The sequence below is a fragment of the Paenibacillus sp. FSL R5-0744 genome (assembly GCF_037972555.1).
Taxonomy (GTDB): Bacteria; Bacillota; Bacilli; order Paenibacillales; family Paenibacillaceae; genus Paenibacillus_AQ.
In genome coordinates this window covers 3402616-3517958 of the sequence record NZ_CP150228.1, presented here as the reverse complement: position 1 = coordinate 3517958, position 115343 = coordinate 3402616, and the positions used below count along the sequence as shown (strand labels likewise).

The following is a 115343-nucleotide window of genomic DNA, read 5'->3' as shown; positions in this document are numbered from 1 at the left end:
AATGACCGTTGCAGTAACCGCCTGCCGGGAGGTTCTGGCAAACCGGGCAAAATCGGGCGTCAACGTTCCGCCGCTAATGAATGACCCGATACAAATGGTCAATGCTGCTGCTGCGGTGAGCGACTCTGTTGGTGTGTAATCGAGCAACCCTTGCATACCACCCAGCGTGTTTACTCCTTCGAACACTGAGTAACCACCGAGAATAGCAATGGCCGGAACTGCTATATAACCCAGAATGACGAGCGACTTCATGCCGAAGATGGCTGATGCCGTCATTGCGAGACCAAACACGAAGATCAAAAGGTACACATTCCAGTCCATCGCTCTGGCGACCGGTACCGCGAACATGGCTACACCGACACCGAACCATCCGACCTGTGTGAAGCCAAGCAGGAAAGAAGGAAGGTACGAGCCTTTTTCACCGAACGCATATTTTGCAAGCAAATGCGTGGAAAGACCTGTTTTGGCAGCGATATGTGCCAGTGCTCCGGTATAGATGCCGAGTGCCAGATTACCGGCAAGCACGATTCCAATGAACTCCATGAATGTCAAACTGACCCCTAACGTTCCCCCTGCCAACATGCTTGCGGAAAAGAAAGTGAATGCTAACATGACGGAGAACGTCTTTCCAAAATGATTTCTCTGCGTTTTCGGCACCGCTTGCCACGAAAACTCTTGATCTTGTTTACTCATCAGAATACCCCCAGTATAAAGTGTCCTGATACCAAAAAAGCAGAAACAAAAGAGGCTACTCGTCAGATCAAACTGACAAGTAGCCTCTTTTGTTCATCATAATCCGCGCTAAGACACAGAGCATCCCTTGACGGAATATGCCCTGCTTCTCACGTGATTATAAAAATCCGCTGTCCTTGTCAGCCTCTCTGGACTGAATTAAAGGTACCAGTATTCAATTACATTCTATTATTTTAGAAAAACCTATAGATGTCAATGTCATTAATATCCATTGATATAAATCCTCTTTTGAATGCTGCGCTTGGAATTATTATGTGGATGAGGTCGACCAAGGCACTTGCTCATAGTACAAAGCCTTATGTGGTACCGGACAACCTCACTCTCGGAGTTCCTCCACTTCCTATCAGGAACGGCCTGATCCACAGTCCAAACGGAGCGGTTATTTAATTTATTCAGGAGGTGGATTCCGTTTCGCTCAGATGTGCCATATCTATTAAATTATTTAGTAGTGCCAAGTAATAAATTAACAATCGTATCCAGCTGAAGCTCTAATGAAAAAGGATCCTCCATTACGAATTCATCATGATAGTTATCACCATACAAATAAACTTTGCCATTTTTCACTGCAGGGATGCCTTTCCATATGTTACTTTCCATTGCTTTATTTGTTGCATCAGCATCGCCATTATAAACAAAAACATAATCCCCTAAGTATTCTGGGAGCACTTCAAGTGAAATCGATTCAAACCCCTCAGCCATATTTTTTGCACTTTCTGTTGGAGGCAGCTGCAGCATATTGTATATAGTGGAAGAACCATAGTTTCCTCCCTTTGCCGCTAAGACGTATACCGCTTTTTCTGAAAATGAAACAACCGAAACGGTTTCCCCTTCCTTGATAACACCGGCGAGTTTCGACTTTGCTTCAGCTACTTTCTGTTCGTATTGCGCAATCCATTCTTCTGCTTCTTTTTCTTTTCCGAATATCTTGCTTACACCCCTGAATTTATCAAGCGGCCCTGCGGTTGTTAACCCCTCCCAATAAGGCAGAAAAACAGTCGTTCCAATCTTCTCATATTGTTCTATGTTCTCATCGATTGAACCGATAATTAAGTCCGGATCTAGCATCGTTAATTTTTCCAGATTTAAAGGAAAATCCCCTAAATCTTCAATCTTCTCGATCGTTTCTTTCGGAATGTCCGCCTTTTCCATCCAGCCTTCATCCAGCATAAATGTTCTTGCACCGATTGGAACAATTCCTAATTTCAATAAATGTCCCATATATTGGTCAGCCGCTACTCTTTTCGGCTCTGCAGGTACTTCCACATCTCCCTTTGGCGTTGATACTATTCGAGTCTTCGAACTTTCTTCTAATACTGTTTGATTAACGGTTCCATTCCCAGTACTCTGCTCCTTCGCAGCTGTGCCCGTCCCGCTTGAGCAAGCACCTAATAATAGAGAACCGCAAAGCAGCAAAGCTGCCGTCGTTTGAGATTTTGTCATTTTAAACATATGTAATTCCCCTTTTTCCGTATTATGATAATGATTATCATTATTAATATACTGTTGAACGATGTGTTCAAAAATAGAGGATGTGGGGAAGTTTGATGGACTTTCAGCAACTTTATGTGCCTGTAACTCTCTTGTTCTAAAATGTGCAGGGGATACACCTTTTCTTTTCTTAAAAATTCGGCTGAAATAATAAACGTCTTTATAACCAATGCTTGCTGCAATTTCCCCGACAGAAGCCTCTGTTGTCATTAAAAGCTCTGTTGCCCGTTCAAGCCTAAAACGAATTAAGTAATCAATCGGACTCATACCTGTGTACTCTTTAAACAATGATGACAAATGATAAGCACTGAAATTAAATACTTCCGCAAGAGAATCTAATGTAATTGGGTCCGCATAGTATTCCTGAATATAGGTGATTACTTGGACTGCAACACTTGTTTGTTTCACCTCAGTCTCTTTTCTATATAATTCTTTTAAAACCTGATCAATGAATTGATAAAACAGTGATTTAACATGGAGTCTCTCTTCTTGCCTGTTCCATTTTTGATGCATCATTTGAATTTTGTTATAAAGTAAAATGGGTGCATCAGGGGAAAAACAATATTGTATTTGGAAGGGATCCTCTTCATGAATCCATGCACGGTAGTAAATAATATAGTAAACAAATTTTTTGCTTGTCGGAACAATATTGAGGCTCGCCCCTTTCCCGCTATGGAGGATTTGAAATCCTGTAAAAGAAAATTCGGCCTGATCTAACTGAACTTGAGCGCTCCCATGTACCGAAAGTAAAAAAATACTGGCAGGAATCTTATATTTTTGAAGAATTTCGCCTTGAACCATTTCAATTTGGCGTACATCCAATAACTTGACGGTCGCTTGATCCCATAGAAATATTTGATTGTTGATGTGCATAATGACTACCCCTTCGTTATCTGTCTAATGATCATCATAAATGATAACCATTATCAATAACAGTTGTCTAAAGATAATAAATGTCTAGACTGAAGAAAACTGCTAAAATGTAGTTAATGTATAGTGTAAATATCACTCATGAACAAAGGAGAACTGAAAATGAGAAAACTCGTTCTATTTCTTCACGCATCGCTTGACGGTTTTGTAGAAGGGCCGAATGGTGAAATGGACATTGGCTGGGTTTCCTATGATGCTGATTTGGAGAAACATGCGAAAGAAATTCTGAGTACTGCCGACACTGTCCTTTGGGGACGTGGGACTTATCAGATGATGTATAGCTACTGGCCATCTGTGCCTTCGAACCCATCAGCTTCGCAGCATGAACGGAATCATGCCGAGTGGATCGAAAAGACAGCTAAAATCGTTTTTTCCACGACGCTGGAGAAAGTCGAATGGAATAATTCCAGACTCGTGAAAGAAGATGTCGAGAAAGAGATCAATAACCTCAAACAGCAGCCAGGCAAGGATATGGTTATCCTCGGCAGTCCTAGGTTCGCACACCACCTCATGCAGCTTGATTTAATTGATGAGTATAAAATTACGGTTTCTCCCGTTCTGATCGGTAAGGGATTGCCGTTATTCCAAGGTCTCAAGGAGAAGATCAATCTTAAGCTAATCGAAAACAAAACCTTTGATTCTGGAGCCATAGGCCTCGTTTACCAGACGGTAAGATGACCTTGTCGCTTAAGGTGATTATGCTAACGGGGAACGTTATTGGAACGACAACAGCTGCAATCTAATATTTTATTTTCACCAAACAACAGGTCAAGATATTTATCTAAATAACAAAAATCCGATTGCGCCCAACAGCGTCAATCGGATTTTTGTAAATAAATTATTGTTCAGCCGCCAATTGCAGGAAATGATCTGCAGCTAAACGGACAGCCAGGATACTTGCGCTGTTTAGTGAATTATCAAAGATAAGAACATGATTGTTTTTTACTGCTTCCAGTGAGTTCCACGCTTTTGAAGTTTCCTTCTCCTTGATGGCCGCCTTTGCGATATCCATATCATGCTGGATAATAATATAATCGGGATTCATGCTGTATAGACCCTCCAGAGAAAGAGCCCCGCCCTCCTCGGGATATCCCTTTGGTGGCAACAACCCAAAGCCCACAGTTTGATTGTAGTACATCGTGTTTTTAGAGCCTTGAGCATTAAAATTGGCTTTTCCATCGACCCGTAGCAAGGCAAAGGTCTTATTTTCAAGACTATTTAACTGTTTTTTCGTATTGGCTATCATTTCTTGTGTTTCCTTAATGGCTTGTTCTGCTAACGTCTCTTTTCCAACAATCTGAGCACACAGCATCGTCGTTTTTTCCCAGGTATCGGTGTAGTCAATTAAGATGACAGGTGCAATCTTATTCAACTCATCATAATTGCTATCAACAGAACCCTTGAAGGTTACAATCACATCAGGCTTTGCATCCATGATCATTTCCAGATTCGCATTGCTATTGCCCAAATCAATAATCTCAGCAGTTCCGGCATAAGGCTGTAAAGTAGCGAAATCTTTCATTGCTTCAGCTGCGTTAGTTGATGCGATTGGAGGCGTATCTAGAGCAAAAAAGTAATCCAAATACAAAGGATGAAGAACCGCTATCCGCTCAGGTCGTGTCTTGAGCACCACTCCATTGTCGCTGGCATCTGCAATTGTTCTTGGCCATCCCGCTTCCTCGATCTTGCCGACTTCAGGTGCAGTTGTGACTGAAGTTTCGGAACATCCAGCCAGTAATCCTGCTATTATAATTAAGGATGCAATCCATCCAAATAGTCTATTCATTTGGCTCCTCCTTGAGTTGTTATCATTACTATCTGTATAAATGCTTCATTAAATCACGGTTTTTCTGTATGAACAGGTCATTGTGCGAAGACACCATCCCGGTCGAATTTGCCTCTGGCGTGATGTATTGTTTGGCCTGGTTTACTGCATTGGCAGAATCCTGGAACGCTCCCGCTATCAGGTGCAGCTTACCTTCATGATGCAGAACATCACCTGCCGCATAAATACCCGGCACGGATGTCCCGCTCATTGCTGATCCTGAAATCCGATGTTCCCACAGATCAATTTTAATTTCACTGTTCACCAGTAGTTCCTTGTCGCGTTCATAGCCGTGATTAATGATGACCTCATCAACGGACAGCTCAAATGCTTCTCCGTTGTCATTGCTTTTTAGCAGTACTGTCCCTATTCTTTCGTGATCCGGTGTGGCAATCAATTTTTTGATTGAAGTATTTAACAAGCACACTACGCCATTGTTCGCCAAGCGTGAAATATCGGCTTCATGCCCCTTTAAGTTCTCTTTCCGGTACGTTAAATACACCTTCTTGGCAATCGGGGCCAGTTCGTTCGCCCAGTCAACAGCAGAATGTCCGCCACCCGATATTAGAATAGTCTTCTCTTTGAAGCGGGCAAGTGACTTCACCGTATAATGCAAATTTGTGATTTCAAATCTTTCGGCACCCTCGATTTCAAGCTTGATCGGCTTCAGAATGCCTCCTCCAATGGCCAATATTACAGTTCTAGTGAAATGCTTCCGGTTTGCATCCGTGTGCAATATAAAGTAACCTGCTTCATCTTTCGAGATGGATGTGACCTTTTCATTAAAAGCAACCTCCGGCTGGAACGTCATCCCTTGCGCAACCATTTGTTCAATAAGCTGCGAGCCAAGAATAGGTTGTAAGCCTCCCACATCCCATATCATCTTTTCCGGATAGACATGCACCTTGCCGCCAAGTACAGGCTGAAATTCAATGATTTTGGTCTTCATTTCGCGGAGTCCACTATAAAATGCAGCAAATAATCCGGCCGGACCGCCGCCAATAATCGTAACATCAAACATTTCCTCTTCATGCATCATTCAATCGCCTCAACTCTCTTTTTTTATATCCCTAGATGCTCACGAAAAGTGCACCCCGTATATTCACTTCGAAACAAGCCTCTCTCAACCAGCTTCGGTACCAGCTTCTCAAAAAACAGTTCCATAGATTGTTCTGAACCGCCCGGCAAGGCGATGAAGCCATCCATAGCCCCCGCTTCAAACCGCTCAATAATATCGTTCAGTACATCCTCGACTGTCCCGACAGATACCCAATGAGCAGATCCGACAACCTCCGGCCTGTCCAGGATCTCTTTCACTGTAGGCTGGTTTTTGATAATATACCGCCGCAATAGTTCGGCATGTGTCCGACTGCGGACGGCCTGATTTGAATCGGGTAACATATCAGCAGTTACGCGCCTATCTATGGAATAACCGGTTAAATCAAGACCTAACACCGATTTAAGCGAAGCATGTCTGCGCTCAAGACTTAAATTCGCATGTGCGGTCTTATGTAATTCAAGCGCTTCTTCGCGCGTATCAGCCAGGAAAAAATATAAGCCCGGCAAAACTCTGATGGCATCCGGATCACGTCCCTGCTCTGCCGCTCTTTTTCTCAGATCATTCCTTAGCTCCACTCCTGATTCGATATCCGGCATTGCTGCAAAAATAGCATCTGCAACGGAAGAAGCGAAATTCCGTCCAATATCCGAAGCGCCGGCTTGAAATAGCGGAGGCGTTCCTGACCTGTGAGCAGGCAAAGTAAGCGGTCCTTTTACACTGAAAAATTCACCGGAATGATTTATAGCAGTTACTTTATCCTTATCCGAGAACATACCCGACTGACGGTCGATAACAATCGCCTCATTCGGAAAACTCTCCCACAGCTTGCATACAACATCTGTGAACTCTTTTGCCTTGGCATATCTCTCTTCCGGTGAAGGCATAGGTGAATCGCTGAAATTATCGGCGCCTTCAATAGAAGTGACAATATTCCAGCCAGCACGTCCATTGCTCAGCCAGTGTAAAGACTGAAGCTGTCTTGCTACAACGTAAGGCGGATTAAAAGTGGTAGAAATCGTGGTCACCAGTCCGATCCGCTCGGTTTCACGGGCTATCGCTGCAAAAAACAATGCAGGGTCCGGGCTGCCGAAATTAGAGGAATCCCCTAACATCTGCGGGCTAACATACAGATAATCAGCCCTGAATAGAAAATCGAGCTTAGAATTCTCCGCCATTTTTGCCAAATCAATATAATATTCGATAGACCCCATCTTTTCGACTCCGCTATCCGGGTGCCGCCAGCCGTCTCCTTTCATCCAGGTTGCATTTAAGGACAACCCAATACATAATTGTCTGTTTCCTGTCATATCTACCAGCCTTTCATTTATAAATCAATTTACTGATAATGATTCTCAGTTACAAGGGTGAGTTTATCAAAAATTTAAATAAATTCAAATGTACAAATCTCAAATTCTACATGCATCATTATTTAATCTAAATAAAAAAGTCTGCACTTCTGGTTCATCACCAGTAGCTGCAGACTTAATTCAAGTATAAGAAACTCGATATGTATATTATCTAATTATCTATAGGCAGAGGGAGAAACACCGAATTTCTTTTTAAATAATCGGCTGAAATACAGCGGATTGTCATAACCGACACGGTCCGCAATCTCGTGAATAGGAAAATTGCCTGCTTTGAGTAAGTCACAGGCTCGTTCCATACGATAATTAACGACATAGTCGATTGGACGCAGCCCCGTGTATTTGTGAAAGAAGTAAGAGAAGCGGTTCGTACTCATTGCATGCCGTTCCGCTAACTCACCGAGTGTAAGTGAATTCATATAATGGAGTTTAATGTATGCAAGGGCTTCATCAACCATCTTTTGATTCGGTGAACTGTCGTTCTCTCTGTAACTGCAAGCAATCAGAACCTGATGCATTAGGCTTAAGAACAACTCTTTGATACGCAGCTTTCCAATTTCTCCGGATGGATGAGTATTCTGATGAAGCATGATTAGTAATTCAATAATTTTTAGATTGGCTCCTGGCTCCAGCTTGAAATGAGAGTCAAATTCGGTAGTACAATTCATTTCTTCTGGCATATCCAATTTATAAAAAAGGGAGTAATACTCAAGCTCTGATTGTCCTATTACCTGTGAATCCATTTGCATACCTGGAGCCGCATGAAAAACTGACCCTGGCCGTAATTCATATACGGTTCCATTCACACGTATTCTGGCTCCCCCGCGAATGATAAACAGAAATCCATGCTTAACGGTGGTAAATTCACTTAATAAACTTTTGGGCTGGATGACTAATCTGCTTCTATCTTCTATATCATAGACACCTTTAGTAAATGCCTTTGCTAATTTGTCCAAATTTATCAATGTTCTGCACCTGCTTCTGTTAAAATCAGATCCCATTCTGATATTTATTTAAAATAGTATAGACAAAAGCGTGCGAAATTGCTAGAAGTGTAGTAGATATTCTACTGTACATTGCACTCAAAAAGATGCTCAGGAGATTTTGGTTGAAAATATGCCGTCTTCATTACAATCAATTTGAAGAAGTTCATCCTGTAAAATCCAAACATCAGTGTTTTCAACAAAGAAATGAAATCCACCAATGGATTGAACCCATGCTGGATCGATCGGTGTAGCACTTGCATTAATTCCAACAGTGAAGGCATCTGAGCCTCCACCGGAATATTTTGCATAAATTCTTACATATTGGCCCTCTTCCAAATCCCATTCATTCTTAAATGAATCCAATGCTTTTTCGGATACTGCAAATGATATCATTCCCCTTCTCTCCTTTCTGCTGTTTAATCACATTTTTTTATTTCGCCACGATAATTGGCCATTCTGAAACTGGCTCCGCATCCACATGAAGCTTTTGCATTAGGGTTATTCATAGTGAATCCGCCTACCATTCCACTCTCTTCATAGTCAATTTCAAGCCCGTCAATATATGCAATACTATTCGGGTGAACCAATATACTAAAATCCTTTTTATTTAATACAATGTCCTCTTCTGCCTGCTGTTCATCTACGACTAGGGTGTAGGATAATCCACTGCATCCCCCTTCATCAACACCCACTCTAAGGAATGGATTTCGGATATTCGCACTTAATAAGATTTCGGCGATTTTTTCTGATGCCTTATCACTGACCTCGATGATCATTGTAAACTCCTCCTTCGGTTATTTGTTTTTCAAACCTAAAGATTGGATACCCTTTCCTATCTTGATATACGTCCTATGGATACTACAAAATAACGTGGGCTGAAAATGCTTTGATGATTAGACGCATGAAATGTGACCTCCAAGAAAATTGGTATGTATACATCGTATCCGACACTTAGTAAACATTTTTATTTATAATGTCTAAGCTACAGTTCAGCTTTGACTTTGTCAACATTTTTGTTTAAAATGTAGTCTGTGATGTAGATTTAGTTGCTTCAAAAGGAGGTGCACCTTGAGCCGAAATCATACCAAAAAAGATGTCTCAACCAAGACCCGAAGAGCGATCATTGATCTGTTAAAGCAGCAAGGGGGAATGGATGTTATGGCACTCTCCTCCCAGTTTTCGCTATCTGGAATGGCTATTCGTCAACATTTGAATGCGCTGAAAGAAGAAGGGTTGGTAACTAACAAAGAAGAGTCCCGTCCCATGGGTCGACCCACCAAGCTATGGATCTTAACACCCGCGGCCGATCGGTTTTTTCCAAGCGGATATTCGGATTTATCCGTCAGTTTGATCAATTCTATGAAAGAAGCTTTCGGAAATGAGGGGCTGGACAAGCTGCTGGCTGTTCGAAATAAGAATATGCAAGAACAATATCTTCAGCATCTTGGTGATACAACAGACGTTAGAGAGAAACTGGAGAAGCTGGCCGAGATTCGAACAAATGAAGGTTATATGGCCGAGGTTAAGGAGCAGGAAGATGGCAGTCTTTTATTCATTGAGAAACATTGCCCGATCTGTGAAGCTGCTGCTGTGTGTACCGGGTTATGTAAGAATGAGTTGCATCTATTTAAAACTGTTCTAGGAAATAATGTTCATATTGAACGAGGGGAGTACATTTTAGCGGGAGGAAGAAACTGTGTATATACGGTTAGGCAAAATAAGCTGCCATTTTAGCGACTTTTAAAGGGACTATGTTCTTGTCCCTCGATCTTAAAACTGGCGGTGCGACGGAAGAAAGAACCAGCCGCCTATGAGATTTATGGGAAGTAGCTAATTTTTTCAGATTATCGAATACACTAGTCCATTCCCAATACCTTGAAAATCTACAAGCTCACAGCCTATCTCCCCCTATACACATAGTTAGTAATGCCACCATCGCACGATTACATACAAAGGTAACTTCTCACGCTTCTTAAAAAGTAAAAAGAAGATGCCTAATTCAGCTAACAAAATGGTAATGTTCACTATCGAGATCTTGAAGTATACCATACCCCAATCCCAGGAATAAGGTGTATAATCAGCAATCACGACCCATGCTCGACAACAGGATCATGATTTCTTCTGCCGATGTTATTTCCATCGTATAATTCACCCCCTGCGGTAATATGAAGAACAGAATTTAGAGTGTACTAAATTCTTTGTCCTTGCCTCCTACGGATTTACACCGATTGAGAACGGACGTGCACCTACAGGAATAACACTAATCACAGCCTGGGTAACCATATTCGTAACCCCGTCAATGACGGTAACAATATCCGAGTTGAATTCAGCTACATAAATAGAATTGTTTAAGGAATTCACACCTATCCCCGTTGGAAAAGGAGAACCGCCGGCGGGAATAATGGTCGTCACCACAGTGTTTGTTAATCCGTCAATGACAGTAACAGTATTATCATTAAAGTTGGCAACATAGATAGCATTGGTAGAGGTATTGACCGCGACTGCACCTGCTCCATCCCCGGCAGGAACGGTGGCCAGCACAGTATTGGTCGCTCCGTCCATAACGGATACGTTGTTGCTGTTCAAATTAGCAACATAAATACGATTGGTTAACGGGTTTATGGCTACTCCCGCAGGATTCACGCCTACAGGGATGACTACTATCACCGCACCTGTTACTCCGTTGATCACAGAAACATCATTGCTATTGAAATTGGAAACATAAATGCGGTTAACGGAGCCTGTGTGTCTATACAGAAAATGAAATTCTTGTTTTTAAAAATTGTTATTTCGATGAATCTTGGTATTCAGAATCTCTTGACGAAAGTACGCTAACATAATCGGATCCGATAGTAAATTATCAGCCTATGTGAATGCACTCACTAAAGTGGGATTTGTCATTGAGCAAATGATTGAGCAATCTGATGATAACTTATGTAGTCGCGGGACGATAAAAGCGATTTTTCAAAAAAAACAAAAATACTTCCTGTAACTTCTGAAATTAAAGCAAGAAAACTCTAGCATCCGATACCTATTGAAACAACACCTTACAACGTAATAATTATTAAATAAGCCGATCCAGAAAAGGATCGGCTTATTTAATAGCTTTTTTAACGTCAATCTTGTCTGTTCTCAACAGATTTCATGCGGTTTTGATCGTCAGGCACTCGATCATTACTGAATTCCTGGCCTGCTTCTACTTCACCATGACCGGAAACACTTCGGGCAAAATTTGTGAACTGCCTTTTTTGCTCATCTAGCTTGTGTTTACTCTTAAGAAGCTCCTGCGGATCCTGATTTGTCATAATGCTATCCTCCCAAAATGGAATCATGCAGTTTATTCGCACTACAGAAGTTTTCCATAATAGAGCGGTGCTTATGCAAGAATTTCAAATACTTTATTCAAAACAAGGTATTCTAAAACAATGATCCCAACGCAAAGAATAATAAAAAACTGAAGTCTTGCCGTATTCATTCTATCCTTCCAATACTCTCCTCGGAATAATGAAACGATGTTAGGTGTAAAAGTATGTCTAATCGTTTCGTTATAATCATCATTATCCACAAAGAACACGCGAAACAATACTTTATATACTGGAATATTTAAGAACAGTAGAAAAATGATCATCACAAGATCGAGACTCAATTTACTCGCCTCCCAAGATTCACTTATCCTAATTTTACCACATAAATAACTCTAGACATTGTAGGTCGATGACAATTTTATAATCGCTTCGTTCAATAAAAAAGACCACCATTCGATACTCTAATTGGTAATATCATTGTATCCACCGAGAGAAAGTTTCTTTTATAGAAACTTTCTCTCTTTATTTGAGCTTATTCAAGTTCTCTCTTAATATTGACCTACATAAAGGAGGTGAAAGTATGAATTCAAAAATCTTAATAGCACTAATGTCACTTGCACTAAGTGCTTTTGCCATTGGAACAACAGAATTTGTTATTGTTGGTATTCTGCAAGAGGTAGCTTCAGATCTTGGCATATCGGTTACACAAGCTGGGACTCTGGTGTCTGGGTATGCAATTGCCCTTGCTATTGGAACCCCGATTATCGTTGTTATTACAGGTAAATTTCCTATCCTAAAAAAGGATATCTACTGTTCCTCATGATCGTATTCACTGCAGGGAACGCTCTGGCAGCATTAGCTTCTACCTATTCCATTTTGCTCTTAGCAAGGATAATTACAGCTGTTGCACATGGTGTGTTTTTCGCTGTTGCAGCTACAGTGGCCGCAGATATGGTCCCTACTAACAAAAAAGGCACCGCCATCTCCATCATGTTCACCGGGTTAACCGTCGCTACCATTCTAGGTGTTCCCCTTGGGACATATATCGGTCAGGAATTTGGATGGCGGATGTCATTTGCGGTGGTTGCAGTATTAGGACTAATAGCTTTGTTTGTCACTATTATTGCCGTGGAAAAAATTCCGCGTTCAATTCACTCACCGAGCCTTAGAGATGTTGGTAGTCTGATTGCCAACCCGCGTATCATCGCTGCACTGCTAATGACAGTACTGGGTTTCGGCGGAACCTTCGCCTTATTTACGTATATCTCTCCTATCCTTAAAGAGATAAGTGGATATTCAGCCTCGTCTATTTCATGGCTGCTGTTGGTTTACGGAGTTGCTGTGGCAATTGGGAATATTATTGGGGGGAAATTAGCAAATGGACATCCTGTAAAGTCGCTCCGATTTGTATTCCTGTTTCAGGGCATTGCTCTGCTGTTGCAAATATGGCTGCTACCCATCAAGACGCTCACCATTTTATCCCTTATATTAATGGGGTTCTTCGCTTTTATGATGTCTTCCGGCGTACAGGCTTACATTCTAATGCTTGCAGAAAAGCTGGTACCTTCTGCTAAGGATGTCGCCTCTGCATTAAACATCTCTGCATTTAATATTGGGATAGCTGCTGGTTCTACATTAGGTGGGCTTGCAGTAGACCATTTGTATATTATGGATACGGCCTGGAACGGTTCAATTATGGCTGGATTGGCTTTTTTACTCGCAGCTATAAACTACAAAATGGATAAGAAACAGAATCTTTATGTTGAGGAGAGAGGATAAATGGATTTAAAAGCATTAGACCTATTAGAGAAGGAATTGGAATTCACAAGTTTTAGCCATCAAGATGCACTCGCTATTGGCAACCGGATTGTGCAGTGTGCCCAAGATAACAAAGTAGCGGTAGCCGTGCATATTGAACGTAACCGAGTTCCCGTGTTTACGCATCTAATGGATGGTACTTCGGAAGAAAACTACGAATGGTTATTTCGCAAAAAACGGATCGTTGATCATTATAACCGAAGTTCTGCCTACATTGAGCAACGCTTTATCCAAAGTGGTGCTTCTCACACAGAACACTCCCTGCTTTCCACGTCAGAGTATCAAGCAGTGGGTGGTTCTATTCCCATCCGTGTCAAAGGTGTTGGGGTTGTCGGGTCCGTAACAGTCGGAGGTTTGACCGGCGAGTTAGATCATGCTTATGCAGTTGAGGGCCTTCACCTGTTTTTAAAAGGCGAATAAGTGTCATAGTTATGGTCATGACCATAACTACTTTAATATAAATGAGAGGGTTAGGCGTAAAGCTCAATCCCTCTCATTTTCATTCATAATAGTTCATCAAGAGCCACTTTCGATGTAATCTTTATGTTTCCCAAATAACCCCTTTGTAGAACAGACTAATTCATTGAAATGCGTTGAGGTTCTCTGGCGAAAGAACTAACCAGTATAATGTTACTTTATATAAGCTAAAATGGAATTAAATGTTTTTATTTGTATGCCAATAATTCAATTATAGTTTTGAGGTGAATCAATGGATCAATATGAGGTTGCAACCCTAAAAAAAGGTCTACACATTCTAGACGCTCTGCAGCAAGGTGAACCCATGAGATTGACTGAGATTATGCACCGGTTTAACCTTAATAAGTCAACAACTTTTCGTCTGCTTTATACGCTGGAATTGACAGGTTTTATTCAAAAAGAAGGTCACACGTACAAAGCTTCTGAATTAAAGGGGCACCATTCATCATCTGCTAACACTCGACTTAATTGGTTAGTTGTTCCATCCCTGCATCAATTAGCGAATGAACTTGGCGAAACCGCATATATTGGGATTTTAGATGGTATGAAAGTCATGACAGTACAAGTGGTGGAGAGCAATCATGCCATCCGTAGCCATACACACGTAGGTGATTCTGCTTATGCCCATCTCAGTGCCTTTGGAAAAGTAATCCTGGCGCATCTAAGTGATGAACAACTAAAAGAAATGCTTACACATCTTACCCAGTACAAAGCAACAAAGCAAACTTTTGACGACAACCATTTATTAAAAGAGCATCTTAATGTAATCCGTCAACAAGGATACGCCATTGATGATGAAGAAACAGAAGTGGGTTTACGCTGCGTTGCTGCACCTATATTTTATAATAGTAAAGTGATCGCTGCATTGGCTATATCCGGCCCTGCTGCACGATTGAACCGAAAGAGAGACCGTGCGGTAAGTAAAATATTGAAGGAATGCAGTGCACAGATTTCCAGTCAACTTTGACACGCTCAACTATTCAAATTTCAATAATTCACACCAATAACACCATCTGACGCGAAAAAAAGGCGTATCCCAAACTGGGACACCCCTCTTTAAGCTTAGCTTAACGTTTCACTCTTCGAGCAAAATCAACGAACTGAAATTTATCCAGTCGATGCCTGGACTCGGTATATTGGAAAAGCACCGTGTTCTCCAAATAAACATAGTTTCGTACTACTACAATATGCGTGTAACTCTTCAAATCAAGCAGTCTATGATCCTCCTCAGTAGAAGGCTCAACGGATATCAGCTTCTTCGCATAACTAATTTTAAGACCCAACTCCTGCTCCAGATAATCATAGAGTGAGCCTTCCGCGATTTCCTCGCTTAGGAATGGAACAATATCCGCCCGGAAATAATCCTTATCCAAAATGATCCGATCGCCTTCAATCTCTCTGGCACGAATAACTTTCCAAACCAGGGTTTCAGGCGGAATCTGTAGGTGTCTGGCGAGCGCGGAGCCTGCCGGCTCACTTATCGTCCGCTCTACCAGTGTCCGCGAGGCAGTACCCAATGTATCGGCCATCTCTTTAAATGAAATCAGACCGGTAACGGGGAAATCCATTCTCGTCATATCAAGCACAAAGGAGCCTCTGCCCTTAATTTTGTGAATGTATCCTTCACGGAACAGCAGGTTCAGCGCTTTGCGAACAGTCTCTCGTGAGGTGCTGTAAGCTTCAGCAAGTTCACTTTCAGAGGGCAGCTTGGTTCCCGGTACCAGTTGTCCAGAAAGAATTTGGTTGCTGTACTCATTATAAATTTGCAAATATTTATTTTCTCTCAATTTTGATCACCGCCCTTTATTGTATCACGTCATGCCTTTGGAAGTTTCGATTCAATTGGAGGGAAATTTATAGCGTGGACATATGAATTCTTATATTTACAGAAAAACAGCCCCCAGGGGCTGTCTTTCTGTAATATAAAGTCTTTGCCAATATAGCCTGTATCAACCCTTGAGATGAATAGTCAAGATGCTAGATTGTCTAGCTGCAGCTGGTCCAGTCTTCTCCTCAATCTTATCCACCATATCCTGACCTGCAGGAATGATGATAGGAGTAATCAAAGGGTAACCTGCTGCGCGGATAGCTTCCATATCAAATTCTAGCAGAAGCTCGCCTGCCTGCACCTTGTCGCCAATATTCTTATGGGTGGTAAAACCACTGCCTTTAAGCGACACCGTATTAATCCCAACGTGGATGAGTACTTGTACACCACTGGCATGCTCCAATATAAGCGCATGTTTGCTCTTGATCACATGAGCTACTGTAGCATCAAAGGGTGCATATACTTTACCCTCAGAAGGTTCGATTGCAATGCCTTCGCCCATCTGCTTCTCGGCAAAGGCAGGATCAGGCACCTGTTCTAGAGATACTGCAGTTCCACTGAGCGGAGAGATAAGCTCCAGAATATTCACGGAGTCCTGTGACTCTTGAACTGTAGGGCGGCTGTTCAAATTGTCTGTCTCGCTCACAGTACTAGTAGCCTTTGTAGCTGAGTTCTTTTCGGAACGCCCCACCACAGAACGGCCGTAGAGTACAGTGGCGACAAATGGCACAATGAGAACAATAAGCATACCAATGAAGAACACGCCCCACTGGTTCGGGAATATCGAAAGGAAGCCGGGAATCCCGCCTACGCCAATGGAAGAAGCGCGAACCTGATTAACGGTAAGAAGCATACCGGCAATCCCTGAGCCGATCATCCCGAAGATGAAAGGATAACGATAGCGGATATTCACTCCGAAGATCGCCGGCTCCGTCACACCGAGGAATGCAGAGACGGAAGATGTAGCCGCCAAGCCTTTTGCCTTCTGTTCTCTGACTACGAACATCATTGCCAGTGCCGCGGCACCTTGTGCAATATTGGATAACGCTAACATCGGCCAGAGGAAAGTGCCGCCCTCGCTACCGATGAGCTGCACATCAACCGCCAAGAAGGTATGATGCATACCGGTGATGACCAGAAGCGCATAGAATCCGCCGTAAATCAAGCCACCAAGAAGCGCAAAATGATCAAATACAAAGATCAGGCCGGAGGTGATGGCATTGGCAATGCCAAACGTAACCGGACCGATAATGGTGAAGGCCAGAAAACCGGTAATCAGTAGAGTCACTGGCGCAACAACCAGCAGTTTAATGGAATCATACACCCGGCGGTTGAGGAACTTCTCCAGCCTTGCTAGAATGTAGGCCGAAACCAGCACTGGCAATACTTGTCCCTGATAACCGATCTTCTCCAAATGCCAGCCGAACAAATTCCAGGTTGGAACAGTACCCTCAGTGGAAGCACTTGCATAGTTATAGGCACTTAATAGATCTGGGTGCACGAGAATGAGACCCAAAACGATCCCGAGCAGAGGACTGCCGCCGAAACGTGTAACAGCTGCCCAACCGATAAGTGCTGGTAAAAAGGTAAACGCTGTGCTGGCAATCGTATTAATAATCGCAGCAATGTCTTTCCATGCGGGATAGACATCCACCAGCGACTGATTATCAAAGAAGATACCAGGCCCGGTCAAAATATTATTGATCCCAAGCAGCAAACCTGCGGTTACGATAGCTGGAAGAATAGGAATAAATATATCAGCCAGCGTCTTGATCGCACGCTGTAGCGGATTCTGTTTTCGGGCAGCAGCGGATTTCACTTCATCTTTGGAAGAACGAGAACCGCCAGTGATCTGAATCATTTCATCGTATACTTTATCTACAGTTCCCGGTCCGATAACGATCTGAAACTGCCCTTGGCTAGAAAATTGTCCCTTTACTAGTTCGTTGCGGTCCAAGGCTTCCGAATCCACCTTGCTCTCATCATACAGCGAGAATCTCAGCCGGGTTACACAATGTGTCGCAACCTCTATATTCTCCTTGCCCCCAACTGCCCGTACAATATCCTCAACATTTTTGCGGTCTATAGCCATATTTTCACTCCTTACATAATTGATTTGTGCTCCTTCTCAAGTACACCTCGTTAGCGGATTAACCACATGTAGGAAGCATAAGGACTAAGCTGAAGCTCTTGTGTTAATTCAGGTGTTTCTGTTGTATTTCCAATCAGAAGCTCGTCTTTACCACTTGATGATAACTCTGCCCAGTGACTATCTTCAAAGCGGAAGGTAATCTCTTTACTGCTGAAGTTCGAGACCACTACAAGCGCCTCTCCATCACCTGTTCTGGCGTAAGCGAACACTTCAGGATGACCATCATCGAGTCTCTTGAATACACCTTCAATGAATATCCCATACTCCTTGCGTAGTGCAATCAGCTTACGGTAATGATGGAAGATGGAATCGGGATTGGCTAGCTCCTTCTGCACATTGATGTCCGAATACCGCTCATCAACTTTCAGCCATGGAGTACCTACGGTGAATCCGGCATTTCGGCTGTCATCCCACTGCATCGGCGTACGGGAATTGTCCCGTGAACGTTCCTGAAGAATACTCAGGGCAGTCTCAGGGCTTTTCCCCTGTTCACACAAAATACGGTACATATTAAGTGACTCAATGTCACGGAACTCGTCGATGCTCTTCCATACCGGATTTGGCATCCCGATTTCTTCCCCCTGATACACATAAGGTGTTCCCTGAAGGCCATGCAGAGTTGTTGCAAGCAGCTTGGCACTCTCTACACGGTAGACCTTATCATCAGTGAATCTGGAGAGGGCACGCGGTTGATCGTGATTGTTAAAAAATAAGGCGTTCCAGCCCCGACCTTTCTGCATTCCGGTCTGCCACTCTGTGAACAAGCTTTTCATCGCTTCAAAATCATAGGGCATTAGCTCCCACTTCTGTCCATTCGGATAATCAACTTTTAAATGATGAAAATTGAAAGTCATAGAAAATTCCCGCTCTTTAGGACTCGAGTATCGGATGCAATGCTCCAATGTAGTTGAGGACATCTCTCCGACCGTCACCATCTCATACGGACCAAATACCTCTTCGTACATCGCTTTGATGTATTCATGAACCCGTGGACCGTCAGTATAGAACTTGCGTCCATCCCCCGGTGGAACACTCCCGTCATCGTTAGGGAAGCGTTGATCCTTGGAGATTAAATTAATTACATCCATGCGGAAGCCGTCGACACCCTTTTTAGCCCAGAATAGCATCATATCATTCACTGCTCTACGTACCTTCTCGTTCTCCCAATTCAGATCCGCCTGGGTTTTATCGAAGAGAGTAAGATAATATTGTCCCGAAGCTTCATCAAACTGCCAGGCAGGACCTCCGAACTTCGACTGCCAATTGTTGGGTAAGCCACCGTCCGGAGCGGGGTCCTTCCAGATGTAGTAATCACGATAGGGATTGTTTCTGCTTGAAATGGACTGTTTGAACCACTCATGTTCTGTTGAAGTATGGTTAACCACGATATCGATCATTAGCTTCATTTCACGTCTGTGCAGTTCCTGTACTAACTCGTCGAAATCCTCCATCGTACCAAAATCCGGGTTGATATTTTCATAATCCGCAACATCGTAACCGTTATCATGTTGTGGCGAGACATAGACCGGCTGTAACCAGACAATATCAATTCCAAGCTTCTGCAAATAGTCTAATTTTTCAATAAGTCCTTTAATATCTCCTGTTCCGTTGCCTGTAGTGTCCTTAAAGCTCTTCGGGTACACCTGATACACCGTGGACCGGCGCCACCACTCCGAATACTGGGACTTACTCAAGTTGAACACCTCCAAAAGAATTACTTTATGTCAAATATTAAACCTGTATATACAAGTTCAAACACTTCACACAGTTTAAACCTGTATATACAGGTTGTCAATACTTTTGCTATCTGACTCGGAAAAAGAGTAAAAACTGGCGGTTCTTCATTAATTAACCCATTTGATAATCAATTATTCTTTTTCCTATTTCGTATCTTAATAATTGTTCTATAATCACAACAAAAAAAGCCGCTAAGTAAGCGGCTCTTTATATACAAAGATGTCTTGTGCAGAATTCATAACGATGACGAGAATCCGCTAAGTTTAACTAAAAAATGATACCGATGATCAGAGCGGATAAAACGCTTACAAGTGTGGCGCCAAATAACAGTTTTAATCCAAATCGAGCCACAATATTCCCTTGTTTTTCATTTAAGCCTTTCACTGCACCCACAATGGTACCAATGGACCCAAAGTTAGCAAATGAGATTAGAAAAACCGAGACAATGGCTGTAGTACGCCCACTTAAACCATCTTGGATCTTAACAAAGTCAAGCATAGCAACGAATTCATTCGCAACAAGCTTTGTCGCCATGATACTGCCTGCATCAACAGCTTCATGCCATGGGACACCGATAAGAAAGGCAATGGGTGCAAAGACATACCCTAAAATTCCTTGAAACGAGATACCGAATACTCCGCTGAAGACCCCGTTAATTAATGCAATGATCCCAACGAAACCAACCAACATTACACCAACTACTATGGCTACTTTAAAGCCATCCATAATATATTCGCCCAGCATTTCAAAAAACGTTTGTTTTTCTTCTACCTGAACTTCAACAATATCTTCTTCAGGTGTAACTTCATACGGATTAATGATGGATGAAATGATAAATCCGCCAAATAGGTTTAATATCAATGCAGCTACTACATACCGAGGTTCTAGCATCGTCATATATGAACCAACAATTGACATGGATACCGTCGACATTGCAGACGCACATAATGTATACAAGCGATGTTTTGGTAATAATCCAAGCTGGTTTTTCACCGAAATAAACACTTCATTTTGTCCTACAATTGCGGCTGCAACTGCATTATAAGACTCCAATTTGCCCATGCCATTTATTTTACTTAGTACCAAACCAATATACTTGATAATGAACGGGAGAATTTTGTAATGCTGCAATATCCCAATTAATGCCGACATAAAAACAATTGGCATCAAAACATAAAGGAAAAATGTATGGGCCCCTTCATTTGCAATCCCACCAAAAACAAAGTCAGTCCCTTCATTGGCGTATCCAAGTAATTTTGCAAAACTATCGGCAAACCCTTTAATTAAGAATTCACCTATACTTGTTTTTAGTATAATTAATCCCAAACCGATCTGAATAGCAATCATTACAATGATTGGTCGATATTTAATCTTTTTCTTATTGTTACTTCCTAGCCATGCCAGTAATAGAACAATAACCAAACCAGCAATAGAAATTAGATAATGCATTTTTAGCCCTCCAAATTATCGGTTAATTTTCTTGGAATCCTCATATCGAAATGCATCTTTCCACATTAACCCTTGTTCCAAAATAATCGCCAACAGACTTCCGCATATTAATCCATTATTTAAAATGGCTATCACGATCGGAGATAAATGGGCCGTAGCTGATGAAGGGATAAACATTAATCCCACACCCACTAAAAGGGAAATTCCACTAACGATAAATGTTCGTTCTTCATGAATGACCTTCTTCAATTCCTTTAGCGCTAGTCCGACCATCTTCACAAAAATGACGAAGGTAACGGAATAGCCTATGGGAGCTGGAATCGCTGATATAACATTCATCATTGGCGGAAATAAGGATATTGAGATCACAAAGCAACATCCAATTAAAAATGATCTGCGCTCCTTCATCCCTGTTTGTTCAACATATCCCGCCGCTCCCGAGATAGGGACAGAACCGACCGCTCCTAAACCGCCACTAATAAGATGCGTAATTCCAGAAGTAAACCCGGCGCGCAAATAACGATGATGATCCACTTGCTTTTGTTTCATAACGGTCTCCATCAAACGGATTGACGCAACTGCATTGGTTATTAATAACAGCGTTAATAAAAATGCAGTAGTGATTGTTCCGGCATCGAATTGAGGTCTGCCAAATGGGAATATTTTCGGAAGCTTAAATAGAGTATCCGCATGAGAAAACACTGGTATATTACCGCAGATAATAAATAATAGGCAGCCTATCAATATACTGAAAATTATTGAAAACTGGCTGAGTACTACAAAGCGACTTTTTCCTAACCAAAAGGTAATGCAAACCACAATCACACTAAGGATGAATACTTTAACATCTAACGTGGTGTGGGCTATGGTAATCCCCATCATCCCTTTCATAAAAGATCCACTTAATTGAAAGATCAATAAAAGTAAATAAATAAAAGTGATGGTGGGAGTAAATAGACGAGCGATTTTATCCATTAGCTTAAATGCTGAAATTAGGATAAATAACACACCGCTAATGATCATTGCCCCACTTAAAGCTTGTAAAGCACCATTGTTAGAAGAATAAAGCCCCCCCACTAAACTTGCGTAAATCGTAAAAATGCTCCACCATAACCCTGCCGGACCTTCATGGATAGGGAATTTATGACCCGTCAGGCCTTGTAAAAATCCAGCTATCCCTAAAGTAATCATTGTGCTCTGGATAAGCCCGGAAGTCTCTATGGGTGTTAAGTTATATAAATCTGCGATAGCAATGGGTGCAGCAATTGCACCAGCGATCATAAAAATCATCCACTGCAATCCTGACAGTATTACCTTCATTTCTTTCTCACTCTCTTTTCTAACAACACTGCTCTTATCCATAAATCAGCCATCAATGACTGTGTTAAGGGCTATTTCGACCATTTCATAAAAGGATTGTTCACTTTCTTTATGAGTCAGGTGTTCCTGTCGTAGCAATTGACTGCCGACTGTTAAAATCGATAACGCTTTTACACCATATTTAGCGGCTAAAGTGTATAAGGCTGTACTTTCCATTTCTACTGCTAATACACCAAAATCCATAAACTTGTGAAGTCGATCTAAATTTTCACGATAGAATTCATCAGAATTATAAATGTTACCAACAAAAACATTTGCATTTTTAGCTTGTGCTTGTTGATACGCTTTCATTAACAATGAGAAATCTGCTGTAGGTGCAAAATTACAACCATGAAAGATCTTCTCCGTCATATTACTGTCTGAAGACACCGCTTGGGCTATTATAATATCGCGGATATTAATTTCACTTTGCATCGCACCACATGTACCAATGCGAACCAATTTCTTAACTTCATAATCGACGATCAATTCTGTAGCATAGATACTCATCGATGGATTTCCCATCCCTGTCCCCTGAACTGACACCGGTACACCCTTGTATATTCCAGTGTATCCATACATCCCTCTTACTTCGTTATAACAATTAGCCCCCTCTAAAAAGTGTTCTGCTACAAATTTTGCACGTAAAGGATCTCCTGGGAGCAAAACGCGCTCTGCTATTTCTCCCTTATTTGCACCTAAATGCCTACTCATAGTTCTTCCTCCAACTTTTAATAGTAAACTGAGGTTTACCGAAATCGCTTTCCACTTGCCCTCAAGTAAAATCAGTTTCGAAACTAGATTGAGCATAAGGTTTTTTAACATTACAAACTAGACCAAAAACTTACGTAGGTAACGGAAAATAATTGGTCAAATTATAAAAGCAATTCTTTACGGATATGGTCCAAATCTCTTTTAGAAGGGATCGTAGAAATAATAACAACAGGCACGGTCTTTAGTGCAACCGGGATATTACTAATGACAAGATCAATATTATTTTGTTGCATGATCTCGTCAGTTAGCCCTTTCATAATGGAGGTATTAAGGATCAATTGATCCCCAATTTCCTTCTTTATCAAATCTGCTATGTAATGACGAATTGAAAATTCCTCCCCGATCACTAAGAAAGCCCTCTTACTCTTATAACGTAAACTCGAGCGGACAATTAAGGTTAGTTTTGTTAAATGAAAATTATTGAAGAGAACGGAAGGGTAAGTTTTATTCCACGTTTGCATACAGGTTTGCATTTCTTGATAAATCTGCTGGCACTCCTGCTCTACATATGTTGTTAAATGACTTTTTGAAATCATCATCCATTCCGGAATGGCATTTTCGATTAATAACTTGTCAAAGAACCCGTAAATCTCCAAAATAAATCGTTCATGCATATCCAAGTTCGGGTATACCTTTGCCAACAACATTAGAAGCAGATTCCCCATTTGATATTCTTCTTTATCCTTGTGTAATTCGACTTCTTTAATCGGAGTGATCTCTGACCCTTCATAATAATGATATTGGCTGAGACTAACCATGGATTGCATAAAGAATATTTCACTCTTTGGAAATTCGATAGACAGCTTTTCTTCAAGACGCTCTGCTATGGCTCTCACTGGTATATAAAACATCCCCTTTTCCCAGGGGTATGCATTTTCGTCGATGGTTACACAATTTCCTTTCCCAGCTCTTTCTATTACAATTGCCAACAAAAAGGACAATTTCCTTTTGGAATTGATAAAATATACAATGTTATTCTCATTCTCTATATTTGTGATCAACTGATTTATATAAGCAAAATCGACATTCGCAAAGGGCCATCCTGTAAACTCATACGCATCACAATATAAATTCCAATAAAAATATCGAATATTCATTTCATTCCCTTTGATCACAGGTGTAGAGTAACTAATGCGTAACTTATACGCTTTTAGATCATTATTATTTAATTCCACAATCAGCTTCTTCAAAGACGAGGTACTCATAAACATGGCTTCAGAAAGCTCCTCCACAGACATTCGACCAGCATTCGTAAACAATAAATGCATCAGCCGATAAAAAATGGTTTGTCTGAACATAGAAGAAATCACTTCACTTATCGTACTTTGCCCATCACGTAGAAGAACGATTCCCTTACCTCTAGAAACTTCAATGGTTACAGTAGAGGGTAGTTGCTTGCTGATTTCCTCCACCATCTTCCGTATTGTCTTATCTGAGATCCCTAAACTTTTCTCCACTTCGGCTAAGGTAAACCATCTTTGTTCCGTATCAAGCAGCGTTAATAGTTGGCTAGCTAAATTAAATCCCTTATCCATTGTTATCCACCCTATTTCAATTTCATTTTAATTTTTATAGTATAAACAAATTCACATCTATAACCATATTATTTTTCAATAAAAAAACCCGGGTTTCATTTACCCGAGTTTCACATCACTTTATATTTGTGTTTTTTCTTCAATAGGGCTAATTGCTTTCAGCTGCATCGTTATGACGGCTGCTATAACGGCTTTGATGATGTCCCCCGGAAGAAAGGCTAGCGCTCCGACAAGTCCAGCCCAGATCGACGTATTGGTTATTAATGCCATGACTGGTGCACCAATCAGACTCACTAGTAATACACCAAAGATTATGTTGATCGCTATCAGCTTCCAAGTTCGGACCTTCGGCCAGATTTTTTCAGAATACCAGCCGATAAGGCCGGCCGCGATCGGGAAGCTAAATATGTATCCTGCAGAAGGACCAATGAGCACTGCGATTCCGCCGCGGCCACCAGTCAGTACAGGCAGTCCAATGGCTACCAGAATGATGAAAATGACTAGACTGAGGGCGCCCATCCGTTTCCCCAGAAAACATCCAGCTAACATGACGCCAAGCGTCTGGGCAGTGATCGGAACGGGGATGAAGCCGAGGGGGATGGGTGGAATCATGCCCAGCACCGCGATAAGTGCTGCGAATAATGCAGCATAAATAAGTTCTTTTGTCTTCAAAAAATTGACCTCCATTGGATATAAATAATTGTATTCTGGTTAGTAAATACGTCCAGTAAGCTGAATTATAATGGAGATATTATTGATTGTAAACCATAATATTTTTAAAGGTTTACAATAGAGTGAAATACCAAGCTTGAGTTTTTCCAATTGTTATATAGAATTAGAGTATTCAGTCGCAATCGTTGGATGTTATTATATTCAATGAGTTTTGGTCGGAGAGTTATACTTTTGGAGGTTTAAGTTCATGACAGTAAAAGAACATATTCTTGCCTTGCTCGACAGTAATAAGGGTGAATACTTTTCTGGCGAGGAAATAGCCGTTCAGTTATCCGTGACGCGCAGCGCTGTCTGGAAAGCCATAAAATCGTTACAGACAGACGGATATTCCATACAAGCTGTAACTAATAAAGGATATTCCATGTCACCTCAAACAGATATCCTATCTGCAAGTGCAATTTCAAAATATCTGGATACCCAGGGGAAAAAGTTACGTTTAGAAGTCTTTAAGACACTATCTTCAACGAATGAAGCCGTAAAAAGCCTTGCCTCAAATGGAGAAGCTGAGGGTAAGGTGATCCTTTCCGAAGAACAGACCGCTGGACGCGGGAGAATGGGCCGAAAATTCTTTTCTCCACCGGGAACGGGTATCTATATGAGTATCCTGCTGCGTCCCAAGCTGTCAGCAACAGATTCCGCTCTGCTGACCACTTGCGCCGCTGTTGCAGTCGCCCTTTCCATCGAGAGCGTATCCGGTAAAGAAACACAGATTAAATGGGTGAATGATGTCTTCATGGAAGGTAAAAAGGTGTGTGGGATTCTTACCGAAGCATCTGTGTCACTGGAAAACGGCTGGCTTGATTATGCCGCTCTTGGTATTGGTATCAATGTAGCGCTACCGTCCGACGGCTTTCCTAACGACCTTACCGAGATTGCAACAACTGTAATTTCTGAAAACAGTTCTTATGGTGATCTCCGCAACCGACTGGTAGCAGAAGTACTGAACAATTTCATGGGATATTATGAGCAATTAACGGACAGATTGTTTCTTTCCGAATATAGAAAACGGTTAATTTCACTTGGCAAACCCGTAACAGTGATAAAGAATAATGAACAGCTTAAGGCAACAGCCATTGATATCGATAACGATTGCCATCTGAAAGTCAGATATGAAAATGGTGACGAGGAATATCTTTCAAATGGAGAAGTCAGCGTTAAAATTTAGCTATTGTTCTTTTTAAGATAGGCTAGCTTATGACGTTTTTCGCAAAAGAAGCCACCTTGTAGGCGGCTTCTTTTGCGTATATGTTATTCGTGGTAATCGTCAAATTTAAACATGGAGGAATCATTTTTCAGTGGTTTATTATTGCAAATTATTTTTTATCCAGCTAAGCAGCGACTCTTCCTTCGGAGCCCAAGCAAGTAGATTTCTTGCATGAGTTGCACGCACACGGCTGTTCGAGGCGATAGCAAAACGCGCCCAGTCTCCAAGTTCTGCTATCGCTTCGTCTGCGGGCCAGCTTATGGTCTTGCCCCCAAAGCCTAACGCCTCGCTGACAGATTTGGCGATGTCCCCATAAGATTCCTCCCCATTTTCGGCAAAGAAATACGATGCAGACGGTGCTTTTTCGAGTGCCAATTCATACAGTTGTACCAAATCTTTAATGTGGACATTAGACCAGCGATTTACGCCTTTACCTACGTGAACGCCTGCCTGTAGCTCTCTCGACTTGCGAATAATTTGCGGCAATTGATCGCTTTCCACAGGTAACGCTAGTGCATCACCATAAATCATAGATGGGACTATCACGATACTTCTCACCCAATCCTCAATTCCAGCCTTGCGTACGAGGTTGTTGATCGCTACGCGGTTTTCTCTAATATCCATAGGCACAAATGGTGTTTCCTCGTCAAAAATTTGTTCGCTCGCCGTTTCGCCACGGGCATCATCCCCTACCACACTTGAACCCGATGTATGCAAAAATGGTTTTCCACTTCCACGTAGAGCAGCTATAAAAGTTTCAACTGCCAGCAAATGATCTGAATCGGCTGTGTGAATTACTGCATCGCTGAGCTTAGCATATTTCGTTAGCGTATCCGTATCCTCCAACGTGCCGAGTATAGGCTCTATACCAATATCCCTTAATGCTTCCACCTTATCGGGATTGCGAACCAGACCGAAGACAGTATGCCCGGCATCAAGTAAACCTTTAGCCACCGACCCGCCGATATAGCCTGAAGCTCCTGTGATAAACACTTTCATAATAATATTTCCTCCTCATCTATGCTGTTGATGCTTGTCCATTCGACAAAGTGTGGTGCCAGTCTCAATTATTTATTAATTTTGCTGCTTCTTTATTGTAAGCTCCAAAACATAAATAAAACAAATTATGAAATAACCATTTATTCATAAATTATTTTATAAATAATACTAGCTAATCCATCTTCTTTTCTCTTAGGATAGATATGATCTCATGAATCAGAGGCAAATGCTTATTCTTTAACTGATAAGCGATATATAACTCATTTTTTACTTTTAAATGCTTAAAAACAACTTTTGATTTTCCTTCTTTTAACGAGTTTCGCAAGAGGTATGTAGGTATGACACTCAAGCCCACCCCGAGCTCAACTGCCTTCAGGATCATGTGTAAATTAGGAATGATATGAATAGGTCTAATTTCAGGACGTTTCTTAAAATGTTCTCTCCAAATTCTTCTAATTATCGGCAATTCCAAGCCATAGCTGATCCATTTCTGTTCAGAGAGCCATTGTTCTTCAAGCTTCAGAGTATCAAATTCAAGGATTTCATAATTGCTTGGAGCTACTATAACAAACTCTTCATCCATTAATTTCAAATACTCGATACCGGGAGTTTGGAACCTTTTTGACATAATGAGAATGTCTAGCTTGTCTTCCTTCAGGAGCTCTAGCAATTGCTCGGCGGTTCCAAAGTGCGAAATGGTACATGTATTAAATTCAGGAAGCCGTGGCAGTATTTTTTCACTAAAAAACTCATGCGCCGCTCCCAGCTTGATCACACTCAGCGTAGGCAAAGAAGCCGATTTAAAGCTCATTGTCGTATTCTCTAATGATTCTATAAGTGGAGCGAGCTGGGAATATAACTCCTTTCCCCGCTCTGTTGGGGTGATTTTTCTAGTCGACCGAATAAATAAAGTTTCTCCCACCTCCGCCTCCAAGGCGGCTAAGTGCTGACTCATGGCTGGCTGCGTCATCATGCGGGTTTTTGCGGCTTCAGAAATCGATTGATACTTATATATTGTGCAAAAGCTTCTATACCATTCAAAATCAACCATACTCTAGGCTCCACCTTTATACTGTAAAATTTATATTAGAAGATGAACTTAATATATCAACTTAAGACTCTGTATTCTACTGTGCTAAAGCATTTAAATCCGGCTGCATCTTGTTCCGCAGAACATACAGCATGATGGCACCAACAAGGAATGCAACGGCATCCGAAATGACGAGCGACCAGACCACACCATGGAAACCATTCATTCGATTGGCTATATACAACACAGGAATCAGAGTAACTCCTTGAATAATTGACATTATAAATGCAGCAGTTCCTTGCGCTGTAGCTTGGAAGATCCCGGTAAACAACGAAGTCATTCCTGTAATAAACAAGGATAAGAATGTCACATGCAGAATGTAGCTGCCCATCTCAATTAATTGCGGGTCATTCGTAAATAAGCCAATTAAGTGGTCGGAAATCAGATAGACGATAACGCCGAACACGACAGCTAAAGCTATTATCGCTTTGATCGTGAATCCGATGGTATGCTTCATGCGTAATTTATTCGCTGTAAAAGAGAAGGCAATGAGCGGCACGACTCCCTCGCATAAACCCATCAGAATACACTCAGGTAATTGCAATAAACGGGATGAAATTCCGAACCCCGCTATGGCTTGATCTCCATATTCGACTAGAAAATGGTTCAATATGAGTGACATTGCACCCATGAAGATGCTCATAATAAAGACGGGAACTCCGATTTTGAATACATTGCTCAGTATATCCTTGGTAGCTTTGAACCATTTAAAAGAGACAGTTAAGAATTGGCTTTTATAACCCAAATGGTAGGCGTAGAATACGCACGCAACCAAGTTAGAGATGACCGTAGCAGTCGCAACGCCAATCACGTCCCAATGGAAGACGAAGATAACTAGCGCATCGAGAATAATATTCACGACAACACTTAGAATCATCCCAATCATTGATGTGATTGCTGAACCTTCCGAGCGCACGATATTCTCCAATGTGAAGCATAATACAACGAATGGTGAGCCAATAAGCATAATCGTTACATAGTCCTTTGTAAATCCGAAGGAGTCGGGCGTCGCTCCCAGACCATGAACAATTGGATCAATCAACGGGAGGCCAACAGCCATCACGATAAGACCGATAACTAAACTGCTGTAAAAAGCGAATGAAGATACATGCTTAACATCATCATATTTTTTCTCCCCTAGCAAGCGGGAGATGAATGTACCACTGCCCATGCCAATCAAGTTTCCTAGCGCCATAATGATCGCGAATAACGGCAAGGTTAGTGCAAGTGCGGTTAACATAGCCGTATTGCCCAGTGTGCCAAGGAAATAGGCATTCAAGATGGAATATATGACACTCATTGACATGCCTAACATCATCGGTAAACCGAAGTGAGCTACGGCTTTTGAGATGGGTGCTTTTTCAAAGTAATGAAGGTTTTCTGCATCCATGTGGGTCACCACTTTCTTCATCTATTTGGTATTTAAATTACTTAGAATTCTAACTATTTATTGAATATGAATCATGACGCAGCAACAAACAACCCCGTACCGTACATCGACTTTACGGGGTTGGTGTGCGAAATTTAACTGTTCTTCAGTTTCCAAGAAAGTACATCATTGCGCCGCCTTTGCCGTTCAGCTTTCCTTTGTAAAAGGCACGCCACTGCTACTGTTTGACGAAAAGACTCTGCTTACTTATCGTCCGGATCATGTGACTGGTCTGGTGACGAATTTCTTCCATCTCTGGAAGGCCAGCCGAATCCGCGCATGTCACGATGCCCTTCCCCGCCAAAGCCAGGGAACCTTCCGCTAAAGCGTTCGTCCCTAGAATTCCCCCACATTTTTTGCATTTGTCCACGCATGGCCATTAGTTTTTCGAATTCCTCTGTACCCATACGCTCCTTTGCAGCCTCCATCCACATAGCCATTACATCACGTTCTCCGTCCGTTCCAAGCTCTTCTTCTAAAGCCATAATAACGCGGGTTAAGTAATCCCCGAAAGCAATCTGCTCTTCTGAAGATAGGCTAGAAAATATGTTGACTCTGTCTATCTCTTGCCCCTCTTCCTCTTCTCCTTTTTGGGTTAAGTAAATCAACATGATGCGTTTGTCTGTTTCTGATGGCTTACGGGTGATATATTCGGCTTTTTCCAATTTTGCAAGCAATTCATTGAGGGATGATACACGGATGTCCAGCATATAGGATAAATCTTTGGTGCTGATACCATCTTTCATCCGGAGAAATGCCAGTATCCTGCCTTGCCCGCGGGATGTGTCGGCCATAGGGCCAACAGCCGCATGTGTTTTTAAGTGTTGTCGTTGCAGCAGCCATTGCAGTTTCGCGAGTTTTTCATATAATTCAGTATTCATGTCCATATTGGATCCTCCATAAAGTTTGTATGGTACCTGTTAATCTTTGTGACGGTACCTGTTGGTTTTTATTATAACGGTACCTGTTAGATATGTCAAAATGTTTATTACAGGTACCGTTAGTATGTTATTGATTGTTTCCAGAACTTTTAATGACTCGTAGTATGTAGCGGGCAAAATTACTTACATCCTTATTACATTTTTTATCATATACTTACTGTAAGTTCGCTTGCACGATATTATAATTGGTGTTTATAACAGTAACACTTATTTGGGTTTGTTTTAAAAATATCTGGAGGTGACTTGATTGAAATTACTACAGCTCAGTTTAGCTGTTACTTTAGCGAGTACCCTATTATTTGGTCCTTCGTATCCATCTTTTGCAGCGTCTACTACAATAAACTCCCCTGTTCTATTGCAAATCAATGAGTACAATATTCTCTACACTTATCCAAAGCAACCTTATATTGATAGCAAACAAAGATTAATTGTTCCCCTATTACTAATCAGAATGGAATTTTACCAACCACTTTTGATTTGACGCTGAGTGAACTAATTGAAAATAAGCTTCAGCAGGGAAATATCAATTTAAGCGCAAAAAATATTAGTGGAATTTCTATGCCTAAAGGTAAAGAAGATCTACATGTTATTGTTATATTTAATAATACCTTTCAAATGGAAGCTGATCTTAACCCAACAACAGAACAACTACGTCCTCGTCCAGCCCTCACAAAAGATCAAGTATTTCAGCAGAAAACGGAGTTTACAGCAGGCAATTATGGCGACTATTTAAAATATATACTAGTAGTGGGCAGGATTCTAAAATAAGTAAATACAATTCACGAAACGCAAAACGAGACTAAAAGTGATTTTAGAGGCTCGTTTTTGTCTTATTTTATAAGGAGGGTTATTAATATATGAAACACCCCATTCTAAATAAAAAATCGCTCATTCTAATAATTTTTTTGATATTCCTTATAGGAATATACTTTTTATTCTTCGGATTACCATGGAAGTCCATAGCCCATAAAAAACAATTCGAAGTCTATTTAGAAGATAAGTATCAAATTGACTTCAAGTTAAAAAAGATGGACTATGATTTTATGCACCGAACATACCTTACTTATGCATATCCCGCGAGTGACCCAACTTTAGTTTTTTTTGTAGGTCAAGATATTGAAAACAAAGAAATTCATGATCTTTATCTATATGAACTAGAAAAACGTATGTTCAAATAGGTTACTAGAATAACCGTTGAGCTGTGATCAGTTTTCTTTTTTTATATCTTCAAGCAAACCTTCAAACCATTGAACATTTACTATATGGTGGGAAAGTGAATTTTCTAACATTTTTTTAAAATAAGCAGTGATATTTTCATCGTTCTCAAGAGATAGCTGTATTAAAGAAATCTTATGTTTAGTTTGTTCGATTTGTATTTCTATTAATTTAGTTAGCTCTTCTTTTTTATATTCATCTGAAAATAACATTGCTACATAAAAAGATAGGTTTATATAGTCTGTCTTAGACCCATATTTGAACATCAACTTTTCAAACTCTTTTTCCCCTAATTCCGTGATGTTATAATTATGTGTCTCTCTGGTGCTGTCTCTTTGGTCAACTTTTACAATATACTTTTTCTCTACTAATTGCCCAAGATTATAATAAAAGGACCCTTTGGTGAAATTCACTATATATTTATAGTGTTTTTCTTCCATTAAGGATAACAATTCATAACCGTGAGCCCCTGGATTTTGTTTTAATAATCCTAAAATTAGTAATATTATCAACTCAACGCCTCCGTCAAAATGCTACTAGGTTTAATCATTGTTGATTTGTATAAACTTGGCTTGAAATTCGTCAAATGATATTTTTCCTAAAGCAAAATCCATACTCAATATATACATTTTTTCCGCTTTAGTGTGTGTTCTTGCATTATGGAGACTTAACAACTCCTGTTCATTAATTAGCGGCTCAAGTACATGTTGCTTATTAATAAAAGCTTCAAAATATCGCAACCCAAATTTTCTTTGAGATATTGCATCGATATGAATACCATCCGGATTAGAAGTTAAACCTGAAGCTGTAACAAAGTAACAATCATCTTGTTCAAAAGCAAATTTTTGTAACTCTTGATTCATCAACTCGTATTCAGTGCAATGTTTCCCAAATCCTTCTTTGCCTAAAAAATCCCCTAAACCACCAATTATAAATGGAATATTTGGAGCATCTAACTCTTTTCTAAGCGTCGTAACCATTATAAGTAATTTCTGATAATAGACTTTATAGTTGCCATTACTACTATCACTTTCTCCTTGATGCCATAAAATCCCCGATAATTCACTATTTTGCATAGCAAATTTAGTTTCTTGTAATGCATGTTTAAAAAGTGCCCCATCTACAGCCCATTCATCAATGGTGCTCCCACCCTCAGCACAAGGAATTAAGCCAATGATGTCTTCTTCATTTTCACGACACCATGCATCCGAAAATGATCCTGCCAGACTTATTCCAGAAACAGGACGGTCATAATTAATAGGTTCAGCCATCATTTGCCATCTGCCATTACGTAGCATTTGGATTCTCTCGTTATAAATTGGGGGTACTTCATGTATAAATCCTCGTCCAGCCATATTTGACTGTCCAATCATTAGAAATGATTTGATCATTATTCTCATCCTCTCTTCAATAGTCTAATTAGACTGTTTATATTATTAGTCTAATTAGACTATTTGTCAACAAATACGCTTTTATTCTCTCCCTCTTTATGAAATCAAAAAAGCTGATCTTCAAAAAGATCAACCTTTGTATGAAGTATTAACATATCAGAAGTGAGGTAATACCATCTAATTCTGATACGATTTCATATACTCGCGTCCGTCTGCCTTACTTTGAATAGGGTTCCAAACCTGAGCAAAGAACGGTTCACGCTTCGCACGTTCTTTGTAATTCCAGCTTTCGAGCTCACACTGCGGGCAGAAATGTCCACCTTCTAGCATAAGCTTGGGGCTAGCCGTAAAGGTATGGTCGAACGCACATTTGAAATCAAGTTTGCCTGCCCAATTCCCCGTTTCCATATCTGTTGAAAGACATTCACCACCACGAAATTTCGCAGCACCCTTGATATCTTCAAGATTTAATTGCGATGTTGGCTTATTCTCATCATACCCGTGGTCAAGTTTGATGACTTTATCCCAATCCGCGAATTTCTTCATTTCAGACACCTTTGCAGGAATCGCCTCCCAGTTGTTCTTGCTGCCCCAATAAGCGTCTATTTTCTCAATGTCATTTTCCTCGATAAAACGTATCGTTCCTCGCTCTTTTACTGCTTGCTTTTTCATCGTCCGCTTAATCATCGCACCCATCAATTTTTGACCTCCGGGCAATTTAGTGATGACTTTCGCAACAGGCACAAGTGTGCCTAGATTATCGAGGTAGCTTTGATAGAAATAATCTATTGAATCTCGGCGAAAGTGAAAATAGTCCTCCAGCTTATCAGAGTCCAGATAATATTGTCCGTGAAAATTCCGTGTTGCATACCATTTAGGATCTATCACATAATCAAGATTTGTTAAACCTAACTTACCATAAAGCACCTGATACATCTCAAGCGTGCTGACTCGACAGCTCTCGCCCCCGCCAATGTTGTAAATATGTTGCCAAAATCCTTCATTTAGTTCTCCGTCTATATCCGAGATGCAGAGGTTTCGCATTAAACGTCCTGAATCCCGATCTGATACGTATTCAAGCACATTTTCTAGACAGTTATGGAACATAATAGGGTCTTCTATCTTGCTCATCGCTGGCCCCATAATACCTGTTTGGCGGAGGCTCACCCAATAGCTTAGTCCTGATTCAATTACCATACGCTCGGCGGCAATTTTCGAAACGGCATAGTAGTCATACACACTTGGTTTGAGAGGGTCGCCCACACGTCCCCAATGGATTGGCGGCATACGGTCACCCGTTTCCGCAATTGTACCGATATTTACGAAACGCGTTACATGGGCACGACCACTTTTCTTGATGGACTCGACGATGTTCTTCGCTGAACCATAATTAATCTGCATCGTTCGCTCGGGAAACTCATCTGCAGCAGGAGATACAAAGGCTGCTATATGAAGCACAATGTCGGCATCTTTCACACATTCATAGACAAGGTCGCAGTCTAGTAAATCGCCATAGACTACTTTAACGCCACTTAGTCTCTCATATTCTTTCAGATTTTGGCGGCTGGTTGAATTGTCTAAATCAAAGAGTAACAGCTCGCATTTCGCTAAATCGTTTCTAAGAAATTTCAATGTTTCGCCACCCATATTGCCCGCTGCACCTGTTATCATGACTCGTTTTTTCTTTACCATATTCTTCACCTGCATTATAAGATTATTGACAAGTCATTCGTCTCCCTTCAGAATACAGACACAGTGTCTATTTCACAACCACCAGTTGATTATCAAACTGATGTAATATAGATAGTCGAAGATATTCTGTCCATTAGTTTTTAAAAATTTTTATAGGGGGTGAATCAACAATGAATCAACGTGAACGGTTAACCAAATTGCTGCTGAAGCAAAGCTTGATTCGTCTGCTCAAAGAAAAAAACATAAGCCAAATCAGCGTAAAAGAATTATGCGCTTCAGCAGGCATCAATCGCTCTACCTTTTATTTGCATTATGCAAATGCATACGATCTGCTTGAACATGTTGAGCAGGAGATTATTGATAACACAAATGCATATCTAGAAAAAATCGAAGCTAATGACAATGGCATCACTTATATATTGACCTTCTTAGACTACATCAAAAAGAATGATGATTTATTTGCCATCATGTTACTCAAATCAAATGAAAACGAGTTGTTTTCAAAACGTTTGCTTAAGGAAGTACTGATGAATATTGACACTTTCCTTCAGCTTGACGTTCCCGAAAATATGAAGCGTTTTACTTACGCTTATTTGGTTAATGGAAGCTTAGCAATTATACAGGAATGGATATTAGAAAATTTCATTATATCAAGCGATGAATTGGCTCAACTTATTTTCTCTTTGGCGGATCATTCCTTATTAACGTTTAAGTCATCGGAAACTTGAAGTAATAGTCACCAGATCCAACTAGTAGTTTAAGGCCTTCTGACATTTGTTCCACACTGGATAGACCTATGACTTGTTCTATTGGTGTCCCAGACTCCAAGATACTGTCCTGATTCATCGTTGGAATAATAATCTCAGCTGTTGTATTGGATGGAATCAGCACTTGCATTTCTACTGAAGCTTCGTTCTGTTTTTTCCAAGTTACCTTGATCGTTCCATGGACAGATTCAAGCGAAGCATCAACCCACGTCAAATGTTCCCCGATCTGCGGCTGGATCCGTATTTTTTTATAGCCTGCTTCTAATAGTTCCATGCCACCGGCAGTGCGATAGAGCCAATCTCCAATAGCACCGTAAGCATAATGGTTATAGGAGTTCATATCATCGCTCCAGAACGAACCGTCCTGTTTTATTCCATCCCAATGTTCCCAAATGGTTGTAGCCCCTTGGATTATTGAATATAACCAGGAAGGATACTCTTTCTGCAGTACCAATTGGTAGGCTACATCCGTATAACCAAATCTAGAGAGGACTAGACACAGATAGGGAGTTCCTACAAAGCCGGTCGTTAGGTGCACTCCATTTCCTTCGATATGGTCGGCTAGCATCTTGGCCGTCCGATGACGATCCTTTTCCTCTAATAATTCAAACATAAGGGCAAGTGTATACGCAGTTTGTGTCGGTGAGGCCACCCGACCATTTGGTGTTACGAACTCTTGGCGGAATGCCAGAACAATCTTCTCATGCAATGCTTCATATTTTAAGGCATCTTCGGGTTTTCCAATGACAGCCGCTGTCTTAGCTAGCAATTCCGTTGAATAAGCATAGAACGCGGTAGCGATCAACTCTTTTGGTGTTGCTCCGACGTAGCTGTTTTCTTTGGCATCCAGACCTAACCAATCTCCGAAGTGAAAACCTGTATTCCATAGATATTCGTCTTCACCTTGCGCCCGAATATACTCGACCCATGCTTTCATACTTGGATATTGCGTTTTCAGCACACGAATGTCCCCATAACATTGATAAAGCGTCCAAGGACAAATCACCGCGGCGTCTCCCCAAGCAGCAGAGCCGTATCCTGCCGCTGGCACATCGGGAATAACATGCGGAACTCTTCCGTCTTCTTCTTGATCTGCGGCCAAATCCTTTAGCCACTTTTCAAAGAACGGAACGACATTCATGTTGTAGGCAGATGTGCGAATAAAAACTTGAGCATCCCCGGTCCATCCCAATCTTTCGTCTCGTTGTGGGCAATCAGTCGGGATATCTAGAAAATTCCCCTTTTGTCCCCATAAAATGTTGTGCTGAAGCTGATTCAAGAGTTCATCTGAACACTTGAAGTTTCCCGTTTGCTCCAAGTCCGTATGGATGACGCAGCCGATGAATTGTTCCAATAATTGATCTAGCGGTATGCCAGTCACTTTTACATAACGGAATCCTTGGAAGGATAAATAGGGCTCAAACGTTTCTACCTCCCCGCCATGGCATATATAAGTAACAGTTTGTTTTGCAGATCGTAAATTTCCGATGTAGAAATTCCCCTCGCGGTCCAACACCTCAGCATGTTCTAAAGTAATTATCGTTCCAGCTTCAGCATGAACCGTAAATCTTACCCATCCAACCATATTTTGTCCCATATCCAGCACGTGTTCGCCTTTAGGTGTAGTAATGACTGCAATAGGCTTGATGGTTTCTATAACCCTGGTCGGTTCGTTTTCCTGAGCAACCAATGAAGTCTCTGGACGGTCCTTGAGAATAGTCTTTTGCCACTTTACATCCTCAAAACCGGGAGAAGACCAACCTTCTACCTCGAGCCTCGCATCATACGTTTCGCCATGATACAATTCTGACATCAAGAGTGGACCTGTAGAAGTACGCCAGTTGTCATCCGATACAAAGATTTGTTCCGAACCATCAGATAATGTGACGTGTAGTTGGATAAGCACAGCACGATCCTCACCAAAGATGTCTTTCTTTCCTTCCCAAGCTAAATATCCTTTATACCACCCGTTTCCCACCATGCAACCAAGAGCGTTATTGCCAGCAGCAATCAAAGAAGTCACGTCATAGGTCTGATATTGAAGCCGTTTATTATAACTGGTCCAGCCAGGGTTAAATAACGTGTTATCTGCTGGTTTACCGTTTATATATAAGCGGTACATCCCAAGAGACGTTGCATACACACGCGCTGATACAACATTATCAGGGATTGAAAATTCCGTACGAATATAGTCGCAAGGATCAGCCCCATTCTCTTGGTGATTCGGAGGTGCTGCTATCCATTTTGCCTGCCACTCATCTACCGATAACAATGCCGTTTCCCAGTGCGCAGGTTCACTCCATTCTGAAACTATCCCATGATCGTCCCAAGCTCGAACCCTAAAGTAATACCGGGTGCGGGATTGTAAGGCGGGACCTTCGTATTCAATATGCACATTGCTATCCGACTCTACCTTTTCAGAATCCCATATGATTTTTGAAAAGAAATTGTGATCATTTGCGACTTGAACTTGATAGGCTGATTGGATAAATCCCCGTATTTCTGTGCTGATCCACCAACTAAGCCGCGGATGTAAATCATCAATTCCCACCGGATTCTTTCTATAGTTCACTTTAAGATTTGTAACTTCAAAATTGGACATTTGTATCAACCTCCTATATTCATCCAGTAACCTGCCGGAACACTTTGAACTGTATTCATAGATCTTTGATCCGGCAGCTATTTCTATTGTATGAGTTGAGAGAATTTAGAATTGGGGGTATTTCAGACATTTTTATAGGTGGATCTAGACATTCATTCATTAGTTTCGTACGATATGTCTAGCCTTAGCAATTTGAAAGGGGCCACGATTATGAGTATCAGACGCAGCACTTTTGTCATGTCTGGAGATAGCTTTTTCGAGCCTGGTGTGCCAATTTATGTGAACAGGGCTTGCGAAACGTTCGAATTGAATGCGCATTCCCATGAGTTTATCGAAATTACTTATATCAGTGAAGGAGCAGGCGTTCACTACATTGACGATGAGGCTGTTCCTGTCGAGCACGGTACGTTATTTTTTATCCCCATTGGACGCAGTCATGTATTTCGACCTAAGACCCCGATGAAAGACCGCCCGCTCATCGTTTATAACTGTTTATTTCCAGTAGAGTATTTATCAGAACTTCAGGCTACCTTTCCTCACGCTACAGATATTTGTGAATTTTTCACAGACATGCAATTGCTATGGTACTCTATGAAAGATGTCAATGGCGCATACCATATAATGTTTCGTGAACTGTTTCGTGAATTCTCGGCAAAACCGCCAGGATATCTAGCTGTACTCGATGCTCTAGTCGTACAAATATTAACAGGCTTGTTTAGACATCGATTGCAGATTGTTGCGCCATCAGGGGATAAGCCGCAATGGATGGCAGTGGATGATGCGATTGCATTTATAAATTACAACTATGCCAATGGGCTTAAACTTAGTGATCTCGCCAGTAAAGCGAACCTTAGCGAACGGCAATTCAGTCGCCTTTTTCAGCATCAGACTGGAATGAGCTTTACAGATTATACGCAAAGTATTCGAATGGATGCTGCATGTCGTATGCTTTCAGGAGGTCATAGAAGTGTAAGTGAAATTGCCGCTGCAGTTGGATATGCTGATCTCAAATTTTTTCACCAAATATTTAAAAAAAAGATAGGAATGAGTCCCCGACAATATAGTAATTCTATTCGAAGTGAACACTAGCTTCTAACATTCAAGATAACAAAAGCTGCCTAGCAATTGCTAGGCAGCTTTTCCTACTTATCACCGGCAAGTGTAAGCCACTTGCGATTGTGATGCTCCTGAACTTCTACGGGGGTATCAAAGAAATCGCTCAACACATCCGACTGCAAGCAGTTTTCTGTCTCATCCCCTTTGTAGATTTCTCCGTTCTTCACCAGCAAAGTATGTGTAAAGCATGGTGTTATCTCCTCGATATGATGCGTTACATACAGCAAAGTTGGTCCGTTCGGTTGCTTCGTAATCTTCTCAATCATTTGTAACAGCTGTTCTCGGGCAAAAATATCGAGTCCAGTGCAAGGCTCATCAAGGATCAATAGATCTGGATTGGCCATAAGTGCGCGTGCAATGAGGACCTTCTGACGCTGACCTTGCGACAAGGTATCGTATGTACGAGCGGCTAAGGAAGAGCAGTCTAGAAATTCCATCAGCTCCTCGGCTTGCTTTTGATCCTCTTCATTCGTCTTGTCGTATAAACCGATAGTTGCGAATTTTCCGCTGAGGACGATGGCCAGCGCAGTCTGATGGCCGTATAGCTTCTGTTGCAGCGAGGTGCTGACCCAACCGATTCGTTTCCGTAACTCTCTAAGATCCACATCGCCAAAGCGGTGGTCTAGCACTTCGACTTGCCCAGTCGTCGGCCATATATAGCCGTTTACTACGTTCAGCATCGTCGTCTTGCCTGAACCGTTTAGTCCGACGATACACCAGTGTTGCCCTTGTTTCACTTCCCAATTCATATTGCGTAAGATCATTGTTGTATCACGTTGCCATGATACATTTTTGAGTGATATAATCATGCCCAAATTCCTCCTCATCATGAATGTCTATATTGAACTTAAAGCTCAGAAAGTGTTCCATTTAAAATTTTGAGCGTCGATTGTACTGCTTGATCTGAATCCCCATTTTTAATAGATTCATAAACTTGTTCATGGTAATCGGATTGAGGATCATGGGAACTATAATTACGGTTTAATTTACTCATTGCATCTGACAAAATATGAGTAAACGTTCTATATAAGTCAATGATTACAGCGTTTTTACTTGCCATTGCTACAGCCATGTGGAATTCAATATCCGATTTGGCATACAGTTCACGATCATTCTGCTTTAGAGCCATATCTCTTGTATCCAAATGTTTTCGCATGTTGAATAAGTCAGTGTCATCATGCCGTAGAGCTGCTAATCTTGCGATTTCTAATTCAATCATTTTTCGAGCTTCAAAGACCTCAATCAATTCTGCACGAAGTAAACGATGGGTAAGTGGTTCTTGAATAATAGGACTGGATTTTAAGTAAGTTCCAAAACCCTGCTTTTTCTCCAATAAACCAGCATGAACTAACACACGGACTGCTTCTCTTATCGTTGATCGCCCTACATTAAATAATTGCATTAATTCAGGTTCTGGAGGTAATTTGTCTCCTGGCAGGATTGTTCCTGTTGAAATTTTTTGTTGTATTTGATTAACAACATCATCCACTAACTTAGTGGCTTGAACGGGTTGGAACGACCCCTTTTCAAACATCTGATCATCTCCTCTTTTTGCAGAATAACATGATATTCTTGACTTAACAAGTAAGATTTTGAAGTTTATAACGGTCATTATGGGTATGAAAAAACAGCTAATCATTTTGATTAGCTGCTGACGTAATTTATTTAACTATCCCCTTATTGCATGTTCATTCAATTTTATTGTCCTTTTTCCATTACAGCAAAGTAGTTATTTTCACCGTCTGCGAAATTGAATACTCTTCCACCGGGAATTTCTACAATATCTCCAACCGTAACATTTTTGTCCTTCAACTCTCGATTCAATTGATCAAAATTATCCGAAAAGAACATTAAAGAAGGTGTTCCAAGATTCATTTCAGGATTCATTTGGGCAACCAACTCTTTATTATGAAGAACAATGCTAGTCGCTGCACCTTTCGGAGCAAGCTCGATAAATCTCATAGGGCCATTTGTTTCGTCTAAAATCACTTCGAATCCTAGCTTTTCTGTCCAGAATTTTTTGGATTCCTCTTGGTTATTTACATATAACATAATTTGTCCAATTTTATTAATCATAAGTTATACTCTCCTTAGTCGGGATAATTTATTTCTTTTTTAAATATACCTCATGAAGAATATTCGCGTCAAGGAATATTGATTCTAACTCCCCTTTTGCAAATATAAGTTGGCTTTGTTTCCGGAGGTTGTCCATATCCCCATATTATTTACTTTCTTTTCCTACATTAAACCGAATTTCAGATCAGCGAAAGAGAACATCGATAATTATTTTTATTTTTAAATACCTCTACAATATTTCAATATAACCTTCTGTTCCATTCACACGAATTCGTTGCCCGTCTTTTATCAGCTTAGTGGCGTTATCCACTCCGACAACTGCTGGCAAGCCATATTCACGAGCGATAACGGCTCCATGGGTCATCAGTCCGCCAACTTCGGTGACCAGGCCTTTAATAGATACAAACAATGATGTCCAGCCAGGGTCAGTAAAGGCGGTGACTAATATATCGCCATCTTCCAGATCTGCCTCTTCCATGTTTAAGATGACACGAGCTCGTCCCTCTATTACTCCGGTAGAAACAGGGAGACCTATAATCGCTTTGTCTGGCAGATTTTCTCGTTTGTATTCACCTGTAATAATTTCACCATCAGATGTGATTACACGTGGCGGAGTAAGTTTTTCAAAAAAATTGTAATCGTCTTTTCGTTTTCTGATGATCTGATCATCCAGTTTATTTGTGCGTACGACTTCGTGAAGTTCTTCAAAAGTGAGATAGAATATATCTTCTTTTTCATGAATAACGCTAGCTTGTACAAGTTGTTCGGCTTCTTTCAGCAAAGCCTGCTTATAAATGAAGTAGCGGTTAATCATTCCGTATTTTGGATATTCACGGTAACCGATATAATTCCGGATAAAACTGATTACTCGTTTTGTCTCTTCAGCTTTTAGTTCTCCATCCGGTAATTGCTTCAATCGATCTAATAACTCTTGTTCTTTTTCTAAAGCCTCCTGTCGGCCTTGCTCAAATTTTTGATTGCCAGCATTAGGCTCAAAGTTTTTGATATTACTGAGAATCATGGGGACAAGTGTAATCGGCTTTTCACTCCAACGAGTTCTCGAAATATCGATTTCACCGGCACATCGCATTCCGAATTTGTTGAGATAAGCATAGATTGCGTCTTGAGTTGCTTGTCCACCATCAAACTTAACCAGTTTATCCAAAAAAACATCATCTTTTACATGTTGTAAATAATCAACTATTTCCGGGTAAGGACGAATCACATCTGCAACATCCAAAAGCGCCAGACCCATTTCTGAGGTAATGTTGTTTGGTACAGATTGAGAAAGCATATCTGCTGCGTTTTTTTCACCTAACCACTCGTACATTTTTTCATTAATCCATGACGAAGCGTTCATAGCAGTCATAAAAACCTTTGTACTTTGTGGGTCAGATAAGAACTTCTTTAATTCCTGGAGATCTTCAAGAATAAAATCAAATAGATCTGCTCCTGATTTCGTTCGGATGTTTTGTCTTAATTCTTCTATCGACGTTTGACTGTTCTTAATCAAATCAGAAACGATTGCCGGATCATTTTCGATTAATGCTTGAAAACCTTCTGACGAACTATCTTTACTGCTATTAACGGGACTCTGTTCTTTTCTATCATCTGGTAACGATTTTATATATTCTCGTTCTATTAGGGTCATAAATGCGTCTTTTATGAGCGGATCGGATTTCCCAAGGGTATTTATGAAATTTTCTCTGCTGACAGGTGAAGCCAGCATATGTGTAACATCAACAAACAACCTTCCACCGGCCTTACGCATGGGTGCAGGAGTGATTAACAGGTAAAAAGACAATCCTAGTGGTTTCATGGGATCCGTCATCATTTGTTGATGACCGACAGATACGTAAACGTGATTTTCTTGATCATTTACTTCAGGGATCGGGTATAAAGTAGTGATTGGCCGGCTTTGAACAATATAAAAAGTATCATGATCCAAACACCATTCGATATCTTGTGGACAACCAAAATAAGCTTCAATCTCTCTACCTATGCGTGCCAGTTGTAAAATTTGTTGTTCGGAAAGGGTTTGAGTCTTTTGCTGATCGAGATCGATTTTCAGGGTCTCTGTTCCACCTTCTTTTAATCCATAGATAGCCAATTTTTTGGTTGCTATCATCATATCGACGATTTCCTCTTCCTGTACTTTATAACAATCGGCAGATACCAAGCCAGAGACCAGAGCTTCGCCAAGCCCAAAACTGGCATTAATAGATAGCAGCTTTCGATTAGAAGTCATCGGATCCGCTGTGAATAAAATCCCTGAAGCCTGAGGGGAAACCATCTTTTGCACGATAACAGATAAATATATCTGTCTGTGGTTAAATCCATTTTGCATGCGGTAGATTACCGCGCGATCCGTAAATAGAGATGCCCAACATTTGCTGATATGCTGCATGATTGCTTCTCTTCCGATGATATTTAAATAGGTGTCCTGTTGACCGGCAAATGAGGCATGTGGTAAATCTTCAGCAGTTGCACTAGAGCGTACTGCATAAGCCTGTTCTTCACCAAATTGGGAGAGATAGTGAGTAACTGCTGTCACAACATCGGAAGGAATTTCTACTTCCATAAGGAGTTGTCGAAGCTTCTTACTGATTTCACCAATTTGCTCTCGATCGTCTACGTTTAATATGGATAGTTGATCCAATAAAATATGATACTTTTCGTTCTTTTCGATGGTTTTTTGGTAGCCCACTGTTGTAACACAAAATCCTTCTGGTACTTTTATTCCTTCGATAGTTGATAATCGCCCTAAATTCAACCCTTTTCCGCCCACGAGCAAAAGCTGTGTGGTTTCTATTTCCTGAAAACCAAGAACCAATGAATGCATACAAAATCTCTCCTAACCATTAAAATGAGAAAAAATTTGACAAGAGTTTAGCTGCATGGTATCTTATAAATATAAGATGCATTATCTATGCATTTATATTTTTTAAAAGTCGTGATCCGATTATATCATCGTGTCTTTTTATATGCAATATAAAAGAACCTGAAAGCTATTCAGGTTCTTTTTTTGTGTTTCCCGCTATTATTTGTTATTCAAAAACCATGGTTCGAACCGAACTACAACCCATAGACTTCAAACTCATAAATTCGTGCTGCTGTATCGGCTCCTTGGGTTGGCTTAAGAGTTATTAATTTTACATAGCGAGCTTTCACCAAAGCAATCGCGTCTGTCGACTCAGCTGCCGAGTTTCCTTTCACGTTTACAACATCCGTCCAGTTCGTTCCGTCGTTACTCACCTGAATGGTATAATCGCTTGTATTAAACCCGGACCATTCTCCTCCACTCTGAGCATGCTTGATGATAAAAGTGCTGATTTGATGCTCGGCTCCTAGATCGACTTGTAGCCAATGAGGCAGATTTCCAAGTGCACACCACTTGCTATTATCCGTCACTTTACCGTCAACTGCGTTTGGCGCGCCTTCCTTGTCTCCGCATGCATGATCGGCTGTTGCAGGTTTTCCAAGTGCTAAATTCTTCACCGCACCAGCTTCCTTACTCACTGTAATTAGCGCCTTTTTCATAATTGTGTCTTGGCCCGAACTGTTGGTTGCAGTTAGTGATACGTTATATATGCCCTCCTGATTGAACGTTACAACCGGGTTTTTCGATGTGCTGACAGCTGGGCTACCGCTTTCGAAGCTCCATGACCATTCTTCTGTCACTTCGGTCGACAGGTCGGTGAAGTTTACGCTCTCACCTGGAGCTACCAAGGTCCGATCTGCCTTGAACTCTGCAATCGGCTTCGGATAAGCTGGCCAGCTGATCTTCGCGCTGGAGGCCTGACCTTGCTCGTATCTTCCATTGATTGCAACGACCTTTAATGCTGTTAGTGTTTCTTTGTCTATTCTTCTCATCTCAGGAACGTAAAACACATGATTTGGCGTTGCGCCCAATAAAACCTCACTACCATCTGGAAGTACTCGATAGATTTCATATTGCTTCACCTGCTGATCAAGTGCTTTCCACTCCAATCTAGCATCTCCATAAATTCCATCGCGGAAATCGGATTGAGTAACCTTCAGATCGCGAACCGCCGGCAGCGTTTTGATCGGGTCGTTGGCATTTTGGATGGAGAGCTGGCCAATTTGAATACTATAATTACTAATCGTATCCTTGGAATCAAAATAAAGTGATACTGCTGCGATTCGTTTCCCTTTGTATGGGGTCAAATTCAAAGTTTCGGTAGTCCAGCCTGGTGCTGTCTTATCCTTCACATTAAGAAAGATAAATTGGTCTGGTTGGTCTGCAAAAGCAAGACCTACCTTCAAGCTAGGCTTGTTCAGCGTTTTATAAGTAACCGATAGCTTTGTGCTTGCTTCGATTTTAAGGTCTGTCTTGTAGAGCTTCAGATGTGTTGCATTGTTATGGCTCAGATCACCTGAAACCTTCAGTGAACTGCCGCCGTAATACGCATCGGACCAATCGAGTTCTGGAGTAAGTGAAGTTCCTTTGCTGTCTGCGATCCAGCGCCATGTTGGCAGGATATCCTGCAGGCTCCGGTTATTCCATCCCTTATCTCGTACCTGCTGCCCTCGGACATAATATTTCTGCCCGCTTCCTGTATTGAAATTTGTGATGAAAGGTAGCTTATTTACAGGGGATGATTCTACCACATTGTTCGCGATTCCTTTCCAGGCCTGATCGCTCACGGTGTTACCCGGATTCCCGTTTGGCCCCACCCAGAATTTGTTCTCGCGTGCGAAGAAATCCTCCATGCTTTCTGCGCTGTTGAAAGCCCAGTCTGGACGGTAGATACCAAGGGAAGTGACGGCAGGTTGACCATCCGGAAACAGCAGATTCCAGTTCACATTCGTATCGTAGCCCTTGGCTTCAACATCTATCCCTGCATACAGGTCATACGGACTTCTATCTAAACTTTTGGCCTTCTCTGCCGAGCTTTTAAGATCTTTCCACCAAAAGTTCAGGAACATATTGTCTGTTATTTTCTTATTATTGTCTTGCAGGAACATTGCATTCTTGTCATTTAGCGCATTTTGCCAACTGATACTGCCCTCCTTGGTCATGGAGTCGTACCATACGATTTGCATAGATGCAGATTTGTGCGATTCTAGATAACTTAGGAAAGCTTTCATTTTCTGGGCATCAGCTGGTGTTCCACCCTCAGTCTCCTGGTTAATAAACCAGCCGTCAAATCCGTAATACTTCGCAACCTGGATCAGCTTATCTGCGGCAGGAAAGGAACCGTCGCTGTTCTGCTGAAGCATTTGCTTCACCCATTCAAATTTCCCTCCATAAACAGTTGGTGGGAAGAACACCGTTCCGACGATCGGTACGCCATTTTTATGTGCTGCGTCGATCGTATCAGCGCTTGGTGGTACGATAATTCCTTCCCCGGCAGATCCGCCCCAATAGACCAGCTTGTCAACATATTGCCAATAAGTAAACGTATTAGCTCCAAATTTGTCTGATCCCTGTGATGGCACACCACTTGTTCCCGAGTTCAGTGCTGATAAAGCCATAACTTTTGGCGCTTTTGTCGCATGAGCATTGACTCCATCTGTCACAAAGCGGTCTTGCAGCGGAATTGTACTTCGGTTGAATACCGCATCCGGGTCGGATGCAGGACTCCACTGAAGCAATTGCTCTGGAAACCAGTAGGATGAATAAGGCTGTTTAGCGAACGCAGTAGTGGATAATGCTACGAACATCACAAATAAGAATATAAAACCTGCACCAATCTTTTTCATGCCGTACTCCTCCAATCGATAATTTTATGATTGCGCTTACATTTTATCAAGTTGGACAAAGGTGTAGATAGTGGATTAATGACAAGTCCAGGTGCAAATATTACAGATTGTAAGTCTGAAGCTCTATAACAAGCATCATTACTAGGATCAATAATCCTAGTAGGAATTAGAAATTTGATATTTATATACAAAAAGCCGCAACTATGCGGCTAGTATATGTATATGATTTGGTCATCTTACATGAAATCAATTTATACTGAAGTGTTTACCTTGTATCCATTCAAATGTAAAGCGTTCTGTTATTAAGCTTTCAGGTTTAAAAGAAAATGCCGTGTGTCCTGATAAGCATCTGTCCAGCCCATCTTAGCATAGAAACGAAGTCCATCGAGTCCCTTAAAATAATAGGCGCCGATTAGCCGCTCCTCAAAATTCGGGGTCACTATTCTAGCTTTCTCTTGATAGTTTTGATGCGCGTTAATGACATCACACCAAGGCATATGCTTGTCGAGAATCGCAAGGTCTATGAGAGAATCGCCATACATGCAATTTCCATCAATAATGCCGGAAATCCGTGTTCCGTTGGACAAAATATTCCACTGTTGAAAATCTCCGTGTATAAAGCTTCTATTTAATTCATTATAGGGTACGTATGTCATCAAACGACTATAGATTTCTTCGTATACTTCTCTCTCCAAGCAAGACGTGCGGAAGAGTTCATGCCAATTCTCCCAGAATGTCCCCGTCTGATCTTCCGCATTTACGGCAATGACGAAGTCTTTCCAAGATGAATAGGAGCCATTACCATCTGGTCCGATCCAACCATACCCGTTAGTTCCACCAATATCCGTTTCGGCCAATCTTGTTAAAATGCCGATAATTTCTGGCATCAGACGGGTTTGTTCCTCTGCTGTAAAATCGGATAGATTGCGACCTTCCATTCGCTCCATGATCAAATAGGTTAACTGATTAGTCCTCCCTAACCCCAAACATTTTGGGAAAGGAATACCTTGATCGAGTATCAAATTGGATACAAATTGATCGGTCTCATATGCTCGTTCCAAATCGCTGAATTTCACAACATAGTCTTTTCCTTCTAAAATAAATGAAAACACGTTGCTAATGTTGCCGCCAGACAACGGTGTAATCTCAGCCGCTCCCTGTCCAAGATGATTCCACAGTACTTTTTCAATTTCACTCATGGTCAATTCCGGTTTTTCGTAAGTCATTTTACTCCAACTCCTGCTTATTAGAGTCTACTATGAAATTATCCGCAGCATATCAAAAACACCATCTTCCTAAATATCTCGTTCCTCATACTCAAAGGGTTCATCACATGAGTAAAATTCATGGAAAAATCCTACATATGGGATATCGTCTTCTAGACATTTTATACGATATGACAGCTCTTCATCGCATTCCGGCTCTTCACCATTGTTCCGCATTACCTCGAATGCATCAACAATGTTTTCCATGAGGGTTACTTGGATAAATAATGGCAATGTGTCTAACATCGAATCTTCGATCCTGGTCTCGGATCTGTAGCCCTCAAGCACTGTTTTAAAATAATCATCCATAAACTTTTTGCGTTTAAAGACGTCTTGTTCAAATTGTATCCAGCCCACTCCAAGTGTCCAGAGATTTGCCAGGTCATACATATACCAACAAAAGCAGGAATTATCGAAATCAAAAACAGTTATTTGCCCTGTATCAAAATCGATCATATAATTCCCATCGCAGTAATCAAAATGTACCATCCCAAAAGACTCGTGATTCCTGTCCATCCCTTCTAAGGTTGTAAGGAGATCTACCAGCTTCTCCTTCAGCAGAGATAACGAGTCAGGTATTAGCTTATCTATATAATCGGCATTGTATTTATCAAAAAAATTATACCGAGAATGGACAGGCGTATATCCCTTCGATAAGTGATGCATTTTCCCAAGGACTTTGCCGCAGTTATAATAGTATTCAGTAATAGGAACGCCTTCCCGATACCGATAATGATTTTCCACGAGCATGCTCCCCTTGGCCTTTTCAAACAAGCAGACAAAAAAGGTATGATTATTAAGAGTGATCGTTTCCAACAGGTTCCCCTTCTGGGAGTTGACTACATTCGAAACACTGCCGCCATGCTCGTACAAATACCTGATATATTCCACTTCACCCAAAATATCTTCTCGGCTTCTGTCACTTAAGAAGGCAATTCTGATTATTTTTGCTTCAGAATCAGCTTTATCACAGTTATATGCGATATTCCGTCCTCCTTTATGTGCATTGATAAGCCTGATTTCATAACCTTCCAATCCGTACAATTCCATCACTAATGGAAGTAAGTGTGTATCAGCGATTTTAATAACCTCGTTATAATTCAGAATATCTCCCCTCTCAACTTTTTCAATATATGGATAGTTTACCAGTTCCAGCTGATAAACTGGATGGAGAAAACAACTATAACTGAAATATCCTGCTTCATTAGGTCATCGTTCCTAGGTACACACGAATTAAAATATCTTGGTCATGGTTACCGAATCCAGCCCCATAAAGTGTCAAACCACCAACATTAACAGCCTTCTCGTCAACTGCGAACCGAAGCGTCCAGAATTGTTCCCGTAGCAAAATATCTGCGACAGTAATGTCCGACATCCTTTCTTCATCAATAAATGTGCCCGAAGTGTCAATGCGGATCGTCTTCAATAACCCGTATTGATTTACATTCCGATGCCACCAATCCGGAGTATATATGCCTCGTGCCGCTCTTCCAAAGTCTGCTGGACTGGTCCAAGTTCCAAGCTTTACACCGTTAAAAAAGAACTCAATATCCGAAGGCCAATGATCTCTCAAGCCTGGCGCTTCAGAAGCAATTTCCATTGAAATCTCGATGGCCTCGGGCATTTGACCGGCAAGTAAGTAGTTAGGCGTTTTGTACTCTACGTAACCTCTCCCAAACCACAAAATGCCAGCGTTGACCCGCTCGGGATCGAGAAAATATCGGGGATCGTCCCAAACCCCAATTTCTTTCTCTTGTGTCCCAAGACCACATGTAGGATGGACATCAAATGAGGTATAATGACCGACTGAAATGGTCTGCTCTCTGATCCTCGGGGTTTGAGTGGCAGTGGGGAGTTCGATTTCAACTCTTTTTTGTTTAAGGAAACACATTTTGTGCGTTCCTCCGTTTAGGCGTACCCTGTGGCTTCCTGTAAGTCCAGCTTGTTCGAGCTTTCGGATATGCATAGTAACTATGGAAGGGCTAAGCTCTAACTTAGCCGCGATCTCCTTCACATTCATTTCATTATCTGCAATGAGGCTCATAATCCTCCATCTGACTTCGCTTGCCAGCGCTTCATATAATGCCATGAATTTTGCTTCGCCGTTTGCTTTGATCATCATCATAATCACCTGCCTGTGCTTATTGAAATTACATATATATTAATTTAATAAATATAACGTATATCTTCAACCCCGATTCATTGAAAACTTATAAGCAATAGTGTTTAATTTTCTTAGTAGTTGAATATATTGAATTCTTATTTATATGAATTTATTAATGAGGTGGAGAAATGAAATACAATAATCCGGTCATCAAAGGGTTTTATCCTGATCCCAGCGCATGTAAAGTTGAAGACACTTATTATTTGGTCTGCAGTTCCTTTCAGTATTTTCCCGGTGTTCCGATTTTTGAAAGCAAAGATTTAATTAATTGGACCCAAATCGGTCATTGCTTAACCCGAAAAAACCAGATTCAATTGGATACTGTGGACAGCTCCGGTGGTGTATTCGCCCCCACCCTGCGGTACAATAATGGACGATTCTACATGACGACCACAAATGACACTCTACGCCAGAACTTCTATGTCTGGACTGACAATATTTACGGCGAATGGTCTGATCCGATTAATGTAGACCAAGGCGGTATTGATCCGGATTTGTATTTTGAAGACGGCAAAACGTATTTCATGAGTAATGGGACAGACGATTACGGAGTTAATGGTATTGTCCAATGTGAAATAGAAATTGAAACTGGGCAGAAGCTGTCGCCAAGCCGTTCAATCTGGCAAGGATCCGGTGGGCGTTATTTGGAGAGTCCTCATTTATACAAAATTAATGGACAATACTATCTGCTAGCTGCTGAGGGTGGAACCGAATATGGGCATATGGTTACTTATGCAAGGGGCAATTCTCCTGCTGGTCCATTCGAAGCCTATCCGCATAATCCCGTATTGACTAATCGAAATTTAGGCGGTTACGAGCTTCAGGGAGTTGGACATGGAGATTTGGTACAAGACCATGAGGGGGATTGGTGGCTGTTACATCTTGGATTCCGGCAGACTGGCCAGTATCTCACCTATCACCATTTGGGGCGCGAGGTTTTTCTAACTCCGATTACCTTTGGCGAGGATGGATGGTTTACAGCAGGTCATGAAGGTACCACACTTATAAGTTTCGAGACTGATCGTATTGCGGACACAGTCATTCAGCAGCAGAAAAGAGTCTTTACGTTCGAGAACACAGATTGGAATTTGGACTGGTGTTACCTGCGTCACCCGGTTACAGAAAATTATAGGTTAGAAGCTGATAAAATAAAGCTTAAAGGAACTGCTGTAACGTTAGATATCCCGGCTACCCCGACATTTATTGGTATTCGTCAAAAAGACTTTAACGCAATTATTTCATGCGAAGTCAGCCTTACGAATGGTGAAGCCGGAATTACACTTTACATGGACGAAAATCACCATTATGACTTGGCCTTGCGTAAACATCCAGAGGGTTATGAGATTATCGAACGTCTGAATATCGGAGATATCAAATCCATTGAAAAAACAAAAAATATAAGTCAGTGCAACCATGCTTCATTAATTATCAAAAGCAGTCCAACGCATTATCACTTTTATATCCAGGTAGACGGTACTGAGATCTTACTCGGAGCTGCGCAAACCAAATATCTATCCTCTGAAATAGCCGGAGGATTCACAGGTGTGCTTATTGGTTTGTACGCCACTGGACAAGACCAAGATTATAATGCGATATTCACAAACTTTAGCTGCCTTTATTCTTAAACCTTCAAATTAGAATGAACTGTTCAAGGCAAGAGTGTTCTTCTAAATAAAAGAGGGGTTAACCCCTTAATTTTGGTTAACCCCTCTTTTATAAAAACAACAAGATCCTAAGAAAAATTAGATATCCAGCTTCCTTGTACTTAACGCTTTTACCATTACAGGATCTCTACGTGAAAAGAACAGGCTTTCTTCCCGGGCAGGCTTTGGAATCACAACAACTCCTCTTTGCGTTAATCAACATAAAACCACTTCAATAGAATGACGTCTACCTGTTCCGGTACACCTCCAAGAACTAATACCTCTGATTTAAAGCCTGCTATTCGTCGCAGAGGAAAATTGACTACAGCTATCATTTGTTTTTTATGACTTACTTTTTGTCCTGGCAGTATATATGCTGATTATAATAAAAAGTGGCAGTCACGAAGGCTTCTTAGCCCCGATTGACGGCCACTTTCTGTTTAATATCCCATATCCTTTAATATTTTGGATAACGTGCTCAGACGCTCACCGATCATTTCATCGTCATCGCTAAGAGCTTGATTAAATAGCTTAATATCTTCATTAATTCGCTCATTATCTGTACATACCGCTACAGTCATCGCATCCCCTTGCAAGCCAACTCTGTCGATGACGGGCTGCTCCGGGTCATATAAATTCTCATATCGATACGCTTCGCGGAAATGTTCTAACGACCGGCAAATTAGAATGGACAAATCAAGTACGCGATGAAGAGGCAGTTCCTCAGATTGTCTGGACCATTTTTCCCCGGTATATCTCCATACCTTAGCAGAAATATCGACCTTTCCTCGATCATTCCACTGCGCCAATCCTAAGGAAAGACCTTTCGCATCTGTGTTTCCAGCCATTCGGCCGTCAACCTTCTCATAATTCTCCGATACGACAACAGGCTTATGTTTTAAAGTTGTAGGTATTTTCATGTTTTTTTCTTCCTTCCAGTTACTATTTTACTAATTTACTAAACGACGGTTTCATCTTATCTTGGATTTCATCGTTAGTCAATTCGTGGTTTGTTATAACCTTTATCTCCGTAGGGCTGTAACTTCTCTAACCATGGCTTTAAGATTTTCTTCCGTTCCCAGCGCATATCAGTTACCTTATCTATCTCCTTCTGTTCTAGTACCTCATAAGTGAACGCATCCGCACCGAATTCTTTCCAATCCTTCTGGAGCTGGGCATTTGCAAATCTCCCTGAATCCAACTGCATTTGCAGGGTAAGCCATTTGTTTTTCAAATTAGGATAGCTGTCGATAAATATTTTGCCGTTGATTTGGTTTTTGATTTGAGCAACACCCATATAAATCTTAATCTGTTTGTACTCCTCGATCAGCTCTTTGCGTTTATTCATATCCATATCTTTCTCTCCTTATCTTAGATAATAAATTCATGGAAATTGTAGTTGGATTTTCATTTTCCCAGCGATTCCAGCTCCACATTACTTCTTATCTTAACCACAATAGGAAGCAGAAAAAGTGCACCGATAAGCACAAATACACCACTCGCCATAAATACGCCCATCAAGGAGAACGTATCCTTTAGATAGCCGGAAATGAACATGCCAACCACCATCATTCCCATAAAAATAGGCATGATTGCTCCTGAAACTCGGCCAATAAAGGCCCCTTCGGTATTTCGCACAAGAAGTGTCTGAATCCCTCCTTGAATGCAAGGGTAAAACAAACCACTGATCACCAAGAAAATAATCGTCAGCCAAATTTTCTTAGAAGCACCCATTCCAACCGTACAGACGGCATTGACGAGTAAGCCTATCAAAAGCAATAGCTGTGGCCTTACTTTTTTGGCTATCCCGATTATTGCAGCTCCGCCTACTAACATGGCTGCCCCACTAGCCATCACAAGCCACTGAAGAAATTGTTTGTCCTTACCTAAATTCTCGATGACAAGAAAAATCTGAAGCGGCTGAGTTAGTCCTGATGCCAATCCCACCGCCGAGAAAGTTAAACTAAGTGTTCTTAAGGGTTTACTCGATCCGATGTAACGCAATCCAGCCGTTAACTCTTTGATGAAGCCGCTGGCTTTACCTGACTTCGGTTCTTCTTCATCCCGAGGAAGGGAAGACAATATAAGCGAAGAGCCCAGAAACATAACGGCTGTCAGGATCAGAGATACGTGAATTCCAAACTTAATAAAAATAAACGTACCAATAACGGGTCCCAAAACCGTAAAGACAGCGACAAGGGTTTGGGACATCGCCATAACGCCTTGCAGCTGTTCAGCTGGCACATGTCTCTTGTACAGTTTCATCGCCGAAGGCTGAGAAAATTGAGATAAGCTGGCAGATACAAAAGATCCGATAAGAAGCGCAATCCATCCGCCATTCATGACCGCAATCAGCACTACCCCGACGAACAAACCAGATAACAAATCGCTCCATACCATGGTTCTCTTCGGCCGCCATCGGTCGGCAAAAGTCCCACCAATAAGACCAAAAAGAAAGATCGGTGCAAATTCGGCAACCGATATCAGAGATACATCTACCGGATTATTATTCGTCAATTCAGATACATAAAGAAGGACGGCATAATTCCGGATCCATATTCCGAGCTGCAATAACACACGGGAGAGGATAATTGTTCGAACATAACGATTAGAAAACATTTTAATTCCCCATATCCTTTACTATTTTTTACACCTTCTCAAAACTCTCCAACATGACAACATGATTATGTTTAAACGTTGTTGGTATTTTCATTGCACCACTCCTATTTACTAATTTACTCATTTACTAATTTACTAAATCACTGCTTCATTTTATACAGGATAGTGTCGTTCGTCAAGCCGTTTTCAGTCTCGATAGTCCACAATCCTTTTTTTAAAGGTGTTAATTGATTCTGTAAACAAATAAAAAAGTGGAGCAACTGCCGTAGCATTTGCTCCACTTTTTTACGTTTATCTAATTTCAAAAAATTCTTTAGCGTATTTGACAACGCCATGGACATCTGAGAGACCGTCATCTATAAGCTCAACGGCCATAAAATTATCGTCTGAAACTTCGAAAGGTGCTTCTATACCAAATTGACTAGCTTTTTTATAACCAAACTTCGGATAATACTTATCATGACCCAAAACGACAGAGCCTTTATATCCAAGCTGTGTTGCGATTTTGTGGCCTTCAGTAATCAGTAGCTTCCCTATACCCTTGCTTTGCATTTCTGGTAGTACTGCAACAGGTGCAAGCGCAACCAGAGTTTGATCACCCACTAGAATTTCTGTAAAAAGGATATGACCGACGATCTTATTCTCATATTCAGCTACAAGAGATAACTCCGGAATAAACTTTGTTGAGCTCCTTAGTCTATTTACCAAATTGTGCTCATCATGATCTGAATGTTCCGCATTTTCAAATGATTTTTGGACTACATGGTAGACTTCGTTAATATCTTGAGCTTTTTCTTGTCTAATGATAATGTTCATTAAATTAACCTCCTGATCATGGATTTGAGCTCATTGCTTTCTATTCTGGGTCTTGGATAACCGTTAATCGTTACCAGAATCATAGCTCGTCCCAATTGTTCCGATGTAATGACACTGTTTAACTTCTTTAGCATGGGATAAAGTGGCTTCATCACATCATAAAAAATCTGATACACTTTTGTTTTGGATTGTATGCCATATAGGGGTAGAATTACACCTGGTCTGAACATATAAGCGTCCTTAAAAGGTAGCTTCAACAGATCGTTTTCTGTCTTCCCTTTCACTCTTGCCCACATAGAGCGTCCTTTTTCCGAACTATCCGTCCCACTTCCAGAAACATATACAAAGGTCATTTGAGGGTTCAATCTTGCTAATGTTGTTCCGGCGGATAGCGCGATATCATATGTTACTCTTTTATATTCCTCTTCCTTCATACCAGCAGAGGAAACCCCAAGGCAGAAAAAGCATGCATCATAACCTGTGATTTCATGTTCTATACTTGATAATTCAGCTACATTGGATAGTTGAATTTGTCTTAGTTTTGTATGTTGATGCTCTGTCTTTTTACGCCCAATCGTAAGTATTTCTTGAACTCTATCATCCATCAAACATTCACGCAACGCGCTTTGACCAACCATACCTGTAGCTCCAAAAATAATGACCTTCATATCATTGACTCTCCAATCTAAAAGATGATTCTATTTCCAATAGTAACAGGCATTTCCGAAGCCAACAATCTTTTGACGTAATCATGGATTGTAACAATGTGCTTGCTTCTTCATCCTTTATAATCATGCAACAACAGAAGGATTCCCAATTTCCGCTTCACCTAATATAAAGTCCTAGAAAGCTATACTATAAATCTATTAAAGTTTGACCTTGTTTAGGATCAGTGAGACGAGCATATTCTATCGAGATTGATAATAGAATGAATGAAATGAAACCCACTCCAAGCCCTTCAACTTAACTATGATGCCCTAACCCCAGCTAGTGACCTGGGAGGAATAAGTGAAACGATTAACGGAGGTGTTTTTTATATGCGATGTATTTTGTGTGGTCCTTCTCCAGCCATCAACGTATTCCATGAGTATAGTTCGTTTACACTGATGCGGTGTAGCAACTGTGGTCTTATCTTTAGAGCGAATATTGCGGAGGTTGATACAACCGGCTTAATCGCAGATATTTATAATACAGAATGGATTGCAATGCGTGAAAAATATGCTCAAGCGACCTATTCTGATCATGCTCTGTTTAATTTAATGCTGCTGGAAATGTTCAGTCCAGAAAAAGGAGCATTGCTAGAGTTTGGTTCTGGAACAGGTGAATTTCTACATGCTGCTGGAAATGGCGGCTGGAGAGCGGTTGGCATTGAACCCTCACAAATGTCTCGAGCCTATGCCAAATATAAATACGGTGTGAATCTGGTTAAAGATGAATGGAAAAGCACCCAAGACGATGACTCGGCTGAAAATCCTGATCTTCCTCGTTATGATGCGGTAGTGTTCTGGCATGTGCTTGAGCATATTTCTGATCAATTTGCATTTTTGAAGGATATTCGTAATCTTTTGACAACGCAAGGGAAAATTTATTTCAGTATTCCCAATAGCCATTCATTAACCAACGAAGTCTACGGACCTGAATCACCGTTATTTATTGAACCCGATCACCTATATCATTACACGGACGCTAATGTGCGTGAATTACTCAATCAGGCTGGATTTGAGATCATTTCGATATTCACGCGGCAGCTGGTCTCTGTTTCGGATGTATTGATCGATGCACATCCTCACTATGGGCCGAATACTCCATTTGTTGAACGAATGGCTCTTTTGGCCAGATGGCAAGGTGAACGTCGCGGACATGAGATATGTTGTGTGGCCAGTCTGAAGGAATAATTTATTATACTTGCAAGAAAAAAAGCTGGAGCCAAATACACTTGGCTCCAGCTCTTTTGTGATGATTACAATCCCATAATTCTATAAATCAAAGCAGCAGCCTCCGCACGGGTGGTCAGATTCAGTGGTCTGAAGGTTCCGTCGGAATAACCATTGATTATCCCTGACTGCTGCAGGTACTCAACTTCTTCCCTGGCATAAGCTCCGATTTGCTTCTGATCAGCAAATACTACCGTTTTGCTGGAGTAATCCGGCTGAAGAGCAGCTAAACTCCGAGCGCGAAACAAAATAACAGCCATTTCTTGGCGAGTAATCGGTTCTTTTGCGCCAAATAAGCCTTCGCTGCGTCCGTTAACAATCTTTAGCGCCTGAGCTGTTGAGACAGCTTGGTAATACCAAGCGTCTGGACTCACATCTTCGAAAGTACTGCTACTTTCGGCCTGAAGGTCTAGCGCTGATACTAGCAGTTGAACAAACTCTGCTCTGGTGATTTGGCGGGCAGGCTCATATTTGCCATCGCCTGTGCCGTGAACCAAATCACGAGATGCCAACGCTTCTAGGATAGCAGCGAAGTCCGAATTGACATCAGAGAAGTGTAAATCTCCATTCGCTGCAACGTATAATCCGAAGTTCCGTGTTGTGAAGGTGATGCTCTCTGTACCTGAAACGTATTTGGAGTTCTTGACCACTTCCGCCAGCCCCTCGCGGGTAATAAAATAGACGATGGCTTGATTCGGCGCTTCACTAGGATTCAATTTATATCCAAACGATACCTTCATTGCCGCAGATTGACTTAATGTTTCTATTTGCTTTCCATCTACCATCAAGGAGATCCGGTACACGGCATGCGTTTTCCATTTCTCTTTTAATGCAACAGAAAGGGTTGAAGGATCAACAAAATGAATGGACAGCTCCAACTGCTTGGAACCCTCCGGAATATTGCTACCCATCTTGTCAATTGGGAACGTTACGGTGGTTTCACCTGCTTTTATTGTAAGAGAGGTAACATTATCTTTCAGTTCGGTAACGGGCAATTGAAAGGTTACTCCCTTAGCTGTGGCATCTAATTTAGTAAGCTCAAGTGCCAATGCACCATCTTGCACACCCTTCATTGCTTTTTGAATTTCTCCAGTAGGAAGCTGTGCAAGGCGCATTCCTTCAGCATCAGGTGAAGCCTGAATCTGAATACGGCCGGCTGAGATTATATTCACTGGATTAACTATTTTCCCTCCATTGTTACTATTGTTACCGCCATTATTGCTGCCGGACGAACTGCCAGGCGTTTCTGTTCCCCCGCGGTCTTCACTCCGTACCACTTTCAAAGTGTAGGTCTTTGTTGTTGTTCCATTTGCGGCGGTAACTTTGATGCTAACACTATTTTCTCCTACTTTTAGTTCACTTCCGCCAGTTACTGTTAATTTGGCTTTCGGATCTAAAGGTATCCCTGTTACAGTCACGGCTGTTTTAGAAAAGGGTACATTTATTGTATAGGTGAGTGTGTTCCGGTCAAACTCGGGAACTTCTGAACCCTCTATACTCAAAAGGCTTAAATCAGCATTATCACTTGGTTGTGTCTCCTCCTCATCTTCGACATTCATAAACTGGAAGGTGCGGAAGAGTGTCGCATCTTTCGCAGCGCCAATGCCTGATCCCCACTCAATATACCCTTTTCGGCCCGCACCATCATTATCGTTAACCAACATCGAGAAGCTCAAGATATTGCCTAATGCTGCCCGAATTGGACTTACTTCACTCCAAGGTAGTGCCAGTGCATATGAGGTAATCTTAGTCGCTTCATCTCGGGTTACACTTAGAGTTCCTTTGGTCAACACTCCGGTAGCGGCACCCTTCATAGACAGCCAACGATAAATTTGCGGCCCCTCCGGCGTTTGCGATATTCCGTATTCATACCAGGATTGGCTATCGCCCGGTACACCGGGAGCAAGGCTGAATTGAATACTGTCATTTTGCCAAATATTAATCCCGGATGCATTATGGCTGAATACATCATCACGGATGTCGGCAGTCAAATAAATGTTATCCGCGTCCCAGCGTAATTGCGCTGTTCCGCTAAGATCATCCGTACCGTTATACCCGCTCAACAAAGGGGTTCCGTCTGCAAGATCAATCAGCGCGGGAGTTCCTGTGTCTGACTGATGCTTCATCCGGTTAATATCTATGTTTTGCTTGAGGTGAACTGTCTCATAGCCTTCAAGGTCAACGGTCAACTCTAGTGGATATTTAACGCTTTCAGAGAATCCCGGCAAAGGAATTGGATAAGTAAATCCGCTATTCGGAGCGATTTCAGCTAGTTGCGACTGGCTACCACTGAGCTGATCACTTCCTTCTCCTATTTTCCAGGAAATTTTGTTAATTCTCAGAGGGTCTACTCCAGAACTGTTTGTAAACTGAAGTTGAAGGGATATGCCTCCGTTTCTACCATCTGTAATATGAGGAGCAATTTTTAAGCCTTGAAAATATAATCGCAGATCATCCACAGGTGCTTCAGGCAGTGTGGCAGGATCAAGTCCGGGTCCATTATAGGCTCCGATATTCGGTGGATTTTCTGCTGAAACAGCATTTCCCCAATAGTCACGGCCTCCGTTGTCTGCAATGATTGCACCAGCCCCAAGCGCAGGGGAGCCTTCTCTTAGCTTGTAACCGTCCACTGTATTCCAGCCAATTCCACCGCTGCCCTGAGCAACCAAGAGCGGATTCGCTGTGACGGGATTCGTATTTTCCGGCTCGCTTACTGGATGATTTCCATACAACAGGTTGTGGTCGAAGCTGCCATTTACCCCGGGCAGATTATAACCTCCCTGTCCAAGGTTGTAGACCAGATTGTTCCTGAACGTATAGGGAGCGTTGATATTTCCTGCGTCGTCCCATTCATGGTCGATTATTTTGGTGTTTTGCCCAGTGCCGATATAGATCGTATTGTTATAGATTTGCGTATCCAGCGTAACCCCACCTGCAAAATTAAACGTATGCGTCAGATCATTCTGGCTGATGTTGTATCTGACTACATTGTTAGAGGAGCCGGTCAGCACTCCTGGAGTTAAACGGGCATCGACAAAAAGCATGAATCCGCCCTTATTGCCATGGCTGTAATTATATTGAACTACACTGTCCATAGTATCAATATCCAGATTGAAGCCCTGACCATCTCCCTCTGGTTTATTTGTGTTAAAGGACTCATTAAACTGCACGATATTATTCTTGCCCCGAGTTGGCCAGATTGCGGCTGAGCCGTTAAACTCGCCTTCTTCGGAGTAGTTCCCACCTTCTTCTGCTATGTTATGCTCAATTAACGCTCCGTCCGCACCGAAGGTGAGGATGCCGTCGCTGTCTGCTTGTTTGACATAATTTCCGCGGATCGTAACATTGACCGTAGCATAGTCGGCTCCGTTGAAACGCTGATCCCATACCACAATTCCTGTCCGTCCAATTCGTTCGACCGTGTTGCCTTCGATCCATACCCCATCAAATTTGTCCGTGCCCGTCGTTCCGCCCACATATACGGAGATTCCACCGAACGCATGTGGACCACCTTCTGCACCGGAAACTGTCGGATAACGGAAGCTGCTTGATACATCATGTATATAGTTATCCTGGATGCGGATATTTCTTAAAGTTCCTCCGTTTGCGTTCTCCACCATTATGCCTTCCCGGTAAATGGTTCCTCTCTCGGAAGCATAGTTAGTGACCTCCAGATCCCGGATGCTCCAGTTTGAGGCGTTGCGCAGGTATACAGCTGCTCCGGCCATGCCTCCACCATTGATAGTCGGTTTACTTCCGCTGCCATAGGCAGTGATTGTTATCGGTTTATCGTCTGTTCCGCTACCCTTAGGATATAATTGTTCGTTCCAGATTCCACCCTTCTTTAACAAAATTCGGTCTCCAGCCTCAAAGGTAGTCTGGTTAACTACAGAGAAGGTCTTCCAGGCTGTCTCAGGTGTTCTTCCATCATTGCTATCGCTGCCTGCAAATGAATCGACGTAATAATCTCCGTCTCCACCGCTGTTCCCTCCATCTCCAGGCAAGCGGTTGGACAAGGAGACCGATCCTAGCTGCATCAGCCAGGGGGCGGAATCGCCGCTGAGCTCGATTTTCAAATAATGAATGCCGGAAGGAATCCCTTGTGCTGGGGTATAATTCGTCCCGGTCCAAGCTGCATCTCCTGTGGATTGTGGAGCTTCATGTATTGCTGAAATCTCTGTCCAGGTGGATACATCCGCCGATCCATAGAACTTGATGCTTCCACTAGACCCGGCAAAGGAATGCAGACGGACGATGAAATGCTGCAAATTATGCAAATGGTACACAAGTGATTCTGCCGAATCTGCTGTTCTCACTGCACGAGAATGATCTCCACCAAAAAAAGTGGGATTGCTTGTATCTAAAGACCAATTTGTACTAAATGCATAGAGCTGTGAAACGTCATCAAGCTCATCGTTAATCGTTTGAGGTGCAAGTGATACATTGGTGAGCGTAAGGTGTCCGAGCTGCATCAGCCAGCTGTCGAGGTCGCCGCTGATCTCGATTTTGAGATAATTGATATCATTCGGAAGTGCACCGGCGGGCGTGTATACTGTTCCATACCAACCAGAACCGGTTGCTGTGGGACTGTCATTAATGACTGGAAGCTCCGTCCACGCTGTCGCATCGCCCGATCCGTAGAACTTGATTACGGCTGTTGAGCCAGAGAAATAATAGGCCTGAAGCGTAAACGACTGAATTCCTGTTAATGAATAAACGGCATAACCGGTATCCGTGGATGTCCTGACCAACCGTGTAGCATCTCCGCCGAAGAATTGAGGATTGCTGCTGTCAATCAACCAATTCTCCGAACGCAGCTCCACTGCTGGCAGAGCAGAGAAATCATCGGCATACGTCTCTTCAGCATGGGCAGAAGCACCCATTACTGGGAACACTGTCGTAAAGATCAGAACCATCATTAGCAGTGATTTTGCGAGTTTTTTTAACATTGTTGTGTTATTCCCCCTTGAACATTTATTGAATGGCTTGGTTTGCGAGTCTTTCAGCCATTGGGTAATTCCATTCTGGGACAGCTTTGGATAGCTTATCGTCCACCATGGATCTAAACTTCTGTTGCGCCAAATGAAGTGTGATAGCATCCTTCACTTGATCGAAAGGTATAACTCCTGCATCCTCTACCGATAGACAGTAAAGTAGATGGATGGCCGCATTTTCAGCAAACAAGCCACTAATCTGTCCAGGTGCAAGCTGATCTGCAGCAAGCAATACCTTAGGATTTTCCAACGCTGCTGTTCGCCGGGAAGCACTTGTTATTTTGACTTCGCCCACGTTTATACCCAGCTCTTTTGCCTGCTGACGGATGCCTGCGTCTGATCTTATTTCTGCTGTTGCTGCTGCCCGGAGCAATTCCATTTTCTCCATGGCCTCCTGCTGATCCTTGTATTCTGTTTCCGGACCAAAGGGCAGTGATGCCCATTCAAGATGTATAGCTCCCGGCCGAGAATATTTAGCAGCTTGCTTGGCTTCATATTCCAGCCTTACCTGTTCATCTGAAATCACGATACCTCCGTTGCTGCGCATTGCCTCAATCGTGGCATCCTCAAAGTTGCTCATGTAATAACTGTAATAGGCCTGCGCTTCCAGATGAAGAGGACCATACACCACTTCCTTATTCGCTGCCGCCTGACTCCTCCGTTGATTCTCGTGCTCCATTCCTTTTAGAAAACCTTCATAGCTGATATCCGATACCACACCTGCTTCTTGGGCAAGCTGCAACTCCATCCGCTTCGTCAGTAGCTGCGTCTGGGATTCTTTTATCCACCTGTGGATTGGTTTTTCGCCGGAATATTCGGTAGACCAGAATTTCTCTGAGTAGTCGGCATCGTAGGTCTGTTTGAAGTAGTCAGCAGTCAGTGCCCGATTCATTTGAAGATGCCAGTTGAACTCCGCTGCAGTGACCTCCTGTTCGTTAAGGGTCAGAAGTGGTTCTTCTGCTTGTGGAGCCTGCACATTCATCGAGCCAATCAGCAGCAGGCTTCCTGCAATCAGAGCGAACAGAATAGTGATAAGTCGATTTCTTTTGGAATGAAGTCTTAAAGTCATAAGTTGATTCCTCCTCTCTGCACTCATATTAAGCGCTTTCATTCTCTTCGATATTAGACATGTTACCTTTGAAAAAACAGGCGGGAATGCTGCGAAATGGTTTGCCATTTCACCATTTGCCTAAAAAGAGCAAGATGCTCCATCTATAAATACAAAAACAGCCCAGAATGTTCCGGACTGCTTAGCATTGCTCTTATGTTGGGCTAACCCGAAAACATACTGAAGCTCAGGACGCCGCCTTTGATAATCTCTTCATGAGGCAAAGAATGGTGCTCCCAAAGCGTATGGTTCCAGTGGATTGATTTACTGTACACATTGGCGGGGCTGTTGTTTTGCGCTTCAATGACCCATTGCCGCCCATTTTCAAGCCGAATCGTTACTTTATCAAATAGTGGGCTGCCCAGTACATATTCAGAAATCCCGGGACTTAACGGATACAGTCCGATGGCGCTCCAAATATACCAGGCACCCATGCTGCCATTATCCTCGTCACCGGGCAACCCATCCATTCCACTGTTGAATAGTTTAGCCATGGTTTTGCGAACCCAGTACTGTGTTTTGGACAATGCCCCGAGTCTGGCGAAAATATAAGGAATATGAAAGCTGGGCTGATTGCTGATGGCAAACTGCCCTAGATCGGCCGCAGCCATTTCCGACATTTCATGAATTTCCAAGCCATAAGATCCCACTTTGAATATCGGTTCCTCGGCCATTAACTGGTCCAGACGCCGAACAAAAGCTTCCTCGCCACCCATCAGACTGGCTAATCCCGGGAAGTCATGGGGAACCGCCCAGCTCCCTTGCCAAGCTCCACCTTCACAGAACGGATCACCCCACGCCAAAGGATCAAATCCTTCCTGCCAAGTACCGTCCTCGTTACGGCCTCTCATAAAACCAACCTCGGGATCAAACAGCAGTTTGTAATTCTGCGCCCGGTCCATAAAACGCTCATAATCATCCATTTTGCCGAGTGCTTTGGCAATCTGGGCTATACAGAAGTCCCCGTATATATAATCCAGCGTGTTGCTTACACTTTCATGAAAACGATCATGCGGCAGATAGCCGTGCTGCAAATACAATTCTAGCCCCCGTCTACCCAGCTTCTCGTCTGTAGCCGGACGATCTGCATGTTTCAGCAAACCTTCATATAGTAGCTCTACGTCGAAGCCGCCGATGCCCTTAACCACGGCATCCGCAGCTGCCGCATCGATCAGTGTGCCGGGCATGGCACTGCGTTCGCCTGGTGACAGCCATTTTGGCAGCCAGCCGCTTTCACCGTAGGCTAATGTCCAAGCCTGCATGATCTCACCGAGCAAGGATGGAAACAGGACACTGTATAACGGGAAGCTAGTCCGGTATACATCCCACAGTCCAATATCTGAATACATTGGCCCCCGGCAAATGCTACCGTTAAAAGGACTGTAATGAATTTGCTCGTTCTGCTCATTATATTCATGCCACGTTCTCGGGAACAGGCAGATTCGGTACATGCAGCTGTAAAAGGTGCGGAGGTTCTCTTCATCCGCGCTTTCGGCTACAATGCGGCTCAATCGTTCTTCCCAGCTTGCCTCTGCTTTGCTCAAAATCTCCCCAAAGCTGCTCTTGCCGACTTCCCGGTCCAGATTCAGCAGCGCCTGTTCCTTGCTGATAAAAGAAGTGCCGCATTTCACTCCTACTATACCGGATTCCGGTACGGCTAATCCTACGTATGCGCCCAGCCTTTCGCCAGTTCCTTCATATGTGCCCATTGGCTGATAATCCCCGTCAAAGATTCCCGACGCTTCTATAAGAATGTTCGTATCAAACTGAAAGACGAAATACATTGCAAAATTATCGGGAACCCCGGCAGTATGGCCTCTTGTAAAGCCGATAATCCTGCGTTTATCCGGTTGAAAGGTGATATGTGACTCGCCTTTCAGCGGTGCTATTATGAGCCTGTTCTGCTGCCCCTTAGCGTATGTTATTCTAATCACTGCACAGCGCTCTGTAGGGGTCAGCTCCAGTCGGGTACGATATCGTTGAAGAGACACTCCGAAGTAGTGTGGGGACACTTGCATCTCTTCCGGTTTAAAGGAAGATGAGCGCGAATCAGGACTAAGCAATAACGGTCCAGTCTGCGGCAAAAGTGTTAGATGTCCATAATCTCCGATCCAAGGACTGGGCTGGTGAGTTAGTCGTATGCCCTCCAGGTGGCGATGGTGCGGATGGAAGAACCAGGTCCCCCCTGCTTCATGGGTTTGCGGGCTCCAAGCCGCCATGCCAAATGGCATCGCTGAAAGCGGCAGCGTATTACCGTGTGAGTAGCGGAAATCCGACTTAGTCCCCTGTAATGGATTAACATAATCTAACAAACCCAAATGGATACACTCCTTTGGCTGGCTTACACCAGCTCTATAATCTCCGACCTTAACTGCTGCCGGCTAAGATAATCGAAATACTTGAACATCTCCTGCTTCTACCCGTATAGACAGTTGAGTTGTTGAAGGTTCAAACGGATTTATTGGCTGAATTTTTGCATTCCCATCGTCAAACCATGGCTCTGCTGAAGTATAATTGGCAGGCAGCGTAACTTTGGCTTCTGCCAACGTGTACCCTTCATTATTCACATAGAGGAACGCACCTCTGTCTTCTTCAACTTCCCACTCGGAAAGATCAGCGCGGACACCTCCGCTTACTTGCACATTCGGCTGTAGCTTCAATTCCTGCTGTAAAAGATCGCGCACCAACTGGAGCGTTCCGGTATGTCCATCCTGCCAGTAGGCAGCCGCAAGTAAGGTACCGAACCACACAGCACGCCCATTGCCATAAGCGGCGGCCGTCAACACAGGCATGTTGTCCTCGGCAAATTCGGCTAGGACCTTCACATGACTTTGCAGCTCAATATCTGATTTGTAATAGGAGCCGTGTGCCTTATCATCTGCGGCTGCTTCCCCTTCCTTGCTGTGTTTCATTACATTAAGGAGTGGGATCGCCGTCCGTGATTCGAATGCTACCTGATGATAGCTATGATCCAGGTTCTCGGCAGAATGAATCCAAGTCTCCCGAACCCCAAAGACTTCATCAAATCCATAACCGGGAACTGTATAGCTGTGACAGCCATTCTCTGCCTGAAGCGCGCCGAAGGAGCATTCCGAAACCAATATGCCTCCCTTTTCTACCCACTCACGCAGGAGGTCACACAGTTTACGGTTCAGATACAGTGGATAAGGCATCCACAGGCAGCGGTATTGCTCCAATGTCTTTTCCGTAACATCCGACTCATGCAGAAATTCCACTTTATAATTAAGATCATGTAGCAGTTTATGGACGCCTTGCAGGGAATCATTATAGGTGTCCAAATGATCATGGGCAGCAAAGTTTGCGATTTGGTTCTGTGGGCTGAATAGAATAGCAATCCCGTCCCCACGCCGTTTTGCCTGTAAAAGCTCATGCTTATTGTATTGCACAAGCTTATTTAGTTGGGCCATATCCTTGTACCATGGGGTTGGACTGCCGTCCAAATACACACTACCCCAAGCCGGAGCCTCCTGTCCTAATACCTCCGGTCTATACTGCCAGAACAGATATCCCGTGATGCCACGGGCGAGCGGGGTCAGAATATGCCGCTTCATTTCTCGCAGCTCCGGCTGGCGCGGTTTCATCGCCGTATTGCCAGGCAGCGCATGAATCTCTGAGTTGATGATCGGTTTGCCTTTGGCGGCAGAGATCAGTAGATCAGCCGACCAAGCTGAGGACCCTAGGCTATTGCCTGTCAGGTCACAGGGCTCAGCCAGCTTAAAGTCGTCTGAACCTGCTGTAATCATATTAAAAATAGGAGCTGGAACAGTATGTGCCATAACAGGATGCAGCAGATCCAGTGACTTCACAGTATCTACCCGGCTCCGCAGCTCATCTGTTAAAGTACCGGACATGAACAGCCGCCAGTCCACCAAATCATTGAATACGCCTTGCCCACGCGGTGCCTCTACTTCTTCCCAGCTTCCGTAAGTCCGCTGCCATGATTCGTTCAGAGCTTCCAGAGTAATATATTTATTTTTCAGCCATTCTTGGAATGCCAGCACTGAGTGCTCGCAATAACATACCTGGTTGTCAAATGACAGCTTGCGCTTAATCCCTGTCGTCAGCTCAGGCTCATTCCATAAATCCCACACCCAGAGTGCAGGATGATCTTTGAAAGTCTTCACTGTTTCCGACAGAAATTTCGCCTTCTCCGTGGCTGCAGCTGCATGGTGATAACAAGGTCCAGGAGCTCCGCCAATCTGGCGGCAGTTAATTGCCCTTGGTTCCAGAACGGAACCGTCTGCTGTGATCATTTTGGAATCAGGATGTTTTTTATAAAACCAGGCTGGCGCCACATCGAAAATCACGTTCAAAATGACCTTTAAGCCATACTGTTGAGCAATATCCATCAGCTCCTGAATATCATCGAACTGGTAGATCCCTTCTTTGGACACGCTGGCGCGCCACTGCACCCAATACTTCACACAATTGAAGCCCTGCCCGGCAATATTGCTTAGGTCTTTTTCCCATTGATCCCGGAATGAGGTTGGGGAACGGTAATATTGAAACCCGAATGGAATAAATGAATTTTGTATCAAGGGTACTCCTCCTACAGCGTTCAATTTCGATGTCATGTATTTATAAAAGCGCTTACCGCTCTTTTACGGTTAAAGTCTATCACAGTACATTTTGCAAAAGTTAGGATGGAATCCTATGAAACGGTTTGTTAAGCTGTTGAAATGTTTAGAACTTCGGCGATGCGGACATTTTTGTACTTAGCCACCGGTGAACATACTGCGAAATCGTTTGTGATCCTGACAACTGAGAAATTACCGCTCCTCTAAAGGAGGTTTCATGTTTATAATGACTGTAAGACATATTAGAAACTACTTCGAGGTGAGGCCAATGTTGAAAGCGCTTATAGTAGATGATGAATATCTCGTCCGTATGGGCATCACCCAAACCATAGACTGGGCAGAATACAACGTCGAGATCATAGGAGAAGCCAGCAATGGCGAGGAGGGTTTGGAGCTTGCACTACAGCACCGCCCGGATGTGATTATTACCGATATCCGTATGCCGTATATGAACGGTCTTGAACTTATCGAGAAAATACGGGAGCAGGACATGCTCGTAGGCATTGTCGTACTTAGCGGTTATGACGAATTTCAATATGCGCAGGCTGCATTACGTTATGGTGCCTCCACCTATTTGCTGAAGCCCATTAATATAGAAGAACTCGCAGATACAGTACGAAGCGTTGGCGATGAAATCCTGGGGAAAAAGCAACTCTCCAAGCGATATTCACAGCTTAATGAGGAAATTACCGCGATATCCAAACAATTCTGGCAGGATTTACTGCATGGCCAGCTGCATAGTGAGGAATTCATTACCAGCAAAATAAAGCTTCTGGAGCTGCAATTGGAACAAGGAAAAGCTATGCTGCCGCTGTCCATAGCCTTCCCTGCTGACAATGGTCTTCAAGGAACTGATGTAGGCAAAGCGTTGGAGGATGAAACAGCGGTTATTCTGGAAGCGTATTCTTTTGAACAGCTCTGTCTATTCCGCGATAGTCATCTGGAGTGGGTTATGATTCTCCGAACCGATGAACCTGAGCTTGCCGGTGATTCTGCCCGCAGATTAGGTAAGCAGCTATCGGAATGGAGCCAGCAGCACTTCGGCCAGGCTCTTAGCGTTGGCATCGGCAAACCAACTGAAAAATGGAACGGAATCGTAGATTCATACAAACAGGCTGTGCTTGCTGCGCAGCGTGCCTTGTCTGGTATTGAACGCGTGTTGTACGCTGAGGAAGAGGCCGGAGCTCGATGCCGGCGTGAAATCAGAGACGCCCTCGCTTTTATCCGGGAGCATTATGCTGGGAACATTACCGTGGAGATGGTTGCTGCTGCGGTGTTCGTCAGTCCAACCCATTTAATGCATCTATTCCGCAAAGATTTGAACAAGACGTTCTATGAATGTCTGACGGAATATCGGATTGAAGAAGCCAAACGTATGCTACGCAATCCGATGTACCGGGTCTATGAGGTAGGCAATCAGGTTGGTTTCACCGACTCCAAATACTTTAGCCAGATTTTCAAAAAGATGACGGGCATCCCACCGAGCGAATATGCAAAAACCTATGGTTAAGCTAACGATGGCCAACCGGATGGATTCTTGGATGCGGAAGTTCAAGATCAAAAGTCGGATTGTTGTTGTCCTGTTAGTGGGATTGTCTCTGCATCTGGTGCTGATGCTTGTTATTTTTAACTTCTATTCCTATACCTATCTGCAAAAGGATCTGTATCGCCATGTGGTCCAGACTCAGCGCCAAATTGGGCTCAGTGTGGAGTTGATGGTCGATGACATTCAGATGTTGTTCCTGCGATTTCTGGTGAACAGCGACATTTACCAGATCATTAATAACGATTCCCTGCCGGCAGCAGACAAGGAATTACGGATCGGGGCTATCATCGACGGTATGCTGGCACAGAATGATCTGGTGGGCAATGTAATCATCAACACCAATGATAATATGCTTTATTCTTATCAGTCCAAGGAGCAAATGCTCGAGGTTCCCGAAGCTTTATTCATCAAACGCATTCAAGAGAGCAGCATGCCTGTTGTCGGAGAAATCAAACGAGATGGAGACGGCAATGCCTATATCCCCTTTGGACAGCAATTCCGCAACTTCAATACGGGGCAAAATATAGGGGTCGTCATCATCTATGTCAGAGAAGCAGCCTTGGCAGATCTTTATTCCTCCAGTTTCACTGGCATTGGCTACTCCTTCCTGACTTCCAGCGACCGGATTATATCTCATCCCGACAAACGGCTCTTGGGCAATTTTTTGGAGGAGAACGCCCCTCTTCGTCCGGGTCAGAAAGAAGGCTACCGCACCTGGTCAGATAACGGGAATTCCTATATCATTGCTACTTATCCTTTGAATCCTAGGTTGGAAACGCTTGGCGTTAGCTGGGAGTTCACCAGTGTGATTTCTAGCCACAAGTTGCTGGAGGGAATTGCCAAGGGTAACCGAAATGCCCTTCTTTTCGCCAGTGTTACCTTCATTGTCCTACTGATTCTTTCCTTTTATCTGGCGGCCAAAATCACCCGACCACTACTGAACTTGAAGAAGAAGCTGAGTCTGTTTGGCAAAAAAGACTTAGCAGCTGTCTATGAGCAGCGGGCGCAGGTCGATGAGATTTTCCAGCTAGAGAACAGCTACTATCAGATGGTAGAACGGATCAGCCAATTAATGCTTGAAAAAGATGAGGAAAAAGAGAAGCAGCGCAAGGCGGAGCTGACTGCGCTGCAGTCGCAGATCAATCCTCATTTCCTCTACAACACGTTAGATGCGATTGCCTGGATTGCCCGGCTGAAGAAGCAGCCCGACATTGAGCGGCTGATTTCTTCTCTCGCTACCTTTTTTCGGATTAGCCTGCATAAAGGCGATAAATTCGTTACTGTCGACGAAGAAATCCGTTTGGTGGAGAGTTTTGTGACGGTCGAGCAAATGCGTTTCCCAAATAAATTCGAGATTGAATACGATATTGAGGAACCGCTGCGCAAAGTCCGCATTCTAAAGCTGATTCTTCAGCCAATCGCAGAGAATGCGATCAAGCACGGCATCAGCGAGAAACGTGGCATGGGCAGAATCTGGATTAAAGGCGAGCTGCTGGAGGATGAGATTCGCTTTACAGTGACGGATGATGGAGTCGGCTTTGCCAACGGCGCGACACTTAGCCAAGCTAAGGAAGATGTGCTGTTCCAGAGCGGATATGGGTTGCGAAATGTGGACGAACGGATCAAGCTGGAATACGGTCCTCAATATGGGCTAAGCATCTCCAGCACTCCGGGGCAAGGCACCACGGTTACAATTAGCTTGAAGAAGGAGCTGCCCAATTAACTAAGATTGTTAATGAATGCGGACACTACAAAGAAATCGTTCCTTTTTTGAGAGGTAGGTGGTACTTTCACTTTTCTCACAAAGAACGATTTCTTTTTTTGACGTGTGAGCAGTGTGGGTAGATATTCTGCTCAATGCTGACAATACTGATTTAATAAATAATATCGTGTTGTTCCCCGTCTTTAGGATCGTTAATAACAACCCACTGTTCCTCAACTATGTTTAGTTCCTCATTGCAGAATTCCATTGCTTCTTCTAATGTTTCATAACAATAGTCAGCATTTGCACCCTTATTTTCATGAGTTTCAAATAGAAATAAATAAACACGATACTTTGATTCATAAATCATTACCTTACTTATGTCCCCTATTGGTTCTGTAAGAAGAGCATACATTCTCATATTTTCACCCCATATGTTCTATTGCATTATCTTACCATAACGTTATCCAGCCCAATAGTTGAACAAGCCCCTACGAAGTAGATTCGCTGTGATCGGTTCCCACCCAAGTAGATATAAGCACTGCTAGCCAGTGAACTTTTGCAGATTTATCGGGTAGCCTCAAATTCCAATACTTCATAGATTCTGTCTGCCATTCCGACTGCCAATCTTAGTCTTTCATCGTGGAGTTAATTTTTAAGTACAACTGTTTCAGCGGATTAACAATACTGCCACTAAGCATTGAGATCAGCAACCAGAACACTATAAACACGACGATGTTTAAACCGATCATTAAATACTTAAACGTCCGCAGCTCTGCATTCATGCCGTCTGCAGAGATATAGGTGACAATCCGCTCGTCCGATTCGGGCAGCGGATAGAGCAAAATCAAACCGTCGGCCGTTTCACGCTCCAACAAATCCATAGCACCGCTACTAGAACTATCTTGTTCTTCCGTCATAGCTGGATTATCCTTCTCCGGTGTGGTCAGCGCAGTTCTAATTTCTTGCAGTCGCTTCATGGGCACATCCGCCGCATTCAGCAGCTTTCCGTTACTTGTCAGCAGATAAACTTCATTCTCGCCGTAGATCGTATTCTTGCCTGACAGGTAGAAGCTGTACAGCTTGTCAATCTCAACTTCGAGCGAGAGCAGACCTAAAATTTGCCCCTCCGTATTCTGAATTTTCACCTCAAGCAGCAGACGGTCGCGCAGATCAGAAGGCGCGTTCATCAGATGTTCCCGGTTCAGCACCGTCCAGCGCAAAACCTGTTCCCGATTATCCAGAAATTGTTCCATCCCCGGAACTTTCTTGATCTCTGTAAAGGGGAGAAGCCCGGATACATTGCTCGAGGAGTACGTCCCCCCTGCTTCACCCCAAATATAAATGCCGAGAATGTCACTGCTAGAGGAGCGAATGCCCTCAAGTATAGGAGAAATCGCTCCGTCGTACGCTGGTTTTTTCAACGCATTCTGTACCACCTGATTGTTGGAGATAAGCTTGGAGGTCTCCTCTAGCCAGTTCATGAACAAAAGAGTGTTCTTATGCTGCTGGCCAGTGTATTGAACGGACAACTGCCGCAACATATCCAAGCTTCTATGCTCCATAGTACGGTACAAAATGAAACTCGAAGCGGCAATGTAAACGGTAATAAACAGCACCAGGACAAGGCGGATGTTGCGGCCGAATGATCTGAACATATAACTCCCCATCCCCTCTGGTGTATGAATCAACGAAAACGAAGATCAATTGAAATCAGACTATCAGCTAAAGTGACTAATGTCGATCTCCTTATAAAAAGAACCTGCATCTGTCAAAAGCACTTCAGTATTCGGCAGGATAATTGTAATCGCCGAACCGGCTGGCCAGTTAGCTTCAAAATGGAAGTTTTTATGCTCCGATTCTGAATGGATTTTCCATTTTACATGTATTGGACCCAGACTTGTGCTTACGGTTCCACTGGCCTGTTGCAGTTCTCCGCAATGTGGCTTTATGGTTATTCCCTCTATCCCTTGCCGGACACCCAATATCCCTCTGGTGAACTCAGTGATCGGCAGCGCACTCCAGGAGTGACAGTCACTTCTGGTTCCAACAGAGTCCATTTCTGGGAGTGTAGTGAGGTTCAAATCCAGCTGTTTCATCCAACGAGCCCATAGTCCGAAGGAGCGGTCATACAAACCGCAATGTTCCAACGCGCGAAAAAGATAATAGCTCATCGGCAGCGAAAGTTTAGCCAGTGATGTGTCAGCCATTGTAGCCTCTAGTAGTGCTGCCCCCTCTACAATGTCCACCGTGCCAGCTAAAATCGCCCAGACCTGCGTATGCTGGCTCAGTTGCGTTTCCGCTGTTGCCGCCGGACTGTCGCGGAACATCAAGCTGTTCGATTGGCGACAGCAATCCAGTACCGCAGCGTTGACCGCGGCTTTGCGCTGACGCAATTCAATTGCAATCTGCGTCCACCCGCTGGCGGCAAGCAATTCAGCCGCTTGCTCCAACGCGGCCGCATACATCAAGCTAAGCACGGTTGCAGGTGCATCATCCGTACAATCTGGTGCACCGAGTGGCCATTCTTCCACCCAGTCAAAATAATTCCAATATTGGCGAGGCGTTCTGTCCACCATACCTTGCGGTGTCAGTCGCTGATCGAACCAGTCCAATACGGATAACAGTGGCAGTCGGTACCGATTTATGATAGCCAGATCTCCGAAGGATCTGTAGTGGTCATGAATCATCCCGATCCAATATAAAGAGAAGGAGGGGATGACCTGTGGCAGCACGGAGGGGTAGCGGCTTTGCAACATGCCGTTTGGCAGCTGCGAAGCCCTATAATCTTCCATTGCCCTCCGTGCCAATTGGTCGTCTCCTGATAACAGGTACGTAAATTCCATCATCAGTTTGGTATCCATGGTATATTGCAACTGTTCATAATACGGCGTATCCTCGTAGGTCTCATGCATGCAGCGTTGTAGTGTTCGGACACTCAGCTCCCAGAGCTGGTTATATCGTTCATCGTTGCAATGAAAGCTTCCTTCCGGCAGCAAAGGATATCCGGTCTCCCGATAACTGAAGCCGGATATCGTCAAAGGCTCAGCTCCAGTATTCACCTCCAGCCGGACATACCGGAAAGTACGAAACCAGAATGGCTCATAGCATTCCATCTGCACCGAGGTGCCATAACCGGCTGGATAGTAGCTGTCATAACCGCCTCTTAACACATGCTCCTGCATATCATCGCGGACAGCTTTGCGGCGGATCTCGTCATCCCCAGTCTCTTCTTCGTAGCACTCGGCGTACAGGAGGGTGATCCGGCTACCTTCCCCCCCAAGAAGCTTAAGCTGCGGATAAGCTGTGATTAGCTCACCTGCATCCAACTCCAGCCAGAGTTGCTGTCCCGCTTCCACGTGTATTCCTGCTAATGGCAGGGCAACCTCACTAGCTTCATTCCGCAGCTCCAGACAATGCCCTTTTTCAAATAGGGCATCTCCTTCACCACTGCTGCTCCGCATCAGCTTCAGGAAGAGCTGCTCCCGCTCATACAGCAGCGGAATCGAACGTTTGTCCAGTTGCCATGGGGCCAATTGGCCATAATCATCCCGCACCGGCTGTACAATCCTTGCGGCTAACCAGGGGCTGTCGTCATATTCCGGCAGCGTCCAATCCAGCAGCGCTACGTCCCCCTCCACCTCTTCCAATCCGCCCATCCAGCGCATAATCGGAAACGGCTGAAGTCGGTAGCTGTGGTCCCTAATGCTTTTCCATGAGGTATCTGTATTCAGTTCCTGCACAAGCTGCCCATTGTTCATAACTTCCGATTCTACAAGCAAGCCGCCTTTTTGCGAACGCCAGATGGATAGAGGTCCGTCTTCCCCCAGCTCAAAGGGAGATGTCCCTGCATAATGAACTACCATAACAGCAATCACATTTATACCTGGTTGCAAAACGTCGTCCAAATTGAACTCCTCATAATAGTGTACATGACCATGACCCTTGCAAGGACCGGCCCATAAACGCTGCCCGTTAACAAAGAGTCTGTAGCGACTGTCAGCAGTAATGGCCAAATTCAGACTGTAGGCCCTCTCGGCTCCAGCTGGCAGCTCAAACATTTTGCGAAAATACACTCGCTCGTGTTGCTGCTCCCAACTTTCTGTCCCTTCCTCATCCAAAGGCCAGATCCATCGCGCGCTCCAGCCTCCCCATTCTTTTGCTGCCATATAATGCACCTCTCCTTTATCCCTTAGAGTAGATTTGTCAATCTACGCAGAAACGGCATCGCCGCCCTTCAGAAGGACGACGCCGCCGTTTGACTGTGTTTATTTCACCTTGTCGAGATAATCACGTTGGAATTCTTCAGCAGCCTTAGTCAAAATCTCCAGTGGATCTGCGTTTTTGTCTGTTAGGACGGTTTGCAGTACAATATCCAGCTTCTGGTACAATTCCTGAGCGTTGACCGGCTCTTCTGCCCGCATGCCTTTGCTGCCGTTGTCCATATAATCACGGAACAAATCCAAGTTTACATTGTTGTATTTGTCGAGAATCTTCTGTTCTTCACCAATCCGTTTCTCATCTGTCCAAATCCGCAGGCCGTAAGGGCCTACGATCAGCCCCTGATCACTCAGTGTCTTTTTCTCGATATCCCAACCAGTTAATGCCTCTTCTGAGGACTCCGGTGTGAAGCCGTAGGTTTTTAGCCATTTGAATCCAGCATCAATCTGCTCAGGGGTTACATTAGGCGAGAACATATATAGACCACCGCCGAGCAGAGTTACAGGTTTCCCGATCGGTCCAACTGGAAGGGCGGACATTGCTACATTATCTTTAGACATTTTGGTCTGCTGCTGGATGACTGGAGGCCAGTCATTCATGCCGAAGCTCATAGCGACTTGATCGGTTCCGAACATGCGGAACATGTCATTCGTAACATCCACCAGATTATTGTCCGGCAGGACATCATATTTCCATTTCAAGTCCTTCACATATTGCAGGGCCGCCGCTGCCTCTGGAGAATTGAACACCGCTTGCCATTTTCCATCTACCTGTTTCTCGAATTCCGCGCCGTAAGCCCAAGCAATGTTCATGAACATCCAGCCGCCCTGGCCGCTTTTGGTTGGCAGGAATATTCCCGCCTTACCGGTCTTTTGCTTGATGATCTGCGCAGTTTGTGCCAGCTCTTCATATGTTTTAGGGAACTTTGGTATGCCCTTATCGTCCAGCAGTCCAGCTTCCTTGAAGAGATTCATATTGTACAGCATCCCCATCACGTAGCCGTCCTTCGGAATCCCGTAATATTTGCCGTCCTTGGTCACCATCTTCAGCAGATCTGGATTGATCGCTTTGTCATAGCCATATTTTTTCATCGTATCCGTGATATCTGCCGCGTAATTTGCCTTAATGATTTTGCTAGTTTCTGTAAAAAAGGTTTCGTACACCGTAGGAAGCTGACCGCTAGCCGCTTTAGGCAAGAAAGAGCTGACATCATAACCCCATTCATCCTTGTCCACAATGATATCTGGATAATTAGCTTTCATCTTCGCCATGAGTTGTTCATACTGAGCAATTTTGGCTTCCTCATTCGGCTTCGGCCAGTTGCTGACCTTGATCGTCACCTGTTTGTTGCTCGCTTCCTCCGTATTCCCTCCGGCGTTCTCTTCTTTGGAGCCTCCGCAGCCAGCCAGACCGGCCGTAAGAAGCAGCGTTAGCGCCAGTGTAGCTGTAATTTTTTTGGTGTGTTCGATTCTCAATGTAATTCCCCCTAGTCTTATTGTTAAAGCATTCTTCACAACATGTAAAGCGCTTTCTTTTAAATCTGAAATCATCTTACCACGCACCTTCTACAGCACCCTACGGGGCAAAACTGTGAAATGGTTTGTGATCGGGTGATGTTACCCTTTAATGCTGCCGCCCATGGATTGTCCGTTCATAATGTACTTTTGGAAAAAAACAAACAGAATAATCGGCGGCAGAATCGCAAACGTCAGCGCAATAAACTGAATGTCCTGTGGCAAAGTCGCTTTCAGATTATAGATGGCCACAATGACCGACCAGGTCGATTTATCCTTCAGCACCATAAAAGGCCAGAAGAAGTCCTGCCAGACACTGTTCATCGTTAGTATTGTAATTGTGGCCATAACTGGTCCGCTAAGCGGGAGGATTATCCTGATAAAAATGCCGATGGTGCTCGCTCCGTCAATTTTGGCCGCTTCCAGCAGCGCCAGTGGGATGGTATCAAAAAAGTTCTTGAAGATCAGAATTACCACTGGATTCACGGCAGCCATAAACCACATCGGCCAGTAGGTATTGGTCAGATTCAAGTGCAGCAGTGGAAAATCAATCAGGTTTTTGAACAGCGGCACCATACCGACTGTATTCGGAACCATCATGGTCCACACGATCAGAGCAAACAGCAGTGCACTCCCTCGAGGCTTCAGCTTAGAAAAAAAATATCCTGCCAGCCCGTTAAACGTAAGACAGAACAGTACAGAACCGACAGCTAAGTAAGCCGTATTCAGATAGTAACTGAGAAAGTTAAATTCCTGCCAGGTCTCCCATAGCTTGCTTACATTGAATGAGCGAGGAATCAGGGTAGGCGGGATCGCATAAAACTCTTTGATGTCTTTAAGACTCGAAACCATAATCCAGACCGGAGGCAGAATACAGACGGCGGCAAGCACAATCATCAGAATGAACATGCACCAGTACAGCACGCGCACCCAAGGTGATCTATATTCTATATTGCCGATAATACCAAATGCTTCTTTTGTTTTCATAGCTTCTACTCCCTGTTCAATTTCTTATCCAGCCGGAAATAAATAATAGTTAGCACCATCAGAACAAGAAAAGTAATAACCCCCAGCGCCATGGAATGCCCTGCTTCAAAACTTCGGAACGCATAATAATAACTTTGCAGCATCAACGTCATCGAAGCATTGTTTGGCCCACCCTCGGTCATGACTAGAGGCTCGTTGAAAATCTGGAATACACCGCTAATCTGCAAAATCATCATCAATCCGATCATGCTGGAAATTTGCGGAATGGTGATGCTTTTAAATCTCCGCCATACATTCGCACCGTCGATGGAAGCCGCTTCGTACAGATCATGATTAATGCTTTGCAGACTGGCTAGATAAAGCAGCACCGTTCCCCCGAAATTCCGCCAGGTAATCGTGAAAATAATCAGCATAATCGTCATGTCCGGGTCCTGAAGCCACTGCTGCACCTGGAATCCCAGAGCGCTCAGCATAATATTCAGCACGCCGCCCTTCCCAGGCTCAAACAGAAACATCCATAACATCGAGGCAGCAATGCCGGGAACCATGCTCGGAAAAAAGACCGAAAAGCGGAAAAACGATTTCCCATGCCTGAGCTCATTGATCACAACTGCGACTATAATGGGTACAGCAAAACCGATCAGCAGCGACCAGAACACATACACGAAAGAGTTGGTCAGTGTCTGCTGAAATGCTGAGTTCTGTATCACATCCTTGTAATTCTGGAGTCCGGCAAAGCTTACGGCATTATAACCCTCTGTATTGAAAAATGAGAGCACAATGCCCTTGACCAGCGGCTGCCAGGAAAAAAAGAAAAAGGCAAACAGCGTAGGGACAATTAATATCCAAGATGACCAATCTCTAAATAGACGCCGCACAGGATAACCTTTCTTTTTCTTAGTCATTAAAGGATTTAGTTCAGTGGTTTTTCCAATCATGCTCCTGTCCTTCCTTCCTCCCGAAGCCAAGAATTCACTCCGGTCAGGCGTTGTATAGTTGTTATATTTAAATGATAGCGCTTCCTACAAAACCTCGAAATCCGGTAACCCTGCGAAAGCGTTTGTAAAGCTACTTATTTTGCTGGCAAGCAATCATGCGAGAAATATAAAAGATTGTGTATGGTATGAACCTTATACTTTCTTATATTTCAAAAAAAAAGCGATGTACGCACCGGAATGGTCGTACACCGCTTATGTTCATGGTATGACGTTTTGTTTAGGCCTCACTTAGCCCTGAGCTAATGCATAGGACTGCTGCTTCCGCGCGAAATGCTTCGCTCGCCGGATTGGGCTGCTCCTCCAAAATGCGGAGTACCGCCTGCGGCTCCACGCCGGGCTGCGGCACACGGGATGGAGATACTATGTTCCAGTCCTGTTCACCCTTTAGCCTGTAAGATAACTCATAGAGATAATAACCCGCATGCTGCCCGTCAGCGAGTTGACTTACCCCATCCTGCCACGAGCAGAGTTCAAGAGGATGCTGTTTGTCAGGTAAAACACCGGACGCGAGGGTAATGCACTCATTACGGACTACCTGCTGCTTCTGTTCCCAAGCCTGCTGATCTAGGATTCCCAGCTCTAGGCGGTATTCCATTCCCGGCTCTCCATAGAGAGTCCAAGCCACCGGACTACCCACCGCTACGAACTTCGGTGCCTCCAGAAAAACTGGCTGATGAACCGGAACAAAACGTTCCGTCTGCTCCCACTCGCCCGCAGCTAAACTGCGTCTGCGATAATGCACCGTCCCCGTGAATTCAAGCTCCTGTTCCTGTAGTATAGCTTTTAGACACAGAGCAGCCTGCTCGTAAAGGTCCGTGCAGTTGTTATGCCCGAAGCGGTAGCCGATCTCATGGCGAAGTGGAATGCCGCGACTCCGGACCAAGGCCGCGAAGGTAAAGCTGAATCGACTGAGGGTAAAGGCATCATGCGTGCCATGATTTATCAGTAGCTTAGTGCCGCTCGCTTTAAGACCGTCTAAGAAGAAATCGGATTCCAGTCCGGTCGTTTCCCGCAGACTTGCAGAGTCACCAGCTCCCGTAAGTGTCTGTAGCAGAGTCTCGATACCTGATCTTCCGGTCTGAGGATGCCGCCAGTCCTTCTTCCAGATATCCCGGTAACCGGTGTCCACCTCTGCCACGTGCCAGATCAACGGGCATGCCCCTTCCGCAAACTCACGGGTAAGCCCATTCAGAATTAGCGGAGGTGCATAACACAATGTGTACCGCACCCGGTACGGCAGCCTTAGAGGATTGCCTCCCGCTAGCAACGCGGTCAGCCCACCGCGTGAGCCACCCACGGCCACAACCTGCTCCGCATCACCACCATAGCTATCTTGGCCTCTGGCAATTGCCGCCCCAATGCCGGCGTAAATGGAGCTTTGCAGGGAGCGGCTGCCGATGTAACCTCCACCGTTCCAGAGAACACCAACAACACCTTTGCCAGTGCTGGCTAGAGTCTTTCCGATGATTTCCAGAAATGAGGGACCTACAGTGCTGAAGGTATTTTCATTGGCATCATAATAACCGTTGAATAACAGCGGATAGCCCTTAACACTTTTCGCACTCCAATTGGGCGGCAAAATATAGGACGCAAGGCTATGCTGACCGTTCTTCGTAACTAACAGACTGCCGCTGATGAGCTGAAACACAGGCGCATTGCTTAAAAGAGCCCCATCGTCAGCGGATTCATTACGGTAGACCACCGGATACCCGAAGGTCTTCAGGATACGGTCGCTCAAGGAGATGGCAACTAAATCATCTACTGCATAGAGACTGTAGCGGTCACCAATATAGCGTTCAAATTGCGGGGTTTTAAGTGCTTTATCCCCTTCGTTACTGCCGAACAACTGATAATCTTCGGTATTGTATACATAAGGGCTATCTGGATCGTTACTATAGAGCCGTACATGCTCAGCTACAACCTTCTCTCCAGCTTCGTCCATCCTCAGGGTCCCGATGCCGTCGGTCCCACCATAACGGAAGCCGCCTTTCCCCTCAGCAGCACTGTTATCCCAGTGTGACACTACTGGAAGCGTATTGATCAGTAACGGACTGACCAATACGAACACTCCTTCCTCTGAATTCTGGGTTCCTTCCGCGTTTTCAGCCTCGACTGTATCCTCTCGCAGGGTTGACCAACCGGCTTTGTGATAAGTTAATTCACCGCTCCGCAAGCAGGCCAGCAGTAGTTCTGCATCGTGCATTTTTAAGTAATCGGCCACAGCCCTAGTAACGGGTAGAGCAATGGGCTCAGATCCACCACTCAGAATAAAACGACTTAGCGGAGCGTATTTTTCCGGTACAAAACACAATGATTTACTCATAAATTCCTTCTCCTCCATCTGCTGGTATCGTATCGCCATGTGCTGTCAGAAACGAGCAAAATTTAATTTCTGGCAGACCGTCGGTACTACAGTAATTCTCCCCAGCCAGAAATCCTCCCGACAGTTTTGGTGTGCAAGTAACCGTCACCGTCCTTTTTTCTCCTGGAAAAAGGGTGAGGAACTGTTCTTCTGCTTCCATCCAGTAGCGGTCCCCCTTCTCCTCTGCATGTACATGTAACAGTACTTCACTACCAGTATTATGGAGAGTGAAGTGAGCTTGGTGACTTATCTTTCCTACACCAGTAGGTTGCCATAAGCTTTCCTGACGCACCTGAAGGTTGCCACCTGTGAGATCAAGTGCTGGGGCATAAAGATGTTGGTTAGCGGTAGAGAACACATATAAATTTTGCTGCGATTCTTCTTCAATGTTCCGGAATGACAATCTGACAAAATATAATAGATCCTCAGGCTCAGGAACGCTGAAATTCAACTCCCCAACACAGACAGCACGATCTTTGTCTCCTTCTGCCTCGAAGGTTTGCCGATATAGGCTTCTGCCCGTTGCATCTAGCACTTCTGCATCAACCTTTACCTTGCCTCCATCCACACCATGCACGAATACATTTCCATGAAATCTAGTACCAGGCGTTAAAAGTAGGCTGCGATAATCTAGCGAAGCATGCTGCGGACGGAAGGCTTGTTTCACCCAGTGGTAGGCCATTTTAGTTTCACCATAATAATCTACAAGATTGGTGCAAGACACATTCGGCCATGGCTCGTTGAACTGCCAGACAATGCTGCCGCTGTTCCGGAATTTGCGGCGACGGTTAGCCTCCAGCACGAAGCGGATTCCTTCTGCCTGCATCCATTGGCTGCAAGCAGAGAACTGCTTCAAATCATTCATGCTACCGAACATTTCTTCTTCACGGCTTAGCGTATCCCACCACTCCCCGTGATGTCTCCATACGGCGCTGTTCTCCATCGAGACAGGCTGCTGGTTGGCTTCATTCAGAAATTTCTCTAGGCTTTTGAGAGAACTCAGACCGTCCACACCAAATTCGCTATGCAGCAGATTATCGTTACTGCCATATAATTCGTAGTGATAGGGGTTGCCCATATACTTCCAGTAGCCATGAACATCATGCCCCTGGCCCTTGGCTTCCGTAATATACTCCACCGGACCAGATGCCGAGGTCGGCAGAAAGAGCCGCTGCGGATCATACTGCTCTACCAGCCCCTTTAGCATCGCCAGATTGGAATCACTGAGGTCTGAAGGCTTGTTTGGTTCACTCATTAATTCATTTCCGCCGCTCCATACCGTTAGTGATACATGATTGCGTTTGTCGCAGAGTGCGGTGCAAGCCGTCTTACGCAGCAGTTCCAGGAACTCTGGCTGCTTGGATGGAATATTATCAATGCCAGAACTCGATTGGATGAACTCCTGCCAGACCATAATGCCGTTTACATCACATAAGTCGTAAAACGCTTTCTTCTCAATGATTCCACCGCCCCATACCCGAACGAGGTTGATATGTGCCGCTTTCATAAGATGGATCATCTGCTGATACTGTTCGACCGTCACATTTCCGTAGAGATGATCCAAGGGTGTCATATTTACCCCTTTTATATAAATCTTGCACCCGTTGATCACAACCGTATAAGGTAGCGCGTTGTCAGGGCTTCCTTCATTAAGGATATAATTAAGTTTGCGGATGCCTGTCTGTAAGCTTCGTGTATCGAGCTCCATATCGTCTTCGTCCATTAGCTTCAACTCAAGGCTGTAGAGCGGTTGTTCTCCGTAACCGTTTGGATACCATAGCTGAGGTTCAGGTATTTCGAGCTCCGTGTTCACAACTTCTCCCGCAAGAACAGAGTACGTCTGAACCAGCAGCGGATTCCCCTTCGGATCAGAACAAGTGATGCTCGCTGTCAGCCTTCCTGTATGTTCAGGACCAGCCATCTGTTTGATGCTTGCCTGAATAGAAATTCGACCAGACACCTGCCCGTCATTTTCACCAAGGTCCGCATCTGTAGTGATCGACACGTCTTGCCAAGAACAATCCCGGTGAACCCTCAGTACCACATCATCCCAGATTCCGACGTTAACTAACCTGGTGGAGAAATCCCATTTATAATTAAAACGGCTCTTCTGCGTAAAGGTGGCCGAAGTTTTGCCGATTTGACCCATTTCATCCGGTGCCTGCTTCAGTAGCACTGAGATTTCCAGACTCTCCCGCTCCGAGAGGAGATCTGTAACATCAAATACAGCAGGCTCGAACATTCCCTTATGTTCACCCAACAGGATATTGTCGGCGTAAACAGCTGCTTCATAGTCTAGCCCCTGAAAGACCAGTTCAACTCGGGATGCCTTCAGCTCAGGATGTTTCAAAGTCGTGCGGTAAACCCACCAACGGTTCTCTACCCATTCACAGCTTAAGCTGTTCAACTCTTCATAAGGATTGCTAATCCAGCCCTGTCTGTAGAGATCATAATGAACTCCACCCGGCACAGTAGCTGGCATCCAGTCTGTAACTCCCATCAATTCCTGCCCTAGCTCCATGCTGGTGCCCTTTAACGGCACCCAAGGCCAGTACCCCTTGACTTCCCACTTTAGATCGTTCAATAATATTTGTTTCATGTCTTCTCCCGTTCCCCCAAATCCTGCTTAATTTGGCGCTGTTCATGACTAAGAACGGCTCTGGCGCCATCGGTTAATGCGCTTACAATTCTATTCATCTAGCTTCATTACCAATGATAGCATCGGGTTATCATTTCCGAAGGCCCCTAACCCTGTGAAATCGTTTGTTAATCTGCGCAGTTGCAGCTAAATACAAACAACCATTCTAGAACCAAGCCGTTTGTAGAACGCGAAAAAGGAGTTCCCTCAAGCCGTGAAAGGCCACTGGGGATCTCCTTTGCTTTTGCTTGGTTTGAGATTCAAGAACTCCTGCAACGACGTAGCACCTATCGGACTGAGATGACCCTAAGCGCAGTATTATTACACTTTTGGAATGCTAACGGACCCTATAGTCGCTATTCGCATAAAAAACTCTGTAAATGAGCCTCTTTCTGAGCAATAGGTTCACTGGAGTCCGAAACTCTCACAAGCTAGAGGATGATTACACTGTTGAAGTTGAAGTCTGCCTCCTGACTAGCACAAAAAGAGCAGCGGTTCTCTCGTAACTTAGAGAATCGCTGCTCTGCTGTTAAACGGTCCATCGTATATTAAGAATCACTGTCCCTGTGTTCTGTTCATCCATATGAAATACAATGAAGAGTCTTAGCAAACCCCTACTTGATTAACTCAAGAAGCTCGTTAACAGTTGCTTTGTATTGTGGTTTGAACGCTGCGGATTTCATGTAACCCGCAAGGCTTGATAAGAACTGTCTTCCTTCAGGCGTATCGCTTACCTTGTCTGCATCTAAAGCGCACACTAGTAAGTTGCCTGCTCCTACGCTGCATTCCACGAGGAAACTAAGCTTATGGTTTCTTTCAAAATTGTCGATGGTCTGCACCACGGGATTCCAACTTCGATCAGCTTCATCCATGATAATGGATTTTGAGTGCTGAACGATATTCCACCATGGATATGTTGAATACTCCTCGGTAGGGAACTCGTGGAATACAGGATGGCTGTTATCAATTAACAGCCCCATGGTACCCACAGGAACTGGCCGGTTCATGCTCTCTGAGATTGAGCGGAACATTGGGTAACACCAGAAATCTGTGCAGTAATAACCTTCGACAGCATTTTGGAGAGTTTCCGGTTTCGGCATCAGCAGCACGCTCTCACCTTGCTCCAGCAATGCAAGCGCATCACTAGACAGCTTGTCGAATACATGGATGCCTTCCAGCATATTGCCGCTCTTTTCTGGGTAAATCCATAGATCGTAGCTCTTACGAATATCTGTCCCCAGTATCGAGAGAGACAATACGATTGTACTCATCCGGTCAACTACAGGCAGCGTTATTTCCAAATCGCAGATATTGATGTAATTCGTTCCTGCAGGAACGTTCACCTCGCTTGTCCCTTCTGCCAAAATACCGTTATCGACAGTCAGTTCCCAACGTAATTCAAGTGTATCTGGCAAACCGCTGCGGAAGCAGCTTAGCTCTACATGAGCATCGAACGGTTCACCGGAGACATAGTTATACTTAGGAAATCTCGCCAGCAGAACGGCATCATTACAGAAGGTTCGCCATTCCTCAGGGCTAATCATTCCTTTGGAATCCATAAAGGCGTCGAGGACACCTACTAATGCTGTTCCCTGACCGCTGAAATCCTGGAGATCCAGGAGCTGGAAGCCGGCAAGCCGCCGGGAGCGGAATGCCGCCTCGAGTTCCTCTTTGTAACAGGCTACGGCCAGCTGCCCTGAACATTCGAAGTATTTAGCGGCTAAATGCCCCAGTCCCTTACTTTCCAAGCGTTCACGGAAAATTTTGAAATTCTCGGCCTTGAGTGGTCCGTTATATTTTTCGATCTCTTCAAAATTTGGATAGGTTGCGTATTGTCCAATCTCATGCGAAACAACAGGAATATGCGGTATCCATTCTCCGAATGCCTCATCTGCCTTCACGGTCTTGGCTTCGGTACCATACTGAATCTGGATCTCACCGCCAGCTGTATCTTCGATCTTCTCTCCATCTAAGAGATCCAAAGGTACGATTTGATCATCATAATCCTTCATTGTACTCGGCAAGGCAGTCTGTACATGTCCTAGTGGTGCATCACACATGGCATAAGAGCCTCTAAATAGTCGGTCTCTGGAGAAGCGTACCCCACTGAAGAAATCGTCATGTTCCAGAATTTCCGGTACCCATTGGTGGTTATTGGAGCCCTGTGTATAGAGAATCCGATTATCGAACGCTTTATAGTCCTTCAGGAAAGAATCAATCTTAGCTTTACTGCCCCATAACTCATTACCAAGGGACATCATCACGAAGGAGGGATGATTGCCGAAGGCCTGGAGAATGGCATAACCCTCACTGATCAGATAATCCTGCTCTGCTTGATTATGGCCATCATCGGTTTTTTCCGTGATTGTACCCCAGAATGGAAGTTCTGGTTGCATATAGATCCCAAGCATATCCGCAGCGGTAAATGCAGCCTCCGGTGGACAGCAGGTATGGAAGCGATAATGATTGATACCGTAGGACTTGGAAATGCCAAGGATTCTTACCCATTCCTCGACATCAGTTGGGGCATAGCCGGTGAGCGGGAAGATCAGGCCGTCATGTTTGCCGCGGAGAAAGGTTTTCTCTCCGTTGATTGTAAACTTGTCGCCCTCCGCTCGGAATTCCTTCAAACCAAAGATAAGCTCCTGTTGGTCAGTAATATGTCCATCCCTGTCTTTCAAAACAAGGGTTATATTATAAAGATTGGGAGCGCCTTCACTCCAGAGCAACGCGTTTTGTCCTAGCACATAATCGACGGAAAAAAGCCCCGGTGAAACAGGAAACTCACGCTCGTCCACCGCGTGTGTCTCTTCACTATTGAAGCTTTGGGCAGACACCGCAAGCGTAGTTTCACTGTTGCTGTCCAAAATTGCTGTAATACGAACCGTACGTTCAGTCAGATTCGACTCCAGTCGGATATTAGTAAGCTGCGATTCCCCATAGAACTGAAGCTCCATACGACCGGTAATTCCATTCCAGTTGGTTTGGGTATCCTGTGAAGTCAAATGTCCGCCTTTGGTTGGGTAATCGATATTGTCCACACGGACGGTGATTGTATGAATTCCAGCTTGTAGCTTCGGCAATTCATATATATGCGGGGTGTTCAGACTGTTACGGCTACCGATCTCCGTATTGTCCAGCCAAAGCGTCGTAAGTCTCGTCCGTTCCAAAAATAGATAGCAGGCCTTACCGGCCAGCTCATCCGGAATGAATACCTCTCTTGCGAACCAGACTTGCCCTTCAAACAAATATTCATCGGTTAGAGCGCTTACTAAAACTACCTCGTTCTTTGGTCCTTTACGTGCGTATGACGTTGTTCCCGGCAGTGTGATAACATCTGTAAAAGGCAAGGTTAGTCCCTGTTTTGTCTCATCCAATTGCAACTTCCATTCGCCTTCTAGGTTGATCTTTGTCTGCAAAATATCACTCCTATTATGGTAATCACTGATCTCTAGCAGTATAATGCTCTACTATATAAAGCTTAGCATATTAAGCCAGATAATTCAGTAGAGTGGTTAACACTCATTTGAATGACGACAGGTCTAATCTTCCAATATAGCCGTAGCATGAATGTGCCTGATGACAAGATTTAATAGTAATTTCAGAACAATAAAAAAAGCCGCAATGAGCGGCTTTTGAATATAATTTATTACACAATCTCCAGCATGAAATTCCCAATTTCAATCAAACTATCTTCCGCTTGCGGTGTGACCCCCACCTGATCGGCAAAGCCGTGAGAAAGTCCTTTGTACCGTACCGTTTTCACTTGGACGCCCGACTCCTTCAGCTTTAAGGCATATGCATCATCTTCAATACGCAAAAAATCATATTCGCCAAACAAAATAATGACAGGCGGCATCCCTTTCAGATCTCCTCGCAGCGGGCTCACATAAGGGATTGTATCATCGGACACGCCCAAATATTCGCCTAAGCCCACAGTTCCTAAACCACCGCTCAACAAATTCAGTATAGAACGAATCTCTTTATCCTGAGACGGGGATATTTCATAAACATCTCTGCGCTGCATATGTTCCTGCATACCTGCTGCGTCCACGCTTGGATATAGTAGTGCCTGTGCCTTTACCATCTGCGTTCCTTCATCCCGATCTTTCATTGCGCATACCGTGGCTAAATTCCCACCTGCGGAATCACCGGAAATACAGATGCGATTCGGATCACCATTAAATTCTTCGGCGTGAGCATATATCCATTTCAACACGGTATAACAGTCGTCGAGCCCAGCGGGGTATGGGTTCTCCGGAGCTAAGCGGTAATCAACCTGAATCGATACACAGCCCGTATTTGCAACCACAAGCTTGCACATCTCCTCTACTACTTCGGGTCCTCCTGCTACGAAACCGCCTCCGTGGATGTAATAGAACACTGGCTGCAACTCTCCACTCTTCTTCTGCGAAGTGTAAATTCGCACCGGGACAGCAACATCACCGTTTTGAACGGTAGCATGCCTCACATCAACACCTTCAGTAATCGGAATGCTGTTCACGCCATTCATCATCTTGCGCATTTGAGCTGCACTTTTTTGGATATTTTTCTTTCGGCTACCTTTCAACATCATCTTAACCAGCATTCCCTTGAAGCCTTTTAAGATTGACTCCATACTTTGATAAAAGCGAGGATCCAGCACGCCAGGCTCATCGGTTTCAGGAATAGGCTTAATCAGGATATCCAGTCCATTTTCATTAATTACATGTTGCCTTTCTAGCATCGATGTAAGAAGCTGTTGCGAATATTTCCGTTCCATGATGATTACTCCTTTTCAAATGTTGTATGGTAAAATGATTTGCGGCGATTTGTATTGGTTGCCATAACTCAATTATAGGTTTGGGTTTGCAGAAAAAATATCGCATTATTTCTTTTGTTATATCCTTCTTTTATCATTATTATTGAAAGCGATTTCAAAAATGATGTCGAGAGCAAAAATACAATATAAAAAACAAAAAAGGACAACACTAAAGTCATCCTTGTTATACTATTCTCTATTTAACGTGTTAATCTAATCACTTGTACCTCATGTGGTTGTACAACAGCATTTACCACAAAATTTGCTGTCACTTGCAGCGAACGTATTTGAAATAACGGCAGGGACCGACCTTCAAGATAAGACCATTCTTCTGGACGCATGTCCTTAGGTGCCCCCATATTCAACCATTCATCAAAGGCGCTTCCCCCAGCCGGACCTACTGAGTACCTTCGCTCTGTATAAACACCCGGCGTTAAGCCGTCTAGACGAATGTGATACTGACGGGTATTGCGTATATTGAACACGTTGTAACGTTCGGTTTGAGTCAAGTGAGTGGTATGACGGTAGCGATATAGAGTATCATAATGACAATAATTATATAGAAATATCTGTATTTCACCTTTCGAGGAAGTTATAAAATACCCATCACCTTCAGCTATCAGACCGCTTCCTGCATAACGCAACAATTGCAGCGCCCGATAACAGCTTTTGGGCAAACCTCCGCGAGTGAATAAACCAAACCCGCCATGAAAAAGATCCGACGAAGGAACAATCTCCTCCATATGGTCACTAAGCGACCAGTATCCCATAGCCTCAAAGTGGTCGTAATTCTCCAGAATATTTTTGAAAAGAAAAGCAGATTTGTAGGAGGTATCATTACACAAATCACGCTGCCATATGTTATTACTCCACTCTTCAAGAATCACAGGCAGACTAGCGAAACCACGTTGACGCAACAGCTTTTTGACCTTATGTAACGCGTGTTTCATAAACTGTTCATCGCCGCTTACCGCAAGTGGAAAAGCTTCATCCTCTGCCATGAGCTGAAGACCAGTGTCTTCCTGACCCGGTAAGATGCTGTGATAAGCACGTAGAGCCAGAGAGTCGGGCAAACAATTCCCCTTACTGCAAGACACTAGGAATTCGCTGATAAAATTACTAGAATCAATGTTGCTTCCTGGACCAACAATATGTAGCTGCGGATCGATAGCACGGATGGCGTGGCTGGTTTCACGGTAAAGCACCCAGTATTCTTCCATGGTAAACACACCATATCCTGAGAACTCTGGACTCACGAAAGGAGCAAACCTCCATTCCCGCACGGACTCAATCCCATACCGATCAATGAAATGCCTAACAAGGGAAGTCACAAGGTCGAGCCATTTGTCAAGATGCTCAGGCATAGAAAGGATGCTTGGCCTCTTAAATGGAAACACGGCTTCCCTCGCTAATGCAGAAGGCATATAACTAAATTCAACATAAGGCTTTAACTCCACTGAAAGCATGAAGTCCAGTACCTCATCTACATAAACAAAGTTATAATCTGCGCTACCAGACATTTTCCTGACATACAGCATCATGTCATCGTCTAACAGACCTTTGCAGCGCATATAGCGAAAGCCAATCTCCTTTTGCAGCTTTCGTATTTGCGCCTGTACCGCGCCATTCAACAGATCCTTGGCGTAACCTGCATTAATCAACGTCCGCCAGTTATGACTCAGCGTCCGAATCTTACGGCCAGTGTCCACATGAAGATCATATCCCTCATTGACCTGAGGTTGGACAATGGAGTGCTCGTTGTGATGCAAATGCCGCATTAGTGAAGTGAAATCGGTCGAAAATCCCGCTGTGACCATTCTGTTCTCCTGTGGATCTGTCGCATCATGCTCATTTACTAGACGGTATTGCCCTGGTGTAACACCAAAGCGCCGTTTGAAGGCGTCGATCAAAGCGTTGGTACTTGGAAATCCAACTTCTGAGGCGATGTCCGTGATCGTTCTTTCACTACGAAGAAGTGCCACTGCCTGACTCAGTCTGACATTTGTAAGGTAGGCAGTAAAAGTAAGGCCAAGCTGTTTCTGAAATAAATGGGACAGGTAGGAGCTACTTAAATAGATAGTAGAGGCTAGTCCACTCAGAGTAATATTTTCCCGATAATGTCGGTGGAGATAGTCGGTTGCTTTGCGCAATCTTTCCTTACTTGAGGATTTGGAGGGATCCTTCTGCTTGTTCTGCTCAAGAAAAGTATGCACTAGACTGTTCAGCAGTACACCTACACGACTACGCATTAGTATAGGTAAACGAGATTCGTTTTTGTAATAGGCCTGGAATACACTGGCGAACTCACTTCGGATTACATTAAAGCGAGCTTGTTCGTCCTTAGGGTATAGAAAAGACTTACACTCTATAATTATACTTTCAATCTCAGGACAAAAAGCTGCCAAAAATGCCGGCGAGATAAACAGCGATAGCGCCTTGCCCGAACCTTTCATATTTAAAGCGTGCAGTTGGTAGCTATTCAATACAATAATGTCATCCTGCTGAACTTCATAGGTAAACTGATTGTCATCCAACTGTAGTACCCCAGTTCCCTGCAAGATGTACATTACCTCAAGTTCTTGATGCCAGGAAGCGATAGCGTCTTCAGGGAGATTAATTGAAAACCTGAAATCCGAGGCTATCAATGTATTTTCTTGCATACCCAACCTCCTATTCTTAATCTTAATAGAGCCTTGCCTCATCCAAAATCCTATCATATAAACCCATGAAATCAAGTTTACTGTCTTATTGATAACGAAGGTTCAGGTTGTTTTTAGTGTCTTTTTTACAATCAATATAAAAAGCACCAGACTAATAAACCCAGATATAGCACAAGTAATAAATACCATCTGATATCCCATAAGCTGTGAAACAAATCCAAGTAGTATAGCTCCTAAACCAATCCCTAAATCAAAAGCAGTAAAGAATGTAGCGTTCGCTACACCTCTTTTCGCTGGTGGAGCTAATCGAATCATCGCTACTTGAAGCGCTGGTTGAGCTGATCCGAATCCAATTCCGTACAAAATAGCTGTAATAACCACTCCAACAATTCCTTTAGTCATTGTTAGGACGAATAGTGCGACTATCAATATGAAAAGAGCAGGTACAATAATGACCCCTTCCCCATACTTATCGGATATCTTCCCTGTAAGTGGTCTAATTACTGTAAGTGTGACTGCATACACTAAGAAAAAAGTACCCGTGTTAACTTCAATATTTGCCGCAAACAGTGGTAAAAAAGTTGTAATACCACCAAAAGTAAATGATAAGAAAAATGTAACGATAGCGATAGGTAAAACTGTTTTTTCATAAAATGATATTGTTTTTTTTGATGTGTTTTGTACTGTTGGAATTTTTGCACCAAATCCAAGTATGAATGCAATCAAAGCTAATGCTGTACATAGAAGAAATAGGTAATGAAATGAATAAGATTTTGTTACCCAAAGACCAATGATTGGTCCTAACGCCATACCTAATGTCATTGCTAGTCCATACCATCCCATTCCTTCTCCACGACGAGATTGTGGAATAACATCAGTCACAGCCGTTCCTATCGAAGTTGTAGCAACTGCCCAGCTGACTCCATGAAGGATACGTAATATTACTAAAAATATAATGCCTGTTACCAAATCATAAAAATACATGGTTATAGCAAAAAATAGTAATCCGCTTATTATAAATGCACGTCGACCAAACCGATCCATTAATCCTCCAATAATAGGACGAAAAATTACTGCCGATATTGTAAACACTCCAATTATTAATCCAACTTGAGATTCACTTCCACCTAGTTGTTTGATGAACATAGGCAATGTTGGCATTAGTAAATAAAATCCACTAAATAGTAATAAAGCTGTAAGGGTCAGCATGATATAGTTTTTTGTCCATAAACGTTCCATTGTAATGTAATCCTTCTTTCTATCGACTTTAGGTAATCTCCAAAAATAGTGAAATAGGCGAATAAAAAAGCAGCACCATCGCTATAAAAGTGTTGGTACTGCCCTATATAGACTGATACACGCTTGGTTATTTAGAACGTCCTTGATACTTTAACAGCTTTTTCAAGCCCTGCGACAATAATCTCTTCTGCCTTATCAGGGAATTGGCTGTGCCCTTCAATGATAATAGTCTCTATATTTTTCACACCAAAGAAGTTCATCATACTTGTTACATATTTAACAGCCATCTCTAAATCAACTTTTGGTCCCTCAGAATACACACCACCACTTGCGTTTAATAACACTATTTTTTTATTTCCAATAAGCCCTACTGGACCTTCTGGTGTATATTTAAATGTTTTGCCTGCGCGGTTTAAGTAATCAATATATGTGTGTAGTACAGCTGGGATGGTTAAATTCCATAAAGGGAACCCAAATACGACTTTATCAGCTGCAAGGAATGGATCTAAATACTTATCAGCAACAGCTACTGCTTTTGCTTCTTCTACTGTTAAATCTAATCCTCTACTAGACTTAAATGTTCCGTTAATCATATCTGCACCTACGTAAGGCAATTCCTCATTGTATAAATCCAGCTCTACTACAGTGTCATTTGGATGTGATTCTTTATAGCTCGCTAAAAAAGCCTCGAATAATCTAACACTAACCGACTGATCTGCTGGTCGATTGTTTGCTTTTACAAATAAAACGGTTGTCATTCCTTGTTCCTCCTGATGTGCACTCTTATGTTGTTTATAATATTTTTTTGAAGCTATACTCCATTTCTCCAGCCATAGCTTCTGGTGTATCACCAGTTACTCTGTAATCATGTGTATAAATTTGTTCGAACGTTCCAAAGTTCACTTGTTTATAAAATTCAAAACAAGGAAATCCATCATGTGCTCCTTGCATATTGACAGTACCATCCTTTTGAATATGAACTATTAAAAGATAGTCAACTGGAGGTGCAAATGCATTTAATGGATTGCTAGCACTTGCACTCATTTGAAACCTAACGTCTTCAGAGCCCCACACAATATCAGTGCACAAAATACCTTCTGTAGTAGCTTTTCCTGTTTTTTTATTAACAGAACCATCTGGAGTAGTGACTCTTTCTGTTGTAATACCAGTATTTGCATATGTGAAAATATCTTTTTTGTAAAAATCTACAACTACTTCTTGTTCCACTCTGGAGCGCATAGCGTTGACAGCATAGGGTGTGAATTCACGTGAGTCACCTTCAAAATGGATTACGTTTCCTGTTTCTTCATCCTTCCTAGGATCAGTCCACGGTGTTGGAATAAATACACTTGCTCTAACTTTAACAATATTAGTCATGAGAACCCTCCATAATTTATTAATTCTGTTTCAGTGATTCCTGTTTCTTTCACAACAGAAAATATAGTCAACTTGATTGACTACTTTTCGCATAGTACAATGTATTTCGTACAAAGTCAACTAAGTTGACTTTATTTAAGGAGGTTTTATGTATGACTCAGGAAGTCTTTAGTGAATTGGATCTGACAACACTTTTATCATTATCCTTTAGTACATCAATTAATGAACTACATGATAGATTGCGTGAATTAGGATTTGCAGATATTAGACCTGTACATGGTTTTATGTTTAAGTGTATTGCTCCAAACGGAGCAACAGGTATAGAATTAGCCGAATATTTAGGAATTACGAAGCAAGCCGTAAGTAAAATGGTAGATTATCTTGAGAAAAGTGGTTATGTAATTCGCGAAAATCATCCCACTGACAAGAGAGGAAAAATCATTGTTTTGACTGAGCGAGGTTGGTTAGCAGTGAAAGCAAAAGAAGAAATACTAACTGAGATTGAGCAACGTTGGATTGAAATCATAGGTGCTGAACGACTGCAGATGCTCAAAGATGATTTAACAACACTTGTATATAAAGCAAATGAAGATAAATCTACTATGAGATCAAGACCTGTCTGGTAAGTGTATGGTGAAGATTTGGTGTATGCTGCGATTCATCAAACCAAAAAGGGTAGAAGACTTAAAGATCTGTCTTCTACCCTTTTTGAAAGCTGATTATCTGCAGCATACATTTAGTATTTGTTCTGGGAAATTACTACTCTAAATACCCTTTGACTAAGCCCAGCGGCAATGGCTTGGGCTGCTCGCAGCTGGTTACCAGTTGAGCATATTGCTTAGAATCGGAACTTGTATGGAATGCATGCATGATCTCAAGTACGTGATTGGCGAGTTCTCCATTTGCACGAGGAGTCTCCCCCGTGTCGATGCAGTGTGCCATATCTGCTACTCCTATGCCTCTACTATTATCTGCATAATTGTAGATAAGTGGGATCTCTTGGAATTCCGAGCTGTGTGCCGGGCGTAAAAGGATCGGCCCTCCAAAGTTGTTAGGGTCCGGTACGATCAAGGTTCCTTGCGATCCGTAGATTTCGATCCTCGGTAAAGTACTGTGCCAAACATCAAAGCTGGTAATCATGGTTGCCACAGCGCCACTGTAAAACTCAATCGTTCCAGCAACATGTGTGGGCACCTCTACATCAATGACTTTGCCAAACTTTTTGTCGCTCGTGATCGTTCTATGAGCAAAGGAGGTTTTAGTGATGCCGCATACTGTTTTAGCTGGGCCTAGCAAAGATACTAACGCAGTTAGATAGTAGGGTCCCATGTCAAACATGGGTCCTCCACCGGCTTTATAATAAAATTCTGGATCAGGATGCCAGCTTTCATGTCCATGACAAAGCATAAAGGCAGTTGCTGCCACCGGCTCCCCGATATAACCATCCGCAATCAGCTTACTGCAGGTTTGCAGACCGCCTCCAAGGAAAGTATCTGGTGCGCAGCCAAGGAACAGGTTCTTTTCCTTCGCCAGACGAACTAGCTCAGTGCCATTTTCAAGGGAAAGGGATAAGGGCTTCTCCACATACACATGCTTGCCAGCTAGCAAGGCTTGCTTGCACACGTCAAAATGAAAATTAGGCGTTGTTAGATTAACGACTATTTCAATCTCTTCCGAAGCAAGTAATTGTTCTGTCGTCCATACATGAGGAACGCCATATTTCTCCGCCGCTTGCTCTGCACGACCTTTATCCAGGTCGGAACAAGCATAAACCTCAGTATTAACGAAAGTCCCATTCAAATTCTCAAAATAAATGCTGCTGATGTTACCGCAGCCGACTATACCTACCTTCACTTTGCGCAAGATCATTCCCACCTTATCTCAGTTTTAGTTAGCCGCCCACAAAAAGCCTTTTCGCATCAGTTCCTTGGCTTCCGGTATATCGAAAACGTCTGCATGATGGCCAAGTGAATTATAGAAAACCTTCCCTTTTCCCCATTTCTTCGTATATACAACGGGCATCGTGATGACACCATTTGCTGAATGCTCACCCTCACTCATTACAAACGTAGTTGTTGCCAAGACATCCACTGCAGGATCTACATGTAAATAATATTGTTCCGATTTCACCTTGAAGTCTTGGATGCCCTCCACAATGGGACTGGAGCCAGAATGCATGATATTAACTTCGTACTCTACCCCATCGTTAAATGGATGTGCTACCCATTGTGACCCGGTCAAAAATTGCCACTCTGTATTGTTACGGAAAGAGTCGCACATCCCTCCATGACAACCGGCAATTCCTACTCCAGAAGCTACTGCCTTCAGAACTGAGGATACCTGATCATTACTGATTTCTCCCATGGTCCATACTGGTACAATAAGGCTTAAATCCGTAAGCTTGTCTACACTGTTGAAGCTCTCCAGCGTATCAGACACTTCAACTTCAAAGCCTTCAGCCTCTAGAATGCCAGCAAAAATTGCGGCTACTTCATTTGGTTCATGCCCATCCCATCCACCTTTTACAATCAATGCTTTCTTCGTCATCCTGCAATCTCCTTTTCCTTTATATATGTAATCAACCTTTCGTCCATCTGATGAAATTGTAATCCAGATCAGAGAGGTGTGCTCGCCATTTCACTTGTAGGAATGGTCATTTTTTGCTAAGTTTTAGAGGTGAACCTAAAATTCAAACCACATGAACAGGAGATCTCATGAAAGCCTTTCACGAAAATAGAACTTACCATTCGACGTTCCCCTTCACTGTAATAATGTCTAATGATATTGATTTTCTAGCCCACTGGCATAACGATCTTGAGATAGTCTATGTATTTGAAGGTTCAATTCGGATGGGAATTAACTCCGAAACAAGGATCTTGAAAGCGAGAGATATGGCTATATGCAGCAGCGGAGACATCCACTACTATGACAGTAAAGACAGCAGCTCCAAGATAATGATGGTGATATTCAATCCTTCATTAATCGGTTTTCCTGGTGGATGGCCTTTGAATGTTAGGCTGACTTCCCCATTTATGGAGAAACGAGCTATACGAGAAGAAGAAGTGCGTATCAACAACCGTCTTTCTCAGATCCTGCAGGAACTTATGGACGAATATAATCAGAAGCTGGAATATCATGAACAGGTAATCATCGGCCTTTTGCACGAGTGGAGCGGACTCATTTTACGGCATGTTCCCTTGGATAAGATTAATCCACAGAAAGATAAAAGGCGCATCACTAACATGAAGATTATGCAAGGGGTTCTTGAATACCTCGACGTCAACTACATGTATCCCATCACACTTGCTGACGCCGCAAGGCAAGCCAATATGAGCCTCTTTTATTTCTCCCGCTTCTTCAAGAGTCTTTCGGGTATGAGCTATATTGCATACCTTAGCAACATCCGAGTCAACCAAGCAGAACAGCTGCTGCTGACCACAGACAAATCCATTTTAGATATCGCACTGGAATGCGGTTTCACTAATATCCGTACCTTTAACAGAGTATTTAAACAGATTAAACAACGGACTCCAAGTGAATTACGTTAAGAGATACATGGTCCGTTATCTTATTAAGCAAACAAAAAACCGATGATCTTTTGGTTTAGATCATCGGCTTCATTTTAATATTCGAATGCACAAAGACGGCGAAAAGGTCTACGTTTAAGTGACAAGCTTAACCAGTCTTCATTACTGAGCTCCAACTATTGGATGTGGAACATACAACTCTTCAAGGAATGAAATTTCTTCAGGTGATAATTTCACCGCTAGAGCATCTACTGAATCTTCGAGCTGAGCAATTTTCGTCGCGCCCACAATTGGAGCAGCTACAGAAGCTTTTTGCAACAGCCATGCAAGTGCGATATGAGTACGTGGTACGCCTCGTTTCTCTGCTAACGACGCTACTCGCTCAACAATTAATCGATCTACATCAGCAGTTGAATCATACTTTGATTTTTGAATGAGATCGGTTTCGGATCTGCGTGTTGTTTCCGACCAATCGCGAATCAATCTTCCTGATGCCAGAGGACTATAAGGAGTTACCGCAATTTTTTGATCCTGACAAAGCGGCATCATTTCCCTTTCCTCTTCTCGGTAGATGAGATTAAGGTGATTTTGCATGGATACAAAGCGAGTCCAGCTATTTTTCTCGGCCACATGTAATGCTTTTTGGAATTGCCAAGCATACATAGCAGACGCACCGATATATCTAGCCTTTCCAGACTTCACTACATCATGCAAGGCCTCCATGGTTTCTTCAATAGGTGTGTTATAATCCCAGCGGTGAATGATATAGAGATCCACATAATCGGTCCCAAGTCTCTTCAAACTGTTATCTATTTCGCTCATAATAGCTTTTCGAGAAAGCCCACCACCATTAGGACCTGGACGCATCTGGCCCCAGACCTTCGTGGCAAGTACAATTTCATCCCGATTCGCATAGTCCTTAAGCGCACGTCCGATAATCTCTTCACTGGAACCACTTGCGTAAATATTAGCTGTATCAAAAAAATTGATGCCAAGCTCAAGCGCTCTTTTAATGATAGGACGACTGTTCTCCTCATCGAGCACCCATTGGTGCCCTCCAGGCAGCACTTTTCCAAAGCTCATACAACCAAGGCAAATCCGAGAGACGTCCATTCCCGTATTTCCAAATTTGATATATTCCATAAAGCAAGCCTCCATTTCTATATTTAAATGAGTTTTAGTTCTTACAGTGCTTCAAACCATTCATCCTCGACAGCTTCAAACCATTCTGTTTCGCCTGGAGTCATAGCCAAATGAACGAACCAACTATCCTTTGTCGCGCCATGCCAATGTCTCACATTAGCTGGAATGTTGACCACATCACCTATTTCGAGCAATTGAGCAGGTTTTCCTTCTTCCTGATACCAGCCATTTCCACCAGTGACTAACAGAACTTGTCCAACCTTATGAGCATGCCAGTTATTGCGTGCGCCTGGAGCAAAGGTTACATTACCAATTGCGGTATTAAGCGGCTTCGGATCTGTAAACACCATTTGCAAATAAGCGTCACCCGTAAAGTTTGCTTTAACCTTTTCCCCTAAAGGAAAAATAGTGCTGCTACTAAGTTGTTCATTTTTCATCGTTGATTCCTACTTTCTTCCTATAGTTAATGATTATTAGTGCACTGCGATCCTCTTACTCTCCCGCTGGAAAATCAGTAGAAGCTGCCAGTTCAGTCTGCTTCTCATAGTCGGCAACACGAGCTTTGAGGGTCGAAATCGTGCTTGCCAGTGCATGAGATCCAAGTATCATTCGTATCGGTGCCGGTTCTAATTCAACACTTTCTATGATTCGGGCAGCCATCCGCACAGGATCTCCAGGAGCTAAACTCTTAGAAGCGTCCAGCATGTTCAAAAAGTTATGTGCTGGGTTGCCTTCGTATTCTGTCATGAGTTTCGCTACCTGTGCGCTCCCATAACGGAACTCGGTACGGGCTCCTCCCGGCTCCACCAATGTAATACCGATGTTGAAAGCTTCAACCTCCTGAGCAACGGACTCACAAAAGCCCTCTATCCCAAACTTGGTCGCATGGTACATCGAATTTCCTGGGAAGGCGACCTGCCCGCCATAGGAGGAGATCTGAATAATGCGTCCACCACCCTGAGTGCGCAAATGCGGGATAGCTGAACGAATAAGCTGGATGGACCCCGTTAGATTCGTGGCAATGATATGATTAACCTCGTCGTCAGAGAGTTCTTCTGTAGCCCCAAAAAGTCCATAACCAGCATTGCTTATGATAACGTCGATACGTCCAAACTTTTCAAAAGATCTATCGACAAGATTTCGAATGGCTGGAAAATCGGTCACATCTAGAATCTCGCAACTGAAGGTTTCGGGATACTTCTCAATGAGGTCAGCGACCTTGCTTTTTTTACGAACAGTACCGATAACCTTATCGCCCTTTTCAAGAAGCTGTCTCGTCATCTCATATCCAAAACCACTGCTCACACCGCTGATAAGCCATGTGCGATTGTTCATAATCATTTCCTCCTAAACTTCTTATTCCGATTTTGCTGCTGGAATACTTAGCACATGAGTAGTTGTGACGAATATTTAATACGCATAATTACAATAATGATCACATGTCTATTATTATAATCAGATTAAATTTGGTGCCAATTGTTAATTTGATGCGATTTGTACATTAATAAACAAAACCATCGAAATTGTTTATTTCCTACTGCGTATTCGCGATTCTTTTATATAAATTTATAAACAGATGTCCCATTGATGAGCTCGTTATAGTATGTTATATAATGAATTCTTACTCTTTTGTTGATGAATAAAGAAAGTTCGGTGAGCTAATTGTCTAAAGTCGATCGAAGAATCTTAAAGACACAGGAAGCCTTGAAAACAGCAGTCATTGAACTAATGACTATGAAAAATTTTGATGATATAACCCTTCAGGAACTCTCAGATAAAGCAAACGTGAGCCGTGGTACTATTTACCTTCACTATATGGATAAATATGATCTTCTTGATAAGCTTATCGAGAAGCATATCAATGAACTTCGTGAAAGATGTGAAGCAGCCTCTGATTTGGATTTTGTAACGGGGTCCGTGATTTGGACGGAATACTTTGAGAATAACTATGCCTTTTTCTCCATGATGTTAGCTAGCAAAGGAGCCCCTTTCTTCCGGAGTCGTTTTCTGGAATTTCTTATAGAAGAGTTCAAAGACGAAGTGGATATCACAAAGGGTAAAAACGAAGGATTAAATAAGGATCTAGTCGTACAATTTGTAGCTTCTTCGTATGTAGGTGTAGTTGAATGGTGGTTTACGAACGAAAGACCAGTAACCTATCAAGTATTAGCAGAACAGCTGGGAGCCTTATTGGAACGAAATTGTACAAATAACCCCTCATCCTAAAGGATGAAGGGTGACTTGGAAAATAGTAACTAGTTTGCGAAATGTTAGCCTATTTCGATCTTTCTTAGAAACCATATTTAGCTTCTTCAGCCTCTCGAATTTTGGCATAGGTCTCAGAGAGTACATAGGTATCTTCCACTAAGCGGTCTACACGGAATAGCACATCATCACTTACTATTTCTTTTCGATAAAAATCCTTCTCTTCTATAAATACATACGTTTGAACAATTTGCGCTTTCATATAGGCTAATATCGGTTTCAATTGCTGCTCAGCTACCAGATAGTGACGTGAAGATCCTGCCGTGACGAGCATACTTACAACCTTGTGTTGAAATGCTTTTTCGGGCGCTAAATCGAATATATTCTTTAGTGTTGCTGGGATGGAAGCTTGAAATATAGGCGTTCCGATTACGATAACATCTGCTTCCATGATCGTTTGAATTACGTACTTGGTGTCCCCTTCGTATTCCAGATAATTGCGACCATCGCTGAATTGAACATCATACTCCGCCAGATCTAGAAGCGTAACTTCTGCATCTTTGTATTTTTCATGAAACGAATTTATTGTGTACTTCATAGCGATTCTGGTTTTCGATCCTATCTTTGACCCTGATAATGCTACGATTTTCATATTTCTGACCTCCTGGAGTTTATTTTTTTGCCGTATATTTTTTAATAGCTGGTAGAATTTCAGAACCAATTAAATCTATGTTTTTCATTAAATTTCCAAAAGGTACGCCACCAAAATCCATTTGTGCGATATATCGCTGATGGCCGAAGAGTTCATGTTGATATAGAATTTTTTCAATGATTTCCTGTGGGCTACCAATATTCATAACATCGCGGGGATCGGCTCCTTGAGCAAACGCCTGTTTAGGAAAACCACGTCCATTGGTTAATTTCATTCCTTCGTTTATATATGGATAATAGGCTCTTTGTGCCTTCTGTGTCGTTTCATCCGCGTAAAAGAATCCAGCAGTCGCTACAGGTAGCTTCGACGGATCGAATCCGTTCTGACTTGCAGCTTCACGATAAGCATCAATGGATCTTTTAAACAAGACTGCGGGACCCCCTAAATGGGCCAAAAACATAGGAACACCTGCAATTCCTGCTTTGATCGCACTGGCAGAAGTCCCCCCTACAGCTCTCCATATCGGTAAGTTTCCCTCTTCAGGACGGGGGAGGATTCTTGCATTTTTGAGAGGGTTACGAAATTCCCCCTTCCAATTCATAACTTCGTTTTCATTTATCTTTAATAACAATTCGAATTTTTCTTCAAATAATTCCTCATAATCATTAAGATCATAGCCCAATAATTCATATAACCCCACTCTAGAGGCACGGCCAGCTATTATTTCAGCTCGACCATTTGAGATCAAATCAATTGTAGCGAAATCTTCGTACACCCTAACCGGATCAGAGGTGCTTATAATCGTAGATGAGCTACCTATTTTCATTTTCTTAGTAGCCTGTGCAATAGCTGACAACACAACGCTATGCGCCTGAGTAGCAAAATACTCTTGATGACTCTCTCCTACACTAAAAAAATCAATTCCTGCTTGCTCCGCTAATTGAGCCAAGTCAATAATTTCACGTATGCGTTGTTTGGCAGATATTCGGCTCCCAGTTTCAGGGTTCGCTAGATGATCACCTAATGTATAAAGTCCAAACTCTAAGCCATTGTCTGCATTGATCCGATATTGTTCCATGATTACCCTCTTTTCTTTAAAAAGTTAGAATTCATTTATGATTTGTCGATTCAATATAATTAAGTAAGTCACTATAATAAGTATAGTTAAGTGCTTGCATAATGTCAAACTAATGATCCTGTTAAGAAAAAACTACTCGATTTAAGCCTTGTGCTAAGAATCCCCTATAATAATCTCCACATGGTATATTTAGGATATTGATTTGATTATTAAAGTGATAAACAAAAAAAGGAGAATTGTATTCATGCACAACCGCCGCTTCATGAACGTATTACTTATTCTTTTCTTATCGGCTTCCAATTCGACTACGATCTTCGCATCGGCTTCTGTTGTACCGAAGTTATCCGATTCTATCCAACGTTCTGCAATCCAACCCTCCGTTACAATTAATGGCATAAACTTTTCCTTTCAAGATGAGTTGCCTACTTTAATAGAGGGAAAAACCTTCGTTCCAACCCAACTTTTTGAGCATCCCGACATTCAAGCCGATATTACGAAGTTTATAGATAACCCTTATCCACATGTGTTTATTTCACATTTTAATGGAGCACTTTCTATTTATCCGGATAAAAGTGATTATATGTTTAGCGATTACAACGAAGAGATAGAGGATTCTGATGTCTGGATCGATTGGAAGAGTCCTACACCTTATCTCTCCGGCAGTGATATTATGGTTCCATTGCGCGCTATTGCCGAACGAATCGGAATCTCTGTTGATTGGGATGTAGCAACTAGAACAGCGATCATTACCACAGATGATGACTTTCGTGCTGAACTCGAATCTCCTGAGGAGTGGGATGATTGGCTAGGAATGAAGCCTATCGAGCTGGATGACCCCTCAAGAGAGGCAATAACAGAGCAGGAGTTAACTGAATTTTCTATTTTGAGCGGACTTCCAGTTCTGGACTCTCGGATTATTGATAAATATACAGCTGTACTCTTACATATCGAAGAGGAAGATGGCGTAGAATCGCTTACGTTGAAATACGTCGATCGTTTAAAAAACGGGAGTTTAGACTGGAGTATGGATTTAGGCATGGGGGATGATGGAGACGACGTCCAAGTGAAGAGGAGCGGACAACTCGTTAGTGTCGGTATGTTCGATCAAGGCCTTAAAAAGCAATTCAGTCATTTCGAGGTAAGTTACAAAGTTCATGATAAGAGAGTAACTCACACCTTTGATATCGCGGGTAAACAAGGCATGTTTTTTGACATTCCTGAGGAAGTGACAAGCGGTGAGATAACTTTCTTTGGGAAAAACGGTTATACATTCGAAACGTATTTCTGGTGAGTTGACTAGCTTAAAGAAACGTAAAAGGTACCCTATTTGGGTACCTTTTACGTTTCTTTACCGCTGGCTGGGCCATTATGCTGTATTGCGAGTCTAACCAGTATCCTCGCACCATGACCTAGCATCGCTTCATCGATATTAAACTGTGGCTGATGGATAGCATGGAGAATTCCCTTCTCCTTATTGCCGCAACCAATAAAGGCGAAGGCACCAGGCACTTTATTAAGATACCAACCAAAATCCTCACCAGCCAAACTTGGCTGCTCCAGAAGTATTACCTGATCCTCTCCTAGAACAGCACGGGCTGCTTGAAGCACCTGCTGCACCGCTTCCGCATTGTTCACTACTGCAATTCCTTCACGCAGCTCCAGCTTGTATTTCCCTCCATAAGACTCAGCTATAGCTGAAGCATGGCGCTGTAAACCATTTGTAATTGCAGCTACCGTCGTCTTGGTAAACGCTCTGAACGTTCCTGTTAGTTCACTGTGTTCAGCGATCACATTAACAGCAGTACCAGCCTGCAACGTTCCGAAGGCCAACACCGCCGCCTCCTGCGGATCGATTCGATTAGCCATCATTCCGTTAATCTCTCCTATATATCGTGCCGCCATCTGGATCGCATCTACAGCTCTGTGCGGAGCACTATGATGACCGGATGTCCCCTGAAATTCCACCTTAAAATGGCTTGACGCTGCCATGGCATCATGAGGGTGAATACCAAGCGTTCCGACCGGAAGCTCTGGCATGACATGTAGCGCGTAGGCATGGTCGACACCTTCCAGCACGTTATCCTCAATGAGATCGCGGCCACCTGAGAGTAATCTTCCATCAAGCGGACTCTTGACCGCGCCTTCCTCAGCTGGCTGGAAGACGAAAATGATCGTACCCATCAATCGCTCCCGGAAGGCTGCCAAGGTTCGGGCAGCCCCCAATAGCATAGCGGTATGGGCATCATGGCCACAGGCGTGCATGATGCCGTCATTGACTGACTTGTAAGGCAACTCATTACACTCTTGTATCGGCAGGGCATCCATATCTGCCCTTAGAAGAAGAGTGGGCCCACTATTGCCATTGTCTGCTAAGCCTTGCAGGAGGCCGACCACTCCCATTCCGAAATGTTTGCCGACATTTCTCCGTACTGTGATCCCCCACTCCTCCAACAATTCTGCTACTTTATTAGAAGTGCGGACGACATCATACAGTAGCTCCGGATGGGCATGCAAATCACGACGGTATTCAATCATTTCATCCTGCAGCTGGCTGGCGTAATGCATCATCTCCGCAATATTCGAGTTTTGGCGGATTGTGAATACTGGATCAACTGTCAAATTTGCCCTGCTGGCTGAGAAGCTTTGGAATAGCGGTTCTCCGGCAACGGAATGCCGAGGTTTCCACGCAGCGTGTCACTTTCGTATTCAGTGCGGAACAAACCCCGCTCCTGCAGAATCGGTACCACCCGATCGATGAATTCCTCCAGTCCGTTAGGGACGGCAGCCGCGATCATAAATCCATCTGCCCCACCACTCTCAAACCAAGCTTGAATCTGATCAGCTACTTGCTCCGGTGTGCCAATGAAGCTGCTGCGTGGGGTAGCCGATTGCAAGGCGACCTGTCGAAGCGTCAAGCCTTTCTCCTTCGCATCCTTTTTGATTTTATCCGTGCCGCTCTGAAAGCTATTGCGCCCCAACTCACCAAGCTCAGGGAACGGCTCATCCAGCGGATATTGCGAGAAATCATGATGCTCGAAGAATCTGCCTAAGTAGTTCAGTGCATTCTCAATCGTTACAAGGCCAGCAACCTCCTGGTACTTGCGCTCTGCCTCCTCCGGCGTGTCACCGATGATTGGAGCAATACCAGGGAAGATCAGCACTTCATCCGGATTCCGGTCAAACGAAGCTAACCGTGTCTTAACATCGTTATAGAATGCTTGGGCATCTTCTAACGTTTCGTGTCCAGTGAAGATAGCATCTGCTTCCTTGGAGGCGTAATTCTTACCGACTTCCGAGGAGCCTGCCTGAAATACGACAGGCTGCCCCTGTTTCGAACGAGCAATATTCAGCGGCCCCTTCACAGAGAAGAACTCTCCTTGATGGTCCAGGGTATGCATTTTTTGCGGATCAAAGAATACACCTGATTCCTTGTCTCGTACAAACGCATCATCCTCCCAAGAATCCCATAGTCCGCGTGTCACCTGCAAATATTCGGTGGCAATACGGTAGCGCTTGCCATGGTCAGGATGCTCTTTTTTGCTGTAATTTGACGCAGAACCTTCCAGAGGTGAAGTCACCACATTCCAGCCGGCCCGGCCGCCGCTGATTACATCCAGTGAGCCGAATTGACGCGCTACGGTAAATGGTTCACTGTACGAGGTAGACAAGGTACCAACTAAACCGATGTTAGTGCTGACGGCTGCGAGTGCGCTAAGAATAGTCAGCGGCTCAAACCGGTTAAGGAAATGAGGAATGGACTTTTCATTAATGTACAGTCCGTCTGCGATGAAGATCAGATCCAACTTGCCTTCTTCTGCCTTCTGTACCCACTCTTTGTATAATTCAAAGTTTACACTGGCATCTGGTTTGGCATCTGGATGGCGCCACATCGACGTGCTGCCTCCTACCCCATGCAGCAGTGCACCCAGCTTCAGTTGTCTTGGTTTGGTCATGTTCATTCCTCCTAAAAGTTTTGTGAGCATACGCTTCCTTGATTTCACTTCATGCAAAACTGACTTTGGAAGCAATCATTGCACAAACGATGCATTAGCTGCGCCCTGTTTGATTCGCTCGATCTGACCAAGATGTCTCTCCACATGTCCAGTGAAGCCGTGCACGATATCGGAAATTTTCACGGTCTCCCCCTTGAAATTAATTCCGCTTTTCTCCCAATCTTCTTCGCTAAGCCGTTCAAACAAAAGGCTGTTATAGTAAAGCAGGCTGCGGAACAGCTCCAGATTGTCGGAAGCATTGCCGCTGTTGGCGTACTGACCGCTGACCCAAGCATCCTGATTGAAGACTGGAAGCTGTGTAGTCGTAGCAGCGAGAATATCACGAATGCGGAACGAAACTACGATGCTGTGATCAGCCAGATGAGTCAGTACCTCAGTCACACTCCAACTGGCGGGTTCTGCCTTCCATTTCAGTTGTTCCTCCGTTAACCCGGCGGTCGACTTTACTAATTGATGATATGTCCTTAGATAATCACTGATTTGAACTCTGCTCATTAAATCCCCTCCAATATAAGACTTGTTGCGAATGATCCGATGGTGCGAAACGAGATAACGAAAAAGGCTGGATGTTATGAGTTGTAACTCCGCCGATCGCTAAGTCAGCCAGTATTTCACCCACAACACTAGAAAATTTAAAACCATGCCCCGAAAACCCTCCAGCTATCAGCACATTGGAATGGAGCGGATGGCAGTCTATAATGAAATCTTCATCAGGCGTATGCTCATATTTACATGCAGAACCTTTTAGCAATCGACCAGCAGCACCGGGCATGTAAGACTCCAGTACCTTGCGGAGGTCACCCTCATCGCTGGCTTCACTGCCGAACGGGGCAAGCTGTGTACCCGGCTTCCATTCCAGCCCTGTATCATGCCGGCCGATCTTCAGGCCAGCTCCATCAATGCTGGGAAATCCGTAATAGCCACCTTCCTCTGCTCCTAACGTAAAGCCAGGGAAATTACCAGCAGCAAAAGCAGGGGAGCTCTCAAACCAGCCCACAACTTTGCGGATTGCTTTAATCGGCAAATGTACAAAAGGTGCCAATTTGCCAAACCAAGCTCCGGCACTAAGAATAACTGCCGCTCCGTGATAATCGCCATTTGTCGTATGAACCGTAACGCTGCCTTCGCGAGCGGTGACATTCACTACTGGAGTGTTCGTCAACAGTTCCGCACCATGTCCAAGGGCAAGCTGACGGTAGGCGGAAATACAGCGTTCGCTGTACAAATATCCGGCATCTGGTTCATACATTGCCGCGAATGATTCCGGTATGTTCAATGCCGGCCAGCGCCGCCGGATCTCTTCGGCATCCAGATGATGGACCTGCACCTTCCGTTTCTTCGCTTCTTCGAGACGACCGTTGAAGGAATACACTGCGCTATCCGCGAGATTCAAGACACCTGAGCGGACAAGGAGTTCTGTTCCGCTCAACTGTTCCGCTTCTTTCCATAGTGTATCTGCCCGTAAAGCTAAATCAGTGTAGGCGGGGTCACCGCTGTAAGCATGCCGGATCAGCCGGGATTCCCCGTGATGGCTGCCCTGTGTATGTGGAGGATCGAAGGTATCCACTAGCAGCGTCTTCACTCCGCGCCTCGCAAGATTGTAACCAGCGCTCATGCCCATCGAGCCTGCGCCTACGATAATTACATCGTAACTTTTATGTTCAGCTATAATTCTGCACCTCCACCGGAATTGTAGTACTCAAGGGAACGTACAGCCGCATCCGCAAGGAAACGTGCTGCCACAGGGAGTGCCTGTTCATCCAGATTGAAAGCTGGATGATGCCATTCTTGGCTTCCTTCAGTACCTATAAAGACGAACAATCCGGGTACCACGCGCTGATAGTAGGCAAAATCCTCTCCGGCCAGTGAAAGCTCAGGTTTGACCGCTCGGTAGCCAAGAGCTTCAGCCGACTCTACCCCTAACGCCGCTAAGGCGGCGTCGTTGATAACCGGAGGCGGCCCTTCGATCCAGCGGACAGTGGCTTGTGCTCCAAGAGCAGCTGCCACACCAGTCGCCACTTCCCGAAAGCGGTCAAGTACTTTGCTGCGCACCGTTTCATCAAAGGTACGGATTGTACCCTCAAGCACGGCTTTTTCGGGGATGATATTCCATGAATTTCCGCTGTGAATCTGCGTCACACTGACCACCGCACTTTGTAGGGGACTGACATTGCGACTTACAATGGATTGAAATGCAGTCACGATATGCGAAGCAGCTACAATCGGGTCTATCCCAGCTTCTGGAACGGCAGCATGAGAACTGCCACCCTGCACTTCAATCACAAACCCGTCAGCTGCTGCCATTAAAGGGCCCGCCGTAATACCGATCGTTCCGACTGGCAGTTCCGGCTTGTTATGCAACCCGATTACTGCCCGGACTTCTTCTAGCGCCCCGCTAGCAATGATCCGCTGTGCCCCTTGCGCCTTCTCTTCAGCCGGTTGAAACAACAGGCGTACCGTTCCTAGTAACTGACCCTCTCGCTGCTTCAACTGATAGGCGGCACCGATCAAGGCAGCCGTATGGAAATCATGTCCGCAGGCATGCATTTTGCCGGGATACAACGACGCATAAGCTGCTCCAGTTTCCTCCTGGATTGGCAAGGCATCGATATCTGCGCGCAGCGCGATGACCGGACCGGGCTGCTTGCCCCCAATTTCTGCGATCACTCCGGTAGACAGACCGTAATCTACGACCCTGACTCCTGCCCGCTCCAGCAGGGAAATAATATATTTTGTTGTCTCATATTCTTCGTTCGACAGTTCCGGGTGCCGATGCAGATGACGGCGTATCCCGATTAATTCTTCTCCAAGCGCTTCCGCACTCAGCTCTTTAGCTTTACTAGTCATATACAGTCACCCTCCTTTAAACGATTTCCCGTGTGATCCTGATCCGCCCGCTTATGCCTCTGCCGGCACTTCAGAGATTGCTTCGCTCAGTAGCTCAAAGGAGCGGAACCGTTTGTCAAAAGGCTGCACATTCGTAGTTATGATGAACTCCTCAACACCGGATGCCTCTGAAAGTGCCAACAGCTGTTCACGTACAGAGTTTTTTGTTCCTTTGGTAATCTCTGGTTCCAACTCTTCAATCGTGTATGCTTCATTGCTCTGGCGGGCAAACTCCTCCGCCTGTTCCCGGGTTCCAACAGTTAGCTTCTTCCCGCTTGCCAGCTGAATCCGAATCAACTTATGTGCGCCCGCCAGTTCTTTCGCTTCCTCTTCGGTATCAGCCACCACTAGTGCTAAAGCGATAATTGCTTGCGGTTGTCTGCCCTGTGAAGAAACAAAACCGCTTCGGTAAGCACGAATAGCATCTAGCGCTACTGTCTTATCGCTATTAATAAATAGGGAGAACACATAAGGTAATCCAAGTTCAGCAGCAATCTCTGCACTGCCTACACTCGCGCCAAGCACATACAGCTCAGGCGGAATACCAGGAAGGGGACCTGCCTTCAAGCCAGCCAGCGGGTGGTTTTCTTCGAGCCGGTTATGCACATATTTCTCCAACTCGATGATTTTGTCCGTTAAGCTAGGGGATTCGGTTCTTTCCTGCTGAAGCGCTTGTGTGCTGCGCGGGAGTCCACCGGGAGCGCGTCCCACTCCGAGATCCACTCGGCCAGGAGCCAGTGTAGACAGCACATTGAAGTTCTCCGCCACCTTGTACGGACTGTAATGCTGGAGCATGATGCCACCGGAGCCAATGCGGATGCGCTCTGTTTTGGCCAGCAGATGTGAGATGAGTACTTCTGGAGAAGAACCGGCTACCTGCTCAGAGTCATGATGCTCGGAAACCCAGAATCGATGAAATCCAAGCTCCTCAGACAGTTGAGCCAGCTTAATGGTATGCTGGAATGCTTCCTCTGGCGTTTCTCCCGGATAGATCGGACTTTGATCGAGTATGCTGATAGTAATAGCCATTGTTTTTCCTCCTATATGGAATAGTTAAATTCAGGTGTGATTCGCTTCAGGAACTGCTTCGTTCTTTCTTCGCGCGGATGATTAAACAGCTCTGTCGGCGTTCCTTCTTCAACAATGACGCCTCCGTCCATAAAAACCACATGATTCGCCACATCACGAGCAAACCCCATTTCATGGGTGACTACAATCATTGTGATGCCTTCCTTGGCAATTTTTCGGATAACAGCCAGCACCTCACCCACTAGCTCAGGGTCCAGCGCCGATGTTGGTTCGTCGAACAATATAACCTCTGGTTCAAGCGCCAAGGCGCGGGCAATCCCTACACGCTGCTGCTGACCCCCGGACAGCTGACTCGGGTAGGCGTCCAGCTTGCTGGCAAGACCAACCTTTTCAAGCAGTGCAATACTCCGCTTTCTCGCTTCGTCCTTCGGAAGCTTTTTGACAATTAACAGCCCTTCCATCACGTTCTCCAGCGCGGTTTTATGACGGAACAAATTGTACTGCTGAAATACCATTGCCGTTTTTTGCCTTAGCTGATGAATCTCCTTTTTGCGGGCATGTTTGCAGTTCACTTTGAAATCGCCAATGGCGATCTCTCCGCTGCTTGGCCTCTCCAGATAATTCACGCAGCGTAAGAGAGTCGTTTTGCCGGAGCCACTGGGGCCGAGAATGACGACAACCTCTCCCTTCGTCACCGTTAAATCTATATTATTTAATACCTGATTCCGACCGAATGACTTCGAAATTTGCGCAAGTTTGATCATGCTACTCCACCTCGATTGTACAGATTAATCCTTTTCTCAATGACCGACGTCACGCGTTCGATCAGAAATGTTAGTGCCCAGAAGATCAGTGCTGCCGCCAGATAAGCCTCAAAAAACTTCCAGTTCGTTGAAGCCACTATCTGTGCCTTAGCATTGATATCCACCACCGAAACCGTAAAAGCAAGGGTAGATCCGTGCAGCATACCGATTACTGAATTCGAAAGATTAGGCAGACTTGCCGCCAGCGCTTGAGGAAAAACAATCCGCTTTAGTGCTTGGGGCGTAGTCATACCGATAGAGTGGGCTGCTTCTAGCTGACCGCGATCCACAGCGAGCAGACCGGAACGGACGACCTCGGACATATAAGCTCCAGCAGTAATCGAGAACGAAATATAAGCAAAACCGATCATCGGAATCGAAACCGACCTAAAGCTCCAGCCGAAATTCGCCGCCAGACCATCAATCAGCACAGGAAGCCCAAAATATATAAGCAGCAGATGCGTCAGCATCGGTGTCCCTCGGATGAAAGTTACATAACCAACTGCCAAGGGGTAGAGCACTGGAACTCTGTATAGCCGGATTAAGGCTACAGCCACGCCAATCACAAAACCAATTAACACAGAGACACAGGTGATATATAAGGTCGTAGGAATTGCACTCAGAATCTGCACCAGAGCGGTCCATATAAACGATGGGTCTAGTTTCATAATCCGGTGCCTCCTTTGCCCGTTCCTAATTCTGCAATAATGCGACGGTAGGACCAGCTTTTGTTGATTTTGAACAAATTTTTCTCCGGTGTATTCCGTTTCTCATGCCGTAGCAGATGGTGTTCTGCTACAAGCAGCAGCTTCTCAATCGTAAAGCTGATGACCAGATAGATAAGCGCAAGCGCGATATACGTTTCAATAAAATGCTGAGTTAGGCTGCCAAGCGTCTGAGCTTTACCTGACATTTCCATCACCCCGAGGGTAAAAGCTAATGACGTATCTTTCAGTAGTGCAATTACTAGATTAGAGAATACCGGAACTGCTATACCTAGCGCTTGGGGCAGCACGATTCGTGTAAAAGCTTGAAACCCCGTCATCCCCGCAGCATATGCAGCCTCCACCTGCCCCTTATCCACCGCCATCACAGAAGCCCTAATCATTTCGGACATGTATGCTCCCGTATGCAGACCGTAGGTCAGAATCACAAAGACAAGTACTGGAGTTCGGGTCATATCCACATGGACCAGCTTCATGATTTCAGGCAAACCATAATAAAACAAGAAGAGCTGGATAAGAATCGGAGTTCCCCGAAAAAAAGAAATATAGATTTCGGAGAGGGTCTTTAACACAGGCACTTTATAAAGTCTTGGCAGAGCTACGAGAAAGCCGACAATAATTCCTGTCAGTAGAGAACAGGCGACAATCAGAAGCGTGGTACTTAAAGTCCCTAGTAACTTAGGCAAAAACGAAAATACAAAACTGATATCAAACTGTGCGCCCATATATTCCCTCCCTTCCCGTGCTCACCGGCTCAATCATTTAACCGAATCCGCTGTAACATCCGCACCCAGCCATTCCGTGCTCAGCTTACCCAGTGTTCCGTCCGTCTTCAGCTCTTTAATCGCACTGTCAATCGCATCTGACAGCTTTTGTGAATCGGCATCATCCTTACGGAAAACATAGAGAATGTCCGCGGAGGACAGCTCGTCGCCCGTAGCTTTTAGCTGACTCTGCGGATCAATGATCGGCAGGACAAAATCTGCAGCCAGCGTAGCGTCCACACGCCCAGTACTAATCTGTGCGACGGTATCATTCGCTGCACCGTTCTGATACACGATATTAATCGCATTGTCGTGCTCTTTATTGTAGTTCTCCAGAATTTGCGCTTGTGCGCTTGTCGCACCGACTAATACCTTTTTTCCTTTAAGATCATCCAGTGATTGGATCGAGTCATTATCCTTCGCCACTACGATGCGGTTTCTCCAGTGGGCATAGGCTTCTTTGTTAAAAGAATATTTCAACTCCCGCTCCGGATTTTTCTCCATGACATGGGCAACCAGGTCGATTTTTTTGGTTTCCAGACTCAGCAGTAAATTGCTGAAATCCATGGTTTGAAACTCGAATTCATATTCAGGCAGCTGCTTATCGATTTCTTTGAGCAGTTCCACATCAAAGCCTGTAAGCTTGCCGTTCTCATCTATGAAGCAGACCTTCGGAAAAGCAGTACCCGTGCCTACGATGATCTTAGTTACCTTTGTCGAACTATTTGCCGTTGCCGAAGCTTCGGCTGCATTTCCATTCTGACTACTGTTCGTGCTGTTATTTCCGCAACCTGCTATCGCCAGTGTCAATAACGATGCAATTACTAATGAAATGGACTTTTTCATTGTTCTATCCCCTTTGAATGATTTGTGGTTTATCTATGAGTGTTTTTTTCATCAGATACATAATGCCGTCACCATTCTGCTGATCCAGTTCCAGAAACCGTTCATATCCCCGGCGTTCATACATTTGAACTAACCATGGGTGCTTCTTCGCCGTTGCCAGCGTGACCGCAGCCGAACCCAATTGTCCAGCAATAATGTGCTCTTCCACCCAATCCAGAAGCTTTCCACCATAACCTCTGTTACTGTAATCCGGATGAGCAGCAAACCATTTAATAAAAGGCAGTGGGCTAATCTTCTTAATCTCTTCTTCTTTTGAAAGTGTTATCGTCGCAACTATCGTTCCATCAACTTCAAGCACATAACACTCATTCGTAGCAATATTGTCTTCAATAAGTGCCAAGTCAGCTGTAGCCGCCGGCCAATGCAGCCCGAGCTCACGAATCAGCTCATACGCTCGATATGTAACCTCAAGCAAAATCTCCGCATCTTGCAGTTCTGCCAGTCTGTATGTCTCACTCATCGCAAGCCCTCCATCCTTCCGAAATTAAATTTATAATTCCTATCGAAATAGTCGTCATTATATGCAATTAACTTTATCACTGCATGTGTCCATGCGCTAATAGAGTTTTTTAATACATCTATACAATTAGTCGATCTCCCGTTTT

Annotated in this window: 95 protein-coding genes and 1 pseudogene (2 of these 96 only partly in view); 18 read left to right on the top strand and 78 right to left on the bottom strand. The window is 43.6% G+C overall.

What is annotated here, in order from left to right:
* Together codB and MKY19_RS15395 are read right to left on the bottom strand one after the other, a co-directional pair.
* Positions 1–693, bottom strand: the 5' portion of a protein-coding gene (codB, locus tag MKY19_RS15400; RefSeq protein ID WP_339795836.1) for a cytosine permease. The gene continues 585 nt to the left of window position 1, outside the view; only the first 693 of its 1278 coding nucleotides appear in the window; the start codon lies at positions 691–693; its stop codon lies off the left edge, out of view.
* A 498-nt stretch (positions 694–1191) separates the two neighbouring features.
* Complete coding sequence (locus MKY19_RS15395) at positions 1192–3114, bottom strand: AraC family transcriptional regulator (RefSeq protein ID WP_339264782.1); 1923 nt, start codon at positions 3112–3114, stop codon at positions 1192–1194.
* A 159-nt stretch (positions 3115–3273) separates the two neighbouring features.
* Between MKY19_RS15395 and MKY19_RS15390 the strand changes: the two genes are divergently transcribed.
* Positions 3274–3849, top strand: a complete 576-nt coding sequence (locus MKY19_RS15390; protein ID WP_076299809.1) for a dihydrofolate reductase family protein — start codon at positions 3274–3276, stop codon at positions 3847–3849.
* A gap of 160 nt (positions 3850–4009) precedes the next feature.
* On the opposite strand, the gene MKY19_RS15385 is transcribed toward MKY19_RS15390, so the two are convergent.
* The 6 genes from MKY19_RS15385 to MKY19_RS15360 all read right to left on the bottom strand — a co-directional run bounded on the left by MKY19_RS15385 (position 4010) and on the right by MKY19_RS15360 (position 9179).
* Positions 4010–4957, bottom strand: coding sequence for an ABC transporter substrate-binding protein (locus MKY19_RS15385; RefSeq protein ID WP_339795833.1), 948 nt, complete (start codon positions 4955–4957; stop codon positions 4010–4012).
* Between the two features lie 28 nt (positions 4958–4985).
* The gene (locus tag MKY19_RS15380) at positions 4986–6032 is read right to left on the bottom strand and encodes an NAD(P)/FAD-dependent oxidoreductase (RefSeq protein ID WP_339804329.1); all 1047 of its coding nucleotides are present in this window, start codon (positions 6030–6032) and stop codon (positions 4986–4988) included.
* A 26-nt stretch (positions 6033–6058) separates the two neighbouring features.
* Positions 6059–7363: an NtaA/DmoA family FMN-dependent monooxygenase gene (locus MKY19_RS15375; protein ID WP_339795831.1), complete on the bottom strand. Its 1305-nt coding sequence runs from the start codon at positions 7361–7363 to the stop codon at positions 6059–6061.
* Between the two features lie 215 nt (positions 7364–7578).
* Positions 7579–8376 carry an AraC family transcriptional regulator gene (locus MKY19_RS15370; protein ID WP_339264776.1) on the bottom strand — a complete coding sequence of 266 codons (798 nt, stop codon included), beginning with the start codon at positions 8374–8376 and terminating at the stop codon, positions 7579–7581.
* Between the two features lie 138 nt (positions 8377–8514).
* Entirely contained in the window at positions 8515–8799 is a 285-nt protein-coding gene (locus tag MKY19_RS15365) for a Fe-S cluster assembly protein HesB (protein ID WP_339795828.1), read from the bottom strand.
* Positions 8800–8822: 23 nt separating this feature from the next.
* Positions 8823–9179, bottom strand: a complete 357-nt coding sequence (locus MKY19_RS15360) for an iron-sulfur cluster assembly accessory protein (protein WP_339271660.1) — start codon at positions 9177–9179, stop codon at positions 8823–8825.
* 295 nt (positions 9180–9474) lie between these two features.
* On the opposite strand from MKY19_RS15360, the gene MKY19_RS15355 reads away from it, so the two are divergent.
* Positions 9475–10140, top strand: coding sequence for a metalloregulator ArsR/SmtB family transcription factor (locus MKY19_RS15355; protein WP_339795826.1), 666 nt, complete (start codon positions 9475–9477; stop codon positions 10138–10140).
* A 477-nt stretch (positions 10141–10617) separates the two neighbouring features.
* On the opposite strand, the gene MKY19_RS15350 is transcribed toward MKY19_RS15355, so the two are convergent.
* From MKY19_RS15350 to MKY19_RS15340, 3 genes are all read right to left on the bottom strand, one after another.
* The gene (locus tag MKY19_RS15350; protein WP_339804326.1) at positions 10618–11133 is read right to left on the bottom strand and encodes a hypothetical protein; all 516 of its coding nucleotides are present in this window, start codon (positions 11131–11133) and stop codon (positions 10618–10620) included.
* A 389-nt stretch (positions 11134–11522) separates the two neighbouring features.
* A complete protein-coding gene (locus tag MKY19_RS15345; protein WP_339264768.1) occupies positions 11523–11711 on the bottom strand; it encodes a hypothetical protein in 189 nt (62 codons plus the stop codon).
* A gap of 71 nt (positions 11712–11782) precedes the next feature.
* Positions 11783–12052: a hypothetical protein gene (locus tag MKY19_RS15340; protein WP_149645694.1), complete on the bottom strand. Its 270-nt coding sequence runs from the start codon at positions 12050–12052 to the stop codon at positions 11783–11785.
* A gap of 239 nt (positions 12053–12291) precedes the next feature.
* On the opposite strand from MKY19_RS15340, the gene MKY19_RS15335 reads away from it, so the two are divergent.
* The 4 genes from MKY19_RS15335 to MKY19_RS15320 all read left to right on the top strand — a co-directional run bounded on the left by MKY19_RS15335 (position 12292) and on the right by MKY19_RS15320 (position 14973).
* Positions 12292–12534, top strand: a complete 243-nt coding sequence (locus tag MKY19_RS15335; RefSeq protein WP_339795824.1) for a hypothetical protein — start codon at positions 12292–12294, stop codon at positions 12532–12534.
* Positions 12531–13490, top strand: a complete 960-nt coding sequence (locus MKY19_RS15330) for an MFS transporter (RefSeq protein ID WP_339795822.1) — start codon at positions 12531–12533, stop codon at positions 13488–13490. Before MKY19_RS15335 ends, MKY19_RS15330 begins: the two co-directional genes overlap by 4 nt.
* Positions 13491–13949, top strand: a complete 459-nt coding sequence (locus MKY19_RS15325; RefSeq protein WP_339795820.1) for a heme-binding protein — start codon at positions 13491–13493, stop codon at positions 13947–13949. It begins immediately after the preceding gene.
* A 289-nt stretch (positions 13950–14238) separates the two neighbouring features.
* The gene (locus tag MKY19_RS15320) at positions 14239–14973 is read left to right on the top strand and encodes an IclR family transcriptional regulator (RefSeq protein WP_339795818.1); all 735 of its coding nucleotides are present in this window, start codon (positions 14239–14241) and stop codon (positions 14971–14973) included.
* A 100-nt stretch (positions 14974–15073) separates the two neighbouring features.
* Here the strand turns inward: MKY19_RS15320 and treR are convergent, their stop codons facing one another.
* The 8 genes from treR to MKY19_RS15280 form a co-directional block, all read right to left on the bottom strand.
* Positions 15074–15793 (bottom strand): trehalose operon repressor, encoded by a 720-nt coding sequence (gene treR / locus MKY19_RS15315; RefSeq protein WP_339795816.1) that lies wholly within the window; start codon positions 15791–15793, stop codon positions 15074–15076.
* Between the two features lie 162 nt (positions 15794–15955).
* Entirely contained in the window at positions 15956–17926 is a 1971-nt protein-coding gene (treP, locus tag MKY19_RS15310) for a PTS system trehalose-specific EIIBC component (RefSeq protein ID WP_339795813.1), read from the bottom strand.
* Positions 17927–17976: 50 nt separating this feature from the next.
* Complete coding sequence (gene treC, locus MKY19_RS15305) at positions 17977–19680, bottom strand: alpha,alpha-phosphotrehalase (RefSeq protein ID WP_339795811.1); 1704 nt, start codon at positions 19678–19680, stop codon at positions 17977–17979.
* A 310-nt stretch (positions 19681–19990) separates the two neighbouring features.
* Positions 19991–21172 (bottom strand): NupC/NupG family nucleoside CNT transporter, encoded by a 1182-nt coding sequence (locus tag MKY19_RS15300; RefSeq protein ID WP_042188403.1) that lies wholly within the window; start codon positions 21170–21172, stop codon positions 19991–19993.
* 15 nt (positions 21173–21187) lie between these two features.
* A complete protein-coding gene (locus tag MKY19_RS15295) occupies positions 21188–22534 on the bottom strand; it encodes a purine/pyrimidine permease (RefSeq protein WP_339795808.1) in 1347 nt (448 codons plus the stop codon).
* A gap of 3 nt (positions 22535–22537) precedes the next feature.
* Positions 22538–23245 carry a purine-nucleoside phosphorylase gene (deoD, locus tag MKY19_RS15290; protein WP_339264754.1) on the bottom strand — a complete coding sequence of 236 codons (708 nt, stop codon included), beginning with the start codon at positions 23243–23245 and terminating at the stop codon, positions 22538–22540.
* Between the two features lie 161 nt (positions 23246–23406).
* Positions 23407–24840 (bottom strand): helix-turn-helix domain-containing protein, encoded by a 1434-nt coding sequence (locus MKY19_RS15285; protein WP_339795807.1) that lies wholly within the window; start codon positions 24838–24840, stop codon positions 23407–23409.
* Between the two features lie 120 nt (positions 24841–24960).
* Positions 24961–25512, bottom strand: coding sequence for a biotin transporter BioY (locus MKY19_RS15280; protein ID WP_076283743.1), 552 nt, complete (start codon positions 25510–25512; stop codon positions 24961–24963).
* 247 nt (positions 25513–25759) lie between these two features.
* Between MKY19_RS15280 and MKY19_RS15275 the strand changes: the two genes are divergently transcribed.
* A complete protein-coding gene (locus MKY19_RS15275; RefSeq protein ID WP_339795806.1) occupies positions 25760–26737 on the top strand; it encodes a biotin--[acetyl-CoA-carboxylase] ligase in 978 nt (325 codons plus the stop codon).
* Between the two features lie 138 nt (positions 26738–26875).
* On the opposite strand, the gene MKY19_RS15270 is transcribed toward MKY19_RS15275, so the two are convergent.
* From MKY19_RS15270 to MKY19_RS15255, 4 genes are all read right to left on the bottom strand, one after another.
* A complete protein-coding gene (locus MKY19_RS15270) occupies positions 26876–27775 on the bottom strand; it encodes an NAD-dependent epimerase/dehydratase family protein (protein WP_339795805.1) in 900 nt (299 codons plus the stop codon).
* 172 nt (positions 27776–27947) lie between these two features.
* Positions 27948–28826, bottom strand: coding sequence for a LysR family transcriptional regulator (locus MKY19_RS15265; protein WP_339795803.1), 879 nt, complete (start codon positions 28824–28826; stop codon positions 27948–27950).
* 76 nt (positions 28827–28902) lie between these two features.
* Positions 28903–30255, bottom strand: coding sequence for an MATE family efflux transporter (locus tag MKY19_RS15260; RefSeq protein ID WP_339804323.1), 1353 nt, complete (start codon positions 30253–30255; stop codon positions 28903–28905).
* Positions 30256–30497: 242 nt separating this feature from the next.
* On the bottom strand, positions 30498–31181 hold the full coding sequence (locus tag MKY19_RS15255; protein WP_339795801.1) for a MarR family transcriptional regulator: 684 nt from the start codon (positions 31179–31181) through the stop codon (positions 30498–30500).
* Between the two features lie 531 nt (positions 31182–31712).
* On the opposite strand from MKY19_RS15255, the gene MKY19_RS15250 reads away from it, so the two are divergent.
* Positions 31713–32003 carry a hypothetical protein gene (locus MKY19_RS15250; RefSeq protein WP_339795799.1) on the top strand — a complete coding sequence of 97 codons (291 nt, stop codon included), beginning with the start codon at positions 31713–31715 and terminating at the stop codon, positions 32001–32003.
* Between the two features lie 437 nt (positions 32004–32440).
* On the opposite strand, the gene MKY19_RS15245 is transcribed toward MKY19_RS15250, so the two are convergent.
* The 3 genes from MKY19_RS15245 to MKY19_RS15235 form a co-directional block, all read right to left on the bottom strand.
* Positions 32441–32962 (bottom strand): helix-turn-helix transcriptional regulator, encoded by a 522-nt coding sequence (locus MKY19_RS15245; protein ID WP_339795797.1) that lies wholly within the window; start codon positions 32960–32962, stop codon positions 32441–32443.
* Positions 32963–32992: 30 nt separating this feature from the next.
* A complete protein-coding gene (locus MKY19_RS15240) occupies positions 32993–33841 on the bottom strand; it encodes a sialate O-acetylesterase (RefSeq protein WP_339795795.1) in 849 nt (282 codons plus the stop codon).
* Between the two features lie 177 nt (positions 33842–34018).
* Positions 34019–35533 carry an NAD(P)-dependent oxidoreductase gene (locus tag MKY19_RS15235; RefSeq protein WP_339804320.1) on the bottom strand — a complete coding sequence of 505 codons (1515 nt, stop codon included), beginning with the start codon at positions 35531–35533 and terminating at the stop codon, positions 34019–34021.
* Between the two features lie 170 nt (positions 35534–35703).
* Here MKY19_RS15235 and MKY19_RS15230 point away from each other — a divergent pair, with 170 nt between their 5' ends.
* Positions 35704–36261 (top strand): TetR/AcrR family transcriptional regulator, encoded by a 558-nt coding sequence (locus MKY19_RS15230; RefSeq protein ID WP_149645674.1) that lies wholly within the window; start codon positions 35704–35706, stop codon positions 36259–36261.
* On the opposite strand, the gene MKY19_RS15225 is transcribed toward MKY19_RS15230, so the two are convergent.
* Positions 36242–38902 carry a family 78 glycoside hydrolase catalytic domain gene (locus tag MKY19_RS15225; protein ID WP_339795792.1) on the bottom strand — a complete coding sequence of 887 codons (2661 nt, stop codon included), beginning with the start codon at positions 38900–38902 and terminating at the stop codon, positions 36242–36244. The two genes, MKY19_RS15230 and MKY19_RS15225, sit on opposite strands and share 20 nt — an antisense overlap.
* 210 nt (positions 38903–39112) lie before the next feature.
* On the opposite strand from MKY19_RS15225, the gene MKY19_RS15220 reads away from it, so the two are divergent.
* Positions 39113–39991 carry an AraC family transcriptional regulator gene (locus MKY19_RS15220; protein ID WP_339241042.1) on the top strand — a complete coding sequence of 293 codons (879 nt, stop codon included), beginning with the start codon at positions 39113–39115 and terminating at the stop codon, positions 39989–39991.
* Positions 39992–40044: 53 nt separating this feature from the next.
* On the opposite strand, the gene MKY19_RS15215 is transcribed toward MKY19_RS15220, so the two are convergent.
* From MKY19_RS15215 to MKY19_RS15180, 8 genes are all read right to left on the bottom strand, one after another.
* Positions 40045–40827, bottom strand: a complete 783-nt coding sequence (locus tag MKY19_RS15215; protein ID WP_339795789.1) for an ABC transporter ATP-binding protein — start codon at positions 40825–40827, stop codon at positions 40045–40047.
* 38 nt (positions 40828–40865) lie between these two features.
* The gene (locus tag MKY19_RS15210) at positions 40866–41552 is read right to left on the bottom strand and encodes a FadR/GntR family transcriptional regulator (protein ID WP_149645670.1); all 687 of its coding nucleotides are present in this window, start codon (positions 41550–41552) and stop codon (positions 40866–40868) included.
* Positions 41553–41716: 164 nt separating this feature from the next.
* Positions 41717–42094: a VOC family protein gene (locus tag MKY19_RS15205; RefSeq protein ID WP_042188380.1), complete on the bottom strand. Its 378-nt coding sequence runs from the start codon at positions 42092–42094 to the stop codon at positions 41717–41719.
* A 229-nt stretch (positions 42095–42323) separates the two neighbouring features.
* Positions 42324–44936: a phosphoenolpyruvate synthase gene (ppsA, locus tag MKY19_RS15200; protein ID WP_339795786.1), complete on the bottom strand. Its 2613-nt coding sequence runs from the start codon at positions 44934–44936 to the stop codon at positions 42324–42326.
* A gap of 233 nt (positions 44937–45169) precedes the next feature.
* Positions 45170–47821: a discoidin domain-containing protein gene (locus MKY19_RS15195; protein ID WP_339795784.1), complete on the bottom strand. Its 2652-nt coding sequence runs from the start codon at positions 47819–47821 to the stop codon at positions 45170–45172.
* Positions 47822–48123: 302 nt separating this feature from the next.
* Positions 48124–49047, bottom strand: coding sequence for an aminoglycoside phosphotransferase family protein (locus tag MKY19_RS15190; RefSeq protein ID WP_339795782.1), 924 nt, complete (start codon positions 49045–49047; stop codon positions 48124–48126).
* A 69-nt stretch (positions 49048–49116) separates the two neighbouring features.
* Positions 49117–50136, bottom strand: coding sequence for a phosphotransferase (locus MKY19_RS15185; RefSeq protein ID WP_339804317.1), 1020 nt, complete (start codon positions 50134–50136; stop codon positions 49117–49119).
* Positions 50137–50290: 154 nt separating this feature from the next.
* On the bottom strand, positions 50291–51205 hold the full coding sequence (locus tag MKY19_RS15180; RefSeq protein ID WP_339804314.1) for an ArsR family transcriptional regulator: 915 nt from the start codon (positions 51203–51205) through the stop codon (positions 50291–50293).
* 173 nt (positions 51206–51378) lie between these two features.
* Between MKY19_RS15180 and MKY19_RS15175 the strand changes: the two genes are divergently transcribed.
* Complete coding sequence (locus MKY19_RS15175) at positions 51379–52875, top strand: glycoside hydrolase family 43 protein (protein ID WP_339795780.1); 1497 nt, start codon at positions 51379–51381, stop codon at positions 52873–52875.
* 230 nt (positions 52876–53105) lie between these two features.
* Here MKY19_RS15175 and MKY19_RS15170 read toward each other — a convergent pair.
* The 6 genes and pseudogenes from MKY19_RS15170 to MKY19_RS15145 form a co-directional block, all read right to left on the bottom strand.
* Positions 53106–53234, bottom strand: a pseudogene (locus MKY19_RS15170) (hypothetical protein); the annotation flags it as partial.
* Between the two features lie 99 nt (positions 53235–53333).
* Positions 53334–53813 (bottom strand): DUF6530 family protein, encoded by a 480-nt coding sequence (locus MKY19_RS15165; protein ID WP_042188373.1) that lies wholly within the window; start codon positions 53811–53813, stop codon positions 53334–53336.
* Between the two features lie 74 nt (positions 53814–53887).
* On the bottom strand, positions 53888–54247 hold the full coding sequence (locus MKY19_RS15160; protein WP_042188371.1) for a GIY-YIG nuclease family protein: 360 nt from the start codon (positions 54245–54247) through the stop codon (positions 53888–53890).
* 53 nt (positions 54248–54300) lie between these two features.
* Positions 54301–55512: an MFS transporter gene (locus MKY19_RS15155; RefSeq protein ID WP_339795777.1), complete on the bottom strand. Its 1212-nt coding sequence runs from the start codon at positions 55510–55512 to the stop codon at positions 54301–54303.
* Positions 55513–55803: 291 nt separating this feature from the next.
* Positions 55804–56328, bottom strand: a complete 525-nt coding sequence (locus tag MKY19_RS15150) for an N-acetyltransferase (protein ID WP_339795775.1) — start codon at positions 56326–56328, stop codon at positions 55804–55806.
* Positions 56328–56996, bottom strand: a complete 669-nt coding sequence (locus tag MKY19_RS15145) for an NAD-dependent epimerase/dehydratase family protein (RefSeq protein WP_339795773.1) — start codon at positions 56994–56996, stop codon at positions 56328–56330. Before MKY19_RS15145 ends, MKY19_RS15150 begins: the two co-directional genes overlap by 1 nt.
* A 369-nt stretch (positions 56997–57365) precedes the next feature.
* Between MKY19_RS15145 and MKY19_RS15140 the strand changes: the two genes are divergently transcribed.
* Positions 57366–58223, top strand: a complete 858-nt coding sequence (locus tag MKY19_RS15140; protein WP_339795771.1) for a class I SAM-dependent methyltransferase — start codon at positions 57366–57368, stop codon at positions 58221–58223.
* 65 nt (positions 58224–58288) lie between these two features.
* Here the strand turns inward: MKY19_RS15140 and MKY19_RS15135 are convergent, their stop codons facing one another.
* From MKY19_RS15135 to MKY19_RS15120, 4 genes are all read right to left on the bottom strand, one after another.
* Positions 58289–63211, bottom strand: coding sequence for an S-layer homology domain-containing protein (locus tag MKY19_RS15135; protein ID WP_339795769.1), 4923 nt, complete (start codon positions 63209–63211; stop codon positions 58289–58291).
* Between the two features lie 25 nt (positions 63212–63236).
* Positions 63237–64325, bottom strand: a complete 1089-nt coding sequence (locus tag MKY19_RS15130) for a peptidyl-prolyl cis-trans isomerase (protein WP_339795767.1) — start codon at positions 64323–64325, stop codon at positions 63237–63239.
* A 203-nt stretch (positions 64326–64528) separates the two neighbouring features.
* Positions 64529–66688 (bottom strand): GH92 family glycosyl hydrolase, encoded by a 2160-nt coding sequence (locus MKY19_RS15125; protein ID WP_339804311.1) that lies wholly within the window; start codon positions 66686–66688, stop codon positions 64529–64531.
* A gap of 57 nt (positions 66689–66745) precedes the next feature.
* A complete protein-coding gene (locus MKY19_RS15120; RefSeq protein ID WP_339795765.1) occupies positions 66746–68923 on the bottom strand; it encodes an alpha-amylase family protein in 2178 nt (725 codons plus the stop codon).
* Between the two features lie 265 nt (positions 68924–69188).
* On the opposite strand from MKY19_RS15120, the gene MKY19_RS15115 reads away from it, so the two are divergent.
* Together MKY19_RS15115 and MKY19_RS15110 are read left to right on the top strand one after the other, a co-directional pair.
* Entirely contained in the window at positions 69189–70472 is a 1284-nt protein-coding gene (locus MKY19_RS15115) for a response regulator (protein ID WP_339795763.1), read from the top strand.
* A complete protein-coding gene (locus tag MKY19_RS15110) occupies positions 70453–72231 on the top strand; it encodes a sensor histidine kinase (protein WP_339795761.1) in 1779 nt (592 codons plus the stop codon). Before MKY19_RS15115 ends, MKY19_RS15110 begins: the two co-directional genes overlap by 20 nt.
* Before the next feature lie 151 nt (positions 72232–72382).
* Here MKY19_RS15110 and MKY19_RS15105 read toward each other — a convergent pair whose 3' ends face one another.
* From MKY19_RS15105 to MKY19_RS15040, 14 genes are all read right to left on the bottom strand, one after another.
* A complete protein-coding gene (locus tag MKY19_RS15105) occupies positions 72383–72631 on the bottom strand; it encodes a hypothetical protein (RefSeq protein ID WP_042188352.1) in 249 nt (82 codons plus the stop codon).
* A gap of 208 nt (positions 72632–72839) precedes the next feature.
* The gene (locus MKY19_RS15100) at positions 72840–73868 is read right to left on the bottom strand and encodes a hypothetical protein (protein ID WP_339795759.1); all 1029 of its coding nucleotides are present in this window, start codon (positions 73866–73868) and stop codon (positions 72840–72842) included.
* Positions 73869–73931: 63 nt separating this feature from the next.
* Entirely contained in the window at positions 73932–76379 is a 2448-nt protein-coding gene (locus tag MKY19_RS15095; RefSeq protein WP_339795758.1) for an alpha-L-rhamnosidase N-terminal domain-containing protein, read from the bottom strand.
* A gap of 99 nt (positions 76380–76478) precedes the next feature.
* Entirely contained in the window at positions 76479–77906 is a 1428-nt protein-coding gene (locus MKY19_RS15090; RefSeq protein WP_156113113.1) for an extracellular solute-binding protein, read from the bottom strand.
* Between the two features lie 141 nt (positions 77907–78047).
* Positions 78048–78932 carry a carbohydrate ABC transporter permease gene (locus MKY19_RS15085; RefSeq protein WP_076286758.1) on the bottom strand — a complete coding sequence of 295 codons (885 nt, stop codon included), beginning with the start codon at positions 78930–78932 and terminating at the stop codon, positions 78048–78050.
* 5 nt (positions 78933–78937) lie between these two features.
* Positions 78938–79837 (bottom strand): sugar ABC transporter permease, encoded by a 900-nt coding sequence (locus tag MKY19_RS15080; protein ID WP_339795756.1) that lies wholly within the window; start codon positions 79835–79837, stop codon positions 78938–78940.
* Positions 79838–80147: 310 nt separating this feature from the next.
* Entirely contained in the window at positions 80148–82253 is a 2106-nt protein-coding gene (locus tag MKY19_RS15075) for a hypothetical protein (protein WP_339795754.1), read from the bottom strand.
* Entirely contained in the window at positions 82246–84891 is a 2646-nt protein-coding gene (locus MKY19_RS15070; protein WP_339795752.1) for a glycoside hydrolase family 2 TIM barrel-domain containing protein, read from the bottom strand. Before MKY19_RS15070 ends, MKY19_RS15075 begins: the two co-directional genes overlap by 8 nt.
* Positions 84892–85544: 653 nt before the next feature.
* A complete protein-coding gene (locus MKY19_RS15065) occupies positions 85545–88349 on the bottom strand; it encodes a glycoside hydrolase family 2 TIM barrel-domain containing protein (protein WP_339795750.1) in 2805 nt (934 codons plus the stop codon).
* A gap of 230 nt (positions 88350–88579) precedes the next feature.
* Complete coding sequence (locus MKY19_RS15060; protein ID WP_339795748.1) at positions 88580–89692, bottom strand: alpha/beta hydrolase; 1113 nt, start codon at positions 89690–89692, stop codon at positions 88580–88582.
* A gap of 239 nt (positions 89693–89931) precedes the next feature.
* Positions 89932–92391 carry a helix-turn-helix domain-containing protein gene (locus MKY19_RS15055; protein ID WP_042188335.1) on the bottom strand — a complete coding sequence of 820 codons (2460 nt, stop codon included), beginning with the start codon at positions 92389–92391 and terminating at the stop codon, positions 89932–89934.
* 102 nt (positions 92392–92493) lie between these two features.
* Positions 92494–93630: an MFS transporter gene (locus MKY19_RS15050; protein ID WP_339795746.1), complete on the bottom strand. Its 1137-nt coding sequence runs from the start codon at positions 93628–93630 to the stop codon at positions 92494–92496.
* Between the two features lie 131 nt (positions 93631–93761).
* On the bottom strand, positions 93762–94388 hold the full coding sequence (locus MKY19_RS15045) for an FMN-dependent NADH-azoreductase (protein ID WP_076299765.1): 627 nt from the start codon (positions 94386–94388) through the stop codon (positions 93762–93764).
* Positions 94389–94422: 34 nt separating this feature from the next.
* The gene (locus MKY19_RS15040; protein WP_042188329.1) at positions 94423–95007 is read right to left on the bottom strand and encodes a DUF3238 domain-containing protein; all 585 of its coding nucleotides are present in this window, start codon (positions 95005–95007) and stop codon (positions 94423–94425) included.
* A 152-nt stretch (positions 95008–95159) separates the two neighbouring features.
* Between MKY19_RS15040 and MKY19_RS15035 the strand changes: the two genes are divergently transcribed.
* On the top strand, positions 95160–95633 hold the full coding sequence (locus MKY19_RS15035) for a MarR family transcriptional regulator (protein ID WP_339248339.1): 474 nt from the start codon (positions 95160–95162) through the stop codon (positions 95631–95633).
* Between the two features lie 133 nt (positions 95634–95766).
* Here the strand turns inward: MKY19_RS15035 and MKY19_RS15030 are convergent, their stop codons facing one another.
* Positions 95767–96870: a Gfo/Idh/MocA family oxidoreductase gene (locus MKY19_RS15030; RefSeq protein ID WP_339795743.1), complete on the bottom strand. Its 1104-nt coding sequence runs from the start codon at positions 96868–96870 to the stop codon at positions 95767–95769.
* Between the two features lie 24 nt (positions 96871–96894).
* Positions 96895–97554 (bottom strand): ThuA domain-containing protein, encoded by a 660-nt coding sequence (locus tag MKY19_RS15025; RefSeq protein ID WP_339248335.1) that lies wholly within the window; start codon positions 97552–97554, stop codon positions 96895–96897.
* A gap of 224 nt (positions 97555–97778) precedes the next feature.
* On the opposite strand from MKY19_RS15025, the gene MKY19_RS15020 reads away from it, so the two are divergent.
* The gene (locus MKY19_RS15020) at positions 97779–98555 is read left to right on the top strand and encodes an AraC family transcriptional regulator (RefSeq protein ID WP_339804075.1); all 777 of its coding nucleotides are present in this window, start codon (positions 97779–97781) and stop codon (positions 98553–98555) included.
* Positions 98556–98696: 141 nt separating this feature from the next.
* On the opposite strand, the gene MKY19_RS15015 is transcribed toward MKY19_RS15020, so the two are convergent.
* From MKY19_RS15015 to MKY19_RS15005, 3 genes are read right to left on the bottom strand one after another with little or no spacing between them, the layout of a single operon-like run.
* The gene (locus MKY19_RS15015; RefSeq protein ID WP_042188322.1) at positions 98697–99677 is read right to left on the bottom strand and encodes an aldo/keto reductase; all 981 of its coding nucleotides are present in this window, start codon (positions 99675–99677) and stop codon (positions 98697–98699) included.
* A gap of 41 nt (positions 99678–99718) precedes the next feature.
* Positions 99719–100114: a cupin domain-containing protein gene (locus tag MKY19_RS15010; protein ID WP_042188320.1), complete on the bottom strand. Its 396-nt coding sequence runs from the start codon at positions 100112–100114 to the stop codon at positions 99719–99721.
* Positions 100115–100169: 55 nt separating this feature from the next.
* Positions 100170–101012, bottom strand: coding sequence for an SDR family oxidoreductase (locus tag MKY19_RS15005; protein ID WP_339804071.1), 843 nt, complete (start codon positions 101010–101012; stop codon positions 100170–100172).
* A 327-nt stretch (positions 101013–101339) separates the two neighbouring features.
* On the opposite strand from MKY19_RS15005, the gene MKY19_RS15000 reads away from it, so the two are divergent.
* Positions 101340–101903, top strand: a complete 564-nt coding sequence (locus MKY19_RS15000; RefSeq protein ID WP_339804069.1) for a TetR/AcrR family transcriptional regulator — start codon at positions 101340–101342, stop codon at positions 101901–101903.
* Positions 101904–101967: 64 nt separating this feature from the next.
* On the opposite strand, the gene MKY19_RS14995 is transcribed toward MKY19_RS15000, so the two are convergent.
* Together MKY19_RS14995 and MKY19_RS14990 are read right to left on the bottom strand one after the other, a co-directional pair.
* The gene (locus MKY19_RS14995; protein WP_339804066.1) at positions 101968–102534 is read right to left on the bottom strand and encodes an NADPH-dependent FMN reductase; all 567 of its coding nucleotides are present in this window, start codon (positions 102532–102534) and stop codon (positions 101968–101970) included.
* A 19-nt stretch (positions 102535–102553) separates the two neighbouring features.
* Positions 102554–103612, bottom strand: coding sequence for an LLM class flavin-dependent oxidoreductase (locus tag MKY19_RS14990; protein ID WP_339804063.1), 1059 nt, complete (start codon positions 103610–103612; stop codon positions 102554–102556).
* Positions 103613–103874: 262 nt separating this feature from the next.
* Between MKY19_RS14990 and MKY19_RS14985 the strand changes: the two genes are divergently transcribed.
* Complete coding sequence (locus MKY19_RS14985; RefSeq protein WP_339804060.1) at positions 103875–104903, top strand: stalk domain-containing protein; 1029 nt, start codon at positions 103875–103877, stop codon at positions 104901–104903.
* A gap of 47 nt (positions 104904–104950) precedes the next feature.
* Here the strand turns inward: MKY19_RS14985 and MKY19_RS14980 are convergent, their stop codons facing one another.
* From MKY19_RS14980 to MKY19_RS14925, 12 genes are all read right to left on the bottom strand, one after another.
* A complete protein-coding gene (locus tag MKY19_RS14980) occupies positions 104951–106231 on the bottom strand; it encodes an amidohydrolase (protein ID WP_339804057.1) in 1281 nt (426 codons plus the stop codon).
* Positions 106228–107565: an LLM class flavin-dependent oxidoreductase gene (locus MKY19_RS14975; protein WP_339804054.1), complete on the bottom strand. Its 1338-nt coding sequence runs from the start codon at positions 107563–107565 to the stop codon at positions 106228–106230. Before MKY19_RS14975 ends, MKY19_RS14980 begins: the two co-directional genes overlap by 4 nt.
* Before the next feature lie 75 nt (positions 107566–107640).
* A complete protein-coding gene (locus MKY19_RS14970; RefSeq protein ID WP_076299753.1) occupies positions 107641–108120 on the bottom strand; it encodes a DinB family protein in 480 nt (159 codons plus the stop codon).
* Positions 108098–109294: an N-methyl-L-tryptophan oxidase gene (solA, locus tag MKY19_RS14965; protein ID WP_339804309.1), complete on the bottom strand. Its 1197-nt coding sequence runs from the start codon at positions 109292–109294 to the stop codon at positions 108098–108100. The genes MKY19_RS14970 and solA overlap by 23 nt, the downstream gene beginning before the upstream one ends.
* Positions 109291–110472, bottom strand: a complete 1182-nt coding sequence (locus MKY19_RS14960) for an amidohydrolase (protein WP_339804050.1) — start codon at positions 110470–110472, stop codon at positions 109291–109293. The genes solA and MKY19_RS14960 overlap by 4 nt, the downstream gene beginning before the upstream one ends.
* A 51-nt stretch (positions 110473–110523) precedes the next feature.
* Positions 110524–111540: an LLM class flavin-dependent oxidoreductase gene (locus MKY19_RS14955; protein ID WP_339271388.1), complete on the bottom strand. Its 1017-nt coding sequence runs from the start codon at positions 111538–111540 to the stop codon at positions 110524–110526.
* Between the two features lie 11 nt (positions 111541–111551).
* Entirely contained in the window at positions 111552–112304 is a 753-nt protein-coding gene (locus MKY19_RS14950) for an amino acid ABC transporter ATP-binding protein (protein ID WP_076286779.1), read from the bottom strand.
* The gene (locus MKY19_RS14945) at positions 112301–113011 is read right to left on the bottom strand and encodes an amino acid ABC transporter permease (protein ID WP_339804048.1); all 711 of its coding nucleotides are present in this window, start codon (positions 113009–113011) and stop codon (positions 112301–112303) included. Before MKY19_RS14945 ends, MKY19_RS14950 begins: the two co-directional genes overlap by 4 nt.
* The gene (locus tag MKY19_RS14940; RefSeq protein ID WP_339271384.1) at positions 113008–113793 is read right to left on the bottom strand and encodes an amino acid ABC transporter permease; all 786 of its coding nucleotides are present in this window, start codon (positions 113791–113793) and stop codon (positions 113008–113010) included. Before MKY19_RS14940 ends, MKY19_RS14945 begins: the two co-directional genes overlap by 4 nt.
* A 33-nt stretch (positions 113794–113826) precedes the next feature.
* The gene (locus MKY19_RS14935; RefSeq protein WP_042188293.1) at positions 113827–114678 is read right to left on the bottom strand and encodes a transporter substrate-binding domain-containing protein; all 852 of its coding nucleotides are present in this window, start codon (positions 114676–114678) and stop codon (positions 113827–113829) included.
* 4 nt (positions 114679–114682) lie between these two features.
* Positions 114683–115198 (bottom strand): GNAT family N-acetyltransferase, encoded by a 516-nt coding sequence (locus MKY19_RS14930; protein ID WP_339271382.1) that lies wholly within the window; start codon positions 115196–115198, stop codon positions 114683–114685.
* Between the two features lie 118 nt (positions 115199–115316).
* Positions 115317–115343, bottom strand: the 3' end of a protein-coding gene (locus MKY19_RS14925; protein ID WP_339804043.1) for a LysR family transcriptional regulator. It continues 867 nt past the right edge of the window; the window shows 27 of its 894 coding nt (coding positions 868–894); its start codon lies beyond the right edge, outside the window; it ends in the stop codon at positions 115317–115319.

What these genes read in the sequence shown, in the direction of transcription:
- MKY19_RS15160 (WP_042188371.1), bottom strand. Translation starts at nt 54,247, where the DNA reads ATGGATATGAATAAACGCAAAGAGCTGATCGAGGAGTACAAACAGATT.
- MKY19_RS15100 (WP_339795759.1), bottom strand. Translation starts at nt 73,868, where the DNA reads ATGTTCAGATCATTCGGCCGCAACATCCGCCTTGTCCTGGTGCTGTTT.
- MKY19_RS15335 (WP_339795824.1), top strand. Translation starts at nt 12,292, where the DNA reads ATGAATTCAAAAATCTTAATAGCACTAATGTCACTTGCACTAAGTGCT.
- MKY19_RS15395 (WP_339264782.1), bottom strand. Translation starts at nt 3,114, where the DNA reads ATGCACATCAACAATCAAATATTTCTATGGGATCAAGCGACCGTCAAG.
- MKY19_RS15295 (WP_339795808.1), bottom strand. Translation starts at nt 22,534, where the DNA reads ATGGATAAGAGCAGTGTTGTTAGAAAAGAGAGTGAGAAAGAAATGAAG.
- MKY19_RS15060 (WP_339795748.1), bottom strand. Translation starts at nt 89,692, where the DNA reads ATGGAACGGAAATATTCGCAACAGCTTCTTACATCGATGCTAGAAAGG.
- ppsA (WP_339795786.1), bottom strand. Translation starts at nt 44,936, where the DNA reads ATGCATTCATTGGTTCTTGGTTTTCAGGAAATAGAAACCACACAGCTT.
- MKY19_RS15020 (WP_339804075.1), top strand. Translation starts at nt 97,779, where the DNA reads ATGTCTAATGATATTGATTTTCTAGCCCACTGGCATAACGATCTTGAG.
- MKY19_RS15050 (WP_339795746.1), bottom strand. Translation starts at nt 93,630, where the DNA reads ATGGAACGTTTATGGACAAAAAACTATATCATGCTGACCCTTACAGCT.
- MKY19_RS15070 (WP_339795752.1), bottom strand. Translation starts at nt 84,891, where the DNA reads ATGAAACAAATATTATTGAACGATCTAAAGTGGGAAGTCAAGGGGTAC.
- MKY19_RS15220 (WP_339241042.1), top strand. Translation starts at nt 39,113, where the DNA reads ATGAGTATCAGACGCAGCACTTTTGTCATGTCTGGAGATAGCTTTTTC.
- MKY19_RS15225 (WP_339795792.1), bottom strand. Translation starts at nt 38,902, where the DNA reads ATGTCCAATTTTGAAGTTACAAATCTTAAAGTGAACTATAGAAAGAAT.
- MKY19_RS14995 (WP_339804066.1), bottom strand. Translation starts at nt 102,534, where the DNA reads ATGAAAATCGTAGCATTATCAGGGTCAAAGATAGGATCGAAAACCAGA.
- MKY19_RS14950 (WP_076286779.1), bottom strand. Translation starts at nt 112,304, where the DNA reads ATGATCAAACTTGCGCAAATTTCGAAGTCATTCGGTCGGAATCAGGTA.
- MKY19_RS15345 (WP_339264768.1), bottom strand. Translation starts at nt 11,711, where the DNA reads ATGACAAATCAGGATCCGCAGGAGCTTCTTAAGAGTAAACACAAGCTA.
- MKY19_RS15040 (WP_042188329.1), bottom strand. Translation starts at nt 95,007, where the DNA reads ATGACTAATATTGTTAAAGTTAGAGCAAGTGTATTTATTCCAACACCG.
- MKY19_RS15180 (WP_339804314.1), bottom strand. Translation starts at nt 51,205, where the DNA reads ATGATCAAAGCAAACGGCGAAGCAAAATTCATGGCATTATATGAAGCG.
- MKY19_RS14985 (WP_339804060.1), top strand. Translation starts at nt 103,875, where the DNA reads ATGAACGTATTACTTATTCTTTTCTTATCGGCTTCCAATTCGACTACG.
- MKY19_RS15365 (WP_339795828.1), bottom strand. Translation starts at nt 8,799, where the DNA reads ATGATATCATTTGCAGTATCCGAAAAAGCATTGGATTCATTTAAGAAT.
- MKY19_RS15045 (WP_076299765.1), bottom strand. Translation starts at nt 94,388, where the DNA reads ATGACAACCGTTTTATTTGTAAAAGCAAACAATCGACCAGCAGATCAG.
- MKY19_RS15110 (WP_339795761.1), top strand. Translation starts at nt 70,453, where the DNA reads ATGCAAAAACCTATGGTTAAGCTAACGATGGCCAACCGGATGGATTCT.
- MKY19_RS14975 (WP_339804054.1), bottom strand. Translation starts at nt 107,565, where the DNA reads ATGACCAAACCAAGACAACTGAAGCTGGGTGCACTGCTGCATGGGGTA.
- MKY19_RS15135 (WP_339795769.1), bottom strand. Translation starts at nt 63,211, where the DNA reads ATGTTAAAAAAACTCGCAAAATCACTGCTAATGATGGTTCTGATCTTT.
- MKY19_RS15130 (WP_339795767.1), bottom strand. Translation starts at nt 64,325, where the DNA reads ATGACTTTAAGACTTCATTCCAAAAGAAATCGACTTATCACTATTCTG.
- MKY19_RS15230 (WP_149645674.1), top strand. Translation starts at nt 35,704, where the DNA reads ATGAATCAACGTGAACGGTTAACCAAATTGCTGCTGAAGCAAAGCTTG.
- MKY19_RS15150 (WP_339795775.1), bottom strand. Translation starts at nt 56,328, where the DNA reads ATGAACATTATCATTAGACAAGAAAAAGCTCAAGATATTAACGAAGTC.
- MKY19_RS15025 (WP_339248335.1), bottom strand. Translation starts at nt 97,554, where the DNA reads ATGACGAAGAAAGCATTGATTGTAAAAGGTGGATGGGATGGGCATGAA.
- MKY19_RS15010 (WP_042188320.1), bottom strand. Translation starts at nt 100,114, where the DNA reads ATGAAAAATGAACAACTTAGTAGCAGCACTATTTTTCCTTTAGGGGAA.
- MKY19_RS15385 (WP_339795833.1), bottom strand. Translation starts at nt 4,957, where the DNA reads ATGAATAGACTATTTGGATGGATTGCATCCTTAATTATAATAGCAGGA.
- MKY19_RS15275 (WP_339795806.1), top strand. Translation starts at nt 25,760, where the DNA reads ATGACAGTAAAAGAACATATTCTTGCCTTGCTCGACAGTAATAAGGGT.
- MKY19_RS15300 (WP_042188403.1), bottom strand. Translation starts at nt 21,172, where the DNA reads ATGCATTATCTAATTTCTATTGCTGGTTTGGTTATTGTTCTATTACTG.
- MKY19_RS15095 (WP_339795758.1), bottom strand. Translation starts at nt 76,379, where the DNA reads ATGGCAGCAAAAGAATGGGGAGGCTGGAGCGCGCGATGGATCTGGCCT.
- MKY19_RS15205 (WP_042188380.1), bottom strand. Translation starts at nt 42,094, where the DNA reads ATGATTAATAAAATTGGACAAATTATGTTATATGTAAATAACCAAGAG.
- MKY19_RS15390 (WP_076299809.1), top strand. Translation starts at nt 3,274, where the DNA reads ATGAGAAAACTCGTTCTATTTCTTCACGCATCGCTTGACGGTTTTGTA.
- MKY19_RS14940 (WP_339271384.1), bottom strand. Translation starts at nt 113,793, where the DNA reads ATGGGCGCACAGTTTGATATCAGTTTTGTATTTTCGTTTTTGCCTAAG.
- MKY19_RS15145 (WP_339795773.1), bottom strand. Translation starts at nt 56,996, where the DNA reads ATGAAGGTCATTATTTTTGGAGCTACAGGTATGGTTGGTCAAAGCGCG.
- MKY19_RS14990 (WP_339804063.1), bottom strand. Translation starts at nt 103,612, where the DNA reads ATGGAACAATATCGGATCAATGCAGACAATGGCTTAGAGTTTGGACTT.
- MKY19_RS15260 (WP_339804323.1), bottom strand. Translation starts at nt 30,255, where the DNA reads ATGGATGCAGAAAACCTTCATTACTTTGAAAAAGCACCCATCTCAAAA.
- MKY19_RS15085 (WP_076286758.1), bottom strand. Translation starts at nt 78,932, where the DNA reads ATGAAAACAAAAGAAGCATTTGGTATTATCGGCAATATAGAATATAGA.
- MKY19_RS15215 (WP_339795789.1), bottom strand. Translation starts at nt 40,827, where the DNA reads ATGATTATATCACTCAAAAATGTATCATGGCAACGTGATACAACAATG.
- MKY19_RS15005 (WP_339804071.1), bottom strand. Translation starts at nt 101,012, where the DNA reads ATGAACAATCGCACATGGCTTATCAGCGGTGTGAGCAGTGGTTTTGGA.
- MKY19_RS14935 (WP_042188293.1), bottom strand. Translation starts at nt 114,678, where the DNA reads ATGAAAAAGTCCATTTCATTAGTAATTGCATCGTTATTGACACTGGCG.
- MKY19_RS15255 (WP_339795801.1), bottom strand. Translation starts at nt 31,181, where the DNA reads ATGGACATGAATACTGAATTATATGAAAAACTCGCGAAACTGCAATGG.
- treP (WP_339795813.1), bottom strand. Translation starts at nt 17,926, where the DNA reads ATGGCTATAGACCGCAAAAATGTTGAGGATATTGTACGGGCAGTTGGG.
- MKY19_RS15115 (WP_339795763.1), top strand. Translation starts at nt 69,189, where the DNA reads ATGACTGTAAGACATATTAGAAACTACTTCGAGGTGAGGCCAATGTTG.
- MKY19_RS14955 (WP_339271388.1), bottom strand. Translation starts at nt 111,540, where the DNA reads ATGGCTATTACTATCAGCATACTCGATCAAAGTCCGATCTATCCGGGA.
- MKY19_RS15140 (WP_339795771.1), top strand. Translation starts at nt 57,366, where the DNA reads ATGCGATGTATTTTGTGTGGTCCTTCTCCAGCCATCAACGTATTCCAT.
- MKY19_RS15265 (WP_339795803.1), bottom strand. Translation starts at nt 28,826, where the DNA reads ATGGTTGATTTTGAATGGTATAGAAGCTTTTGCACAATATATAAGTAT.
- MKY19_RS15235 (WP_339804320.1), bottom strand. Translation starts at nt 35,533, where the DNA reads ATGGTAAAGAAAAAACGAGTCATGATAACAGGTGCAGCGGGCAATATG.
- MKY19_RS15185 (WP_339804317.1), bottom strand. Translation starts at nt 50,136, where the DNA reads ATGGAATTGTACGGATTGGAAGGTTATGAAATCAGGCTTATCAATGCA.
- MKY19_RS15035 (WP_339248339.1), top strand. Translation starts at nt 95,160, where the DNA reads ATGACTCAGGAAGTCTTTAGTGAATTGGATCTGACAACACTTTTATCA.
- MKY19_RS15075 (WP_339795754.1), bottom strand. Translation starts at nt 82,253, where the DNA reads ATGAGTAAATCATTGTGTTTTGTACCGGAAAAATACGCTCCGCTAAGT.
- MKY19_RS15190 (WP_339795782.1), bottom strand. Translation starts at nt 49,047, where the DNA reads ATGACTTACGAAAAACCGGAATTGACCATGAGTGAAATTGAAAAAGTA.
- deoD (WP_339264754.1), bottom strand. Translation starts at nt 23,245, where the DNA reads ATGAGTAGGCATTTAGGTGCAAATAAGGGAGAAATAGCAGAGCGCGTT.
- MKY19_RS15080 (WP_339795756.1), bottom strand. Translation starts at nt 79,837, where the DNA reads ATGACTAAGAAAAAGAAAGGTTATCCTGTGCGGCGTCTATTTAGAGAT.
- MKY19_RS15375 (WP_339795831.1), bottom strand. Translation starts at nt 7,363, where the DNA reads ATGACAGGAAACAGACAATTATGTATTGGGTTGTCCTTAAATGCAACC.
- MKY19_RS15210 (WP_149645670.1), bottom strand. Translation starts at nt 41,552, where the DNA reads ATGTTTGAAAAGGGGTCGTTCCAACCCGTTCAAGCCACTAAGTTAGTG.
- MKY19_RS15330 (WP_339795822.1), top strand. Translation starts at nt 12,531, where the DNA reads ATGATCGTATTCACTGCAGGGAACGCTCTGGCAGCATTAGCTTCTACC.
- MKY19_RS15285 (WP_339795807.1), bottom strand. Translation starts at nt 24,840, where the DNA reads ATGGATAAGGGATTTAATTTAGCTAGCCAACTATTAACGCTGCTTGAT.
- MKY19_RS15155 (WP_339795777.1), bottom strand. Translation starts at nt 55,512, where the DNA reads ATGTTTTCTAATCGTTATGTTCGAACAATTATCCTCTCCCGTGTGTTA.
- MKY19_RS14960 (WP_339804050.1), bottom strand. Translation starts at nt 110,472, where the DNA reads ATGACTAGTAAAGCTAAAGAGCTGAGTGCGGAAGCGCTTGGAGAAGAA.
- MKY19_RS15105 (WP_042188352.1), bottom strand. Translation starts at nt 72,631, where the DNA reads ATGAGAATGTATGCTCTTCTTACAGAACCAATAGGGGACATAAGTAAG.
- MKY19_RS15055 (WP_042188335.1), bottom strand. Translation starts at nt 92,391, where the DNA reads ATGCAAGAAAATACATTGATAGCCTCGGATTTCAGGTTTTCAATTAAT.
- MKY19_RS14930 (WP_339271382.1), bottom strand. Translation starts at nt 115,198, where the DNA reads ATGAGTGAGACATACAGACTGGCAGAACTGCAAGATGCGGAGATTTTG.
- MKY19_RS15270 (WP_339795805.1), bottom strand. Translation starts at nt 27,775, where the DNA reads ATGAAAGTGTTTATCACAGGAGCTTCAGGCTATATCGGCGGGTCGGTG.
- MKY19_RS15015 (WP_042188322.1), bottom strand. Translation starts at nt 99,677, where the DNA reads ATGGAATATATCAAATTTGGAAATACGGGAATGGACGTCTCTCGGATT.
- MKY19_RS15165 (WP_042188373.1), bottom strand. Translation starts at nt 53,813, where the DNA reads ATGAAAATACCTACAACTTTAAAACATAAGCCTGTTGTCGTATCGGAG.
- MKY19_RS15320 (WP_339795818.1), top strand. Translation starts at nt 14,239, where the DNA reads ATGGATCAATATGAGGTTGCAACCCTAAAAAAAGGTCTACACATTCTA.
- MKY19_RS15380 (WP_339804329.1), bottom strand. Translation starts at nt 6,032, where the DNA reads ATGCATGAAGAGGAAATGTTTGATGTTACGATTATTGGCGGCGGTCCG.
- MKY19_RS15240 (WP_339795795.1), bottom strand. Translation starts at nt 33,841, where the DNA reads ATGATCAAATCATTTCTAATGATTGGACAGTCAAATATGGCTGGACGA.
- MKY19_RS14970 (WP_076299753.1), bottom strand. Translation starts at nt 108,120, where the DNA reads ATGAGCAGAGTTCAAATCAGTGATTATCTAAGGACATATCATCAATTA.
- MKY19_RS15175 (WP_339795780.1), top strand. Translation starts at nt 51,379, where the DNA reads ATGAAATACAATAATCCGGTCATCAAAGGGTTTTATCCTGATCCCAGC.
- MKY19_RS15195 (WP_339795784.1), bottom strand. Translation starts at nt 47,821, where the DNA reads ATGAAAAAGATTGGTGCAGGTTTTATATTCTTATTTGTGATGTTCGTA.
- MKY19_RS14945 (WP_339804048.1), bottom strand. Translation starts at nt 113,011, where the DNA reads ATGAAACTAGACCCATCGTTTATATGGACCGCTCTGGTGCAGATTCTG.
- MKY19_RS15325 (WP_339795820.1), top strand. Translation starts at nt 13,491, where the DNA reads ATGGATTTAAAAGCATTAGACCTATTAGAGAAGGAATTGGAATTCACA.